Below are 111,556 nucleotides of genomic sequence, written 5' to 3' on the forward strand. Positions count from 1 at the left end.
GCCGCCGGACACCGGCCGTCCCCATGAGGTCAGCTGTACGCACTCACTGGGCGCCGGGGCGCACCAGACCGCTCTCGTACGCGTACACCGCGGCCTGGACGCGGTCGCGCAGGCCCAACTTGGTGAGCACATGGCCGACATGCGTCTTCACGGTCGTCTCGCTGACGAAGAGATCAGCGGCGATCTCCGCGTTCGACAGGCCGCGCGCGACCAGCTTGAGCACCTCGACCTCGCGATCGGTCAGGCTGTTGAGCGTGTCCGGAACGGGCTCGTCCCCGGAGGGGAGGTGATCGGCGTACTTGTCGAGGAGCCTTCGGGTGATGCTCGGGGCCAGCATCGCCTCGCCCGCCGCGACCACCCGGATCGCCTGCACCAGCTCATTGGCCGGGGCGTCCTTCAGCAGGAAGCCGCTGGCACCGGCGCGCAGCGCCTCCACCACGTACTCGTCGAGGTCGAAGGTCGTCAGCACCAGCACCTTCGCCGGGCCGTCCCGCCCCGGGCCGGTGATCTGCCGGGTCGCCTCGACACCGTCCATCCGGGGCATCCGGATGTCCATCAGCACCACATCGGGCTGCAGCGCCCGCACCTGATCGAGGGCCTGGAGGCCGTCCCCGGCCTCACCCACCACCGCGATGTCCTGCTCCGCCTCGAGAATCATCCGGAAACCGGTGCGCAGCAGCGGTTGGTCGTCGACCAGTAGGACGCGGATCGCCACGGGTACTCCTTCTTTAGACCGGGCCCATTCTGCCCTGACCATCCTCGACCGACGCGCCCGGGGAAACGCTCAGCGGATAAACCGGGGGAGTGCCGCCGAACTCGGGACAGAACGCCTGGTGGTCGCACCAGCCGCACAGCTTGGTCGGCCGCGGCCGCCAGTCACCGGACCGCGTCGCCTGCCGGATCGCGTCCCACAGGGCGAGCAGCTTGCGCTCCATCCGCGCCAGGTCGTCCATCACCGGGTCGTACGTCAGCACGTCGCCGCTGCCGAGGTACACCAGCTGGAGGCGGCGGGGGAGCACGTTCTTCAGCCGCCAGATCACCAGCGCGTAGAACTTCATCTGGAACAGCGCGCCTTCGCTGTACTCCGGGCGGGGCGCCTTGCCCGTCTTGTAGTCGACGATGCGCACCTCGCCCGTCGGCGCGATGTCCACCCGGTCGATCACTCCGCGCAGCCGCAGCCCCGACTCCAGCTCCGTCTCCACGAACATCTCACGCTCGGCGGGCTCGAGCCGGGTCGGATCCTCCAGCGAGAACCACCGCTCCACCAGCTGCTCCGCCTCACCGAGCCAGCGCGCCAGCCGCTCACCGCCGACGTCCTCGGCGAACAGCTCGCCCAACTCCGGCCTGGTCTCCAGCAGCCTGGTCCACTGGCCGGGAATCATCGCCTTGGCCCGCGGCGCCGTGCGCCGGATGGCCGGATCGTCGAAGAGCCGCTCCAGCACCGCATGCACCAGCGTGCCGCGGGTCGCCGCCTCGCTCGGCTTCTCGGGCAGTCTGTCGATCACCCGGAACCGGTACAGCAGGGGGCACTGCATGAAGTCACTTGCCCGGGAGGGCGACAGGGACGTCGGCTCCGCGGCCGGCCTCGGCTCCACGGCGGCGGTCGCCACGCCGTCCGCTTCCGGGGCGGACCGCGGCTCCGGGGCAGCGGCGGGCACCCCGACGACGGGCGTGACGGGCTGCTGGCTCGTACTCATGGCTCAGACCCTACGGCCCGCCACTGACAGCGAGCGGCATACCATCGACGACAGGAGCTCGCCCGTGCATGATCGAGCGAGCGAGACCTCTGCGAAGAGCCTTGGCGACGAAGGGACCCCGTGAACGAGGACGACACGAGCGGCGAGCGCGAGCGGCCGCGGTCGGATGCGGGCAAGGGCGCGCCGGACGGCGGCAGGAAGCGCGGCCGGGGAGAACCGGGCGGCGGGATTCTCATGGGCCGCCCCTTCGGTGTGCCCGTCTACGTCGCCCCCAGCTGGTTCGTCGTCGCGGCCCTGATCACCTGGGTCTTCGGCGGCCAACTCGACCGCGTCCTGCCCGAACTGGGCGGTGCCCGCTACCTGGTGTCGCTGTTCTTCGCCGTCGCGTTCTACGCCTCCGTCCTCGTCCATGAGCTCGCCCACACTCTCGCCGCGCTCCGCTTCAAACTGCCGGTGCGGCGCATCCAGCTCCAGTTCTTCGGCGGCGTCTCCGAGATCGAGAAGGAGACCGAGACACCCGGCCGGGAGTTCGTCCTCGCCTTCGTCGGCCCGCTGCTCTCCCTCGTCCTGGCCGGTCTGTTCTACCTGGGCATGACGGCCGTCGAGCCCGGCACCGTGCCCGGAGTGCTGCTCGCCGGACTGATGGTCTCCAACCTGATCGTCGCCGCGTTCAACCTGCTGCCCGGACTGCCCCTCGACGGCGGCCGCATGCTGCGTGCCGTCGTCTGGAAGATCAGCGGCAAGCCCATGACCGGCACCATCGCCGCAGCCTGGGTCGGCCGCGCGCTCGCCGTCGCCGTCCTCATCGGCCTTCCGCTGCTCACCCACACCGGGGCCCTCGGCAACGCGACCGAGGACATCGGCGGCATGGAGACCGTCACCGACGCGCTGCTCGCGGCGATCCTCGCGGCCATCATCTGGACCGGCGCCGGCAACAGCCTGCGCATGGCCCGGCTCCGCGAGCACCTGCCCGAGCTCGCGGCGCGCGCACTCACCCGCCGCGCCGTCCCCGTCGAGACCGACACCCCGCTCTCGGAGGCCCTGCGCCGCGCGAACGAGGCCGGGGCCCGCGCCCTCGTCGTCGTCGACGGCCACGGCGAGCCCACGGCGCTGGTCCGCGAGGCGGCCATCGTCGGCGTCCCGGAGCACCGCCGCCCCTGGGTCGCGGTGAGCACCCTGGCGCAGGAGCTGACCGAGGACATGAAGGTCCCCGCCGAGCTCGCCGGGGAGGCCCTGCTCGACAGGCTCCGTGCCGCGCCCGCGACGGAGTACCTGGTCCTGGAGGAGACCGGCGAGATCTACGGCGTCCTGTCCACGGCCGACGTCGAACGTGCGTTTGTCGCGGCGATGGCGCGGCCGTCATCCTCTTAGGGCATTGTTCTCCCCCTGGCTTTGCTGGGGGGAGACCCACCGGGGCGCTTTCAGCGTGTGCGACGGTCGATCGTGCCCGACCTTCGTTCCTCAGGACCTCCGCGCCCCCCACTACCGCTGGGTGGTGCTCCCACTCCCATTCCGACACCCGCGCCCCTTCGGCTCACTCGCCACGCGGTGGGCCCGGTCGGTGGCGCGGACGACGCTTCCGCAGGCCCTCCTGGGCCGGGGCGTGTTCGTTGCGAAACCGACCCCGCAGGTCACCCTGTCGACGGCGCCCACCGTCGGCACGGGCACGCCCCGGCCCGTGGGCGCCCGTCTCTGATCCGGACATCCGCCGGACTCCGTCGCCCCCGCCCGCAGTCGGCACGACCCACTTCCCGCCTCGGGGCGTGATCGCGACGGGCCGGCGGACCCGACGGTCATCGCCCGCCCCCCGGCCGGGGCGTGGTCCGGGGCGTGGCCCGGGCCCGGTAGGCTGGTCACATGTCCGAACCGACCGGTGCCGCCCGCCGTCGCGGGCCCTTCAAGGTCGGGGACCAGGTCCAGCTCACCGACCCCAAGGGACGCCACTACACGTTCACGCTCGAGGCCGGGAAGAACTTCCACACCCACAAGGGTTCCTTCCCCCACGACGAGCTGATCGGCGCTCCCGAGGGCAGTGTTGTCCGTACCACGGGAAACGTCGCCTACCTCGCGCTGCGCCCCCTGCTCCCCGACTACGTCCTGTCCATGCCCCGCGGCGCCGCCGTGGTCTACCCCAAGGACGCGGGGCAGATCCTGGCCTTCGCCGACATCTTCCCCGGCGCACGCGTCGTGGAGGCCGGCGTCGGCTCGGGCTCGCTGAGCAGCTTCCTCCTGCGCGCCATCGGCGACCACGGCATGCTCCACTCCTACGAGCGCCGCGCGGACTTCGCCGAGATCGCGCAGGCCAACGTGGAGCGCTACTTCGGCGGCCCGCACCCCGCCTGGCAGCTCACCGTCGGCGACCTCCAGGACAACCTGACCGACTCCGACGTCGACCGCGTCATCCTGGACATGCTCGCTCCCTGGGAGTGCCTGGAGGCCGTCTCCAAGGCGCTCGTCCCCGGCGGCATCCTGTGCTGCTACGTCGCGACGACCACCCAGCTCGCGCGCACCGTCGAATCCATCCGGGAGATCGGCTGCTTCGCCGAACCGCAGCCCTGGGAGTCGATGATCCGGAACTGGCACGTCGAGGGACTGGCCGTACGTCCTGACCACCGGATGATCGGTCACACCGGCTTCCTCGTCACCGCCCGCCGTCTCGCCGACGGCGTGGAGCCCCCGATGCGCCGTCGCCGCCCCGCCAAGGGCGCCTACGGCGAGGACTACGAGGGACCCAACAAGGGCTGACGCCCGCGACGCCGCGCGCCCGACTCCGTCCGGCGACTGCGTCCGGGTGCGTCCGGGCTGCCGCCCGTACAACGCACCGCCGCCGCCGCCGAGTTCCCGTGCCCCGCACGGAACTGGGCGGCGGCGTTGTCTTCCTGACCCGGCGTCGGGCCGTCCTTTCTTTACCCGAGGCTTACGGACCCCGCTGTTCCGGTCCCGTGTGACGTATGGCACGATGCTGGCCACCCCCACCAGCACTGGCCTTCGGAGGAGACTCCCCGCGTGCAGAACTCCGCAGCCGTTCCGGACCTCGCGCACACCCACGCCCGCCCGGTGCACTGGCTGGCCACCGCGACGGCGATGGCCGCGGTCGTGGCGGCCGCCGGCTTCGTCCAGCCCGACGCCGCGACGGCGTCCCAGAAGGGTTCGGAGCCACGAACGGCGACGGCCGCGGCGCCCGTGCCCGCACCCGACCCGGCCGGCGTCCCGTTGCCTCTGGAATGCGGCGCCGTCGGCAGTGTCGTCACCAAGCGGGCCACGGGCGACCTCGACGGCGACGGCAGTCCGGAAACGGTCGTCGCCGCCCGGTGCGACGCCGGGTCGGGAACTCCGCCGAGCGGTGTGTACGTCCTCGCGGCGGGCCGCGGCACCGCGGCACGCGTCGTGGCGACCCTCGTTCAGCCCGCAGAGAAACTGAGCGCCGGCGCGCTCGCCGTGCGTGACGGTGCGATCACCGCCACCCTGCTCGGCTACTCGTCGCCGCAGGTGCCCAGCTGCTGCCCCGATGAGCAGGAGAGGGTCGAATGGCGCTGGCGGGGCGGGAAGTTCGTGCGCGCGGCCCTGCCGGAAGCGCGCGGTATGTGACTGTTCATTCCGCAGCGCGCAGTAGGTGACCGCTCACTGCGCGTCGGGGCCGTAGACCTCTACCCTGTCCGAAACCCGACGTACGTGGATGCAATCGCCCGGGCACTCCTTGGCCGAATCCACCACGTCGGTCAGCAGCGGCAGCGGAACGGGCGTTGTGGCGCCCGGGGCCTGGAGCAGTTCGTCGTCCGCGGACTTCACATAGGCCAGCCCGTCGATGTCGAGCTCGAAGACCTCGGGAGCGTACTGCGCACAGATTCCGTCGCCGGTGCAGAGGTCCTGGTCGATCCAGACCTCGAGCGCATCTGCGGCACCTGCGGTGGGAACCTCGTGCTGCACGGTCATATCTCCTGCCGTTTCCTTCGTCGGGCGCTGCAAGTGAAGCAAGTCGCGCCAGCCCTGACGGGTGTTGAACGCTTCGACGATACAACCGACCGCTTTTCGATGTTGCGGGGTGGGTATCTGCTGGGTATTCCCCTGGCACGAGGGAGAGCGCAAGGGTGAAGATCGGACACACCCCTTCCGTCTTTGTGATCTAGGGGTTTCAATCACCACCCACACAGGTAGGGTCAGGAAGCGTCCAGCTCCCCTTGGAGGAGGTGAGGACCGTGGCAGCCCACGACGACGACATCAACCGCGGCATCCGGCCGGGGCGGGGGTCTGAAGACCCAGCCGGCCAGGTTGCCTATCTCGAGCAGGAAATCGCCGTCCTGCGCCGCAAGCTCGCCGACTCTCCGCGCCATACGAGGATTCTCGAAGAGCGGATCGTCGAGCTGCAGACCAACCTGGCCGGCGTGTCCGCACAGAACGAGCGGCTCGCCAACACGCTCCGTGAGGCCCGCGACCAGATCGTGGCCCTCAAGGAGGAGGTCGACCGGCTTGCGCAGCCGCCGGCCGGCTTCGGTGTCTTCCTGCAGGCGAACGAGGACGGCACGTGTGACATCTTCACCGGGGGCCGCAAGCTCCGGGTGAACGTGAGCCCCAGCGTCGAGCTCGACGAGCTCCGGCGCGGCCAGGAGGTCATGCTCAACGAGGCGCTCAATGTGGTCGAGGCCATGGAGTTCGAGCGTGCCGGGGACATCGTCACCCTCAAGGAGATCCTCGAGGACGGCGAGCGTGCCCTGGTGATCGGGCACACCGACGAGGAACGGGTGGTGCGGCTCGCGGACTCACTGCTGGACATCACCATCCGGGCAGGGGACGCGCTGCTGCTCGAGCCGCGCTCCGGCTACGTCTACGAAGTGATCCCGAAGAGCGAGGTCGAGGATCTCGTCCTCGAAGAGGTCCCGGACGTCGATTACACCAAGATCGGCGGACTGGGCAACCAGATCGAGATGATCCGCGACGCGGTCGAGCTGCCGTACCTCTACCCCGACCTCTTCAAGGAGCACGAACTGCGGCCGCCGAAGGGCATCCTGCTCTACGGCCCGCCAGGCTGCGGCAAGACGCTCATCGCCAAGGCCGTCGCCAACTCCCTTGCCAAGAAGGTTGCCGAGGTGACCGGGCAGCCCGCGGGGAAGAGCTACTTCCTCAACATCAAGGGCCCCGAGCTCCTCAACAAGTACGTGGGTGAGACCGAGCGGCACATCCGTCTCGTCTTCCAGCGTGCCCGGGAGAAGGCGGGTGAGGGCACGCCCGTCATCGTCTTCTTCGACGAGATGGAGTCCCTCTTCCGCACCCGTGGCTCGGGTGTCAGCTCGGACGTGGAGAACACCATCGTCCCGCAGCTGCTCGCCGAGATCGACGGTGTGGAGGGGCTGGAGAACGTCATCGTCATCGGCGCCTCCAACCGTGAGGACATGATCGACCCCGCGATCCTGCGGCCCGGCCGGCTCGACGTCAAGATCAAGATCGAGCGTCCGGACGCGGAGGCCGCCAAGGACATCTTCGCCAAGTACCTCACCCCCTCGCTCCCGCTGCACGCCGACGACCTCGGCGAGCACAGCGGATCGAAGGAGGCCGCGGCACACGCCATGATCCAGTCGGTCGTGGAGCAGATGTACGCGGAGTCCGAGGAGAACCGCTTCCTCGAGGTCACGTACGCCAACGGCGACAAGGAAGTCCTCTACTTCAAGGACTTCAACTCCGGCGCGATGATCCAGAACATCGTCGACCGGGCCAAGAAGATGGCCATCAAGGCCTTCCTCGACCACAACCAGAAGGGCATCCGCGTCTCCCACCTCCTCCAGGCTTGCGTGGACGAGTTCAAGGAGAACGAGGACCTGCCCAACACCACCAACCCGGACGACTGGGCCCGGATCTCCGGAAAGAAGGGCGAGCGGATCGTCTTCATCCGCACCCTTGTCACCGGAAAGCAGGGCGCCGACACCGGCCGGTCCATCGACACGGTGGCGAACACCGGTCAGTACCTGTAAGCAGGCGCACCGGCTGCGGATGCCACGGTCCCCACGCGACAGCAGGGGGGCGGCATCCGCAGCCCGATGCTTTCCGGACAGGTGACGCCACACCGGAGCAATGACGAAATTGATCTCCCCACCCACGCAGCGGCGTTCTAGGCTCGTCGGTATCGCCGCATTGCGGAGTGCGGGGACGGGCACCGCACGCGCACCGGAGAGCCAGCGGTATCTGAGCGCCGCTCCCAGCGGGGAGCGCCGCCGGGCAAGGAGGGCCGCATGACCGTACGGCGAGTAATGGGCATCGAGACGGAGTACGGCATCTCCGTCCCGGGCCACCCGAACGCCAATGCCATGCTCACCTCGTCCCAGATCGTCAATGCGTACGCGGCGGCGATGCACCGGGCGCGCCGCGCCCGCTGGGACTTCGAGGAGGAGAATCCGCTGCGGGACGCCCGCGGCTTCGACCTCGCCCGCGAGGCCGCCGACTCCAGCCAGCTCACCGACGAGGACATCGGTCTGGCCAACGTGATCCTCACCAACGGCGCCCGGCTCTACGTCGACCATGCTCACCCCGAGTACAGCTCGCCCGAGGTCACCAACCCGCGCGACGCCGTGCTCTGGGACAAGGCCGGTGAACGGATCATGGCCGAGGCCGCCGAGCGGGCGGCCCAGCTGCCCGGCGCGCAGCCGATCCACCTGTACAAGAACAACACCGACAACAAGGGCGCGTCCTACGGCACGCACGAGAACTACCTGATGAAGCGGGAGACCCCGTTCTCGGACATCGTGCGCCATCTGACGCCCTTCTTCGTCTCCCGGCAGGTCGTCACGGGCGCGGGCCGGGTGGGAATCGGCCAGGACGGCCATGAGCACGGGTTCCAGATCAGCCAGCGCGCGGACTATTTCGAGGTCGAGGTCGGCCTTGAGACCACCCTCAAGCGACCGATCATCAACACACGCGACGAACCGCACTCCGACGCCGAGAAGTACCGCCGGCTCCATGTGATCATCGGCGACGCGAACCTGTCGGAGATCTCCACCTACCTCAAGCTGGGCACCACGGCCCTGGTCCTGTCGATGATCGAGGACGGGTTCATCGCGGTCGACCTCGCGGTCGAGCAGCCCGTACGCACACTGCACCAGGTCTCGCACGACCCAAGCCTCCAGCATCTGGTCACTCTGCGTAGCGGCCGGACGCTCACCGCAGTCCAGTTGCAGATGGAGTACTTCGAGCTCGCCCGCAAGTACGTCGAGGAGCGTTTCGGCGCCGACGCCGACGAGCAGACCAAGGACGTCCTCACCCGCTGGGAGGACACGCTCAACCGCCTGGAGAACGACCCCATGAGCCTGTCCGGCGAGCTGGACTGGATCGCCAAGCGGGAGCTCATGGAGGGCTACCGGCGCCGTGACGGCGTGGACTGGGACGCGCCCCGCCTGCACCTCGTGGACCTGCAGTACGCGGACGTCCGTCCCGACAAGGGCCTGTACAACCGCCTGGCGGCCCGGGGGAAGATGAAGCGCCTCCTGGACGAGCAGGCGGTCGAACGGGCCGAGGCGAGCCCTCCAGAAGACACCAGGGCCTATTTCCGCGGCCGCTGCCTGGAGCAGTACGCGGACGACGTGGCCGCGGCGTCCTGGGACTCGGTCATCTTCGACCTGCCCGGCCGTGACTCTCTGCAACGAGTGCCCACGCTGGAACCTCTGCGCGGGACGCGTAACCATGTCAAGGAGCTCCTGGACCGGTGCCGCACGGCCGAAGAGCTGGTCCGCGTACTGTCCGGGAGCTGATCCGCGGCTGAAAGGCCTCCCGTCCGGGAATCATCGAGGTGGTCCCCGGACGTTGAGCGAAAGTACGGGGCCGATGTCGGACCCGGCTTGTAGGGTCTGATCTTGACCGAACGAACTCACGTCAGGGCAAACCGAGCGGGGTGAGGGACATGGCGACCAAGGACACCGGCGGCGGGCAGCAGAAGGCCACGCGTTCCACGGAGGAGGTCGAGGAGCAGGCGCAGGAAGCGCAGGCGGCCGAAGACCTCAAGGAGCGCCAGGAGAAGCTGTCGGACGACGTCGACTCCGTACTGGACGAGATCGACGACGTCCTCGAGGAGAACGCGGAGGACTTCGTGCGGTCCTTCGTGCAAAAGGGCGGCCAGTAGCTGCCGTTGTCCGTCCCGGTCCCGCCGGTGAAAGCCGGGGGGACCGGGACGGATGACCGGCCACGGCGCGGGTAAGGTCCGTGCACAGTTCGAAAGATCGGCCCGCGCGCGAAGAGGCGGGCCGCCGCCTACCCGGAAGGAAACGCGTGGAAGCCAACCCTCGTAGCACCGGGCGTCTGCCGGCAGCCTTCCTGACGCCGGGCTCCTCGTCCTTCATGGACTTCCTGGGCGAGCACTCACCGGACCTGCTCCCCGGCAACCGCTCACTGCCGCCCGTGCAGGGAGCTTTCGAGGCGCCGCACGGCACGACCATCGTCGCGACGACGTTTTCCGGCGGCGTCGTGCTCGCCGGTGACCGCCGCGCCACGATGGGCAACATGATCGCGCAGCGCGACATGCAGAAGGTCTTCCCGGCCGACGAGTACTCGGCCGTGGGCATCGCCGGCACCGCGGGTCTCGCCGTGGAGATGGTCAAGCTGTTCCAGCTGGAGCTGGAGCACTTCGAGAAGGTGGAGGGCGTCCAGCTCTCCCTCGAGGGCAAGGCGAACCGCCTCTCCACGATGATCCGCAGCAACCTCGGCATGGCCATGCAGGGCCTCGCCGTCGTGCCGCTCTTCGCGGGTTACGACATCGACCGCGACAAGGGCCGCATCTTCTCCTACGACGTCACGGGCGGCCGTTCCGAGGAACAGGGATACGCGGCCACCGGCTCCGGCTCGATCTTCGCGCGCGGTGCCATGAAGAAGCTCTACCGCGAGGACCAGACCGAGCAGCAGGCCACCACGCTGGTCGTCCAGGCGCTGTACGACGCCGCCGACGACGACTCGGCGACCGGCGGCCCGGACGTGGCCCGGCGGATCTACCCGATCGTCACGGTCATCACGGACGAGGGTTTCCGCAGGCTCACCGAGGCGGAGACCTCCGAGATCGCCCGTTCGATCCTCGAAGGCCGCCTCGCCCACCCGGACGGCCCGCGCGCCGCGCTGCTCTGACACATGTACTTGCCTTTGACAGAAAGGGACGGATAGCCGGTGTCGACGCCGTTCTACGTCTCACCCCAGCAGGCCATGGCCGACCGTGCGGAGTACGCCCGCAAGGGCATTGCCCGTGGTCGCAGCCTCGTCGTGATGCAGTACGCCGACGGCATCGTCTTCGTCGGCGAGAACCCGTCCCGTGCGCTGCACAAGTTCAGTGAGATCTACGACCGAATCGGCTTCGCCGCGGCCGGCAAGTACAACGAGTACGAGAACCTCCGCATCGGCGGCGTTCGCTACGCGGACTTGCGCGGATACACCTACGACCGCGACGACGTGACGGCCCGCGGCCTGGCCAACGTCTACGCGCAGACGCTGGGCACCATCTTCTCCAGCGCCGGTGAGAAGCCGTACGAGGTGGAACTGGTCGTCGCAGAGGTCGGTGCGTCCCCGGAGGGTGACCAGATCTACCGCCTTCCGCACGACGGCTCGATCGTGGACGAGCACGGCTCGGTCGCGGTCGGCGGCAACGCGGAGCAGATCAGCAGCTTCCTCGACCAGCGCCACCGCGACGGGATGTCACTGGCCGAGGCGCTGAAGCTCGCGGTGCAGGCCCTGTCCAGCCAGGCCAACGGCACCGACCGTGAGATCCCGGCCGAGCGCCTGGAGGTCGCCGTCCTGGACCGTACGAGGCCGCAGGCGCGGAAGTTCAAGCGGATCGTCGGCCGGCAGCTGTCGCGGCTGCTGGAGGCCGAGGAGGCCGCCACGGCACCCACGGACGCCCCTTCGGACATCGAGGAGACGGAGGAGGGCGAGGAGTAGCCCGCCCCGCCCCCGACGCCAGTGCCCCGAACCGCCCGTGCGGTCCGGGGCACTGCTGTGCGCGGGGGGCGATGCCGCCTGGCACGGTTGTGTGCGGCCCACCCGTGGGCTCAGGCCCTGGGCAGTGCCCAGTGGTGCAGGTCCTCGCCGTGGCGGGTCAGCCAGGTGCCGTCGCCGAGCGCGGTGACCTCCGTCCCGACGGGGCGGGGATAGCGCAGCCGGCCGAGCGGGGTCAGTGACCGGGCGTCGCACAGCCAGTGCCGGGTGGCGGGCGGTCTGCCGCGGAGGAAGACCCGGCCGGTGACCAGGACATGAGCCGGGTCGAGCAGGCAGGCCATGGCGACCTCGTCGTTCCCGGGATCGGGGACCAGAGCCGAGAGGTCGAGCAGCGCGGTCTGCTCGTCGCTCGTGGCGTTGTGCAGGCCGAGCTCGTCCCGGTCGTCCTTGACCGCGATGTGCTCGGCGCGGCGCAGGGTCACGGCCCGGTCGGCGCCGGGCAGGAAGCCGACCACCTCATGCATGCCCACGCCGCCACGGATGTGCAGCCCGTCGTGCCGCGGTTCGACCCACCAGGTCGTCCAGCTCGCACAGGGCGTCCAGCACGACAGCGCCATCACATGGCCGTCGGGGTGCCACGCGCCGCTCATGTCGGAGGCGACGGAGCCGATCGGGCGCTCCGCGTTGACGTCACCGGTCACGGCGTCCAGCAGGAGCAGTGTGTCGCGCAGCCGGCACCGCTCCTCCGCGCCGGGATGGAGCGTCGGCACCACGGCACACACCAGGCGTCCATCGGGGCTCGCCACGGGGGCGCCCGGCGGCTGTGGGTCGCGTCGGCGGTGGTGCCGAACGGGATGGGAGAGCGTCCAGCGGTTCCGGCCGTCGGCGCCGAGCGCACGGAGCCGGGCGCTCTCGGCCACGACGACCGTGCCGTCGTGCAGGGGAGTGGCCCGTGCCTGCCGCGGCAGTGCCACCGAGTGCAGCAGCGACGAGTCGCCCGCGAGGAACGCCGTGCGGTCGTGCAGCTCCAAACGGTCGTCGTGGCGGACCGCGAGGCGCCCGCCGGGCGCGGGACGCACCGAGCCCGGGGCTCGTACTCCGCCGATGAGCGTCGCGTCGATCGGGTGCTGTGCCGCGCTGGTCATGATCGCGATCGTTCCACGGCCCGTCGCGGCGCCTCAAGGACGGCGGGAGCGAATCGGTCAGGCGGGCGGGCGTCGGTTTCCGGCCATGTGCCGGTCCGTCGGCAACCCGTCCGGAACGGGAGCCGTGGAGCCCCGAACGGCCAGTTCCACGGGAAGGACGTCCTGCGCGGGGGACCGGTTGTCCAGCACCGCGAGCAGCGCCGACATGCCCCGTTCGCCGATCCGCTCGGCGGGGAGGCGCACCGTGGTGAGTTCCGGTTCGACGGCGGTGGCCAGGGCGAGGTCGTCGAAGCCGGTGACCGAGACGTCCTCGGGGACGCGCAGCCCGAGCCGCCGCACGGCCTTGCAGGCGCCCGCGGCCAGGATGTCGTCGTCGCAGATCAGCGCGGTCGGCCGCGGGCCGGACGCGGTGAGCGCCCGCTCGGCCGCCGCACGGCCGGACGCCACGTCGAGCGGGGCGGGAACCGTGGTCAGCTCCGCGTCCGGGACCCCCGCCAGCGCCGAGTGCAGCGCCCGGGCGCGTACGTCGAAGGTCCAGGAGGCGACGGCGGAGGCGAGGTGGACGAAGCGGCGGTGCCCGAGCCCTAGCAGATGGTCCGTCACCTGCCGCATGCCGTCGGCGATGTCCAGGTTGACGTGGGCGGCGACACCGGTGTCCGCCGGGTCGCTGTCCAGCATCACGAGCGGCAGGTCGCTGCCGCGGATCGCGGCGAGCGTCCCGGAGGCCATCGAGGAGGCGATGACGCCGTCGAGAGCGGCGCGGGCGGAGGCGAAGGGGTCCTTCGCGGGACCGATGCCCTCGGGCGACGGGTAGAGGACGACGCCGAAGCCGTGGCTGGCGGCGACGCTGGCCGCGCCGGTGTAGACGCGGGCGAAGAACTCGTTCGTGAGAGCCGGCACGACGAGCAGGGCCGTCCTGGTGCGCCCGAGACGCAGATTGCGGGCAGCGAGGTTGGGCCGGTAGCCGATCTCCCGGGCGGCGTCGCGCACCGATGCGGCAGTGCGCTCGGAGACACGACCGCGCCATTTGTCGCCCAGGACGAGGGAGACCGTGGCCTGCGAGACCCCGGCCACACGGGCGACGTCCTTGCTGGTGGGGCGGGTGGAGCCCGCTTCCGCCGGGATGGGACGGCCCGCGGGGGTCTGGTGTGCCATGCCGTGCCGTCCTCGGCCGCGCCTGTCTGCTTGTCGACAACGCCCGGGGCGGCGGCTCGGTGGACCCGCGGACTGTCGACATGGTACGTATGGAGGACCACGTTATACGTAAAACCTCGGCGGGTCCGGGGGAGAGGGGTTGCCGGATGGCCGCCGGATACGCAGACATCCTCAGAGCGCCGCATGCCGCACGGCTGCTGAGCGGCACTCTGGTGGGCCGGCTGCCCAGCGCCACCGCGCACATCGCGATCGTCCTGTTCACCCGTGCGGAAGGCGGCAGCTACACCCTCGCCGGCGCCCTCGCCGCCGTGTACGGACTCGCGACCGCCGTGGGACAGCCCCTGCTCGGCCGCGCCGTCGATCTGTACGGACAGCCGAAGGTCCAGTTCCCCGCCGCCGTCGTCTCGGCGCTCGGCATGCTGCTGCTGGCCGTCGCCGGAACGGGCTCGCTGCCTCTCGCGTACGCCGCGGTGACCGTCGCGGGCCTGTTCACCCCGCCGCTGGAAGGCGGGTTGCGCGCCCTGTGGCCGAGCGTGCTGGGCCAGGAGGACCGCGTCCACCGCGCGTACGCCATGGACGCGGTCGCGCAGGAGATCATGTTCACCGTCGGCCCCCTGCTGGTCACCCTCCTCGTCTCTGTCTGGTCGCCCGCCGCCGCGCTCCTCGTCATCAACGCGATAGGCGTCATCGGCGCCCTGTCCGTCGTCATGTCCCAGCCCTCCCGCGCCTGGCGCTCGGCACCCCGGGAGGCCCACTGGCTCGGCGCCCTGCGCTCTCCGGGGCTCCTCGCCCTGCTGGGCGCGTTCTTCTTCGTGGGGCTCGCACTCGGATCCATCACCGTCGCCGGCGTCGCCTACGCCGACGACCACGGCCGCGAGGCGGTCTACGGCTGGCTGATGGCCGCCCTCGGTCTGGGCGCACTCGTCGGCGGCACCGTGTATGGCGCACGGCAGTGGGCGGGAGCGCCCGAGACCAGGCTGCGCGCCATCGTCGCACTGCTCGCCCTCGGCTACCTGCCGCTGGTGCTCACCCCCGGTGTCGTCGCGATGACCGCGCTGTCCGCGCTCGCCGGCGTCTTCCTCGCACCCGCCATCGCCTGCGCGTTCATCGTCGTCGACCGGCACGCCCCGCGCGGCACGGTCACCGAGGCGTTCTCCTGGCTGGTGACCACCTTCGGAGTCGGCGCGGCCGTCGGCACCGCCGTCGCCGGCCCCGCCGTCGAGATCGGCGGCACCGCGTGGAGCTTCGCCGTGGCCGGCGCCGCGGGATTCGCCGCCCTGCTCGTTCTGACGGCCACTCAGCGCGTGCTCGCGGTCGCCGGCCGTACCGGCGACATTGCGGGCCCGGACCCGGACTCATCGGAAAATGATCGAAACGGGGCCGTCCAACCCGGTTTCAGCTCAGGCCGTGAGGCGTAATGTTCAGACATGGACCGCCGCATTTTCGGGCTGGAGAACGAGTACGGCGTCACGTGCACGTTCAGGGGACAGCGCCGACTGTCACCTGACGAAGTGGCGCGCTACCTCTTCCGCCGTGTCGTGTCATGGGGCCGCAGCAGCAATGTCTTTCTGCGGAACGGCGCCCGCCTGTACCTCGACGTGGGCTCGCATCCGGAATATGCAACGCCGGAATGCGACAACGTGACCGAACTGGTCACGCACGACAAGGCCGGCGAGCGCATTCTGGAAGGCCTGCTCGTCGACGCCGAACGCCGCCTGCACGAGGAGGGAATCGCGGGCGACGTCTATCTCTTCAAGAACAACACCGACTCGGCGGGAAACTCCTACGGCTGCCACGAGAACTATCTCGTCGCCCGGCACGGTGAGTTCTCCCGGCTCGCCGACATCCTCATTCCCTTCCTCGTGACGAGGCAGCTGCTCTGCGGCGCGGGCAAAGTGCTGCAGACGCCGCGCGGCGCGGTCTACTGCGTCAGCCAGCGCGCCGAGCACATCTGGGAGGGCGTCAGCTCCGCCACCACCCGCTCCCGGCCGATCATCAACACCCGCGACGAACCGCACGCGGACGCCGAGCGCTACCGCCGCCTCCATGTCATCGTCGGCGACTCGAACATGTCCGAGACGACCATGCTCCTCAAGGTCGGCGCCACCGACCTCGTGCTCCGCATGATCGAGGCGGGCACCGTCATGCGCGACCTCACCCTGGAGAACCCGATCCGGGCCATCCGCGAGGTCAGCCACGACATCACCGGCCAGCGCAAGGTGCGCCTGGCCTCCGGCCGCGAGGCCTCCGCCCTCGAGGTCCAGCGCGAGTACTACGAGAAGGCCGTCGACTTCGTCGACCGCCGGGGCATCCGCACGGGCACGGTCGCCCAGGTCCTCGAACTGTGGGGCCGCACGCTGGACGCCATCGAGACCGAGGACCTCGACCGCATCGGCACCGAGATCGACTGGGTCATGAAGTACAAGCTCCTGGAGCGCTACCGCGCCAAGCACAACATGACCATGTCGCATCCGCGGGTCGCTCAGATAGACCTCGCGTACCACGACATCCACCGCAGGCGCGGGCTGTACTACCTCCTGGAGCGCAAGGGCCAGGCCGCCCGGATCTGCAACGACCTGAAGATCTTCGAGGGCAAATCGGTGCCCCCGCAGACCACCAGGGCACGACTGCGCGGCGATTTCATCCGCCGTGCGCAGGAGCAGCGGCGGGACTTCACCGTCGACTGGGTGCACCTCAAGCTCAACGACCAGGCGCAGCGGACCGTGCTCTGCAAAGACCCGTTCCGCTCGGTCGACGACCGCGTGGAGAAGCTCATCGCCGGCATGTAGCACGCGGTAGCACGAAGAGTCGGAACGTCACTCGGGCCCCGTACGTTTCTCGTGCGGGGCCCTTGACACGCCCTAGAGTGTCCGCAACTACTGAGCCGTAAGAGATCTGAGGAACACGTGCGCCGACTTGCCGGCCTTCTCGTCGTGCCCCTGCTGCTGTTGTCGACAGCGGCCTGCGGCAGCGAAGACAAGGACTCCGATTCCGCTTCCGCTTCCAACTCTGCCGTCTCGATGACGAACGGGCTGCCCACGATCACCGCGGGCAAGAAGTTCGGTGAGAAGCCGACCCTGGCCAAGGGCGAGGGTAAGCCGCCCAAGGACCTCAAGGTCAACGTCATCAGCGAGGGCGACGGTCCGGCCCTGAAGAAGGGCGACCTGGCCAAGGTCGACTACCTCGGCCAGCTGTGGGACGGCGACAAGCCGTTCGACAACAGCTTCGACCGCGGTGAGCCGTTCGCGGTCACGATCGGTGGCGGCGGTGTCATCGAGGGCTGGCAGAAGGCGCTGGACGGCCAGAAGGTCGGCAGCCGGCTCGAGGTCGCCATCCCGCCGGAGCTCGGCTACGGCGCGCAGGGTCAGGGGGAGATCCCGGCCAACGCCACGCTGGTCTTCGTGATGGACATCGTCAAGGGCACCACCCTGCCGAGCACCGCCAAGGGCAGCGAGGTCGCCCAGGACAACATCGACCTGCCGAAGGTCGGCACCAACACCGACGGCAAGGCGCCGTCCATCACGGTGCCCGAGAAGGACGCGCCGACCAAGCTCGTGTCGAACTACATCATCGAGGGCACCGGCCCGGCGGTGAAGGCGAGCGACACGCTGGCTGTGCAGTACAAGGGCGTTCTGTGGAAGGGCGGCAAGGAGTTCGACAGCAGCTACGCCCAGGGCGGCGCGCCGGTCAACTTCCCGCTGGCACAGGTGATTCCGGGCTGGCAGAAGGGTCTGGAGGGCAAGAAGGCGGGCAGCCGTGTCCTGCTCGTCGTGCCCCCGGACATGGCCTACGGCGACCAGGCGCAGCAGAACATCCCCGCCAAGTCCACGCTGGTCTTCTCCGTCGACATCCTGGCTGTTCTGTAAGACTGTCCCGGTTGACTCGCACGAAAGAACGCAAGGAGCGACATCCGTGAGCATCGAGAAGCCCGAGATCGACTTCCCGGGCGGCGAGCCGCCGGCCGACCTTGAGATCAAGGACATCTGGGAGGGCGACGGCCCGGAGGCCAAGGCGGGCGACACCGTCTCCGTCCACTACGTGGGCGTGGCCTTCTCCACGGGCGAGGAGTTCGACGCCTCGTGGAACCGCGGCACCCCGCTGCAGTTCCAGCTCGGCGCCGGCCAGGTCATCCAGGGCTGGGACAAGGGCGTGCAGGGCATGAAGGTCGGTGGCCGGCGCCAGCTGACCATCCCCGCGCACCTGGCCTACGGCGACCGCGGCGCCGGTGGCGGCCGTATCGCCCCCGGCGAGACGCTGATCTTCGTCTGCGACCTGGTCTCCGCCTGACGGAGTGTCGCGCAGCGCTGCACAGCGTGACGAGGGCCCGTGCCTCCCCCAGACGCAGTCGGGGGCCCAGGCACGGGCCCTCGCTTTTGTCCCGACACCCCGGGGCGGTACGGTCGACGGGCGTAAGGGACTTCGAGAAAAGAGGTGAAGGGCGTCGATGGCCATTGCCAAGGCCGAGCGGCTGATGAATCTCGCGCTGTGTCTGCTCGGGACCCGGCGCCCGCTCAGCAAGCGCGAGCTGCGCGGGTCCATCGAGGCGTACCTGGAGGCCGGCTCCGACGACTCCTTCAACCGGATGTTCGAGCGCGACAAGGACGATCTGCGCGAACTCGGCCTGGTCATCGAGACGGTGGAGTCCCTCGACGGCGACATCGGCTACCTCGCCCGCCGCGACAGCAACCGTCTCCCGCCGATCACCCTCGACGCCGAAGAGGCCGCCGCCCTGGGCCTGGCCGCCAAGGTGTGGCAGCAGGCCCGCCTCGCCGGCGCCGCCAGCGGCGCCCTGCAGAAGCTGCGCGCCGCCGGCATGCCCGAGACCGAGGACGCCTACGAGGCGCACCACAGCGCCCTCGAACCCCGCATCCCCGTCCACGAGTCCGCCTTCGAGCCGCTCATGCTGGCCTGCCGCGACCGCCGCCCCGTCGTCTTCGACTACCGCAAGGCGAACTCCGCGCACCCCGAGCAGCGCCATGTCGAGCCCTGGGCGCTCGAATGCTGGCGCGGCCACTGGTACCTGGCCGGATACGACCGCGGGCGCGGGGCGGAGCGCGTCTTCCGGCTGTCCCGTATCACCGGCAAGGTCCGCTCGCGCGCGGGCTCGTTCACGGTTCCGGTGCCCGACGTCGTCACCGTGCGGGAGACCGTCGAGAGCTGGGCGGGGGAGACCGCGACCCGCTCCGCCCTGATCCGGCTGCGCTCTGGCTGCGGCTACCCGCTGCGTTCACGTGCCACGGCCGTACGGGAACTGGGCGGCGGCTGGGACGAGTTGGAGATTCCGTACGGGCACGGACTGGACGCCTGGCTCGTCGAGTTCGGCCCGGACGTCGTCGTGCTGGAGCCCGCGGACCTGCGGGCCGACGTGGTGGACCGGCTGCGCGCCGTGGCCAAGGGCTGAGGGAGATGCGGACCATGGCCGCCAACGCCATCGACCAGACCCGGCGCATGCTGTCGCTGGTGACGTATCTGCGCGAGCGCCCCGGCGCGCGTATCGCGGACGTCGCCCGCGCCTTCGGCATCACCGAGGACGAGCTCATCTCCGACCTCGACGTGCTGCCCATGTGCGGGACCAGCTTCCGCGGCGGCGACCTGCTGGACATCGACACCGACGGCGAGCGCATCTGGTGGCGCAACCCGGACGCCTCCGGTGAGTCCACCGCCGAGCCGCTGCGTCTCGCCGCCGACGAGGCGACGGCGCTGCTGGTGGCGGCCAGGGCCGTCGCGACCCTTCCTGGCCTCCGCGAAAGCGACCGGGAGGCTCTGCTGCGGGCCACGGCGAAGCTGGAGGCCGCCGCGGGCGAGGCAGCCGGAGCCAGCTCCCGGCTGTCGGTGACCTTCGAGTCCGAGGGCGGTGTCTTCGCCGACGTCGACCGGGCCATCTCCGAGCGCCGCCGTCTTTGGCTGCGCTACTACTCACCCGCGCGCGACGAGCTCACCGAGCGCGAGGTCGACCCCATCCGCCTCTTCGCCGTCGGCCACACCTACATGGAGGCCTGGTGCCGGCTCTCCGAGGCGCGCCGCACCTTCCGCCTCGACCGGGTCGCGGAGATCCGGCTGCTCGACGCCCCGGCCGCCCCGCCCGAGATCGAACTGCGCGACCTCTCCGAAGGCCTGGTGCAGCCCTCCGCCGACGACCCCGAGGTGATCGTCGAGGTCGGCCCCGGCGGACGCTGGGTCGCCGAGTACTACCCGCACGACAGCGCGGAGGAGCTCTCCGACGGCGGACTGCGCATCACGCTGCGCACCCCGGCCCCCGCTTCCCTGCGCAGGCTCGCGCTGCGCCTGGGCCGCGACGGGCGCATCGTCTCGCCGCCGGAGCTCGCCACCAGCGCGCGGACGGCGGCGCAGGACGCGCTCGCCGCCTACGACGGCGAGGACGCCGGACGGGACGAAGGAGTGCGCATTCCATGACGGTGATCCCCCAGATCCCCGCCGCCGTCGGGCCCGTGCTGTTCAAGGCGGCCTGCCCCGACTGCCGGGCGCGCTTCGAGCTGTCCGCGGGAGCGCTGCGTCTGGCGATCGGCGGCAGCCGCCGGACCACCTTCTACTCGTTCACCTGTCCCGAGTGCGGCGCGGCCGTCCGCAAGCCGGCCGGGGAGCGCATCGTCGAGCTGCTGACCGGCGGCGGCGTGCGCACGCTGCGCCTGCACACCACCGCGTAGGCTCCTCGCATGTTCTGGCCCATGCTCGCCGTCGCCCTCGGTTTCCTCGGTATCGCCGTCCTCGGCGTCCTCGGCATCAGGGTCTTCATCGAGGCCCAGCGCCTGGGCCGTGAGGTCGCCCGCACCGCTCAGCGCATCGACCGGGCAGCCGAGGAGCTGGAGAGGGCGGCGACGTCCCTGGCGCGCACCGGGAAGACGCTGCCCTGAGCGCGTCCCCGGTGCGGAACGGGAAGACGCTGCCCTGAGCGTCCTCGGAGCGGACCGGGAAGAGGCTTCTCAGACGCGCCGGGCGGTGATCGCCGGCCGCGTAAGGCGGTCGGCGGAGATCACGGACGCACCCTGCTGCGGCGCTGATCCTGGCGGTACGCTGCTGATGGCGGCACCGGAGATGAGGCGCCGACCGCTGACGGGTGTATGCGCAGGGATTGCCCTGCGTTTACCCGCCCGAGTTACGATCGCTGCCGGTCGTTTCGGACGTCGGTCCGGCGCGATCCGCAGCCTAGAGCCCCAAGCCGCCTCGGTGAGAAGGTAGACACAGTTATGTTCCGACAGATCGGCCCCACCGAGATCATCATCATCGCGCTTCTCATCCTCCTTCTGTTCGGGGCCAAGAAGCTCCCCGACATGGCCCGTTCGCTGGGCAAGTCCGCCCGCATCCTCAAGAGCGAGGCCAAGGCGATGAAGTCCGAGGGCCAGCCGACGGCGGCGCCCGCGGAGCCGAAGGACCCGGCGCAGGGCCAGGCGGCGCCCCGCACCATCCAGGCCGCGCCCGGCGATGTGACCAGCGCTCGCCCTGTGACCGAGCCCACCGACACCCCCCAGCGCTGATCGAAGGCCACACCGACCGTGGCCTGCCGCACGAGATGAGGACGTGGGTTGCTCAAGTCTGCCCGCTCGAAACAGAAGGAGAAGGACCCCGAGGGGCGGATGCCACTCGCGGACCATCTGCGTGAGCTCCGCAACAGGCTCGCGAAGGCCACGCTGGCGATCGTCATCGCCTCGGCCGTCGCGGTGGTCTACAGCCAGGAGTTGATGGACTTTCTCACCTCGCCCGTGCCGGAGTGCGGGAAGGACGGCCCGAAGAAGGGCGGGGTGTGCGCCACCATCGTCTACACCGACCTGCTGTCGCCGTTCACGACGACGGTCAAGGTGGTACTGATGGCCGGCATCGTCGCCTCGTGCCCGTTCTGGCTCTACCAGCTGTGGGCCTTCGTCGCGCCGGGTCTGCACAGGAGCGAGAAGAAGTACAGCTACTACTTCGCCGCCGCCGCGGCGCCGCTGTTCGCCTTGGGCGTGTACTTCGCGTACCTGATCATGCCGGTGAGCATGAAGGTCCTGCTCTCCATCACCCCGGCCCCGGCGGAGAACCTGCTGAGCGTCGACAAGATCCTGGACTTCACCGTCCGGATGGTGCTGATCTTCGGCTTCTCCTTCGAGCTGCCGCTCCTGCTGATCATGCTGAACCTGACCGGCATGGTGACCGGTCGGCGGATGCTCGGCTGGTGGCGGGGCGCCGTCATGGGCATCTTCGTCTTCGGCGCGATCGCCACCCCCTCCACCGACCCGCTCGGCATGGTCGCGCTGTCCGGGCCGATCATCCTGCTCTACTTCCTCGCCGTCGGCTTCTCGCTGCTCAACGACCGCCGCAGGCGCCGTAACGACCCCGATGCCGAGCTCGACGACGACGAGGCCTCCGCGCTCGACCTGACGCCCTCGAACCTCGGCGAGGTCGAGGCGGTCTCCGCCGCCGGGGCGCTGCCCGGGCAGGCCACCGGCGACGCCGACGGCGGCCGGTCGAACCGGCTCAACGGATACGACGACATCACCTGACGCACAGTCTCCGACACGCTTGGTGAGGGGCCGAAGAGCCATCTTCGGCCCCTGTTCGTGTGCAAGCGCCGCCCGTCGCGGGTAAGCGGACGGGTAAGTGCGCCCGTCACATAAAGATCCGCTCACTGTCAGAGGGGGCGGGTAGGCTCATGAGCAAGATGACCGAGGATCTCTCTCCCGCCGAGCGCTATGCCGCCGCACGCGTCCGCGCTGCTGAGGAGGCCACCGCACTGGCCCCCTTCCGCGCGTTGTACGACTTCGACCTCGATCCGTTCCAGATCGAGGCATGCCAGGCTCTTGAGGCGGGCAAGGGCGTGCTCGTCGCCGCGCCCACCGGCTCGGGCAAGACCATCGTGGGCGAGTTCGCTGTCCACCTGGCCCTCGCGCAGGGCCGCAAATGCTTCTACACCACGCCCATCAAGGCGCTGTCCAACCAGAAGTACACGGATTTGGTCAGGCGGTACGGCGCGGCGAAGGTCGGCCTCCTGACCGGGGACAACAGCGTCAACTCCGAGGCGCCCGTGGTCGTGATGACCACCGAGGTGCTGAGGAACATGCTGTACGCGGGCTCCCAGTCGCTCATAGGCCTCGGCTACGTGGTCATGGACGAGGTGCACTACCTCTCCGACCGCTTCCGTGGTGCCGTGTGGGAGGAAGTGATCATTCACCTCCCCGAGTCGGTCACGCTCGTGTCGCTGTCCGCGACCGTGTCGAACGCGGAGGAGTTCGGCGACTGGCTGGACACCGTGCGCGGCGACACCGAGGTGATCGTCTCCGAGGAGCGGCCCGTCCCGCTGTGGCAGCACGTCATGGCAGGCCGCCGGATGTACGACCTCTTCGAGGAGGGCACCGACCACGGCGGCCGTGGCCGGACCCGGCGCGAGGTCAACCCCGACCTGGTGCGGCTCGCCCGCATGGAGAACCAGCGCACGTACAACCCGCGCGACCGGCGCCGGGGGAAGATGGTGCGCGAGGCCGACCGGGAGCGCGAGCGGCGCCAGCGCAGCCGCATCTGGACCCCGGGCAGGCCCGAGGTCATCGACCGGCTGGACGCCGAAGGACTGCTGCCCGCCATCACGTTCATCTTCAGCCGTGCGGCCTGTGAAGCCGCCGTGCAGCAGTGCCTCTACGCCGGCCTCAGGCTCAACGACGACGAGGCACGCGCCAAGGTGCGCGAGCTCGTGGAGGAGCGCACCGCCGCCATCCCCACCGAAGATCTGCACGTCCTCGGCTACTACGAGTGGCTCGAGGGGCTGGAGCGCGGCATCGCCGCCCACCATGCGGGCATGCTGCCGACCTTCAAGGAGGTCGTGGAGGAGCTCTTCGTCCGGGGCCTGGTCAAGGCCGTGTTCGCCACCGAGACGCTGGCGCTCGGCATCAACATGCCCGCCCGCTCGGTGGTGTTGGAGAAGCTCGTCAAGTGGAACGGCGAGCAGCACGCGGACATCACCCCGGGTGAGTACACGCAGTTGACCGGGCGGGCAGGCCGCCGCGGCATCGACGTCGAGGGGCACGCCGTCGTCCTGTGGCAGCGGGCCATGGACCCGGAGGCGCTGGCCGGACTGGCCGGCACCCGCACCTATCCGCTGCGCTCCAGCTTCAAGCCGTCGTACAACATGGCGGTCAACCTTGTGCACCAGTTCGGCCGGCATCGCTCGCGCGAGCTGCTGGAGACGTCGTTCGCGCAGTTCCAGGCGGACCGCTCCGTCGTCGGCGTCTCCCGCCAGGTCCAGCGCAACGAGGAGGGCCTGCAGGGCTACCGGGAGGGCATGACCTGCCACCTCGGCGACTTCGAGGAATACGCGCGGCTGCGCCGCGAGTTGAAGGACCGTGAGACGGAGCTGGCCAAGCAGGGCACCGCGCAGCGCAGGGCCGCCGCGGCCGCCTCGCTGGAGAAGCTCAAGCCGGGAGACGTCATCCACGTCCCGACCGGCAAGTTCGCCGGTCTGGCGCTGGTGCTGGACCCGGGGCTGCCCGCCGGCCGGACCAACGGCCACCGCGGCGGCCTCGAGTACCACGACGGACCGCGCCCGCTGGTGCTCACCGCGGAGCGCCAGGTCAAACGGCTGGCATCCATAGATTTCCCGGTGCCCGTCGAGGCGTTGGAGCGGATGCGCATCCCGAGGTCGTTCAACGCCCGTTCTCCGCAGTCCCGGCGCGATCTGGCCTCCGCTCTGCGCACCAAGGCCGGTCACATCGTGCCCGACCGGCACCGCAAGGAGCGGTCGCCCGCGGCGGACGACCGTCAGATCGCCCGTCTGCGCACCGAGTTGCGCGCGCACCCCTGCCACGGCTGCGACGACCGCGAGGACCACGCCCGCTGGGCCGAGCGGTATCACCGCCTGCAGCGCGACACCCGTCAGCTGGAGCGGCGGATCGAGGGCCGCACCAACACGATCGCGCGGACCTTCGACCGGATCGTCGCCCTCCTGACCGAGATGGACTATCTGCGGGGCAACGAGGTCACGGAGCACGGCCAGCGCCTCGCCCGGCTGTACGGGGAGTTGGACCTGCTGGCAAGCGAATGCTTGCGCGACCGGGTCTGGGAAGGGCTCAACCCGGCCGAACTGGCCGCGTGCGTCTCGGCGTTGGTCTACGAGGCACGCCAGGCCGACGACGCCGTGGCGCCCAAGGTGCCGACGGGGCGTGCGAAGACCGCGCTGGCCGAGATGGTCCGCATCTGGGGTCGGCTGGACGCCCTGGAGGAGGAGTTCAAGATCAACCAGGCGGAAGGGGTCGGGCAGCGCGAGCCGGACCTCGGTTTCGCCTGGGCCGCGTACCAGTGGGCCTCGGACAAGGGGCTCGACGAGGTGCTCCGCGAGGCGGAGATGCCCGCGGGCGATTTCGTGCGCTGGTGCAAGCAGGTCATCGATGTGCTCGGCCAAATCGCGGCGGCGGCGCCCCGAGAGGACAGCACCGTCGCGAAGAACGCCCGCAAGGCCGTCGACGCGCTGCTGAGGGGTGTCGTGGCCTACAGCTCCGTCGGGTGAGACCGGACGCCGCGCCGCCTCCGCCCGGTCGGGCAGAGGCGGCGCAGTGCGTCTGCGTCCGATGTGACGCGGAACGGCCCCGGCCGGGGCCGCCGCGCCGCCGGTCAGCTCCAGAAGGAGTTCATCTCGTCGATGTCCTCGGTGCACTCGTCGATGTCGGTGACCTTGCCGCCGACGATCGTGAAGAACAGACCTTGGCGGATCTCGATACCACGGTCGCCGCGGTCCGCCCTGGTCGTGTGGAAGGACATCACGTGCCCGCGCCCGTCGGCGAGCACGGCCTCCAGCTGCACCTGCATGGTTCCGCCGGTCTCCTCGCCCATGCGGCGGAACAGGTCGAGGATGGCGTCGCGTCCCTTGTGATGACCGGAGAGCGGGTTGTCGCCGGGAACGTGGTAGACGGCGTCGGCCGTCATGAGGGAGCTCAATGTCTCCATGTCGCCTTCGGTGAACGCTACGTAACCCCGGCGGACCAGGGCGCAATCGGGGTGCTCGGACATTCGGATACACGCCTTTCGTCCCGATGGATTCCCTTTCGTTCCATCATCCGTCGGGCCTGAAAAGCTGTCCACGGACCGTGAATCAGCAGCTCAGGGCTGCGGCGACGGGCCCGCTGCGGCCAGCGCGCGCGCCAGCTCGGTGAGGTCGGCCGACCGCAGCACCCGGTCCCCGAAGCCCGGAAGCGGTACGCGCAGCGCCTGCGTCCAGCGCTCGGGCACGGCGCCGATTCCGTAGACCGCCCCGGCCAGGGCGCCGGTCACCGCCGCGACCGTGTCGGTGTCGCCGCCGAGATCGATCGCGGCGGCCAGCGATGCCTCGAACGACGGCGTCGTGCGCAGGGCCCACAGAGCCGACCCGAGACATGGCCACACCGCGCCGTTGAACTCCGTTGCCTGCTGCGGGTGCCAGTCGGGGGCCAAGACCGTGGCCCAGCGGGCACGGTGGCCGGGGTGTACCTGGGCGAGCGCATCGGACACCGCGGCCAGGGGGTCCATGCCGCCCAGGGCCACGCGGATCAACTCGTGCAGCACGGCGGTGCCCTCCCAGACAGCACGGTCCCCGTGAGTGAGCGCGGCGAGCTCGCGTGCGGCGGCCATGGTCGCCGCACGGCCCGCGCGGGCGAAGAAGACCGCGGACGTCGAGGCCCGCATCAGGGAACCGTTGCCCGCGGCCCGCCCCGTCATCTGGAAGTGCAGCGCCGCCGCGGTGCCCCAGGGGTCGCCGCTGGTGAGGACCTGCTCCGTCTGGAGCCCGATGTCCTTGGGGTCGCCCGCGGCCCAGGTCCGGAACCGTGCGAAGACATCCGCCCCGTCGACGCGGCCGTGCTTCAGCAGCGACTCCCCGACCAGCACGGCCATGTGTGTGTCGTCCGTCGCCTCGCCCGGGTCCCATCCTCCGCCCCCGCACATCTCGCCCGGGCCATCCCCGAAGTGCGCGCGGAACACGCCTCGTTCACCGAATTCGAAGGGCGCGCCCAGGGCGTCGCCGACGGCCGAGCCGACGACTGCGCCGACGGCGCGGTCCAGGCGTGTGGGGGCGAGGGTCTGCTCCATCGCGCCAGCACAGAAGGGCAGTTCTCCAGGCGATGCCCTGTGCCGGTCACGCCGCGAGCTCCTTGGCGTGGTGCGTGGTGCGCGGGCCCCCAAGGCTGTGTCGGCGCGGTCGGAGGGGCGCGCCGCGCGCAGGGCGGACGATGCGCCGGCCGCGGCGGCGGCGCCGAGCGTCGCGCCCTCAGGGTGGATCAGGGCCTGACCACGCAGCGCCTGCCGGGACGCGGTGAGGCCCGACCTGTCGGTTCGCCACCCCCGCCCGTACCTACGCCGGCGGCTCCTGCTCCCGTTCCACCTGCTCGTTCCATTCGCGCTTGATCGCGCGCCATGCCTCGTCCGACTTGCCCAGGCGCCAGTAGCCCGAGATCGACAACTGCTCGCGCGGCACGCCGCGTTCCACGCGCAGCAGGCGGCGCAGTTCCTTCACGCAGCCTGCCTCGCCGTGGACGAACGCGCAGACCTCGCCCGCCGGGAAGTCGAGCGCCGCCACCGCGGCCACCAGCGCCTCGCCCGTCGGGCGGTCGCCGCGGTGCAGCCAAGTGATCTCCACACCGTCGGGCGTGACGACCTTCTGCTCCTCCTCCGGGCCGGCCACCTCCACGAAGGCGTGCACCACCGCACCGGCCGGCATCTGCTCCAGCGTCCCGGCGATCGCCGGGAGCGCGCTCTCGTCGCCCGCCAGCAGATGCCAGTCGGCCGTGGGCGCGGGGGCATAGCCACCGCCCGGCCCCAGGAAGCGCACCGTCTCACCGACGTGGGCGCGCGCCGCCCACGGTCCGGCGAGGCCCTCGTCGCCATGGACGACGAAGTCGATCGTCAGTTCGCCGTGCGCGGCGTCCCAGTGCCGCACCGTGTACGTACGGTTCGAGGGCCACTGCTCACGGGGGAACTCCTCGCGAATCCGTTCCATGTCGAACGGCTCCGGGTAACGCACGCCCGGCACCGGGAAGATCAGCTTCACATAGTGGTCGGTGAACTCGCCGATCCCGAACGAGTCCGACGCGTCGAGGCCGAGCACCACGCGCACCATGTGCGGCGTGAGTCGCTCGGTGCGCACGACCTTCGCCTCGTGGACCTTCGGTGCCTTGCGGGCCGGTCGCTCTGCCACGGTGCTCTCCCTGGAGCTTGGAACCTGAAAATTCGGTGCTTAGGCTTGCCTAAGTTAACACCTTCAGGTCCGAGGACGCCGTGGGCAGGGACGCCTCAGCGCTCCAGCGCCGCCAGCAGCCGCACCACCGCCCCGCCCAGCCCCCAGCGCTCCGCCAGCTCCTTCAGCGCGCCCGGGTCGCGCGGCGCGCTCGGCAGGGAGGCGTCGAACACCGGCAGCGGCACGTCGCACGCGACCTTGACGACCTTCGGCGCCACGGCGAGATACGGCCTGGCCTCGTCCAGGCGCTTGCGCTGAGAGGGTGTCAGCTTCGACGTACGGTCGCCGATCGCCGCCATGATCCCGGCCAGGTCGCCGTACGCGTCGAGCAGCTTCGCCGCCGTCTTCTCGCCGATGCCCGGCACGCCCGGCAGCCCGTCACTCGGATCGCCGCGCAGCGTCGCGAGGTCGGCATAGCCGGGACCGTCCACGCCGTACTTCTCGCGCAGCCACGCCTCGTCAGTCACCTGCAGCGTCCCGACGCCCTTCAGCGGATAGAGCACCCGCCGCTCGCGCGCGTCGTCGATCAGCTGGAACAGGTCCCGGTCGCCGGTGACGATGTCGACCGGGCCGTTGGCTCGGGCGGTCAGGGTGCCGATCACGTCGTCCGCCTCGTACCCCTCGGCGCCGACGCGGGCGATACCGACAGCGGCGAGAACCTCCTGGATCACCGGCACCTGCGGATCGAGGGTGTCCGGCGTCTCCTCGACGTCCGGGCCCTGCTCCTGCTCCTCGGCCACGCGGTGCGCCTTGTACGACGGGATGAGGTCCACCCGCCACTGCGGCCGCCAGTCGTCGTCCCAGCAGGCGACCAGCTCGTCGGGGCGGTGGTCCTGCACGAGCCGTGCGATGAAGTCCAGCAGCCCGCGCACCGCGTTCACCGGGGTGCCGTCGGGAGCCCGGACGGAGTCGGGGACCCCGTAATAGGCGCGGAAGTACAGGGAAGCGGTGTCGAGGAGCATCAGGCGTCGCGTCACACCGACGATGATGCCGCACCCCACCGACAGCGACCGCCGCACCCGTGAGGCCCCCATGTCATGATGCGGGTCACCTTGCGTCGGGCTGCGGGGCCTGTGCTGCCGCTCCGCGAAAGGTCCCCGCCGAGCCGGACACCGCCGGCCCCGGCGGGGACCCACGCCTTTCGGCCGTGACCGGTGTGATCCCGCTACTCCAGCGCTCGACGAGTACGAAGGGGCGGATGCTGCGTAAGGTGATACAGGACCCAGGGGAGGGGAGCCCGACCAATGGATGCGAAGGACGCGAAGGACACCAAGGAGAGGGAAGAGCCCCTCCGGGTGGGCGCGGCCGTGCGCAAACGGCGGCGGGCCCTGCGTCTCACCCTGGCCGCCGTCTCCGGCCGCAGCGGCCTGTCCGTGCCTTTCCTCAGCCAGATCGAGAACGAGCGCGCCCGCCCCAGCCTCCGCTCCCTCCAGCGGGTCGCCGACGCCCTCGACACCACGGCGGAGACGCTGTTGGCCGCCTCCGACTCGGCGCGCACCATCGACCTCATGCGCGCCGGTGACAGCGCCCACCCCGGTACCCCGCGGGCCGGAGTCCGCTCCCTGGTCCGCGGCCGCCACCAGCTGCACGCCACGGAGTACAGCGGCGAGCGGGAGACCGAGGGCGAGTTCCAGCACCGCAACGACGAGCTGCTGTACGTGGCGGAGGGCGCCGTCGAGGTGGAGGCCGAGGGCCGCGCCCACCGGCTCGGCAGGGGCGACTCGCTCTTCCTCTCCGGCGGCGTACGGCACCGCTGGCGGGCCACCACCGCCGACACCCGGCTCCTGGTCGTCGCGGTCGCGGACCACATCGCGGCGCACAACGACCCGCGGGGCTGACCTCGTGCGCGTCGTCTCGCTCGTGCCCTCGCTGACCGAGGCCGTCGCCGCGACCGCGCCTGGACTGCTGGTCGGCGCCACCGACTGGTGCAGCCAGCCCGCCGGGCTGGACGTCGTGCGCGTCGGCGGCACCAAGAACCCCGACGTGGCGGCCGTCGCGGCACTACGGCCCGACCTCGTGATCGCCAACGAGGAGGAGAACCGGGAACCCGATCTCGCGGCCCTGCGGGCGGCGGGCATCGACGTCATGGTCACCGAGGTGCGCGGCCTGGACCAGGCGCTGAGCGAGCTGGAGCGGGTCCTCGTCGACGGCTGCGGGCTCGCTCGGCCGCGCTGGCTCGACGACGCCCGCTCGGCCTGGTCGGCGGCCGTGCCCCTCGCCGCGGCGCGCGCCCTTGTACCGATCTGGCGCAGGCCCTGGATGGTCCTCGGCCGCGACACCTTCGCAGGCGACCTGCTCGCCCGGCTCGGCGTCGTCAACGTCTACGGCGACCACGCGGAGCGCTATCCGCGGATCGCGCTCGACGCGCTGCGGGAGAGCGGCGCGGACCTGGTCGTCCTGCCCGACGAGCCGTACGCCTTCGGTCCGGACGACGGCCCCGAATCCTTTTCCGGCCTGCCCGCCGCACTCGTCGACGGGCGGGCGCTGACCTGGTACGGGCCGTCCCTCGTCGACGCCCCGCGGGTGCTCAGCGCCGCGCTGTCAGCAGCTCTCCGCGCAGGACCCCACGGACGGTGAGGGCGCCGGCCGCCAGCCAGGCCGCGGCGAGGAAGGCGTACAGGCCGATCGCCAGCCACTCGTACGCCACCAGGCCCGTGTGCCCCGCCAGCGTCTGCGCCCCGGTCACACACGTCCCGACCGGGAAGGTGAAGGCCCACCAGCTCATCGTGAACGGCAGCCCCGCACGGGCGGCGCGCACCACCATCGCACCGGCGAGCGTCAGCCACAGCAGCGCGAAACCCATCACCGGCACGCCGTAGACGACGGCGAGCGCGCCGAGGCCGTGCGCGTACGGCGCGTCGATCGCGACGGGGGCCACGTCCGCCAGCTTGTTGACGGCGGTCGTCGACTGGCCGAGCGGGCCGAGGACGAGGAACAGGGCCGGCGTCAGTGCGAGGGGCAGGGGGCCGTGGTGCACGAGCCGAGCGAAGACGACGGGCAGGATCAGCAGGGTCGCGAGCAGGCTGATCCCGAACATCGCGTAACTCGCCAGCAGCAGCGCCTCCCGTCCCTGCCCGGCGGGCAGATGCGGCACCAGCAGCGGGCCGAACGACGCGGAGACCATCGGCGCGACGACCGGCAGCAGCCACACGGGCGAGGCGGTGCCCGGGGTCACCTTGTGGTGCACGACCATGAGGTACGGCACCGCCACGGCCACCACCAGTCCCACGGCGGTGCCCGCCGCGAACAGGACGCCTGCGACGATCACGGCCGGGTGCGCGCCGATCAGGCCCCGTCCCGCGCTCAGCGCGCCCACGCCGACCGCCAGCAGCGCCATCGACAGGCAGCCGTAGAACGGTGCGACGGCCGGGTCGAGCAGATGGGCGCGCGCCCGGTCGCGGTGGTGGATCCAGTGCGCGGCACGGGCCGCGAGCAGCACCGACAGGAACACGGCGGACAGGGCCCAGACCGCGGCACAGGCGGTGTGCAGTCCCGGCACACGCGCCGGCAGCGCGTCGCCCGCCGTGCCGACGATCGCGGTTCCCATCACCGCGGCGTACCAGTTCGGGCCGAGCTCCCGTACGGACGGCAGCCTGACCGCGAGAGAACGGCGGGGACCGCCGAAGAGGCGGCTGCGGGCCTGGGCGACGGTGACCATGACGTCACCTTCGCGGCCGCGTGGAGCCCCCGCCAGACACCTTGCCCCTATCACCCCATAAGCTGGTCTTATGAGTGACGAGGAACGTGTGCCGCTCGCCCATCGCGTGCCCGATCTGGGAGCGCTCGAACTCCTGCTTGCCGTCGCCCGGCACGGGAGCCTGGGGCGGGCCGCCCGAGAGCTCGGCATCACCCAGCCCGCGGCCAGCAGCCGTGTCCGTTCCATGGAGCGCCAGCTGGGCGTGGCCCTCGTCGACCGCTCCCCGCGCGGATCCAAGCTCACCGAGGCCGGGGCGCTCGTCACCGACTGGGCGCGGCGGGTCGTGGAGGCGGCCGAGGCGTTCGACGCGGGGGCACAGGCGCTGCGCGGTCGTCGTGACTCCCGGCTGAGAGTTGCCGCCAGCATGACGATCGCCGAATACCTGCTGCCGGGCTGGCTGATCGCCCTGCGCGCCGATCGCCCCGGCACGGCCGTCTCGCTGCTCGCCGGGAACTCGGCGGCGGTCGCGGACCGGCTGCTCGCGGGGGAGGCGGACCTGGGCTTCGTTGAGGGACTGGCCGTCCCGGAGGGGCTGGACGGGGCGGTCATCGGTCACGACCGCCTGTTCGTGGTCGCCGCTCCCGCCCACGCGTGGGCGCGCCGCCGCCGGGCCCCGCTCACTCCCGCCGAACTGGCCGCGTCCCCGCTCGTCCTGCGCGAACGCGGCTCCGGTACACGGCAGGTGCTCGATTCGGCGCTGTCCCGCTACGGCGGCCTGGCCGATCCGCTGCTGGAGCTGGCCTCGACGACGGCGGTGAAGGCGGCGGCGGTCAGCGGGGCGGGTCCGGCGGTCCTGAGCGAACTGGCGGTGACCGAGGAACTGGCGTCGCACCGACTGGTCCGCATCCCGGTGGAGGGCGTCCGCCTGGACCGCGACCTGCGCGCGGTCTGGCCCCACGGGCAACGCCCGGCTGGCCCGGCCCGCGATCTGCTGTCGTTGACGCGAGCGTCGCGGTAGGGCGGGCGGCGCTGAGCTTTTCCCGCCCCGCCCCTTTGCGAACCTGGGGCAAGCACGCCCCAGTCCCCGTACGGCCCGGCGGCCGTGTCCTCGTACGCCGGACCCGGGCTGCGAAGCGGCCCCGACCGCGCTACCCCGCCGCCGCCCCCACCAGCCCCGCCATCACCCGCACGTCCGTGCCCATCTCCGGGTGCCACTGCACACCCAGCACCCACCCCTCACCCGGCCTCTCCACCGCCTCCACCGTGCCGTCCTCCGCGTACGCGCACGGGACGAGGCCCTCGCCAAGACGGTCCACTGCCTGGTGGTGGTACGTCGGGACCGCTGACTCCTCCGGCACGATCTCCGCGTACAGCGTTCCGGGCACCGGCTTCACCGCGTGCTCGCCGAACACGCCCACCGCGCCGCCCGCCCCGGTGTGGCCGTCCAGGTGCTGGACCAGCGTCCCGCCGAGTGCCACGTTCAGCAGCTGCATGCCGCGGCAGATGCCCAGTAGTGGTGTCCCGGCCGCCAGCGCCGCCCGGATCAGGGCCAGTTCCCACGTGTCGCGCTCGGGGGCCGGCGGTCCCGTGCGGGGCGAGCGATCGGCGCCGTACCGCTCCGGGGCGACATCCGGGCCGCCCGCGACGACAAGGCCGTCGAGGCGGGCGACGACCGACCCGGCGGCCGCCGGGTCGTCCGGGGGCAGCATCGCGGCGAGGCCGCCGGCCGCCTGGACCAGCCGTGGATAGGCGGCCGGCAGCAGCGCGGCCGGCAGGTCCCACACCCCCCACCGCGCGGACGTCTCCAGGTAGGTGCTGACGCCGATGAGCGGCTTGGACACGTGCACGTCGTTCACTTCCGTTCGAGTTCCGCCTCGGCCGCCGCCAGCGCGGCGAACTCCTCCTCGGGCGCCCGTGCGACCAGCCGATGCCGACTGTAGAAGGCGAAGTACGCAAGAGCCACGGCGTAGACGGCGAGCGCCGTGAAGGCAGCGTCCTTGTCGACCAGGAATGTCGCGACCAGCGCCGACAGCGCAAGCACGAACGCGACCGACGAGGTGACGACACCGCCGGGGGTCCGGTAGGGGCGCGGGAGTTCGGGCTCGCGTCGGCGCAGCACGATGTGCGACAGCGCCATCAGCGCGTAGCTGATCGTCGCGCCGAAGACCGCGATGTTCAGCATCCGCGCGCCGTTCCCGGTCCCCGCCGCCAGCGCGAAGCCGATCGCGCCCGGGATCAGCAGCCCCAGGTACGGGGACTTGCGGCGGCTGGTCAGTGACAGAAAGCGCGGCAGGTACCCGGCCCGGGACAGGGCGAAGAGCTGCCGGGAACCCGCGTAGATCAGCGAGAAGAAGGAGGCGACGAGACCGGCGAGGCCGGCGTAGTTGACGAAGCGGCTGAGCGGCGTCGGGTCGCCGTCCCCCTGGAGCGCCACCACCAGCGGGTTCCCCGCCTCCTGGATGGCCGCCGAGCCGCGCGCGCCGGTCGAGGCGAAGAACGTCAGCACCGCGAGCAGGACCAGGATGGCCATGGAGATCGCCAGCGCCCGCGGCATCGAGCGCACCGGGTCCTTTGCCTCCTCCGCCGCGAGCGGCACACCCTCGACGCCGAGGAAGAACCACATGCCGAACGGGAACGCGGCCCAGATACCGAGCAGACCGAACGGCAGCCAGGAGTTGGCGCCGAAGGCCTCCTTGTCGACGGGGATGTCGTCCAGGCCGCCCGCGTGGAAGTCCGTGAACGCGCCGACGGCGAAGATCAGCAGCGCGGCGACGGCGATGGCCGTCACCACCAGGCTGAAGCGCAGGGCCTCTCCGACGCCCCACAGATGGATTCCGATGAAGATCGCGAAGCAGGCGAGATAGACCGGCCAGCCGGACTCCAGGCCGAACAGGCCGAGGGATTCGACGTAGTCGCCGATGAAGATCGAGATCGCGGCGGGCGCGAGGATGTACTCGATGAGGATCGCCGTGCCGGTGAGGAATCCGCCCCAGGTGCCGAGGGCGCGCCGGGCGAACCCGTAACCGCCGCCCGCCGTCGGCAGGATCGCGGACAGCTCGGCGAGCGCGAAGACCAGGCAGGCGTACATCGCGCCCATCAGCAGGGTGGCGACGGCCAGTCCGCCGAAGCCGCCCTTCGACAGGCCGATGTTCCAGCCGGAGAAGTCGCCGGAGACGACGTACGCGACGCCGAGACCGGTCAGGAGCAGCCAGCCGGCGCTGCCCCTGCGCAGGGTGCGGCGGTTCAGATAGGCGTCCCCCACGGGCTCGGCCGGGGAGGACGCGGGGGACGGGGTGCGCGAGGTGGTGCCTTCAGCCATGGGTCGCTCCTGGCTCAGGTGCTCAGGTCAAAGGTTTGTGCGGACACCTTTGCGGCACTGGGGCGGCAGCGCAAGCCCTCTGTGCAAAGCCGGGGGTCACGGTTCGGCCCTGCGGTTGCGCAACCGGGGGTCGCTTACCGGCCCCGCCGCCGCGCACCCGGGGGTCGCTTACCGGCCCCGCCGCCGCGCAACCGGGGGTCGCGTACCGGTGCCGCCGCCGCGCTCGACCGGCGTTGCGGACCGGCCGTCCGTCGCCCCCGATCGCCGTCCCCCATCAGGGCAGGAAGCCGCGCAGCAGCGCCGCCGTCCCCTCGCAGTGCTCCCGCATCACCTCGCGCGCCGCATCCGCGTCGCCGTCCAGGACCGCCTCGACGAGCGCGGCGTGCTGGTGCTGCGAGTGCTCCAGATTCCGCACGAGCAGCGGGATGCAGTCGAGCAGATCGTTCAGCCTGGCCCGGACCGCGGCGTACTGGGCGGTCAGCGTCGGCGAGCCCGACAGCTCGGCCAGGGTCAGATGCAGCAACGTGTCCTGCCTGCGGTACTCGGACAGCGGGGCGTCGTGCGTCGCCGCCAGCGCCGTGCGCAGCCGCTCGGCGCCCTCGTCGGTCAGCCCGTGCGCCGCGCAGAGCCCGGCCGCGCCCACTTCGAGCACCTCGCGGAAACGCAGGGTGTCGTCCACGTCCACGCCCGCCAGCCGCCGGCGCAGCTCGTCCTCGCCGTGGGTGTCCGGCCGGTGCAGCACAAACGTTCCGCCGTAGCGGCCGCGCCTGCTCTCCACCAGGCCCTGGTCCGTCAGCACCTTGAGCACCTCGCGCAGCGTGACCCGGCTGATCCCCATCCGCTCGGCCAGCTCCCGCTCGGCGGGCAGCCGCTCGCCGCCGGGGACCAGCCCGAGCCGCAGCAGCTGGAGGATCTGCTCCAGGGCCTCTTCGAAGCCGTTGCCCGCGCGCACGGGGCGCAGCACGGGGGTGAGCCGGTCGCTCGGCCCGCCCGTCTTCGCGTCTGTCTTCGCCACCTCGCCGTTTCCCCTTCCCAAGCAATGGTCTTCAGCAATACCTTATGACTCCCGGCTGATCCAAGGAGGCGTAACCCCGTGGCAGACCGCACACCACCGCTGGCACTCGAGGAGCTGCGCGCCCTCGTCGCGAGCGGCGAGATCGACACAGTCGTCCTGGCCTTCCCCGATATGCAGGGACGGTTGCAGGGCAAGCGGTTCGCCGCACCCTTCTTCCTCGACGAGGTCGTCGAACACGGCACGGAGGGCTGCAACTACCTCCTCGCCGTCGACACCGAGATGAACACCGTCGACGGCTACGAGATGTCCTCCTGGGAGCGGGGGTACGGCGACTTCGCCATGCACCCCGATCTCACCACGCTGCGCCGTGTCCCGTGGAACGAGGGCACCGCACTGCTCGTCGCCGACCTCGCCTGGAACGACGGATCGCCCGTCGTCGCCGCGCCTCGCCAGATCCTCCGCCGGCAGCTGGAGCGCCTGGCCGAGTACGGCTACACCGCGCACGTGGGCACGGAGCTGGAGTTCATCGTCTTCAAGGACACGTACGAACAGGCCTGGGACCGCGGCTACCACGGCCTCACCCCGGCCAACCAGTACAACATCGACTACTCCGTCCTCGGCACCGGTCGCATCGAGCCGCTGCTGCGCCGCATCCGCAACGAGATGGCGGCGGCCGGACTGACCGTGGAGTCGGCCAAGGGGGAGTGCAACCCCGGCCAGCACGAGATCGCCTTCAAGTACGACGAGGCGCTGGTCACCTGCGACCAGCACGCCGTCTACAAGACGGGCGCCAAGGAGATCGCCGCGCAGGAGGGCGTCTCGCTCACCTTCATGGCCAAGTACAACGAGCGCGAGGGCAACTCCTGCCACATCCACCTCTCGCTGCAGGACGCCCACGGCACCAACGTCATGGCGGGCGACGGTCCCGGCGGCATGTCGCCGGTGATGCGCCACTTCCTCGCCGGCCAGCTCGCCGCCCTGCGCGACTTCTCCCTGCTGTACGCGCCGAACATCAACTCCTACAAGCGCTTCCAGCCCGGCTCGTTCGCCCCGACAGCGGTCGCCTGGGGCTACGACAACCGCACCTGCGCGCTCCGCGTCGTCGGCCACGGCCGCTCGATGCGCTTCGAGAACCGGCTGCCCGGCGGCGACGTCAATCCGCATCTCGCCGTCGCCGGTCTCGTCGCCGCCGGTCTCCACGGCATCGAGCAGCAGCTCGAACTGCCCGAAGCCTGCGCGGGCAACGCCTACAGCGCCGACTACGAACACGTCCCGACCACCCTGCGCGAGGCCGCCGAGCTGTGGGAGAACAGCCCCGTCGCCAAGGCCGCCTTCGGCGACGAAGTCGTCGCCCACTACCGGAACATGGCACGCGTCGAGCTCGAAGCCTTCGACGCGGCGGTCACCGACTGGGAGCTCCGCCGCTCCTTCGAACGCATGTGAGGCCTTCCTTGACCGTCGAGCACCACGTACTGAACCCCGCCACCGAAGAGCTCGTGCGCAGCGTCCCGGCGACCACGCCCGCCGAGGTCGACGCCGCCGTCGGCCGCGCCGCCGCGGCCCAGCGGAAGTGGGCGGCGGCCGCCCCCGCCGACCGGGCCCGGCTGCTGCGGCGCTTCGCCGTGGTCGTCGACGACCACGTCGAGGAGCTGGCCCGCCTCGAAGTCCTGGAAGCCGGGCACACCATCGGCAACGCCCGCTGGGAGGCGGGCAACGCCCGCGACCTCCTCGACTACGCGGCCGGGGGAGTGGAGCGCCTGAACGGCCGCCAGATCCCCGTGCCCGGCGGCCTCGACATCACCGTCCTCGAACCGCTGGGAGTCGTCGGCGTCATCGCGCCGTGGAACTTCCCCCTGCCGATCGCCGCCTGGGGCACCGCCCCCGCGCTCGCCGCCGGCAACGCGGTGCTGCTCAAGCCCGCCGAGACCACCCCGCTCACCGCGCTGCGGCTGGCCGAACTCGCGCTCGTCGCGGGCCTTCCCGAGCATCTGTTCCAGGTACTGCCGGGAGCCGGTGACGTCGCTGGCAACGCACTGGTCGAGCACCCGGGCGTCGCCAAGATCGTCTTCACCGGATCCACCCGGGTCGGCAAGCAGATCATGGCCAAGTGCGCGGACCGCGTGAAGCGGGTCACGCTCGAACTCGGCGGCAAGAGCCCGAACATCGTCTTCGCCGACAGCGACCTCGACGCCGCGGTGGCCGCCACCCCGATGTCCTTCCTCGACAACTCCGGCCAGGACTGCTGCGCCCGCACCCGCATCCTGGTGCAGCGCTCGGTGTACGACCGCTTCCTCGACCTGCTCGCCCCCGCGATCGAAGCCGTCGTCGTGGGCGACCCGGCGGACGAGAAGACCCAGATGGGGCCCCTGATCTCCGGTACCCAGCTGGACCGGGTGCGGTCGTACGTCCCCGACGACGTGAAGGCGATCCGCGGCACGGCCCCCGAGGGGCCCGGCTTCTGGTTCCCGCCGACGGTCCTCACCGACATCCCGCCCGACGCGCCCGCCGCCCGGGAAGAAGTCTTCGGACCCGTGGCCGTCGTGCTCCCGTTCGAGGACGAGGAGGACGCCGTACGGCTCGCCAACGCCACCGAGTACGGACTGTCCGGCTCGATCTGGACCCGTGACGTGGGCCGCGCACTGCGCGTCTCGCGAGCGGTCCAGGCAGGCAACCTGTCCGTCAACTCCCACTCCAGCGTCCGCTACTGGACCCCGTTCGGGGGCTACAAGCAGTCCGGCCTCGGCCGCGAACTCGGCCCCGACGCCCTCGCCGCTTTCACCGAGACCAAGAACGTCTTCATCAGCACGGAGGCCTGAGCACCCATGACCGTTGACACCCCCATCTGCCGCCGCCTCGTGGGCCGCACCGCAGTCATCACCGGCGCCGGCAGCGGCATCGGCCTCGCCGCCGCGCGCCGGCTGGCCGCCGAGGGCGCGAACGTGGTCTGCGGCGACATCGACGAGACCGCCGGCAAGGCGGCGGCCGACGAGGTCGCCGGGACGTTCGTACGCGTCGACGTCACCGACGCCGAGCAGGTCGAGGCGCTGTTCAAGACGGCGTACGACACCTACGGCAGCGTCGACATCGCGTTCAACAACGCGGGCATCTCGCCGCCCGACGACGACTCGATCCTCGAGACCGGCCTGGAGGCGTGGAAGCGCGTGCAGGAGGTCAACCTGACGTCGGTCTACCTCTGCTGCAAGGCGGCCATCCCCTACATGCGGCAGCAGGGGAAGGGCTCGATCATCAACACCGCCTCCTTCGTGGCGCGCATGGGCGCCGCGACCTCGCAGATCTCGTACACCGCCTCCAAGGGCGGCGTGCTGGCGATGTCTCGCGAGCTGGGCGTGCAGTTCGCCCGCGAGGGCATCCGTGTGAACGCGCTGTGCCCCGGACCGGTCAACACCCCGCTGCTCCAGGAGCTGTTCGCCAAGGACCCGGAGCGGGCGGCCCGCCGCCTCGTGCACATCCCGGTCGGGCGCTTCGCGGAGGCCGAGGAGATCGCTGCCGCGGTCGCGTTCCTCGCCAGCGACGACTCGTCGTTCGTCAACGCCACCGACTTCCTGGTCGACGGCGGCATCTCCGGGGCGTACGTCACCCCTGTGTAGCCCTGTTGGTGGCCCCGCATAGGGTGTCCGGATGAGCATGACGACCCCTCCCCCTACGCCTGGCGGCGCGGGGGGACCCCCAGGCTGGTATCCGGACCCGCAGGCGCCCGGCACCGAACGGTGGTGGGACGGCTCGGCCTGGTCCGCGCACTCGCGCGCGGCCCAGGCACCCTGGGACACCGCGGCGTCGCAGCCGTACGGGCCGGCGCCGTCGGCGTACGGTCCCGGTCCTGGCCCCGGGCAGGGCGCCGGGGTCGCCTCCGCGCCGTCCGGCGGGTTCGGGCCGCACACCGGGCCCATGCAGCACCCCGCGACCGGCGGCCCGGGCGGGGGCAGGCGCCCCGTCGTCGCGCTGGCCGCCGCCGGTGCCGTGCTCGTCGCAGCTGTGGCCACCGCGGCCGTACTGCTCGGCAACGACGACGACCCGGGCACGCCCGGGGCGGCGGCCACGTCCGCCACCTCCGCTCCGGTGACGTCCGGCCCCGAGCAGAGCGCATCGCCCACCGCCACCGCCGACGAGTCCGGGGAGCTCGTCGACCAGCTCAACGGCATCACCATGCCCATCCCGGAGGGCTGGGAGAAATCCAGCGGCGTTCTCGGCTCCGGCACGACGATGTACACCGACGTCACCTACGACTGTCCCGGCGGCGGTTCCTCGATCTGTCGCCACGGCCGGGTGACCTCCATGACGGCGACCCCGTCCGGCGGTGCGAGCACACCGAAGGCCGTGGCCGAGCAGGACGTCGAGAAGGCGGCCGAGGAGGCGTACGACGAGGACGCGCTCGGCACCCGCATCCACGACGGCATCACGTCGCACACCGTCGTGAAGTCGCAGAACTTCGCCGTCGCCGGACGCTCCGGATACCTGGTCCGCTGGCGCGTCGTCACCGGGGCGGGCCCCGGCGGCTATGTGCAGTCGCTCGTCTTTCCGTCCCACATCGGGACCGAGGCACTGGTGGTCGTGCGCTTCGCCTTCGACGCCGGACCGGAAGGCCCCCCGCTCGCCGACATGGACAGGATCGCGTCCAGCATCCGCCCGATCGGCGACGCCACCAGCGGCGGCGTCGGCAGCAGCATCGGGCCCGGCTGACACCACGTCACCGTGGGCCCGGGGCGACGCAGTCGCTGTGGCCGGGGTCGACGCACGTCGCCGTGGCCGGGGTGATCCGAGCTCGTGGCCCGGAGACCCGAGCTCTTGATCAGGATGACCCGAGCCCGTGGTCCGGGGCTCCTGCCGGACCACGGACCACGGACCGCGGACCGCGGACCGCGGACGGCGGGCCCGCGACGGGCCGCGGCCGGGTCGGCCGCCCGCTCCTGAGCGGGTGCCGGCCAGGGCCGCCCGCCCGTGAGCGGCGGGGGCAGGGCTCCCGCCGCTCACGGGCGGCACTCACTCGGCGAGTGCACGGTAGAGCGAGGCGATCGAGGGGTGCCTGCCCGCGTTCTTCCCCGCCTTGATGGTGAGCCGTCCGGCGATCTCGGGGACCGGCACCCCCCGGTCGCGCAGTGCACGGGCCGTGGCGAGCATCTCGTCGTCGATCACTTTCGGGCGTCCGCCGCCTCGCCGCGTCTGTGCGGTGCCGTGCCCCGCGTACTCGATGTGCAACGGCCCGTCCGAGAAGTCCTGCGACGGATTTTCGCAGAACTCATTCTCATAACCCGAGGGGTCCGTGTATCCGGCTGACTGGGCGGGGAGCGCGTCGCCGAGGGACTCCAGCAGGTCGCGCAGCAGGCCGGCGAGGGTCCGGCGGCCGGCCTCGTCCAGCGCGCCCAGCACCCGGTTCTCGGTGGCGAGGTGGTCGGGGAGGACCCGGTCGACGAGCTCGAGACCCGCCGGGGTGAGCGAGACGTGGACGACGCGCCCGTCCGCCTCGCTCGGCGTGCGCGTGACCAGACCGCGTGCCTGCAACCGGTCGAGTCGCTGGGTGATGGCCCCCGATGTGACCATCGCCGACCGCATCAGCGCCGCGGGGGTGAGGCGATGCTCCGGTCCGCTGCGCCGCAGGGTGGCAAGCACGTCGAAGGCGGCCCGGTCCAGGCCGTGCGCGGCGAATGTCTGCGAGAGCTCCGAGCCGATCAGCCGGGAGAGGCGCGACAGGCGCCCGATCACGGCCATGGGTGACACGTCCAGGTCGGGGCGCTGGGCTCCCCACTGTCGCAGTACGAGATCCACGTGGTCTGCCATGAGGAGAGTCTAGCCAATGTCTTAGCGATGAGTTACTTTGGCTTAGTGCTAAGTAATTTATTGAGAAGCAAGCGACTCGGGGTCGTGGTGCTGACCGCGCTGGCACCCGTCATCTGGGGCACCACCTACCTCGTCACGACGGAGCTGCTGCCTCCCGGGCGGCCGCTGCTCGCCGCGGTGATCCGTGCGCTGCCCGCCGGCCTGCTGCTCGTCGCCGTCACCCGGCGACTCCCGCAGGGCATCTGGTGGTGGCGTGCGCTCGTCCTCGGCGCGCTGAACATAGGCGTGTTCTTCGCGCTCCTCTTCGTCGCCGCCTACCGCCTGCCGGGCGGAGTCGCCGCCACCGTCGGCGCCGTGCAGCCCCTGCTCGCCGCAGGACTGTCGGCCGCGCTCCTCGGTGACCGCCTCACCGTGCGCACCGCGCTCGCGGGCTTCGCGGGGATCGCCGGTGTCAGCCTGCTCGTCCTGCGGGCCGATGCCCGGCTGGACACGCTCGGCGTCGCGGCCGCCCTCGGCGGCGCTCTGGTGATGGCCACCGGCGTGGTCCTCGCCAAGCGGTGGACCTCTCCCGCGCCGCTGCTCGCCACGACCGGGTGGCAGCTCGCCGGGGGCGGACTGCTGCTGCTCCCGGTGGCCCTGATCGTCGAAGGCCCGCCGCCGGCCGCCCTGACCGCACAGAACCTCCTGGGGTACGCCTACCTGTCGCTCGTGGGGGCGGCCGTCGCGCACGCGCTGTGGTTCCGGGGCATCCGGGCGCTGCCGCCGACCGCGGTCTCCTTCCTCGGGCTGCTCAGTCCGCTGGTGGCGACCGTGCTGGGCCTGATCGTCGCCGGCGAGCGGCTCAACGGACTCCAGGCCGTCGGCGCAATCGTCGTCATCGCCGCGCTCATTGCGGCGCAGAGGCAGAGGGGGACACCTCGCGCGGCACCCGCCGAGGGCACCGCCCCCCCGGCCGCCGTCCCGCCCTCCGTGCCCGGCGCCGCCCCGGCGTCCGCCGGTAACCGATCACAACAGCAAGGAGCCCGGCCGTGCGTATGACCGTCTTCGGAGCAGCGGGGAACGTCGGACGAAGGACGGTGGCCGAGGCGCTGTCTAGGGGGCATGCCGTCACCGCCGTCGTCAGGGACCCGGCCCGCTGCGCGGAACTGCCGCACCGGGCTTGGCCGCTCGTGGCCGACGCCGACGACACGGACGCCGTCGCCAGGGCGAGTGCCGGGCAGGACGTGGTGATCAGTGCGACACGACCGGCACCCGGCCGGGAGCGGGATCTGGTGGTGACCACCGAGGCGCTGCTCGCGGGGGTCGCCCGCACCGGCGTCCGGCTTCTCGTCGTCGGCGGCGCCGCGTCGCTCACGCTCCCCGGCAAGGGGCCGCTCACACTGGCCGAAGGCCCGGACTTTCCCGCCGAGTTGGGCCCGATCGCCACCGCCTGTACCGCGCAGCTCGATGCCTGCCGGGCGGCCGGAGCGGGCGCGGACTGGACGTATCTCAGTCCGCCGGCGCTCCTGGAGCCCGGCGAGCGCACCGGTGACTACCGCCTCGGCGGCGACGAACTGCTCGCCGACAGCGACGGCCGGTCCTTCATATCCATGGAGGACTTCGCGGTGGCGCTGCTGGACGAGGCCGAGCACCCCCGGCACCGGCGGACGCGGTTCACCGTGGCGTACTGACCAGCCGGCAGGAGGTGTTGCCCTACAGGAAGGTGCGGCCCTCGCCCCGGTAGGTCGCCGCGGTGCCCGACACCCGGTCGTCTTCCAGCAGGTGCAGGGTGTCGAAGCGCTCGCACAGCTCCCCGGCCTTCGCGTGGCGGAACCACACCTTGTCGCCGATCAGCAGATCGTCGGCCGCGTGTCCGATCAGCGGTGTCTGCACCTCACCCGCCCCCTCCTGGGGGTCGTAGCGCAGGCCCTCCGGGAGAAAGGGCACGGGCAGCCGATCGGCCCCCGCCGCACCGGAGGCGGGATAACCCCCACCGAGCACGGTCACCACCCCCACGCCCGGCCGACGGACGACGGGCTGAGCGAACAGCGCGGCCGGACGGCCGATGAAGGAGGTGTAGTTGTCGAACAACCGCGGCACATACAGACCCGAACCGGCCGCGATCTCCGTGACCGCGTCCTCGGCCGCCGTGTGCTGGACGCTCCCGGTCCCGCCACCGTTGACGAACTCCAGATCGGGCGACACCGCCCGCACCGCGCGCACCACGGCCGCCCGCCGGGCGGCGAGCTCGGTCCGGGCGGCACGCTGCATCAGCCGCACGGCCCGGGAGCGCAGCGGCGAACCGGCGACGGAGTCCCCCACCCCCGCGATGTGCCCCTCGTACGCCATGAGCCCGACCAGCCGGAAACCCGGCCGCCGCGTGATCGACCGGGCGATCTCGGCCAGTTGGGCGGGCTCGCGCAGCGGCGACCGCCGCGCGCCGACCCGTATCCGCCCGCCCAGCAGATGCAGGGCCGTGTCCAGCTCCAGACAGACCCGGATCTCCTCCTTGCCGCCCGCGCGGGACCGGTCGATGAGGTCCAGCTGGGCGAGGTCGTCGACCATCACGGTCACGGCCTCCGCCAGTTTGGGATCTCCCGCGAGCTCCGCGAAGCCGGCCCGGTCCGCGGACGGATACGCAAGCAGCACGTCGTCGAACCCGGCCCGCGCCAGCCACAGCGACTCGTCAAGGGTGAACGACATGATCCCGGCGAAGCCGTCGCGTGCCAGTACACGCTCCAACAGGGTCCGGCACCGCACCGACTTGCTCGCCACCCGGACCGGCTTGCCCCCGGCCCGGCGGACGAGGTCGTCGGCGTTGGCGTCGAAGGCCGCGAGATCGACGATCGCGAGGGGTGCGTCCAGATGCGCGGTGGCCTTGTCGTAGCGGGCCCGGTCTGCGGCACGGGGAGTCATGGACCGAGCTTGCCAGACTCGATTACTCCGAGGTAGGGGATGTTCTGGGCAGATCCCCCGGACCGCCGGGCGCATGGAGGTCGAGCCGACCGCAGCCCGTTAGAGTGACAGGCACAGTGGCCTGCACGAGGTGGCGAACAGGCCTGCCTCGAACGGTTATCCGTTCGGTGGTACGTGGCGAGTAACGGGGGGCGGAATGAGCACGGAGGCGCAACGCCCTTCCGGCGCCCAGCCCCCGCCTCGCTCCCGTATCACCGAAGCGATCTTCCCGCCCGCCCCGCCCGCCCCGCCCGAGTCGCCGGCCACGGACCGGCCGGATGCGTCGCCGGAGCACCCGGCGCAGCCCGCGCCCGCCACGGGCGGACCGGATGCGTCCCGTCCGACGGTGTCTCTGCAGCGCACCGCGCCGCCGGCCCCGGGGGAACAGGGGAGTGCGTCCCGCCCGGCCGTGCCCCCGCAGAAGGCTGCGCCGCCCGTACCGGCAACGCCGGCCCCGGAGCGCACGGCACCGCCCGCCCCGGAGCGCAGCGCGCCCGCGGCTGACGCGCCCGCGCGGCCCATCCGTACCGCGCCCGCGCCGGGCGGATCGAGTGCGTCCACTCCGGCCGTGCCCCCGCAGCAGACCACGCCGCCCTCCTCGGCGACGCCCGCCCCGCAACAGACCACGCCCCCAGTCCCGCAGCGCACCGCGCCGCCCGCGGGCGGCGACCGAGCTGCCGCGGCGAGGGTGCCGCTGCCGCCCGCGAACGCTCCCTCGGCAGCACCCGAGAGCGGCCGTGACGGGAACATCCCCGACGTCGAGACCACCACCCGCCTGCGTCCCACAGCACCCGCACCTGCCCCGGCGGCGGCGCGCCAGGCCGCGCCCGCGCCCGCGCCCCAAGCCGCGCCTGCGCCCACGACATCCGCCCCCGCGCCCCAAGCCGCGCCCCTCGTGCCCCCGGTACCCCGGCGGCGGCCCGTCGGGCACGTCGACATGACGCCGCGGCCCGGTGCGCCCCGGCCGCCCGCCCACCACTGGGCCCCGCCCGAGGCGCCCGCCGAAATGACCACCCGGCTGCGACCCGTGCGTACCCGCCACCCCGCGCGGACCGCCGCCGCCGTGGCCTGTGCCGTCCTCGGGCTCGGACTCATCGGGGGCGCCGTGACCGGGTTGTGGCTCACCGACGACTCCAGCGCCGACACCGCCGAGCAGGACACGTACGCCAAGGTGCGCACGACCTGGCACAGCGTCCCCGTGGACACGCTGTTCCCGCGCACTCTCAAGGGAGACGGCGCCGGACCCGGCGGCGCCGACCGGGTCTGGACGCGGATCGCCGTCGCACCCGACAGCGGCTGCGCACCCGCGCTCGACCCGCTGCTCGTCAAGACCCTGGAGCCGGTCGGCTGCGCTCGCGTGCTGCGCGCCACGTACACCGATGCCACTTCCAGCAGCGTCACCACCGTCGGTCTGGTCTTCACCGAGGCCGAACGGGACGACATGCTCGCGCTGCACAACCGGTTCGCCACCGAAGGGCTCGGCGAGCGCACGGACCTGATGCCCCGGACCCTGCCGGCCAAGGGCACCGTCGCGGCCGGTTTCGGCGAGGAACAGCGCGCCAGCTGGACCGTCGACGTCGTGACCGAGGCGCCCGTCGTCGTCTACGCCGTCTCCGGGTTTGCCGACGGCAGGCCCGTCACCGACCCGCAGCCCGCCGACGAGGCGAAGGCGGAAGGGGCGACGACGGCACCCGCCCAGTCCGGGCTCGGCCACGACACCGCCGGCATCGCCGACCGCATCGAACGGGGCCTGCGCATCGCCGTCGGCCGGGCCACGGAGAAGACGGAATGAGCCTCCCCCTGCGCCGCCACCGCCTCGTCGCTGCACTCGCGGCCGCGGCCTTCACCGTGCTGCCCGCCGCGACGCCGGCGCACGCCGACGCCATTCGCGCCCAGCAGTGGGGCCTCGACGCCCTCCACACCGAGCAGGCCTGGCGGACGACCAAGGGGAAGGGCATCACGGTCGCCGTCCTGGACACGGGCGTGGACGACCAGCATCCCGACCTCGCCGGTTCCGTGTTGCCAGGCAAGGACTTCATCGGCTTCGGCGCTCAGCGCGGTGACCGCGCCTGGGCCCGCCACGGCACCGCGATGGCGGGGATCATCGCCGCCCGCGGGCACGGTCTCGGCCGGGAGTCCGGTGTCCTCGGCATCGCCCCGGAGGCGAGGATCCTCCCGGTCCGCGTCATCCTCGAGGGCAGCGACAAGGCACGCGACCGGGCCCGCAAGTCCCGCGGCACCGCCCTCGCCCAGGGCATCCGCTGGGCAGCCGACCAGGGCGCGGACGTCATCAACCTCTCCCTCGGCGACGACAGCAAGTCCGCCCATCCCGAAGCCGGTGAGGACGCCGCCGTCCAGTACGCCCTCTCCAAAGGCGCCGTCGTCGTCGCCTCCGCGGGCAACGGCGGCGAGAAGGGGGACCACATCTCCTACCCGGCCGCGTATCCGGGCGTGATCGCGGTGACCGCCGTCGACCGCTTCGGGACGCACGCCGCCTTCTCCACGCGCCGTTGGTACGCCACGGTCAGCGCTCCCGGCGTCGACGTCGTGCTCGCAGACCCGGACCGCAAGTACTACCAGGGCTGGGGCACCAGTGCCGCGGCCGCCTTCGTCTCCGGCGCCGTCGCCCTCGTCCGGGCCGCCCACCCCGCCCTCACCCCCGCCCAGATCAAGAAGCTGCTGCGCGATACGGCCCGCAACGCGCCCAAGGGCGGCCGTGACGACTCCCGCGGGTACGGCCTCGTCGACCCGGCAGCGGCGATCAGTGAAGGCAGGCGCCTGCGCCCCGCCGACCTGAAAGCGGCGACGTCGGGCTACGACAAGCCGTACTTCGGCCGCGGCCCCGACCCGGAAGGCGACGGCGGCGAACCGGCGAGCTGGCTCGCCCCCGTGGTCGGCGGACTGGGCGTGCTGACCCTGGCCGCGGCCGTCGTGCTGTGGAGCGGCGGCCGGCGCGGCCAGGGCGGCTACCGCTGACCGGACGTGCCCGCCGGCGGCGACGAGCAGGAGGTTAGGCTCGACGCGTGGCGCTCAAGAACATTCCGGACCCCGGCTTCTCCGACGACGACGGCACCGCCGACCCCGTCCTCGAGGCGGCACTCGCCGCCTGGGCCGAGGACCGCACCGCCGAACAGCCCGTGCTGGAGGCGCTCAGGGGCGCCCGGCTCCTCGTCCCCGTCGTCGCCGTGCTCGGCGAGGTGGAGGAGGACGAGAACGGCCTGCGCCGCGAGAAGACCAGCGACATGGCCGTCCCCACGCTGACCGCGGGTGACCGGCGCGCCCTGCCCGTGTTCACCTCGATCGCCTCGCTCGCCCGCTGGGACCACGAGGCCCGACCCGTCGCCGTCCCGTTGCACCAGGCCCTGCAGGCGGCAGCCCACGAGAAGGCGGACACGCTCGTCGTCGACCTGGCGGGCCCCGTCCCGTACCAGGTGACCGGACACGCCCTGCTCGCGCTCGCCGAGGGACGCACCAGCACCGATCCGCTCGCCGACCCGGCCGTCACCGCCGCCGTACGCGACACGCTGGCGGCCGAGCCGGCCGTGCTGCGCGCCCACCTGGGGCCCGGCCGGGACGCGGACGGCATGCTCGCGCTGGTGCTCGTGCCGGACGCGGTCCCGGCCGAGGCGGGGCGCCGGGTCGCCGAGGCGCTGGCGGCCCACGACGTACTGAGGGCCCGCCTGGTGCGGGGCCTCGACCTGGCGCTGCTGCCGGCCGGGGCCACCCCTGCGGGCGGGCCCTTCTACATCAAGGAGTAGCTCCGCTGCATCGAGCAGCTCCGCTGTGTCAAGGAGCAACTCGGCGAGGAGTGGCTCAGCCGTAGACCGGGCCGGTGTACTTCTCACCCGGACCCTGGCCCGGCTCGTCCGGCACCAGCGACGCCTCGCGGAAGGCGAGCTGGAGCGACTTCAGCCCGTCCCGCAGCGGAGCAGCGTGGAAGGAACTGATCTCGGTCGTGCTCGCGTCGAGCAGACCGGCCAGCGCGTGCACCAGCTTGCGGGCCTCGTCGAGGTCCTTGTGGTCTTCCGCGTCCTCGGTCAGACCGAGCTTGACGGCGGCGGCGCTCATCAGATTGACGGCGACCGTGACGATCACCTCGACCGCGGGCACCTCGGCGATGTCGCGGGTCATGGCGTCGAAGTCGGGGGCCTCGGCGGGAGAGGGCTCTTGGGGGGAGGTCGCGTCACTCATGGCCCACACGATATGCCCCGCCGCCCAGGTCACCGCCGCGGCCACCGGTTAGCCGCATCCCCCGGGAGCTGCTAGCCTGGTGTGACGACCGGCTGGACATCTGCGTGTCCGGCCCACAAGTGGAGGCTCCGATCTCCCACCTGGCCGCCCTCCGGGCGGCGGGTCACCGGTCAGGCGGCGCCCATCGTTCCGTACGGACGATGGAAGTCGCCCGATGTGCGCCCCGCGGTCACCGCGGCGGTGCTCCGGTATTCATTGGAGCAGCCGCCTGTGTCCCGTCCGGGGCATTTTTCATGTTCCGGCGCGGTTGGTCTGACGAAACAGACGTTACGCGGCTGTCTGCCAGGCGGTCGTGTGGTGCTACTTAGGAGGATCCATCAGCGCCGAGCCCCGCATCAACGACCGGATTCGCGTTCCCGAGGTGCGACTTGTCGGTCCCAGCGGCGAGCAGGTCGGGATTGTTCCGCTTGCCAAGGCCCTGGAGCTTGCGCAGGAGTACGACCTCGACCTGGTCGAGGTCGCGGCGAACGCCCGTCCGCCCGTGTGCAAGCTCATGGACTACGGGAAGTTCAAGTACGAGTCGGCCATGAAGGCCCGTGAAGCGCGCAAGAACCAGGCGCACACGGTCATCAAGGAGATGAAGCTCCGGCCGAAGATCGACCCGCACGACTATGACACCAAGAAGGGTCACGTCGTCCGGTTCCTCAAGCAGGGCGACAAGGTCAAGATCACGATCATGTTCCGTGGTCGTGAGCAGTCCCGCCCCGAACTTGGCTTCCGACTTCTGCAGCGTCTCGCGGCGGACGTCGAGGACCTCGGCTTCATCGAGTCGAACCCGAAGCAGGACGGCCGGAACATGATCATGGTTCTCGGCCCGCACAAGAAGAAGACCGAGGCCATGGCCGAGGCGCGTGAGGCCCAGGCCGCACGCAAGGCGGAGCGCCAGGGCCCGCAGGACCAGGGCTCCGACGACGCTTCGGCCGACACATCCTCCGAGGGGTGACCCGCGGGGCTGCCGGACAGGCGGCCCTGGGTCCCGACCGGAATCCACAACGAAGATCTGACGCTCCCGCAGTCCGGTGCCCGCACCGGGGGAGCGCCACTGATGAGGAGATACGGCGCGATGCCGAAGAACAAGACGCACAGCGGTTCCAAGAAGCGCTTCAAGATCACCGGCTCCGGCAAGGTGCTCCGTGAGCGTGCCGGCAAGCGCCACCTGCTCGAGCACAAGTCGTCCCGTCTGACGCGCCGCCTCACCGGCAATGCCGAGATGGCCCCGGGCGACGCCGCGAAGATCAAGAAGCTTCTCGGCAAGTGACGTCCTTCGTCCCCCGCGCAGGGGACGGGACGCCGAGACCGGGACCTATTCGTTTCCGGGCCGTGTGATCACCGACCACGGCCCCGCTACAAGGAGTTAACAAGTGGCACGCGTCAAGCGGGCAGTCAACGCCCACAAGAAGCGCCGGGCGATCCTCGAGCAGGCCAGCGGTTACCGCGGCCAGCGTTCGCGCCTGTACCGCAAGGCCAAGGAGCAGGTCACCCACTCTCTGGTCTACAACTACAACGACCGCAAGAAGCGCAAGGGCGACTTCCGTCAGCTGTGGATCCAGCGCATCAACGCCGCTGCCCGCGCCAACGGCATCACCTACAACCGCTTCATCCAGGGTCTGAAGGCCGCCAACGTCGAGGTGGACCGCAAGATCCTGGCCGAGCTCGCGGTCAACGACGCCAACGCGTTCGCCGCGCTCGTCGAGGTCGCCCAGAAGGCGCTGCCGAGCGACGTCAACGCGCCCAAGGCTGCCTGACAGCTGCGTCTGCGGCCCCGAGGGGCCGTATGAAGTCGATCGGACCCGCAGGCCCCACGGCCTGCGGGTCCGATGTGTTCGGCCGATCTCCAGGACGCCGAGCCCGAGGCCCCGCCCGGGAGCCTTTAGCGGCCGGCCCCGCCGGGGCAGTACCCGCACGGGGCAGTACCCGCACCGGGGCCGAGCGCCGGGCAGCGGGCCCGCCCGGCACGGCAGCCTCCGCCGACCGGCCCCGGCAGCGCCCCACGGGAGGGGACCCGGCCGCCCCGCACCACGGTCGAGCGCCCCCAGAGGCGATCCCGCCCCGCTCCCGCATCGAGCGCCCGCCCGGGCCCGCCCCGCGACCGCCTTCCCACATCCGGACCGAGTCAGAGAGCCACAGGCACCCATGCCCACCCCCGAGCTCATCTCCCCGCGTTCCCCGCGTGTCGCCGCCGCGCGGCGGCTCGCCAAGCGGAACTTCCGGGGCAAGGACCGGCTGTTCATCGCCGAGGGGCCGCAGGCCGTCCGTGAGGCCGTTGCCCACCGAGGGCCCGACGGCGAACCCACCCTCGTCGAGCTGTTCACCACCGTCGAGGCCGCCGAGCGGTACGCCGACATCGTCGACGCCGCCCGCGCTGCGGGTGCCCGCGTGCACCACGCCGCCGACACCGTGCTCGCCGAGGTCTCCCAGACGGTCACCCCGCAGGGGCTCGTCGGCGTCTGCCGGTTCCTGGACTCGCCCTTCGAGGACATCCTCGCCGCGCGCCCCAAGCTCGTCGCCGTCCTCGCCCATGTACGCGACCCCGGCAACGCGGGCACCGTCCTGCGCTGCGCCGATGCCGCGGGCGCCGACGCCGTCGTCCTCACCGACGCCTCGGTGGACCTGTACAACCCCAAGTCCGTGCGGGCGTCGGTCGGTTCGCACTTCCATCTGCCGGTCGCCGTGGGCGTCCCCGTCGAACAGGCAGTCCGGGGCCTGAAGGAGGCGGGCGTGCGCGTACTCGCCGCCGACGGCGCGGGCGACGACGACCTCGACGACGAACTCGACGCCGGGACCATGGGCGGTCCCACCGCGTGGATCTTCGGCAACGAGGCGTGGGGCCTGCCTGCCGAGACCCGCGCGCTCGCCGACGCCGTCGTACGCGTCCCCATCCACGGCAAGGCGGAGAGTCTGAACCTGGCCACCGCCGCCGCCGTATGTCTCTATGCCTCGGCGCGCGCCCAGCGGGCCCGGGCCAGGGACGCCGCCCGCTGAGCGACTACTCGCTCAGGGGGTCCGCCACGTCACGTTCAGCTAGTAGGGTGACGAGCTCGGGCCCACTCGGCAGCAGAGAGGTGGGATACGGGGACATGACCGTCGGGACCAGCAGGCCGAACCGCACGCCGGAGGCCTTCCCGCGCCGAAACGGCGGTCCCGAGGCGTCCGGGGCCGTGTCCGCGATCGACCCCGACGACCTCCCCGACGGGCTGGTCGTCGCCGACGAGACCGGCCGCGTCGTGTGCTTCAACGAGGCCGCCGTGCGCATCACCGCCCTCCCCAAGGCCGAGGCCATCGGCGCGCCGCTGGAGCGCGCCCTGCCGCTGGAGGACCTCAAGGGCCGCCGATGGTGGACCCTGACCGACCCCTACGGCGGGCTCGCCACCCGCGTCGGCCAGCCCGAGCGCAATCTGCTGCTCCCCGGCGGCCGCGAGGTCCTCGTGTCCGCCCGTTTCGTGCGCGACGTGCCCACAGGCCCGCTGCGCAGGCTCGTCGTCAGCCTCCGCGGCACCGAAGCCCGGCGCCGTACCGAACGCAGTCACGCCGAGCTGATCGCGACCGTCGCCCATGAGCTGCGTTCCCCCCTGACCTCCGTCAAGGGCTTCACGGCGACCCTCCTCGCCAAATGGGAGAGGTTCACCGACGACCAGAAGCGGCTGATGCTGGAGACCGTCGACGCCGACGCGGGCCGGGTCACCCGGCTCATCGCCGAACTCCTCGACATCTCCCGCATCGACTCCGGCCGGCTCGAGGTGCGCCGCCAGCCCGTCGACATCGCCACCGCCGTCGGCCGCCACGTCCAGGCGCACATAGCCGCCGGCCAGGAGCCCGACCGGTTCCTCGTCCGCATCCGGCCAGGGCTGCCGGACCTGTGGGCCGACCCCGACAAGATCGACCAGGTCCTCGGCAACCTGCTGGAAAATGCGGTGCGCCACGGCGAGGGAACCGTCACCATCGAGGTGGCGCCGGCATCGGCGAAGGACGACGAGAAGGGCACGGCGGTCACCGTGAGCGACGAAGGCCCCGGCATCCCCGAGGAGTCGATGGGCCGTGTCTTCACCCGTTTCTGGCGGGGGAGCAAGCGCGGTGGCACCGGACTCGGCCTCTACATCGTCAAGGGCATCGTCGAGGCGCACGGCGGCACGATCACCGTAGGCCGGGGCCCCCGCGGCGGAGCCGAGTTCCGATTTATCCTGCCCGTCGGCACTCCGGCCCACCTCCTGTAGAGGCCGCCGGGCAGCCCACGGGCTCATCCGCCTCCCCGCACCCCGTTAGACTCGACCTTTGGCACCTTTGCGTCCTCGGTCGTCCCTGGTCGACGTGCGGGGTCCCCAGCCAGCCCATTCGGAAGTACGGGAAGAGATGTCCGCACCCAATAAGTCGTACGACCCTGTTGAGGTCGAGGCACTGAAACCGGAAGAGATCGAGCGCATGCGGGACGAGGCGCTCGCCGCCTTCGCCGCCGCGGCAGACCTCGACGCGCTCGCCCACGCGAAGACCGCGCACACCGGTGGCACCTCGCCGCTCTCCCTCGCCAACCGCGAGATCGGCGCGCTGCCGCCGCAGGCCAAGGCCGAGGCCGGCAAGCGCGTGGGCCAGGCCCGTGGCGCCGTCAGCAAGGCGCTGGCCGCCCGCCAGGCCGAGCTGGAGGCCGAGCGTGACGCCCGGGTGCTCGTCGAGGAGTCCGTCGACGTCACGCTGCCCTACGACCGCGTCCCCGCCGGTGCCCGCCACCCGCTCACCACGCTCTCCGAGCGCATCGAGGACATCTTCGTGGCCATGGGCTACGAGGTCGCCGAAGGTCCCGAGGTCGAGACCGAGTGGCTCAATTTCGACGCGCTCAACATCGCCGTCGACCATCCCGCCCGCGGAGAGCACGACACCTTCTTCGTCGCCGACGGCGACGGAAAATCGGACTCCGGCGTCGTGCTGCGCACGCACACGTCGCCCGTCCAGGTCCGGTCGATGCTGGACCGCGAGCCGCCGGTGTACGTGATCTGCCCCGGCCGGGTCTACCGCACAGACGAGCTGGACGCCACGCACACGCCCGTGTTCCACCAGGTCGAGCTGCTCGCGGTCGACGAGGGCCTGACCATGGCCGACCTCAAGGGCACCCTCGACCACATGGTCCAGGCGCTGTTCGGCGAGGGCATGAAGACCCGGCTGCGGCCGAACTTCTTCCCCTTCACCGAGCCGTCCGCCGAGATGGACATGGTCTGCTACGTGTGCCGCGGCGAGTCCGTCGGCAACCCGGACCGGCCCTGCCGCACCTGCTCCAGCGAGGGCTGGATCGAGCTCGGCGGCTGCGGCATGGTCAACCCCAAGGTGCTCACCGCCTGTGGCGTCGACGCCACCAGGTACAGCGGGTTCGCCTTCGGGTTCGGCATCGAGCGGATGCTGATGTTCCGCCACAACGTCGAAGACATGCGAGACATGGTCGAGGGTGACGTCCGGTTCACCCGGCCGTTCGGGATGGAGATCTGATGCGGGTCCCGCTTTCTTGGCTGCGGGAGTACGTCGACCTGCCGGCGACGGAGACCGGCCGTGACGTCCAGGCCAAGCTCATCGCCGCCGGCCTCGAGGTCGAGACCGTCGAGCAGCTCGGCGCCGGGCTCAAGGGCCCCCTCGTCGTCGGCCAGGTGCTGACCATCGAGGAGCTGACGGAGTTCAAGAAGCCCATCCGCTTCTGCACCGTCGACGTCGGCTCGGCCAACGGCACCGGCGAACCGCAGGAGATCGTCTGCGGCGCCCGCAACTTCTCCGTCGGCGACAAGGTCGTCGTGGTCCTCCCCGGCGCCGTGCTGCCCGGTGACTTCGCGATCGCCGCGCGCAAGACGTACGGCCGTACGTCCCACGGCATGATCTGCTCGGGCGACGAGCTCGGCATGGGTGACGACGGCAGCGGCGGCATCATCGTGCTCCCGCCCGAGCACGAGGTCGGCACCGACGCGATCGAGCTCCTGGAGCTCGTCGACGAGGTCCTCGACATCGCCGTCACCCCCGACCGCGGCTACGCCCTGTCGATGCGCGGCGTCGCCCGTGAGGCGGCCACCGCCTACCGCCTGCCGCTGCGCGACCCGGCGCTGCTCGACGTGCCCGGACCGAACTCCTACGGCTACGGCGTCACGGTCTCCGACCCCATCGGCTGCGACCGCTTCACCGCGCGCACCGTCGTCGGACTCGAGCCCGAGGCCCGCTCCCCGATCTGGCTGCAGCGCCGCCTGCAGAAGGCCGGGATGCGCCCCATCTCGCTCGCCGTCGACATCACCAACTACGTGATGCTCGAGCTCGGCCAGCCGCTGCACGCCTACGACCGCTCCCGTCTCGACGGGCCGATCGGGGTGCGCCGCGCCGAGCCCGGCGAGAAGCTCACCACCCTCGACGGCGCCAAGCGCGTGCTGGATGCCGAGGACCTGGTCATCACCGACAACCGCGGGCCGATCGGCCTCGCGGGCGTCATGGGCGGTGCCAACACCGAGATCGCCGACGCGCTTCCCGACCCGGAGACCGGCCGGATCACCGGCACCACCGAGGTCGTCATCGAGGCCGCGCACTTCGACCCGGTCTCCGTCGCCCGCACCGCGCGCAGGCACAAGCTGTCCTCCGAGGCGTCCAAGCGCTTCGAGCGCGGCGTCGACCCGGAGGCCGCGGCCGCGGCCGCGCAGCGGACCGTCGACCTGCTGGTGCTGCTCGCGGGCGGCACCGCCGAAGCGGGTGTCACGCAGATCGTCGCGCCCACCGCGCCGCGCACCGTCACGATGCCGGCGGACCACCCCGACCGCGTGGCGGGCGTCGCGTACGGCCGCGAGACGGTCGTACGCCGCCTCCAGGAGGTCGGCTGCGACGTCTACGGGCAGGACGAGCTGGTCGTCACCGTGCCGTCGTGGCGGCCCGACCTCGCCGAGCCGAACGACCTCGCCGAAGAGGTCATCCGGCTGGAGGGCTACGAGAACCTGCCCTCCACGCTGCCCACCCCGCCGTCCGGCCGCGGTCTCACCGCCCGCCAGCGCCTGCACCGCCGCGTCGGGCGCGCGCTCGCCGGCGCCGGGTACGTCGAGGCGCCGAACTACCCGTTCGTCTCCGAGCAGGTCTTCGACCAGCTCGGCCTCGACGCGGACGACGCCCGCCGCCGCGTGGTGAAGCTCGTCAATCCGCTCTCCGACGAGGAGCCGGCGCTGCGCACCACGCTGCTGCCCGGGCTGCTCGCCGCCTTGCGGCGCAATGACGGGCGCGGCAGCCACGACCTCGCGCTCTTCGAGACCGGCCTGGTCTTCCGGCCGACCGGCGAGGAGGTCCGCGCGGTCCGGCTGCCCGTCGACCGCCGTCCCACCGACGAGGAGATCGCCACGCTGAACGCGGCCCTGCCGCGTCAGCCGCGCCGTGCCGCCGTCGTCCTCGCGGGCGCCCGCGAGCAGGCCGGCTGGTGGGGCAAGGGCCGCCCGGCCGACTGGGCGGACGCCGTCGAGGCGGCGCGGCTGCTCGGCCGCGAGGCCGGTGTCGAGCTCACGGTCCGCGCCGATCGGCACGCGCCGTGGCACCCCGGCCGCTGCGCCGCGTTCTACGCGACGGTCGACGGCGAGGAGACCCTCGTCGGCCACGCCGGTGAGCTGCACCCGCGTGTACTCAAGGCGCTGCACCTGCCGGACCGGACCTGCGCCATGGAGATCGAGCTCGACCTCCTGGAGCGGGCGTCCGAGGGCGTCGTCAAGGCCCCGAGCATCTCCACCTTCCCGGTGGCCACGCAGGACGTCGCACTGGTCGTCGCGGACGACGTGCCGGCGGCCGACGTGGAGGCCGCTCTGCGCGAGGGTGCCGGCCAACTGCTGGAGTCCATCCGGCTGTTCGACGTCTTCACCGGCGAGCAGGTCGGCGCGGGCCGCAAGTCCCTGGCGTACGCGCTCCGGTTCCGTGCGGCGGACCGCACCCTGACGGTCGACGAGGCGTCGGCGGCCCGGGACGCGGCGGTGGCGCTGACGTCGGAGCGCACGGGAGCGGTGCTGCGCGGCGCGTGACGCCGTGCTGTGGGGCGCGCCCGGTCAGACCGGACGCGCCCCACACGTGTGTCCGGGCCCAGCCCCGGCACGCCGGCCTTCTTGGCTAGAGGCGTCGTGCCCCAACAACCACTGAACTTGCTGGTGTTGTGAGCATTTCACTGGCGTCCAGGGCTGGATGAGTGAGGTAGAACAGGCGGAGCTCATCCACTTCGCCGCCGAAACGAGGCGGCCAATCGGGCGAGGGGGTGAAGTCGTCCAGGATGAGCAGGCCACCGGGAGCAAGCAGCTCGACGACCCCCTGGGGGTCGTCACGCTTGCCTCCGCCGTCGCAGAAGAAGACGTCGAAGGGGGCATGCTGCTCAAGCAGCCGCCAATCCCCAGTGATAACGCTGACGCGGTTGTCGTCCGCGAAGACACCGGCCGCTCGACGGGCCAGCTCCTCGTCACGCTCTACGGTGACCAGGCGTGCACCGGCGCCAAGGCCACTGTGCAGCCAGGCGGTGCCCACTCCCGAGCCGGTGCCGCTCTCAGCGATGACTCCGTGGGGCTTCGCAGCAGCGGCCAGCCCGAGCAACCTGCCCACTTCCGGGATGCAACTCTTCTTGAATCCCGCCTCGGAGGCGACACGCTCTGCGGCCACCACACGAGGCGGAACCGCACGTTCTACCACGATCACGCCCCCCTTCACCGTGAACTTGACGCTATCCGACAGCAGAGGTGTCCGCACGGAGTTCGTCCTGTCCGGACCCTGCGAAATCCCGGTCACAGCACTGGCCCCGTGTGACCCGATGGCCCTGCTGCCTTGCAGCGTTCGGCAGGAGTGGGACCGCCGTTGCGGCCGGCGCCGCCCGCCCTGCCGCGGAGTGTCGGGCAGATCAGCAGGGCAGACGACGCGAGGGGCCGCCGCACTGTACGAGGGGGAGCCGGCGGCCCGGCCGCCTCTGTGAGAGGCAGTTCAGTCAACCGGCCCCCGGTACACGGCGGGAGAGCACGCACCATGCGGAACAGGGCACTTGTTTCACACCCCGTGCGAATCGTCCTCTACTAGGCTGAGGCGGACCGAGGCACCGGAGGGCCCCATGCAGCCCAACACCCTGCTCGACGCCCTGCTCGACGAAGCGGGCATCTCCCACGCCGGCCTCGCGGCGCGCGTCAACCAGGTCGGCCGGGCCAGAGGACTGTCGCTGCGCTACGAACACACCGCGGTCGCCCGCTGGTTGAAGGGGCAGCGGCCGCGCGGGCAGGTGCCCGACATGATCTGCGAGGTCTTCGCCGCCCGGTTGCGCCGGGTCGTCACGCTCGACGACATCGGCCTCGGCGTACCGGGCGAGCCCGCGCCGCCGCAGGGATCGTCGCTGTCGGGATTCGTGGAGCGCGCCACGGCCCTGTGGCGCTCCGACGAGCAGCAGCGGCGGCACATCATCGAGGCGGCCGCCGTCACCGGCACACCGGCCGTGATGCCGGTCTGGGAGTGGGAGAACCCACCCGAGGACTCGGACGTCTCCCGCGAGGGCCGGACGCGGGTCAGCTTGGCCGACATCGAGATGCTCAAGTCGGCCCGGGAACACTACGAGTTGATGTACCGCAAGGCAGGTGGGATCGCCACCCGCTCCCGCGTCGTCGGCTTCCTCAACGCCGAGACCGCCCCGCTGCTGCGCGGCGCGTACAACGACACCCTCGGCCGCCAACTGCACCGCGCCACCGGCGGACTGGTCGCCGTCGCCGGCATCTGCGCGTACGACTCCGACGCCCACGGCCTCGCCCAGCGCTACTTCCACCAGGCGCTGCGGCTGGCAAAGGCCAGCGGAGACCGGGGACTCGGTGCGTATGTGATCGCGCTTCTGGTCAACCAGTCGCTGTACATGTCCGAGCACCGGCAGGCCGTGGCCTTCGCGGAGGCCGCGCTGAGGGCGGCCGGGGGCCAGCTCACCCCCGCGCTCGCCGCAGACCTGTACGCGATGCAGGCGAAGGCGTACGCCCACCTCGGCGATGCCACGAACGCGCTGTCGTGCATCCGCCGGGCCGAGTCGGAGGCGCAGCGGATCCGCCCGGGGCACGAGCCCGACGAGACCGGTTACGTCCAGCCCGGACTGGTCAACGTGCAGGTGGCGGAGGCGCTGCTCCGCCTGGGCGATGTGGCGGCGGCCCATGAGAACGCGGCAGCGGCGGTGGACACGCCCGCCCACGACCGCGGCCGGGTGCACCGGCTCGCGATGCTCAGCCAGATCGAGCTGCGCAGGGGTGAGGCGGACCGTGCGGCGCGGACGGCGGTACGGATGGTGGAGCGGGCCCGGGGAATGGAGTCGCAGCGGCTGCGGGACCGGCTGCGGGTCGCGCGCGAGCACCTGGTGACGAGCGGCTGTGCCGACGCCGCCGAAGCGGCCCGTCTCATCGACGGGGCGCTGCGCGTTCCCCTCTGAGCCGGGTGCTGCTGCCATATTGCCATCGACTTGTCGGAAGGTGGCAGAAGCGTGCAGTGGACGAACTTAAGCGAACAAACCGTGTATGAGAACCGTTGGTTCAGGGTCAATCTGGCGGATGTCGCTCTTCCCGACGGCCGCCACCTGGACCACTTCCTGATCCGGCTCCGCCCGGTCGCCGTCGCGACCGCGGTCAACGAGGCCAACGAGGTGCTGATGCTCTGGCGGCACCGGTTCATCACCGACAGCTGGGGCTGGGAGCTCGCCGCGGGCGTCGTCGAGGAGGGTGAGAGCATCGCCGGGGCGGCGGCCCGTGAGATGGAGGAGGAGACCGGTTGGCGCCCCGGCCCCCTCCGGCATCTGCTCACGGTCGAACCGTCCAACGGCCTCACCGATGCCCGGCACCATCTGTACTGGGCCGAGGACGCCACCTACATCGGCCATCCCGAGGACGACTTCGAGTCCTCACGCCGCGAGTGGGTCCCGCTCAAGCTGGTGCCGGACATGATCGCCCGCGGTGAGGTCCCGGCCGCCAACATGGCGGCCGGACTCCTGATGCTTCACCATCTGCGCATGGGGTGACGGCCCTCGGGAACTTCCTAGGGTCTCACCGCCTGCCACACCGCGACCGCCAGCGCCCCCAGCGCGGTGAGCGCCGCGACGGCGGGCAGGGGCCAGCGGGCGTGTTCGAGTGCCTTCACACGAGCGGCCAGATCGGTCAGTTCCCGGTCGGTCTGGTCGCTCCGCTGGGCGAGCAGTGCCAGATGGCCGTCGATATGAGCCAGTCCCACATCGATGCTGCGGCGCAGTTCGGCGAATTCCTCGACGACCACTAAATGATCAGGGTCGGTGGACACGGATGCTTCTCCTGTTCGGGTAGGTGCACGTGGTCCCTTGCTGAGCGGGACCGAGTCAACTAGCCCTGGTCACAGGGCGGGAGCGTGCGCGCATGGCATATGCGAGCACGTCCCGCGCACCCCGTGTGAATTCTTGTTCGAATTCCCCTGGCGGCCGCGCGTCAGGAGTAGGTGTAGAAGCCGGAGCCCGTCTTCCGGCCGAGCCGGCCCGCGTCGACCATCCGCTGGAGCAGCGGGGGAGCGGCGTACAGCGGCTCCTTGAACTCCGCGTACATCGAGTCCGCGACGGAGGCGACCGTATCCAGGCCGATCAGGTCCGACAGCTTCAGCGGGCCCATCGGATGGGCGCAGCCCATCTCCATGCCGTTGTCGATGTCCTCGCGGCTGGCGATGCCCGACTCGAACATCCGGATCGCGGACAGCAGGTACGGGATGAGCAGGGCGTTCACCACGAAGCCCGAGCGGTCCTGGGCCCGGATCGGGTGCTTGTCCAGCACCTGCTGCACCACGGCCTCGGAGCGCTTGATCGTCTCCTCCGAGGTGGTCAGCGCCGGAATCAGCTCCACCAACTTCTGCACCGGGGCGGGGTTGAAGAAGTGGATGCCGATGACCTGATCGGGCCGCGACGTCGCGACGGCCAGCTTCACCAGCGGGATCGAGGAGGTGTTGGAGGCGAGGATCGCGTCCTGCCGGGTCACCACCTGGTCCAGCACCTGGAAGATCTCGGTCTTGACCTGCTCGTTCTCCACCACGGCCTCGATGACGAGGTCGCGGTCGGCGAACTCCCCGAGGTCGGTCGTGAAGGAGAGGCGCTCCAGGGTGGCGTCGCGCTCCTCCTCGGTGATCTTGCCGCGCTCGGCCGCCTTGGTCAGGGAGTTGTACAGCCGGGTGCGGCCGATCTCCAGCGCCTCGCCCGTGGTCTCGGCCACCATCACCTCGAGGCCGCTGCGGGCGCACACCTCCGCGATGCCTGCGCCCATCTGGCCGCAACCCACCACTCCGACGCGTGCAATGTCGGCCATTGAGTCCGTCACCTCATGCCTTTCGCTGGTCTTTCGCTCGGCGGGTCCCCCGTACGGTTCCGGCGCCCGCCGACCCCCCGACGTTACTCCGGATGTGTGGATGGGCGGGCGTCAGGGCCGGGCATGCTCTCCCGGGATACGGCAATCGCTATCGACAACGACAAGGGCTGACACATGGGGCGTATGGGGAGAAGGGCTTTCGTGGTCGCGACGGCCGGAGCGGCGGCCGCGCTCGCGACGGCCGGGGACACGGCGGCCTCCGTCCGGTCCAGGGGCGGGACGGAGGCGGCGAGTGCGGGGGAGGGTGTGCCGATGGGCAGGGCCGCGCGGGGAAAGCGCGCGACACGGGAATTCCGCGGGATGTGGCTGGCGACTGTCAGCAACCGCGACTGGCCGTCCCGACCGGGCATGACCGCCGCCCACCAGCGCGCCGAGCTGCTGGCCCACCTCGACACCGCCGTGGAGCGTCGGCTGAACGCGGTCGTGTTCCAGGTGCGGCCGTCGGCCGATGCGCTGTGGCCGTCGCCGTACGAGCCGTGGAGCAAGTACCTCACCGGTGTGCAGGGACGGGACCCCGGCTGGGACCCGCTGGGCACCGCGGTGAAGGAGGCGCACCGACGTGGTCTGGAGCTGCACGCCTGGTTCAACCCCTACCGGGTGGCGACCCATACGGACCCGTCACGGCTGGTGCCCGGGCATCCGGCGAGAGTGCACCCGGAGTGGACCGTCCCGTACGGCGGGAAGCTGTACTACAACCCGGGCATCCCGGAGGTCCGGGCCTTCGTCCAGGACGCGATGATGGACGCCGTCCGCCGCTACGACATCGACGCGGTGCACTTCGACGACTACTTCTACCCGTACCCCGTCGCGGGCGAGGTCTTCGACGACGACGCGGCCTGGTCCCGCTACGGCACGGGATACGCGGACAGGGCCGCCTGGCGCCGGGCCAACATCAATCGGCTGGTGCGGGAGATGTGCGGGCGGATCAAGGGCGAGAAGAAGCACGTGCGCTTCGGGATCAGCCCCTTCGGCGTCTGGCGCAACGACTCCACGGATCCCAGGGGGTCACGTACCAGGGCGGGCGTGCAGACGTACGACGACCTCCACGCCGACACCCGCACCTGGGTCCGCCAGGGCTGGATCGACTACGTCGTCCCGCAGGTCTACTGGCACATGGGCTTCGCCGCCGCCGACTACGCCTCGCTCGTGCCCTGGTGGTCCGGGGTCGCCGGCGGCACGGGAGTGGATCTGTACATCGGCGAGGCGCTCTACAAGGTGGGAATGCTGGGGCAGCCCCCGGAGTGGCACGACCCGGCGGAGCTCTCCCGCCACCTCACGTACGCCTCGCGGTACCCCCAGGTGGGGGGCCACTGCTTCTTCTCGGGGCTGGAGGTCGGGGCCGATCCGCTCGGGGCCATGTCGCGGGTGGTGGCCGACCACTACCCGACCCGGGTGCGGACGGCGGGCTGAGCCCGGTGCCCGCGCACCGGGCATGGGGAGCGTGATCAGGTCTTCTCGTGGTGCTGCACCACACAGTCGGGTCCGGGGGACAGGACCGCTTCGTGCCCGTCGTCGAAACGGACACGGAACGGGGGAGTGCCGTCGGGCCCCAACACCTCGAGGACTTCGGCGTGCTTGTCGTGCTGGCCCACGGTCCTGCCGTGTACCAGCAGCGTGTCGCCCTCGTTTGCTTGCATCGGGAGTGACCTCCTCGATAGCCGGTCCGTTGTGGGGTCGTTTCGAGTCTACGGCCGAGGGTGCGCCGCGCATCCCCGGCCGCGGAAACGGCCACCGAAACGGCCGCGGAAACGTCCGCGGAAAAGGGTGGCGGAGACGGTCGCGGACAGGGTTCGTGCGCGGCCTGCCGTTGCGGCGGCACCGGCCCGGGCGCGGCTCAGGCGCGGGCCCGCTGCGTGACGGCGATGCACACCAGGACGCCGACGGCGGCGACCGGGGCCGCGGGCGAGAGGCGCTCACCGAGCAGAGCGACCGACCAGACCAGGGTGAGCAGCGGCTGCGCGAGCTGGAGCTGGCTGGCGCGGGCGATGCCGATCTCCGCCATGCCCCGGTACCAGACGTACAGCCCGAAGAACGTCGACCCGGCCGCGACCCAGAGGAGCCCGGTCACGCCCCGGGCGGTGAGGTGTACCGGCTCGAAGGACAGCGCCACGAAGGAGCCCGCCGCGCTCAGCGGCAGGCAGAGGATCAGGGCCCAGCCGATGACGTGCCAGCCGGGCATCACCGCGGCGAGCCTGCCGCCCTCGGTGTACCCGGCGGCGCAGACCAGCAGGGCGCCGAAGAGGTACAGATCGCCGGAGTGCAGTGTCCCGCCGCTCTGCTGCACGGTGAAGGCGATCACCACCACGGCTCCCGTGAGCGCCGCGGCCCAGAACGTGCGCGACGGCCTGCGGCCCGTGCGCACCGCCGCGAGGACCGCCGTGGTCAGCGGCAGGAGACCGACCACCACTGCCGCGTGCGAGGAGGTGGAGGTCTGCAGGGCGAGCGTCGTCAGCAGCGGGAAGCCCAGCACTACCCCGCCGCCGACCACCGCGAGACCGGCCCAGTGGCGGCGCTCGGGCACGGGGACGCGCAGCGCGAGAAGGAACCCGCCCGCGACGAGCGCCGCGAGGACACTGCGCACGGCGACCAGGGACCAGGGCCCGAAGCTCTCCAGGCCCCAGACGGTGGAGGGGAAGGTCAGCGAGAAGGCGACGACGCCCAGCGCGGCGAGGAGGGTGCCGCTGCTGACCGCTATCGAGGTGGTGGGAGTAGCGCTATCCTGTGCTGTCATGCAAGAGCGTAGCAGTGTGGCAGAACTGGCGAACTCCCTGAAGAACGAGCTTGACCGCTACTCCCCGGATGGAAAGCTCCCGTCGAGCAGGGCCCTGGTAGAGCGCTACCGAGTCTCCCCGGTGACCGTCTCCCGCGCGCTCGCCCAGCTCGTCGCCGAGGGGCTCGTCGTCACCCGTCCCGGCGCCGGTGCCTTCCGCGCCCACCCGCGCACCGCCACCCCGCCGAGCGGTGACACCTCCTGGCAGGAGGTCACGCTCAGCGCCGACGCCGCCGGTGAGGTCGTACCGCGCGCCGTCGACGCCTCCGGCGTGCTCGTCACCCTGGCCGCGCCGCCGGCCGGGGTGATCGAGTTCAACGGCGGCTATCTGAACCCCTCGCTCCAGCCCGAACGGGCCATGGCCGCGGCTCTCGCCCGAGCGGGCCGCCGGCCCGGCGCCTGGAGCAGGCCGCCCACCGACGGTCTGCCCGAACTGCGCGAATGGTTCGCCCGCTCCATCGGCGAGACCGCCGGCCCGGCGGACGTCCTCATCACCGCGGGCGGGCAGTCCGCACTGACCACCGCCCTGCGCGCGCTCGCCCCGCCCGGCGCGCCCGTCCTCGTCGAATCGCCCACCTACCCCGGAATGCTGGCCATCGCCCGGGCCGCCGGGCTGCGGCCGGTCCCTGTCCCGGTGGACGCCGACGGGGTGCGGCCCGAACTCCTCGCCGCCGCCTTCCGGGCCACCGGGGCCCGCGTCTTCGTCTGCCAACCGCTCTTCCAGAACCCGACCGGCGCGGTTCTCGCCCCCGAACGCCGCTCCGCCGTCCTGCGCATCGCCCGCGAGGCGGGCGCCTTCGTCGTCGAGGACGACTTCGCGCGGCGCCTCGTCCACGAGGACGCCGGCGCGCTGCCCGGACCCCTCGCCGCAGACGATCACGACGGCGTCGTCGTCCACGTCAGCTCGCTCACCAAGGCCACCTCGCCCAGCCTGCGGGTCGGCATGCTCGCCGCGCGCGGACCGGTGCTCGAACGGCTCCGCGCCATCCACGTCGTCGACACCTTCTTCGTCCCCCGCCCCCTCCAGGAAGCCGCACTCGAACTCGTCGGCGCGCCCGCGTGGAACCGTCATCTGCGCACGGTGGCCGTGGAGTTGAAGGCGCGCCGCGACACCATGACGGCGGCCCTGCGGGTCCACCTGCCCGAACTCGCCCTGCCGCACATTCCTTCCGGCGGCTACCACCTCTGGCTCCGCCTGCCCGACACCGCCGAGGAGGGCGCATTCGTCGCCGCGGCACTGCGGGCCGACGTCGCCGTGGCCCCAGGCCGCCCGTACTTCTGTGCCGAGCCGCCCGCCGGCCACATCCGCCTGAGCTTCGCCGGCGTCGCGGGCGCGGCCGAGATCACGGAGGGCGTGCGACGGCTGCGCAGCGCCTGGCAGGAGTTTTCGCGATGACCGGGAGCGCCCGGAACAGCCGATGACAGTCCTCGCACCGCTGTGCGAGTCTCCCGCCATGACCGAGAAGATCCATGGCGCGTACACGATTTCCACCGACCCCGCCCGGCTGGACCCGGACAGGATCCACCAGTGGCTCTCCACCGAGGCGTACTGGGCGCTCGGCCGCAGCCGCGAGAAGCAGGACCGTGCCGTCGCCGGATCGGTCAACTTCGGTGCGTACGAGACCACTTCGGGGCAGATGGCCGGCTACGCGCGCATCGTCACCGACCACGCCACCTTCGCCTGGCTCTGCGACGTCTACGTCGACAGGTCCGCCCGGGGCAACGGGCTGGGCACCGCGCTGGTCGCCGCCGTCCGCGACCACTTCGCCCCCCTCGGGCTGCGCCGGATCCTGCTCACCACCGACGACGCCCACGGCCTGTACGAGAAGCTCGGCTTCAAGGAGCTCGACGTCCCCGGCAACTGGCTCAACCTGATGTTCGAGTGACACCCTTGACCTGCAAGGCTTTCCCCATCACCATCACGCCATGACTGTCCGGGTCACCCTGGTCGCCGCGGCGCGCAGCTCCTCCCTGCTCACCGAGCGGTTCGACGACGACCGGCCGCTCGATCAGGCCGGCTGGCACGAGGTGCAGCTCGCCGCGCACGCGCTCGTGCCGCTGAGCGCGGCCGAGCTGCGCTACTGCTCGCCGACCACCCGCAGCCGCGCGACCGGCGAGGCACTCGGCTTCGCGCCGCTCGCCCAGCCGGCTCTGCGCGACTGCGACATGGGCCGCTGGCGCGGCTGCACGCTCGCGGAGGTGACCGCGCGCGAGCCCGCCGCGGTCGATGCCTGGCTCGCCGACCCGCGCAGCGCGCCCCACGGCGGCGAACCACTGCTCGCCTTCATCTCGCGGATAGGTGGCTGGCTCGACACCCGGCCCGCGAACGACTGCGGTTCGATCGTCGCCGTGGCCGAGCCCGCCGTCGTAAGGGCCGCCTTCGTGTACGCCCTGCGCGCCCACCCGGCGATGTACTGGAACGTCGACGTCCGCCCGCTGTCGACGGTCACCCTCACCGGCCGGCCGGGCCGCTGGCACCTGTGTCTGGAGGCCGCTGCCTGAACCGGTAGGGCCGCTGGCACCTGTGTCCGCAGGCCGCTGCCTGAACCGGTAGGGCCGCTGTGCCCGTGCCGCGGGGCGCGCTGCCCGAACCGGCTACTTCGCCGTTCCCACCACCCGCTCGGGCGTGATCCGGATGACGACGCGTACAGCCTCCGGCGGCAGGTCCAGGTACTCCTGGCCAGCGCCGGGGCCTTCGTACTCCTCCGCCAGCCGCACCGCGAGCTTGCGTCCCTCGTCCTCCACGACCGTGGCGGTCCCACGTACCTCCACGTAGCGCAGCGGGTCCTCGCGGTCGTACACGGTGAGAGAGACGCGCGGCTCGCGAGCGATGTTGCGGTCCTTGCGGCGGCCGGCCTGCGAGGAGATGACGAGCTCGTCACCCTCGCGACCCACCCAGACGACCGAGGTCTGCGGGCTGCCGTCGGGCAGGACGGTGGCGAGCACCGCGGGATTCGGCGCATCGAACATCAGGCGGGCGGAGTCGCTCAGAGACATCGGCATGGTCAGAGAGTAACGGCGGTGCGCACCGAGGCAGTTGCCGGGCACCGCTCGTCTCACATCGACGAAAGCTCGCGGAGCCTGCGTCGCAGGAACGCCGTCTCCGCCGCGTTCCCGGGGCTCTCGATCGCCGCCTCGTACGCCGAGGCCGCCTCGGCCCCGCGACCCAGCCGCCGCAGCAGATCGGCCCGCACGGCATGCAGCACACGGAGCCCGCCCAGTGCCGGGGCGAGCGCGTCCACCAAGGCGAGCGCCGGTCCGGGCCCCTGCACCTCGGCCACGGCGACCGCCCGGTTGAGCGCGACCACCGGAGTCGGCGCGATCGCCGTCAACAGGTCGTACAGACTAAGGATCTGACCCCAGTCGGTCGCGGCCGCCTCCGCCGCGTCACTGTGCACCGCGCTGATCGCGGCCTGGATCTGGTACGGCCCCGGCCTGCCGCGACGCAGACACTGTCGCACCAGCGCCTGCCCCTCGGCGATCAGGCCGCGGTCCCACAAGCTCCGGTCCTGCTCGGTGAGCACCACCATCTCGCCGTCCGGCCCGGTGCGCGCCGGGCGCCGGGACTCCGTCAGCAGCATCAGCGCCAGGAGGCCGAGGACCTCGGGCTCGTCGGGCATCAGGCGGGCCAGCAGCCGGCCGAGGCGCACGGCTTCCGCGCACAGGTTCTCGCGCACCAGGCGGTCGCCCGAGGCGGCGGTGTAGCCCTCGTTGAAGATCAGGTAGACGACCGACAGCACGGCGGGCAGCCGGTCGGGCAGCTCGGCCTCGTCCGGGACGCGGTAGGGGATCCGCGCATCGCGGATCTTGCCCTTGGCGCGGACCAGGCGCTGCGCCATGGTCGGCTCCGCCACCAGGAACGCGCGGGCGATCTGCGCCGTGGTCAGCCCACCGAGCAGCCGCAGGGTCAGAGCGACGCGTGCGGCCGGGGCGAGTGCCGGATGGCAGCAGGTGAAGATCAGGCGGAGCCGGTCGTCGTACACGGGACCCTCCTCGACGGGGCTCGCGCGCGCCTGCAGCAGCGCGGCTTCGGCGTGCCGGCTCGCCCGGGAGGCCTCCCGCCGCAGACGGTCGATCGCCCGGTTGCGGCCGGTGGTGATGATCCACCCCGCCGGGCTGGGCGGCAGCCCGGTTGTGGGCCACCGCTCCAGCGCCGTGGTGAAGGCGTCCTGGACCGCCTCCTCGGCGATGTCGATGTCGCCGAAGAACCGGACGAGGACGGCGACTGCGCGGCCGTACTCCTCGCGGAACACACGCTCCGTCGCCTCCGCCGTCACCGCGGGGGCGCCCCCTGCCGCGTCGGTGGCGGACATCATCCGGGGCTGACGTAATCGAGCGGCCTCACCTCGATCGGAAGGGTGACCGCGCGGGCCAGCTTGCGGCCCCATGCGAGGGCCGCGTCGAGATCAGGCGCCTGGATGACGGCGAAGCCGCCCAGATGCTCCTTCCCCTCGGCGTACGGACCGTCGGTGGTGAGCACCTCGTCGTCCTTGAGCCTGAGGACTGTGGCGGTGGACGGCGGGTGCAGGCCGCCCGAGAACACCCAGGCGCCGGCCTCCCTGAGCTCGGCCTTCACGGCCTCGACGTCGCGCATGATCGGTTCCAGGATCTCGGGCGGCGGCGGATTTCCGTCGGGCTGGTAGATGCTGAGCAGGTACTGCTGCATGGTGGCCTCCTCGGTACGGGCGCGGCGGGCATGCCGCGCTCTCACCCTCTACACGAACGGGCCGGCCCGTCGTCGACACGCCTCGCAGACAATTTTCCGCGCGTCGCGCGAGGCCGTCCCGGTGTCGCCGCCGAGGCGCGTCCGGTGTCTCGCCCCTGCCGAACGCGGGCGGGCCTGCCCCCGACGGCACGCACAAACGGCCTCACGCGGCGGGCGTTCCGGGGCGGCATCGGGGCGTTCTGCCTCCGCCGAGGTCTCCCGGGCCGCGACGAGGGCGGTCGCTCGCAGCGGTCCGGGCAACGGGCCTGTACGCGCAGAAGGAAGCCTCTTTTGTGGTGGAGTGACAACATCCGGCCTGAGGGCCTCCGGTGGGGACTGTGCTGAGGGAACCGCTCTTCCGAGCCTGTGGTGGGGATCGGGTGCGTTGATCAAACGGGTGCGGGAGTACGATTCTGTATGGTTCGGACACTTCCTTGATGGTGCATGCATCTATGTAGTCGAAGGTTATTGCATACATCTGCATTGCTGCGTATAGTCATGCCATCGATGAGGAGGATTTCCGATGACGGTTCGAGCAGCAGTGGCAGGGGCGAGCGGGTACGCGGGCGGTGAGCTGCTCCGACTGCTGCTGGCCCACCCTGAGGTGGAGATCGGTGCTCTGACCGCCAACTCCAACGCGGGCCGGCCCCTCGGCGCACTGCAGCCGCATCTGCTGCCGCTCGCCGGCCGGGTGCTCCGGCCGACGACCGCCGACGCCCTCGCTGGCCACGACGTCGTCTTCCTCGCCCTCCCGCACGGCCAGTCAGCCGCCGTTGCCGAGCAGCTCGGCGACGACGTCCTCGTCGTCGACATGGGCGCCGACTTCCGGCTCCGGGACGCCGCCGACTGGGAGAGGTTCTACGGCTCCGAGCACGCCGGGACCTGGCCGTACGGCCTCCCCGAACTGCCGGGTGCCCGCGCCGCGCTGGAGGGGTCCAAGCGCATCGCGGTACCCGGTTGCTACCCCACCGCCGTCTCGCTCGCGCTCTTCCCGGCGTACGCGGCGGGCCTCGCCGAGCCCGAGGCCGTGATCACCGCCGCGAGCGGCACCTCCGGCGCGGGCAAGGCACTCAAGCCCCACCTCCTCGGCTCCGAGGTGATGGGCTCCATGAGCCCGTACGGGGTCGGCGGCGGCCACCGCCACACCCCCGAGATGATCCAGAACCTCAGCGCGGCGGCAGGCGAGCGGGTCACCGTCTCCTTCACACCCACGCTCGCGCCGATGCCCCGCGGCATCCTCGCCACCTGCTCCGCCAAGGCCGTACCGGGCACCACCGCGCAGGACGTGCGCGCCGCCTACGAAAAGGCCCTCGCCGACGAGCCGTTCGCGCACCTGCTCCCCGAGGGCCAGTGGCCCGCGACGGCGTCGGTGTACGGGTCCAACGCCGCACAGATCCAGGTGGCGTACGACGAGGCGGCCGGCCGCATCATCGCGATCAGCGCCATCGACAACCTCACCAAGGGCACCGCCGGCGGCGCGGTGCAGAGTATGAACATCGCCCTCGGGTTCGCCGAGGGAACCGGTCTTTCCACGATTGGAGTTGCGCCGTGAGCGTGACCGCAGGGAAGGGATTCACGGCAGCGGGCATCGCCGCCGGAATCAAGCAGAACGGCAACCCGGACCTCGCCCTCGTGGTCAACAACGGGCCGCGCCGCGCCGCCGCGGGCGTCTTCACCTCCAACCGCGTCAAGGCCGCGCCGGTCCTGTGGTCCGAGCAGGTCATCAAGGGCGGCGAGGTCACGGCCGTGGTGCTCAACTCCGGCGGCGCCAACGCCTGTACGGGCCCCAAGGGCTTCCAGGACACCCACACCACCGCCGAGAAGGCGGCCGACGTCCTCGGCATCGGCGCGGGCGAGGTCGCCGTCGCCTCCACCGGCCTGATCGGCGTCCTGCTCCCCATGGACAAGCTCCTGCCCGGCATCGAGCAGGCCGCGGCCCAGCTCAGCGAACACGGCGGTGAGAAGGCCGCCATCGCCATCAAGACCACCGACACGGTCCACAAGACCGCCGTCGTCACCAAGGACGCCTGGACGGTCGGCGGCATGGCCAAGGGCGCCGGCATGCTCGCCCCCGGACTCGCCACCATGCTCGTCGTCCTCACCACCGACGCCGACCTCGATGCCGCCACCCTGGACAAGGCGCTGCGCGACGCGACCCGGCAGACCTTCGACCGGGTCGACTCCGACGGCTGCATGTCGACCAACGACACCGTGCTGCTGCTCGCCTCCGGCGCGTCCGGCGCGAAGCCCGCGTACCAGGAGTTCGCCGAGGCCGTACGCACGGTGTGCGACGACCTCGCGAGGCAGCTGATCGGCGACGCGGAGGGCGCGTCCAAGGACATCCGCATCGAGGTGATCAACGCGGCGACCGAGGACGACGCCGTCGAGGTCGGCCGCTCCATCGCCCGCAACAACCTCCTCAAGTGCGCCATCCACGGTGAGGACCCCAACTGGGGCCGGGTGCTCTCCGCCATCGGCACCACCACCGCGGCTTTCGAGCCCGATCAGCTCAACGTCGCCATCAACGGCGTCTGGGTCTGCAGATACGGCTCCGTCGGCGAGGACCGCGACCTGGTCGACATGCGCTACCGCGAGGTGCGCATCACCGCGGACCTGGCCGCGGGCACCGAGTCCGCCGTCATCTGGGCCAACGATCTGACGGCCGACTACGTCCACGAGAACAGCGCGTACAGCTCATGAGCACGACGAGGAAGCACACCGCACTGCCCAAGGCGCAGATCCTCATCGAGGCGCTGCCCTGGCTGACCCGGCACAACGGCAAGATCGTCGTCATCAAGTTCGGCGGCAACGCCATGGTCGACGAGGAGCTCAAGGCCGCCTTCGCGCAGGACGTCGTCTTCCTGCGGCACGCGGGGCTCAGGCCCGTCGTGGTGCACGGCGGCGGTCCGCAGATCTCCGCGGCGCTCGACCGGCACGGCCTGATCAGCGAGTTCAAGGCCGGCCTGCGGGTCACCACTCCCGAGGCCATGGACGTCGTGCGGATGGTGCTCGCCGGACAGGTCCAGCGCGAGCTGGTCGGCCTGCTCAATCAGCACGGCCCGCTCGCCGTCGGCCTCACCGGCGAGGACGCCCACACCATCACTGCCACCAGGCATCAGCCGCGCATCGACGGGGAACTCGTCGACATCGGCCGGGTCGGCGAAATCACCGAGATCGACACCGGAGCCGTCGAGGCGCTGCTCGCCGACGGACGCATCCCGGTGATCTCCTCGATCGCCCGCTCACAGGACGACGCACATGTCTACAACGTCAATGCTGATACGGCGGCTGCGGCACTCGCTGCGTCGCTGGGCGCCGAGACGCTGATGGTCCTTACGGACGTCGAGGGCCTGTACGAGGACTGGCCCCACAGCGACGAGGTGATCAGCCGCCTCACCGCCACCCAGCTGGAGAAGCTCCTGCCCGATCTCTCCAGCGGCATGGTCCCCAAGATGGAGGGCTGCCTGCACGCCGTGCGCAACGGGGTCAACACGGCCCGGGTGATCGACGGCCGGGTCCAGCACTCGATCCTGCTGGAGATCTTTACCGACGAGGGCATTGGCACGATGGTCGTGCCGGACGGACAGGGGGAGTGACATGAGCAACCAGGAGCTCACGCACCGGTGGCAGGGCGTGATGACGGACAACTACGGCACACCGAAGCTGGCGCTGGTCCGCGGCGAGGGCACCAAGGTCTGGGACGCCGACGGCACCGAGTACACCGACTTCGTCGGCGGCATCGCGGTCAACGCACTGGGCCACGCCCACCCGGCGATCGTCGAGGCCGTCTCCCGCCAGGTCGCCTCCCTCGGCCACGTCTCCAACCTCTTCGTCGCCGAGCCGCCCGTCGCGCTCGCCGAGCGGCTGATCCAGCTCTTCGGCCGCCAGGGGCGGGTCTACTTCGCGAACTCCGGCGCCGAGGCCAACGAGGCCGCCTTCAAGATCGGCCGGCTCACCGGACGCCGGCACATGGTCGCGACGACCGGCGGGTTCCACGGCCGGACGATGGGCGCCCTCGCGCTGACCGGACAGCCCGCCAAGCAGCAGCCGTTCCTGCCGCTGCCCCCGGACGTCACCCATGTCCCCTACGGCGACGCCGAGGCTCTGCGCGCGGCCGTCACCGAGGAAACCGCCCTGGTGATCATCGAGCCCATCCAGGGCGAGAACGGCGTGGTCGTACCGCCCAAGGGGTATCTGGAGGCCGCCCGGGAGATCACCCGGGCCACCGGCACGCTGCTGGTCCTCGACGAGGTCCAGACCGGCATCGGCCGGACCGGGCACTGGTTCGAGTACCAGGCGCACCAGGGCGTCGAGCCCGACATCGTCACGCTGGCCAAGGGCCTCGGCGGCGGACTGCCGATCGGTGCGACCGTCGTCTTCGGCGCGGCGGCCGACCTGCTGAAGCCGGGTCAGCACGGGACGACGTTCGGCGGCAACCCCGTCGCCTGCGCCGCCGGACTCGCCGTTGTCGACACCCTCGCGGCCGACGGCGTCCTCGACTCGGTCAAGCGGCTCGGCGAGAAACTGCGCGACGGAATCGAGGGGCTGGGGCACCCGGCCGTCTCCCATGTCCGTGGCAGCGGCCTGCTGCTGGGTATCGTGCTCACCGGACCGCTCGCACCGAAGGTGCAGCAGGCGGCCCAGGATGCGGGTTTCCTGGTGAACGCCCCCGCGCCCGATGTCGTACGGCTCATGCCGGCCCTGATCATCGGTGACGCCGAGGTGGACGCGTTCCTCCGGGCTCTGCCCGGCATCCTCGACGCGAGCAACGGGGAAGGACAAGCCGGAGAATGAGACGACGATGACAGAGGCCCGGTACCCCGAAAGCGCTGAGCACGGCGGACCCGCCGTACCGCAGACCCGCACGGCCCGCCACCGCCGGATCGTGGACATCCTCAACCGTCAGCCGGTGCGCTCCCAGAGCCAACTGGCAAAGCTCCTCGCGGACAACGGGCTGAGCGTCACGCAGGCGACGCTCTCCCGCGACCTCGACGAGCTGGGCGCGGTGAAGATCCGCAACACCGGTGGCGAGCTGATCTACGCGGTGCCCAGCGAGGGTGGCTTCCGCACCCCGCAGGCTCCGCTGGGCGAATCCGCGAAGGAGGAGCGCATGCGGCGCCTCTCCGCCGAGCTGCTCATCTCCGCGGAGGCGTCGGCGAATCTCGTGGTGTTGCGGACGCCGCCGGGCGCGGCCCAGTTCCTGGCTTCCGCCATCGACCAGGCCGAACTGCACGACATCCTCGGCACGATCGCGGGTGACGACACCCTGATGCTGATCAGCCGGGACCCGGCCGGCGGCCAGGCGCTCGCGGACCATCTCCTGCGGCTGGCCCAGAAGGAGCGCTGACCCGATACGCCATGGCCCCGCCCCTCGGGGGGCGGGGCCGTCGCGTGCTATTCGGCGAGGGCGGCCGAGGGCAGGGGCGGCAGCGGGAGCGGGAGCCCCGGCAGGCCGTCGATGCTCGTCGCGATGTGCTCCTTCTTGGCGAAGTACGCGTCCAGCGAGGCGTCGTCCTCGCGCGCGAAACGCTTCCCGTGCAGGTCGCGGTCCTCGTCGTACGTCATGAAGGGCACCCCGTACCCGCAGGTGTCCCGGATCAGCTCGGCCCTCACCACGATGACGGCGCGCAGCCCGTGCGGCACCGGGTCGATGCCGGGGAAGTGTGCGAGCAGCTCCGCCCAGCGCTCGTCGTCCCGGAAGACCGGCTCCCCGCGCCCGTGCACACGCACGATGTCGGGCGGGCCCTGGAAGGCGCACCACATGAGCGTGATGCGCCCGTTCTCGCGCAGATGGGCGATCGTCTCGGCGTTGCTGCCGGCGAAGTCGAGGTAGGCGACGGTCTGTTCGTCGATGACGGCGAAGGAGCCCTTCAGGCCCTTGGGGGAGAGGTTGACCGTCCCCTCCCCGTCGAGCGGCGCGGTGGCCGTGAAGAAGAGCGGTTGGGCCTCGATGAAGGCGCGGAGTCTTCCGTCTATGTGTTCATACGTCTTTCCCATGGGGTAATTCTCCCGTGGCCGGTGTCGCCCGGACCGGTGTTTCAGCTCCTGAGACCGAGGCGGCCCCGCAACACCGTCATGACGAAGTCGCTGAACAGGTGCGTGCACTGGTGCAACAGCGCCTCCAGTTCCCCCCGTACGCCGGGGTCGACGGGCTGAAGTGCGTCCACCCAGCGCCGCTCCTGCACGCAGGCCGCCCCGTTCTGCCGCAGCGCCGGGTCCGGATCGGTCAACACGGCGACCGCCGCGCGCAGTTCGGTGAGCCCGCCGTGTTCCTTCAGCAGCCGGAACGCCGCACGGCGCGTGTGGACCGGCCGTGTTGGCGCGAGCCGCTCGAACAGCAGGTCGGCCGGAAACCGGCGGGCCAGCGGCAGGAGCGCCCGCGTCGCTTCCCGGGCCACGGCCGCCGAAGGGTCGTCGACCAGCGGCAGTACGCGATCCGCCGGCACCGCGTCGAGCAGTCGCAGACCGGCGGTGGCCTGGGCGCGCACGGCGGCGACGGGGTGCGTCAGAAAGGTGCGGAGCAGGCCGGCGTCCTCGCGCCTGCCGCACTCGGCGAGTCCGGTCATCGCATACGGCGCGATCCCGGCCGGGTCGGCGCACAGTTCGAGGTAGCGGGCGTGCGGGTCACCGCCGTCCTGGCTCACCAGCCAGCGGGCGCAGGCGCGCACCAGGGGCGAGCGGTCGACCAGGTGGGCGGCCGCCTCCGCCGCCCGGCCCGCCCGCCGCAGCGCGGTGACTCCGGCGGAGCGTACGAGCGGAGCCCGGGCGCCCAGCAGGACGTCGACGCTCTCCCCGCACTCCGCGCCGTCCGCCAGTGCGGCGAGCGCGGCGTCCGACCACCAGCGGGCCGACGCGGGGTCCAGGTCGTCGGCGGCCCGCCGCGCCAGTTCCCGGACGCCGAGCAAGCCCTCGTCAAGGGTGATGCGGGCGGCGAGCCGTCGTGCGGCCGTGTCCCGGCTGTCGCGGAGCCCCGCGAGTGCGGGATACGGGGGAGTGCGCAGGGCGGCTTCGAACCGGTCGCGTGCCCACGTGCCCTGCTCGCGGCGCCCGACGCGCAGCACCAGCGGGGTGAGCGTCCGCAGGGTCTCCTCCGTGGCGGCCGCCAGCCGCTCCGCCAGGAGCCGGCGAGCGCACTCGCGCACGGCCTCGGCCCAGTCCGCGCAGCGCACCACGACCAGGTACCAGAAGGCCGGTGCGTCGAGCCCTGCGCGGAGGGCGGCTTCCCGGACCCGGCCGTCGGGGTGGCACAGGGCGGTCTCCGGGCAGGCACTGAGCCGGGCGGCGGCCCTGGGGTCGTACCAGGCGGAATGCCGGACCCCGTGGTCGAGCGCGGTCCAGCAGGCGGGGTCCTCGAAGCTGAGGACCCGGCTCGCCGGCAGGCCGTCGGCCAGGTGTCGTGCCGATTCGTGTCCGGCCCTGGCGTCCCAGCGTCTTCCTGCGCGCACCGTGTCCCCCTCGGCTGTCGGTCCGCCGACTCTAGAAGTGGGGCACCGGTGTGACCAGCCATTTTCCCATCGATTGACAAAACATACGGAGCACTGCATAGTTATACCCGTCAGCGTTTGCACCGTAAGGAGAAACTCGTGACCGAGCGCGTCGTACTCGCCTACTCGGGCGGCCTTGACACCTCCGTCGCCATCGGCTGGATCGCCGAGGAGACGGGCGCCGAGGTCATCGCCGTTGCCGTGGACGTCGGCCAGGGCGGCGAGGACCTGGACGTCATCCGCAAGCGCGCGCTCGCCTGCGGTGCCGTGGAGGCTGAGGTCGCCGACGCCAAGGACGAATTCGCCGAGGAGTACTGCCTCCCCGCCATCAAGGCCAACGCCCTCTACATGGACCGCTACCCGCTGGTCTCCGCGCTCTCCCGGCCGACGATCGTCAAGCACCTCGTCGCCGCCGCGAAGAAGCACGGCGCCACCACCGTCGCCCACGGCTGCACCGGCAAGGGCAACGACCAGGTGCGGTTCGAGGCCGGCATCGTCGCCCTCGCCCCCGAGCTCAAGTGCATCGCCCCGGTCCGTGACTACGCGATGACCCGGGACAAGGCGATCGCCTTCTGCGAGGAGAAGCAGCTCCCGATCGCCACCACCAAGAAGTCGCCGTACTCCATCGACCAGAACGTCTTCGGACGGGCCGTCGAGACCGGCTTCCTGGAGGACATCTGGAACGCGCCGATCGAGGACATCTACGAGTACACCTCGAACCCGGCGGAGCCGCAGGAGGCCGACGAGGTGGTCATCACCTTCAAGGAAGGCGTCCCGGTCGCCGTCGACGGCAAGCCCGTCACCGTCCTGCAGGCCATCCAGCAGCTCAACGAGCGGGCCGGCGCCCAGGGCATCGGCCGCATCGACATGGTCGAGGACCGGCTTGTCGGCATCAAGTCCCGCGAGGTCTACGAGGCCCCGGGCGCGATCGCGCTGATCACCGCCCACCAGGAGCTGGAGAACGTCACGGTCGAGCGCGAGCTCGCCCGGTACAAGCGGCAGGTCGAGCAGCGCTGGGGCGAGCTCGTCTACGACGGCCTGTGGTTCTCCCCGCTCAAGCGGGCCCTGGACGGCTTCATCAACGAGGCCAACCAGCACGTCAGCGGCGACATCCGGATGACGCTGCACGGCGGCCGGGCCGTCGTCACCGGCCGGAAGTCCGACGAGTCGCTGTACGACTTCAACCTCGCCACCTACGACTCGGGCGACACGTTCGACCAGTCCAAGGCGCAGGGCTTCATCGAGATCTTCGGCCTGTCGCAGAAGATCGCGGCCAAGAGGGACCTCGCGTAACCCACACGCGTTGAACACAGCGCCTCCCCATTCTTTCGCGGCGGGGAGGCGTCTTCACACTTCTCCCAAGGAGCAACAGCTGTGAGCAGCAACAACGGTGACGTCCGGCTCTGGGGCGGCCGCTTCGCCGACGGCCCGGCCGAGGCGCTGGCGAAGCTGTCCGCCTCGGTGCATTTCGACTGGCGTCTCGCGCCGTACGACATCGCCGGTTCCCGAGCCCACGCGCGTGTGCTGCACAAGGCGGGCCTGCTCACCGAGGACGAGCTGACACGCATGCTCGCCGGCCTCGACCAGTTGGAGGCGGACGTGGCGTCCGGGGCCTTCACCGGCACCATCGCCGACGAGGACGTGCACACCGCCCTCGAACGGGGCCTGCTGGAGTGGCTCGGACCCGACCTCGGCGGCAAGCTGCGTGCCGGACGGTCCCGGAACGACCAGGTCGCCACTCTCTTCCGGATGTATCTGCGCGACCACGCCCGCATCATCGGCGGTCTGATCGCCGACCTCCAGGACGCCCTCGTCGGCCTCGCCGAGGCCCACCCCGACGTCGCCATGCCGGGCCGCACTCACCTCCAGCACGCCCAGCCGGTCCTGTTCGCCCACCACGTGCTCGCGCATGTGCAGTCCCTGTCCCGGGACGCGGAGCGACTGCGTCAGTGGGACACCCGTACGGCCGTCTCGCCCTACGGCTCCGGCGCGCTGGCCGGCTCCTCGCTCGGTCTCGACCCGGAGGCCGTGGCCAAGGACCTGGGCTTCGAGCGCGGCTCCGCGGGCAACTCGATTGACGGCACCGCCTCGCGGGACTTCGTCGCCGAGTTCGCCTTCATCACCGCGATGATCGGGGTGAACCTCTCCCGTATCGCCGAGGAAGTCATCATCTGGAACACGAAGGAGTTCTCCTTCGTGACCCTGCACGACGCCTTCTCGACCGGGTCGTCGATCATGCCGCAGAAGAAGAACCCCGACATCGCGGAGCTCGCCCGCGGCAAGTCCGGCCGCCTCATCGGCAACCTCACGGGCCTGCTCGCCACGCTCAAGGCGCTCCCGCTGGCGTACAACCGCGACCTCCAGGAGGACAAGGAGCCGGTCTTCGACTCCTGCGACCAGCTCGAGGTCCTGCTCCCGGCGTTCACGGGCATGATGGCCACGCTCACGGTCAACCGGGAGCGCATGGAGGAGCTCGCCCCGGCCGGCTTCTCGCTCGCCACCGACATCGCCGAGTGGCTGGTCAAGCAGGGCGTGCCGTTCCGGGTGGCGCACGAGGTCGCCGGCGAGTGCGTCAAGGTGTGCGAGCAGCAGGGCATCGAGCTGGACCAGCTCACCGACGAGCAGTTCGCGAAGATCTCCGAGCACCTCACGCCCGAGGTCCGCACGGTCCTGAACGTCCCCGGCGCGCTCGCGTCCCGCAACGGCCGGGGCGGCACGGCCCCTTCGGCGGTCGCCGTCCAGCTCAACGAGATCAAGGCCGACCTGGTGATACAGCACGCCTGGGCCACGGCCAAGCAGTGACGCCCTGACCCACAGCGCCGCCGCCCGGACCGCGAGCGCGTCGATGTCCGGCCGGGTCGGCCCGACCCGTTCATCGATGCGCGGCAATGGGGCGGCGGCGACGTCCTGCTCCACGCAGTCGTGGTGGTGAAGAGCGGCTCAGTCGATCTGCTCGCGGAGGTCGGTCGTCGAGCCATGGGCCATGGTCACCGTCTTGTAGCCGGACGAGCTGATGTCCATGGTGGGACGCCGTGGGCGACATACAGGCCCCGGTCGAGATGGACCTCGTCCGCCGTACCGGAGCCGCCGCCGACGCCTCGCAGCGCGAGCGCCTGTACGACCGCGCGCCTCGGGCTCTGGCGCGGACCACTGCCCGCCGACGTAGCGGACGACGGCCTGCGCCGCCGGCTCGGCGGACCACTCGGCGAACTCGGGCTGTCCGCGCTGGAACAGCGGGGCCGAAGCGCAGCTGGAGCTCGGCATGCCCGACAGGGGGGCGCGGACCTGATGCCGCTCGCGCGCGAACACCCCGACCGGGAACGGCCCGTCGCCGCGCAGATGACCGCCCTGTGCCGGAGCGGCAGGCAGGCCGACGCACTTGGAGCTCTACCGCGCCACACGCAAGGCGCTGGTGACCGGCCTGGGCATCGAGCCCGGCGCCGCGCGGCACACCCTGCACGAGCGGATGCTGCACGGCGATCCGCGGCCGCACCGGCCGGCCGCACCCGTGTACGCGGTACGGGTCGACGAGGAGCGGTTGCCGTGGAACACCAGCGGCCATCCCGCTCGAGTTCTGCAACACCTGTGCCGGCCGGCGCGGTCCCCGCCGGCCCGGCTCCGAGCGGCTGCGTACCTACCGCACGCTCGCCGTCTGGGCCGGACATCTGGACCTCGCGGAGGAATGGCTGGTGACGGGGCTCCTCAAGCGGGCGCGGCAGTGCCCCGAAGAGGCGGGGCCGCCCTTGAGGAGGCGCGGGAGTTCCGCAGGCAGTTGTACGCCTGCCTGACCGACCCCGGCGACCCGAGGGCCTTCAAGGGGTGGCCGATGTCGCGGAGACGCCGCGAAGGTGTCGGCGTTCGTCCGTGGCGACGACGGCCTGGGCCGCTGGCGGCCCGCCCGTCCGCGGGTCTGCGGCTGCCCGTTCTCGCCGTGGCGCGCAGCGCCACCGAGCTGCTGGCCGGACCGCAGCGTTTCACCGTGCGCTCCTGCCCCGGTGCCGACCGCGGCTGGCTGTTCCCCGATGAGAGGCGGGCGGCGCAGATGGTGCAGCTTCGGGACCTGCGGCAAGGAGACGTCTACGTACTGAATGAGACAAGAACGTCTCACATGGGCTATGCTTGTCTCATGGCCATGGATCGTGAACAGGTGCTCCGTGCCGCTGCGGCTCTGCTGTCCCGGAAATCGACCGCCACCATGGACGAGGTCTCCCGGGCCGCGGGTATCGGGCGCGCCACGCTGCACCGCCACTTCGCGGGCCGCGACGCGCTCGTCAGGGCGCTCGAGGCGTTCGGCATCCAGGAGTTCGAGGCCGCCCTCGACCGGGCACGGCTCGACGAGGGCGACGCGAGCGACGGGCTGCGGCGGCTGATCGCCGAGATGGAACCGGCCGCCGATCTGCTGGCCTTCCTGGTCACCGAGAACCAGCTGTTCGAAGGCGACCAGGTCGACGAGGGCTGGTCCCGGCTCGACGCCCGGGTCTCGGCGCTCTTCCGGCGCGGTCAGGAGCGGGGCGAGTTCCGTATCGACCTCACGCCCGCATGGCTGACCGAGGCGCTGTACGCGCTGATCGGTTCCTGCGCATGGGCCGTCATGGACGGTCGCGTCGCCAAGAAGGACTTCCAGTACATGACCGCCGAGCTCCTGCTCGGCGGAGCTCGACGGAGTGTGAGGACATGAGCAGCACCATCCGGCCCACGACCAGGGCGGACGAGACCGTGTACCGCCCCGGGCGGTGGCTGGCGCTCGCCGTCCTGGTGCTGGCCGTTCTGCTGGTGGCGGTCGACGCGACCGTCCTCGGCCTCGCGACCCCGTTCCTCAGCGAGGACCTCGAACCGACCGGCAACCAGCTGCTGTGGATCGGCGACGTCTACTCGTTCGTCATCGCGGGACTGCTCGTCTCCATGGGCAGCCTCGGCGACCGCATCGGCCGCAAGAAGCTTCTGCTCGGCGGCGCCGTCGCGTTCGGCGCGGTGTCCGTGCTCAACGCGTACGCCACCAGCCCCGAGACGATGATCCTCGCCCGGGCCCTGCTCGGTGTCGCGGGCGCCACGCTGATGCCGTCCACGCTCGCCCTGATCCGCAACATCTTCCACGACCCCAGGGAGCGCAGCCTCGCCATCGGCATCTGGGGCGCCATGGCCTCCGCCGGCGCCGCCGTCGGACCCGTGGTCGGCGGCTTCCTGCTGGAGCACTTCTGGTGGGGCTCGGTCTTCCTGATCAACCTGCCCGTCATGGCCGTCCTGGTCCTCGTCGGCGTCAAGCTGCTGCCGGAGTCCAAGAACGCGGTGGCCGGCCCGTGGGACCTGGCCAGTGTCGCCCTGTCGCTCATCGGCATGGTCGGCGTCGTCTACGCGATCAAGGAGGCGGCGAGCCACGGGCCCGGCTTGGGCGCCGGTGCCGCCGCGCTGATCGGCATCGCCGCGCTGTACGGATTCGTGCGCAGGCAGCTCACGCTGCCCGCACCGCTGCTCGACATGAGGCTGTTCCGGCACCGGGGTTTCTCCGCGGCCGTCCTCGCCGACCTGCTGACCATTCTGGGCCTGTCCGGTCTGGTGTTCTTCCTGTCCCAGTTCCTGCAACTGGTCCAGGGCAGGCAGCCCTTCGAGGCCGGCCTCGCGGAACTGCCCGCCGCGATCGGCGCGGTGGCCACCGGACTTGTCGCGGGCACGGTGGCGCGGCGCTACTCCGTACGGGCCGTCGTCGCGGGCGGTCTGGCCGCCGTCGGTCTGGCGCTGGCCACACTGACGCTGCTCGGCCGGTCCACGGGCTATCCGCTCCTCGGTGCGGCGCTGCTGGTCGTCGGTATCGGTGCGGGCTTCTCGTTCACCGTCACCGCCGACGTGATCCTCTCCAGCGTGCCCAAGGAACAGGCGGGTGCGGCCTCCGCGGTCTCCGAGACCGCGTACGAACTGGGCGCTGCCCTCGGCATCGCGCTGCTCGGCTCCATCGTGACCGGCGTCTACCGCGGCTTCGCCACGCCGGCCGGAGTGCCGGCGGACACGGCATCGGCCGCGCACGAGTCGCTCGGCGGCGCGGTGGAAGCGGCGGCGGGGCTGCCCCACGGGCAGGCGACGGCGCTGCTCGGCGCGGCGCAGGAGGCGTTCGTCGACGGCCTGCGCCTCGCGGCGGGTGTGGGCGCGGCGGTGCTGCTGGCGACGGCCGTCGCGGCGTGGTTCCTGCTGCGGGGCCAGAGACTGGCGGAGGACGTCGAGCACTGACGGGCCGACAAAGTCGGCCCGCCGGCATTCGAAGCGCGAGGGTCCGGAGGGGGCCGGGGACGGAGAGCCCCCGGAAAACGCCCCGGGCGCGGCGCCCTACGCCGCCTTCGCCTTCGTGGCGTACATGTCCACGTACTCCTGGCCCGACAGCCGCATGACCTCCGTCATCACCGAGTCGGTGACCGCCCGCAGCACATAGCGGTCGCGGTCCATGCCCTCGTATCGGGAGAACTCCATGGGATCGCCGAAACGGACCGTCACCCGGCCAGGGCGCGGCAGGCCCGCGCCGCCCGGCTGGAGCTTGTCCGTGCCGATCATCGCGAAGGGGACGACCGGCGCGCCGGTCATCAGCGTCAGACGCGCGATGCCCGTACGCCCCCGGTACAGACGCCCGTCGGGGGAGCGGGTGCCTTCGGGGTAGATGCCGAAGACCTTGCCCTCCTCCAGCACCCGGCGGCCCGTCATCAGCGCGGCCACACCGCCGTTGGCGCCGTCGCGGTCGACCGGGATCATGCCGACGCCGGTGAAGAACCACGCCATCGCACGGCCCTTGAGGCCCTTGCCCGTGACGTACTCGTCCTTTCCGATGAAGAACACCGGGCGGTCGGTCACCAGCGGGAGGACCATCGAGTCGATGAACGTGAGGTGGTTCCCGGCGAGGATCACCGGCCCCGTCCCGGGGATGTTCTCGGCGCCTTCCACACGGGGGCGGAACATCAGGCGCAGGAACGGCCCGAGCACTGCCTTGATGAGCGTCAAGCGGGACAACGGGTCCTCCGGTGTCATGGGACGGGACGGTGATGGCCGGCGCAGTCTGTGCGTGGGTCTGTCTGTACGTGTCTGCGTGTGTCTGTGGGGCGCGAGTCTGTGCAGGTGAGGACCATACTCGCGCGTCCTGCCCGATCGCACATCGGGTTCACGGTGGAGATATGCAGTGTTGACACGTGTTTTCACTGTGTTCGCCCAGGGTCTGCCGCCGTTAAGACGTTGCTGCCTACCATCGGGCGACGCTCGACAGGTGCGGGACATCACATGGAGGAACGTTTCATGACACAGGGTACGAGCAGCAGTCCGGCGCGCCGGACCGTGCTGGGGGCCGCTGTTCTGGGTACGGCCGCTCTCGGCGCCGGCGCGGGTGCGGGGGCAGCGCAGGCGGGCGAGCATCGCGGCGGGCCGTCGTACGAGGGGCTGCCCGTGCCCGCCGTGATCGCACACCGGGGCGCCAGCGGCTACCGGCCCGAGCACACCCTCGGGGCGTACCAGTTGGCACTCGACATGGGTGCGCATGTCATCGAGCAGGACCTGGTGCCCACCAAGGACGGCCATCTCGTATGCCGTCACGAGAACGACATCACCGGCACCACGGATGTCGCCGAGCACCCCGAGTTCTCCTCCCGCAAGGCCACCAAGTCGGTCGACGGCGTCAGCATCACCGGCTGGTTCACCGAGGACTTCACGCTCGCCGAGCTGAAGACGCTGCGCGCCAAGGAGCGCATTCCCGGCACACGCCAGGAGAACACCCTCTACGACGGCCGCTGGAGCGTGCCCACGTTCGAGGAGGTGCTGCGCTGGGCCGAGGACGAGGGCCGCCGCCGCGGCCGCCCGGTGTGGTTGCATGTCGAGACCAAGCACCCCACCTACTTCCGGAGCATCGGACTCGGCCTGGAGGAGCGTCTGGCCAAGCTGCTGCGGCGCTATGGGCGCCACCGCGCGAACTCGCCGACGTTCCTGCAGTCCTTCGAGCCGACCAGCATGGAGCGCATGTCGCGACTCGTCGGCACGCCGCGCGTCGTCCTGCTGTGGACGCCCGACGACCGCCCCTGGGACTTCCGCGAGGCCGGCGACCCGCGCACCGTCGCCGACCTGGTCACGCCCGGAGGACTGGCGTGGATAGCCCGATTCGCGCAGGGCATCGGCCCGTTGCTCGACCTGGTCATCCCCAGGGACGCCGACGGCCGCCTCACGAAGGCCACGACGCTGGTGCGCGACGCCCACGCCAAGGGCCTGGTCGTCCACCCCTACACGATGCGCAACGAGAACACCTTCCTGCCCGCCGACTTCCGCCGCGGCACCGACCCCAACGCCTACGGGGACGTCTTCGGCGCGTACAAGGCGTATCTGGCGACCGGGATCGACGGCATATTCACCGACAACCCGGACACGGGCCTGCTCGCGGTGGCGGACTTCCGCGCCTGACGCCGCGGACGCGCCCCCGGCGGCGGGGCCCGGCCACGTCACGCCCGGCCCCGCCGACCCGGCCCGCCCCGGACGAGCGCCCGGCCCCGCTGAACTACTGCCTCGCCGGTTGACGCCCCGTCCCCCGTCATGGGCGGTTTCGGCCGCGGAGGGCCGCCTCGTACGGGTGATGCCGCCCGCCCGACGAAACCGCAGGCCCGCGGCCGTACGTCAGGCGAGGCATGACCGTTCTCGACGAAACTCCCGCCCATGTCGTCAGCCTCCTCGGCCCGCTGGTCAGCGCCGAGGCCACCGCGGAGGCGCCCGGCACCGCTCTGGAGGCCGGCGATCTCGAACAGGCCGTCTGGGTACGACTGCTGGAGCGGCTCGACGACGACGGCCCGCCGCCGGACGCCGCACGCTGGGTCAAGGCGGCGGTACGCGCCGAGGCGCGCCGTGCCCGCCGTACGGCCGCCCGCGAACTGCCGTACCGTCACGAGCCCGCCGACGGCCCCGCCGCCGACACCTCCGGCGGTCCCGAGCGCGCCGCCCTGCGGTCCGAACGCCGCCGCGTGCTGCGCGCCGCCGTCGCCCGCACCCCCGGCAATTGTCCCCGGCTGCTGACTGCGATGTTGTCCCCGAAGGACCCCACCTACCGGGAAATCGCAGGGACGTTGGGTATCTCACAGGGGAGTCTGGGGCCGATGCGTTCCCGTTGCCTGGGATGTCTGCGCAGAATGCTCGCGGCAGAGGTTGCAGCTCCTGAACATCGGGGAAAGGAGCGGTAGACAACCGGCGGACAGGTGAGCGGGAGGCATGCGCACATGGGCATGAGTGTGACCATCTCAGCGGCGGCCGAGGACGATGCGGAACACATCCTCAAACTGCAGTACCTGTGCTACCAGACCGAGGCCGAGCTCTACGGCGACTACGGGATCGAGCCCCTGACGCAGACCCTGGCCGACCTCTCGGACGAGATCTCCCAGGGCCACGCGCTGGTGGCGAGGCTCGGCGACGAGGTGGTCGCCTCCGTGCGGGGCCGGGTCGACGCGAGCGGCACCGCCAGGATCGCGAAGCTCATCGTGCACCCGCGGATGCAGCGCCACGGCCTCGGCGGCCGGCTGCTCGACGCGATCGAGGCCCGTTTCGCCGGGGACCCGCACATCAAGCGGTTCCAGCTCTTCACCGGTCACCGCAGCGAGAGCAATCTCCGCCTCTACCGCAGCCGGGGGTACGTGCCGGTCTCCAGCGAGCAGGTCGGCCCGCGCCTGACGCTGGTCATCCTGGAGAAGGAACCGGTGCCGCGGGCTTACGCGGCGAGCGCCTAGCCCCGGGCCTGCGACGCGAGCGCCTAGGCGCTCGCGTCCCGGCCGCGCGCCCGGCGCAGCCAGAGCATTCCGGTCACCGGCAGCAGCACCGGGATGAAGAGGTAGCCCATCCCGTATTCCGACCACACCGTCGAGTCGGGGAAGGCGGACGGTTCCACCAGCGTCCAGGTGCCCACGATCAGTACGCCCGCGAGCTCGGCGGCGCAGCACACCAGCGCCGCCCTGCGGGCCGTCTCGCCCCCGCGCACCAGGGTGTACGTGATGAACGCGTACACCACGGCGGCCACGGCGGAGAGCACATGCGCGAGCGGGGCACTGCCGAAGTCGGTGAGGATCTGGTAGACGGAGCGCGACACGGCGCCGACCGACATCACTCCGTACAGCCAGACCAGCAGCAGCCCCGGGCCCTGCACCAGCCGGGTCCGCCCCGTCCCCGGTCCTGTTCCCGTCGTGGGCCCGGCCATCGTCAGCCTCCCCAGATGTCGTGGAGCCGTACTTCGAGGACCGCGAGCACAACGGCCCCTGCCGCCACGGTCGCCGAGCCCCAGCGGGTGCGCTCCCCCAGTGACAGGAACCCGGCGGCGGGCACCGCGAGGGCGGAGCCGATCAGATACGCCAGGAAGATCGCCGTGCCCTCGTCGGCCTTTTCGCCCCGGGCCAGCTGCACGATCCCGACGACCAGCTGGGCCAGCGCAAGGACCGACACCACGGCCATGCCGATGAAGTGCCAGTCCTTGGTCGGCTGATCGCGGTACGCGGCGAAGCCGCACCATGAGGCAAGGGCGAGCGCGGTCACGGCGACCGCGACCGTCAGGGCGTCGAGCATGGGCTCGAGCGTATTACGGCCCGAGGGGCGCGATGCGCTCGACCCCGCTCCGAGGGGCGTTGCGATCGGTGCTTAGGGTCGTCGCCATGGAGATCCACGCCGAAGCCCTGCTGTTCGACAACGACGGAACCCTCGTCTCCTCCCTGGAGTCGGTCGACCGCTGCTGGGCGAAGTGGGCGCGCGAGTACGGAATCACGAGGGAGGACTTCGCCCGCGTCGAGCTGCACGGCCGGCCCGCAGCCGAGATAGCCGCCGATCTGCTGCCCGCCGATGTGGTGCCCGAGGCGGTCGCCCGCATCGAGACCCTGGAGGTCGAGGACGTGGCCGGGTCCGTGGTGGCGCTGCCCGGCACGCAGGCACTCCTCGCCCAGCTGCCGCCCGAGCGGTGGGCCGTGGTCACCTCGGCCACCCGGCGGCTCGCCGAGGCTCGGCTGGAAGAGGTGGGGATCCGGCCCAAGACGACCGTCGCCGCCGACGACATCACCCGGGGCAAGCCGGACCCCGAGCCGTACCTGCTCGCGGCCCGCCTCCTCGGCGTGGACCCGGCGCGCTGCGTCGTCTTCGAGGACGCCCCGGCCGGGCTGGCCTCCGCACGCGCCGCCGGCATGCGCACCGTGGCCTTGACCACAACGCACCGTCCCGGCGAGCTGGACGCCGATGTGGTCGTCAGCGACCTGGCGGACGTGTCCGTGCAGGTGACTGCGTACGGGCTGACGGTCACCGCAGGCGGCTGAGTGTCCGTATGGTGTGCCAGGAGTGTCCGTATAGCGGACGCCCTGGATGTGCGCACCGGGCTGTCTGTTTTACTTCCCACCATGACCACGACGAGCAGCCGCACCCTTGCGACCGAGGCGATCACGACGCCCGGTGCTCGTTGTATGCGTCGAATGTGCGCCTTCTGAGGGTCCCTGCCTGAGCCGCCTCGCGCCCCGAAGCGAGGCCGACAGCCGCGCCGCGTCCGATCGTCCCCGCAGCCACGGAGGACTCCCGGACCGAGCCTGCCCCGCGCACGCCCCCCGGCCACAAGCCGCGGATGCCGTGCCGCAGAGGACTGTCTGAACCGAATGCCCCGTGCCCGGCGGACACCGCGCCGTGCACTCGACAGTGACGGAAACCCTGTGATCACCACTACGGGCCTGACCAAGGTCTACTCATCGCGAGGCCGCGAAGTCACCGCTCTGGACGGCGTCGACCTGCACGTCCGCGAGGGCGAGGTCTACGGAGTCATCGGCCGCAGCGGCGCCGGAAAGTCCTCGCTCATCCGCTGCGTCAACCTCCTCGAGCGCCCCACCTCCGGCACCGTGACCGTCGCCGGCCAGGACCTCACCGCACTCGCCGGCCGCGGCCGGCGCGCGTCGAAGGAACTGCGCGAGGCCCGCAGCCGCATCGGCATGGTCTTCCAGCACTTCAACCTGCTGTCCTCGCGCACCGTCAAGGACAACGTCGAACTGCCCCTGGAGATCCTCGGTGTCACCGGCGCCGAGCGCTCCCGCAAGGCGCTCGAACTCCTCGACCTCGTCGGCCTCGCCGACAAGGCCAAGGCGTACCCCGCCCAGCTCTCCGGCGGACAGAAGCAGCGCGTCGGCATCGCCCGCGCCCTCGCCGGCGACCCCAAGGTGCTGCTGTCCGACGAGGCGACCAGCGCCCTCGACCCCGAGACCACCCGGTCGATCCTCCAGCTGCTGCGTGACCTCAACCGGCAACTCGGACTGACGGTGCTGCTCATCACCCACGAGATGGACGTCGTCAAGACCATCTGCGACTCCGCCGCCCTGATGAAGAAGGGGAAGATCATCGAATCCGGCACGGTGAGCGAACTGCTCGCGACCCCCGGCTCCGAGCTCGCCCAGGAACTGTTCCCGGTGAGCGGCGAGGCGTCCGCCCCCGACCGCACCGTCGTCGACGTCACCTTCCATGGCGAGGCAGCCACCCAGCCGGTGATCTCCCAGCTCTCCCGGACGTACAACGTCGACATCTCCATCCTGGGCGCCGCGATGGACACCGTCGGCGGCAAGCAGATCGGCCGCATGCGCATCGAACTCCCCGGACGCTACGAGGAGAACGTCGTCCCCGTCGGCTTCCTGCGCGAGCAGGGCCTCCAGGTCGACGTCGTCGAGCTCGCCGCCCTCGCCGCCGTTCCCGCGCAGGGCGCCGCGCTCGTCGAGGAGGTCGCGAAGTGACCTGGTCCGAGATGCAGCCCCTGCTCACCCAGGGCACGCTCGACACCCTCTACATGGTGCTGTGGGCCACCCTCGTCACCGTCGCCGGCGGACTCCCGCTCGGTGTGCTCCTCGTCCTCACCGACAAGGGCGGCCTGCTGCAGAACACCCCGGTGAACAAGGCCGTCGGGGTGATCGTGAACATCGGCCGCTCCCTGCCGTTCATCATCCTGCTTATCGCGCTGATCCCCTTCACCACCCTCGTCGTCGGCACCTTCATCGGCCCCACCGCGATGATCGTGCCGCTCGCCGTCGGCGCCATCCCCTTCTTCGCCCGGCTCGTCGAGACGGCGATCCGCGAGGTCGACCACGGGCTCGTCGAGGCCGTCCAGTCCATGGGCGGCTCGATCCCCACCATCGTCCGCAAGGTGCTGCTCCCGCAGGCCCTTCCCTCGCTCGTCTCGGCCGTCACCACCACCGTGATCGTCCTCGTCGGCTACTCGGCGATGGCCGGAGCGGTGGGTGGCGAAGGCCTCGGCTCCAAGGCCGTCACCTACGGATTCCAGCGCTTCGAGACGCAGTTCATGCTCATCACCGTCGTGATCCTGATCGCGATCGTGACCGTCGTGCAGCTCGTCGGCGACGGAGCCGTACGGCTGCTGGCCCGCCGCGGACGCGCCGCGAGCTGACCCGCGGACCGTCCGCCCCCAACAGCCCGCCCCCCAACAGCCCGCACTCCTTGTCCGGGCGTTGTTCCACCCATGAGAAAGAGGCACTTTTCGTGCGCAAGAACATCAAGCTCACCGCGGCTGCCGCCGCCATCGCCGCTCTCGCCCTCGGCCTGACCGCCTGCGGCACGGCCTCCGACCCCGGCGTCCAGAGCGACTCCGGCGCCAAGGGCGACGCGTCCAAGGCGCTCGTCGTCGCCGCATCCCCGACGCCGCACGCCGACATCCTGAACTACGTCAAGGACAAGCTGGCGGCCGAGGCGGGCCTGAAGCTGGAGGTCAAGGAGTTCACGGACTACGTCCTGCCGAACACCGCCACCCAGCAGGGCCAGGTCGACGCCAACTACTTCCAGCACAAGCCGTACCTGGACGACTTCAACAAGAAGAACAAGACGACCATCGTCCCGGTCGTCGACGTCCACCTCGAGCCCCTCGGCCTCTACTCCAAGAAGGCCAAGGACATCAAGGACATCAAGGCCGGCCAGACCATCGCCGTCCCCAACGACACGACCAACGAGGGCCGCGCGCTGGCGCTGCTCGCCGGCAACGGTCTGATCACCCTCAAGGACGGCGCCGGCTCCGATGCCAAGCTCTCCGACATCGAGGACGCCAAGGGCCTGAAGTTCAAGGAGCTGGAGGCCGCCACGCTGCCCCGCGCCCTGAACGACGTCGACGCCGCCGTCATCAACGGCAACTACGCCATCGAGGCGGACCTCAAGCCCGCCTCGGACTCCCTGGTGCTGGAGAAGGCCGAGGACAACCCGTACGCCAACTTCCTCGCCGTCAAGGACGGCAACCAGGACGACCCGCGCGTACAGAAGCTCGCGAAGCTCCTGAACTCGCCCGAGGTGAAGAAGTTCATCGAGGACACGTACCAGGGCTCCGTCGTCTCCGCCTTCGGCGCGGCCAAGTAGTCGCGAAGCGAGGCCACTTGACGCCGGCCCCGGGCACCCACCAAGGTGCGCGGGGCCGCGTCGTACCTGCCACCCTCCCATGCACAGCCGACAGCCGATGTTGCATGCTGTGCCTTTACGGCTACGACGCCCACACGGCAACGACCCTTTCGACGGTCCCGGCATGGAGCAGTGCATGACTCACACCTTCCCGGACGTGTCCATCAGCACGGAGCGGTTGGTGCTGCGTCCCTTGGAGGACGCCGACATCGCGGCGTTCACCGAGATGATGAACGACGAGCTGACCACGGCCTGGACGTCGGTACCGCACCCCTACACAACACGGGACGCCGAGGAATGGGTCCGCAGGATCGCTCCTGCGGAGCGCACGACGGGCCGCGGCATCGTCCTCGCCGTCACCGAGTTCCTCACCCAGCGGCTCGTCGGCACCGTCCACCTGCAGAACACCAACTGGCGGACGCTCGCCACCGAGGTCGCCTATGTCACCGCGCCCTGGGCACGCGGCGAGGGCTACGCCACCGAATCGGTCCTCGCGGTCGCCCTGTGGCTGTTCCGCAACCAGAAGTTCGAGCGCCTGGAGCTGCGCACCGCCGCCGACAACACCGCTTCCCAGCAGGTCGCCCAGAAGATCGGCTGCATCAGCGAAGGCGTCCTGCGCAACGCCTGGATAGCGCGCAGCCAGACCGAGGACGGCGGCTGGACCGACATCCGCACCGACCTGATCGTGTGGAGCCTGCTTCCCGAGGACCTGGAGGCCGACCGTCTGGCGGAGGCCGGCTACGCCTCCTACACCGACTGGAACTGACCTCCCGCCTCCGGCGCGGACCCGGTACACCCGCCCACCGCCATGGGGGCACACCCTCACCCCCTGAACCCTTCCAGGTACGCTCACGAGGCGACGCGCATCGCGCGAAACGGCCCCGACCTGCAACAAATCCAGGAGACTGACGAGATGGCCGACCGGGTCACGGTGATCGGCTGGGACGGTTCGCCGCTCACCCAGGCGGCCAGGTCAGCGCTGTCGGCCGCGACCCTGGTCGCCGGCGCCGCCCACCACCTGGTCCTGCCCGAAGTCCCGCCCCGCGCCGAACGCATCCGCCTCGGCAGCGTCGATCTGGCCGCCCGGCGCATCGCGAGCCACCGCGGCAGCGCCGTCGTCCTCGCCGACGGCGACCCCGGCTTCTTCGGCGTCGTACGCACCCTGCGCGCGCCGGAACACGGCCTGGAGGTCGAGGTCGTCCCCGCCGTCTCGTCCGTCGCCACCGCCTTCGCCCGGGCCGGCATGCCCTGGGACGACGCCCAGATCGTCGTCGCCCACCGTCGGACGCTGCGCCGCGCCGTCAACGTGTGCCGGGCGCATACCAAGGTCGCCGTCCTCACCTCCCCTGGCGCCGGCCCGGCAGAGCTCGCGCTCCTCCTCGACGGGGTGCACCGCACCTTCGTCATCTGCGAGGAGCAGGGCACCGCCCGCGAACAGGTCACCGTCCTCACCTCCGACAAGGTCGCCGACCACGTTTGGCGCGACCCCAACGTCGTCATCGTCATCGGCGGGGCGGGCAGTCTCACCGCCGTGTCCGGCAACCGCTCCGGCTGGATCGCCGGACGGGAGCCGGGCTATCCGCCCGAGCTACGCGGCTGGGCCCTGCCGCCCGCGGACCCGCAGGCGCCGCCGGCCCGCGAGGGCGAGTACGCCGGACTGCGCGCCGCCCAACTGGCCCGCCTCGGCCCCCGCATCGGCGACCTCGTCTGGGACATCGGCTCCGGCGGCGGCGCGCTCGCCGCGGAGGCCGCCCGCTTCGGAGCCGCGGTCATCGCGGTCGACGCCGACCCGGACGCCTGCCGCCGCAGCGCGAGCGAGGCACGACGCCTCGGCGTCCAGCTCCAGGTCGTCCAGGGCCGCGCCCCCCACGTCCTGGAACGGCTGCCCGAACCGGACGTCGTACGCATCGGTGGTGGGGGAGTGCCCGTCGTCACGGCGGTCGCCGACCGCCGGCCCCAGCGCATCGTCACCCACGCCTCCACTCGCGACGAGGCGGAGTCCATCGGGGCGGCCCTGGCGGCGGGTGGTTACGACGTCGAATGCGCGCTGCTCCAGGCCGTAGAACTGGACACCACCGACTGGACGGAACGCGAACGCACCGTCGTCTTCCTCCTCTGCGGCCGCCACACGGAGTCCCGGGGCTAGGGCTGCTCGTTCGGCCTTGCCGGGCTCGCGTGCCCCGGCACGCTCCCCCACGGCCTCCGGCCTGGGAGGGGCCCCACCCTCGTAGCCCTGCGGGCACGGGGGGTGCACCCGCGCGCTGCGTCGGCCACAGCCCCGAGTAGCTCAGCGACGAGGGCCTCTTGGTGATCTCCCCCTAGCCTTCCGGCACGGGAGGTGCCTCCGGCGCCGGACGCCGCGACCCCGCCCTGCGGGCGGACGACGGTACGGTGCGGACACTCCACGGGGCCCGCTCGCGCACAGGGAAGCAAGGCCCACACCCTCCGCGGCGGACGGTGCGAGGTAGGCTGGCCGATCGTTGTACCGCAGCCGGGCGTTCGTCGATTCCTTCGTCAATGTCCGGAAAAAGGAGTCAGTTTGGCTCCTGTTTGTGGTACGTCGGAACCGGGGGGTCGCGCGACGTGGCGCAGCCCACAGCGGACCGCGGCGGATCTTGCTGCCACGGTGGCGAACGACGGCGACAATGCTTGGGGTCCGGGGTCGATCGTGCCGCGCGGCGCACACGCTCGTTGTTGTTCACGGGCGTCAGGTGTGCCGGTCGGACGTCCCGGGCGATGGGCGAAGGAGCAAATCGATGGGCGAGGGGAACGCATGACCGACACCGGCCAGATCCCGGGCGAGGGGCTGCCGGAGAACGCAGGCATGGTGGAGCAGCCGGGCGTCCCCGCCCCCGGCGCGTACACCTACCTCGAACCCTCCGAGCACGCTTCCGAAGAGGACGACCTCCTGCTGATGCCGGGGGCGCAGGGCGCCTGGAGCGACTCTCCGCAGGCGCCGACTGCGCAGGCACCGCACATGGAGGGAGCGCCCGCCGCCGATCAGTACGCGGCGGCACCTGTCTCCGTTCAGCCGATGGCCCCTCAGGATGCCTCGCCGCATCACGGAAGCGGCGAGTACCAGGTGGACTACCAGGCGGCGGCGTACGGCACGCACGAGTACCCGGCCGCTGCGCCCGTGCAGCACGGTGCCGACGCGGCGCAGTCCTTCCCTCAGGAACCGGCGCCCGAGCCCGTAGCCGCACCGCAGTTCGTCGAGGTGACGCAGGCGGCGGCCGATGCCGGGATGTACGCGCAGGAGGCGCAGCAACACGACGCGCGGATGCCGCTGCCGCAGGAGCCCGGGTTCCAGGAGGTGCAGGCACAACAGCCCGCGCCCGTCCAGCCGCAGGTCGCCCACGCACCGGACGCCGCCCACGCACAGGATGTCCAGGCGGTCGACGCCCAGTCCGTGCCGCAGCCCGGCGCCCCCTCCCCGCAGGAGTCCCAGGAGGCCATGGCACAAGAGCCGTTGGCGCAGGTCCACGGCACCATGTCCGTCGTGCCCGGTGTGGCGCCGACCGACGCGGCGCCGATGCCCGCCGACGCCGCCGAAGCGCACGCCGCCGTCATGGTCGACGCCCCGGCCGAGGAGGCCGTCGCGGCCGCGACGGCGGAGGCAGCGGCGGCGCAGCAGGCCGCCCACGAGGCCGGCGCCCACGAGACCGGCGCCCACGAGGCCGGGGGCCGGGACTCGGGTTCCATCGACCTCGGAGCCGTAAGGATGCCCGCCGCCGCCACCTCCGCCATGCCGACGCCGCCGCCCGCGCGCCGTCCGCTCCACATGGGGCCGCCGGTGCCCGAGCCCCACAGCGGTGTGGTGCGTTCGCTCGCCGACCGCGGGCCCGCCGGGACGCCGCCGCACCCGATGGTCGTACGGCCCGCCCAGGCGCAGCCCACCGCAACGGGCGTGGAGTACCTCGACGTTCCAGGCGAGGAGCCCGCTGCCGATCTTCCGGGGCCGCAGCTCGGCGACATCCCGCCCCAGGCGGGCGCCCCCTGGGACCCGCAGCCGCCGCAGGATCAGGCGCAGCCTGCTCCGACGGCACCCGCAGAAACGGTCGTCCCTGAGGCGGCGGTCCCCGTGCAGCCGGACGCAGGCGCCGAGGCCCCGGGAAGCACCGAGGAGGCCGTGAACGCGACCGCGCAGGAGGCCACCGTGCCCGGCCCGCGGACCGGCGGCTCCGAGCCGCGGCAGACAGCGGAGACCACTGAAGAGCCGGCGGCGCCCGAGGTCGCCGACGCGGCGCCGGACATCATGGCGTCGGGAGAGGCTGCCGCGTCGGGTGAGGCCGTCGCGGAGGAGCACGTGTCGGAGGAGCCCGTGGCGGAGTCCGCCGAAACCCCTGCGCCCGAGACCGCCGTCGTGGAGGCCGCACCGGAGGCCGAGCCGGTCGCCGCGGAGGCGCCCGCGCCCCAGGCCGAGGCGCCTGCCGCCGCCGAGCCCGTGCCCGTCGCCCAACCGGAGCCGGTCGTCGAACCGGAGCCGGTCGTCCAGGCGGCCCCGGAGGCCGAGGCCCCCGAGGCGGAGCCGGAGCCGGCGGGCGAGCCGGTCGCCGCGCAGGAGGACGTCGAGGCGGCCGAGCCCGCGGCCGTCGCCGGAACCGACGGCGGCGTCCCCGAGCCCACCGGCCCGGCGACCGCTCCCGCCCCCGGCTACGACGACGCCGAGCGCGAGGCCGTCCTGCGCGTCATGCGCGAACGCCGCGACATCCGCAACGGCTTCCGCAGCGACCCCATCCCGCACGAGGTCCTCCTCCGCGTCCTCGAAGCCGCGCACACCGCGCCGAGCGTCGGCCACTCCCAGCCCTGGGACTTCGTCGTCATCCGCTCGGCCGAGACCCGGCGCACGATGCACGAACTGGCCCAGCGCCAGCGTGAGGCGTACGCCAAGTCGCTGCCCAAGGGCCGGGCCAAGCAGTTCAAGGAACTGAAGATCGAGGCCATCCTCGACACCCCGGTGAACATCGTCGTCACCGCCGACCCCACGCGCGGCGGCCGCCACACGCTGGGCCGTCACACCCAGCCGCAGATGGCGCCCTACTCCTCGGCCCTCGCCGTCGAGAACCTGTGGCTCGCCGCCCGCGCCGAGGGCCTCGGCGTCGGCTGGGTGTCCTTCTTCGACGAGCGCGAGATGGTCCGCACGCTCGGTCTGCCCGAGCACCTCGAAGTGGTCGCCTACCTCTGCGTCGGCTACGTCGACGAATTCCCCGAGGAGCCTGAGCTGATGCAGGCGGGCTGGTCCAAGCGCCGCCCGCTGGCCTGGGTCGTCCACGAGGAGACCTACGGCCGTCGTGCGCTGCCCGGGGAGGAGCCGCACGACCTGCTGCAGGAGACGGTCACCAACATCCGGCCGCTGGACGCCAAGGCGCTCGGCGAGGCATGGGAGCGCCAGAAGCGCATGACCAAGCCGGCCGGCGCCCTCGGCATGCTGGAGATCATCTCCGCACAGCTGAGCGGGCTGTCCCGGATGTGCCCGCCCCCGATCCCGGAGCCCGCGGCGGTCGCGATCTTCGCGGGCGATCACGGCGTGCACGCCCAGGGCGTCACCGCCTGGCCCCAGGAGGTCACCGGCCAGATGGTCGCCAACTTCCTCGGCGGCGGAGCTGTCTGCAACGCCTTCGCCTCCCAGGTCGGCGCCGAGGTCTGCGTGATCGACGTCGGTGTGGCATCCGACCTGCCCGCGACACCCGGTCTGCTGCCGCGCAAGGTCAGGCCCGGCACGGCCGACTTCACCACCGGCCCGGCGCTCAGCCGCGAGGACGTGCTCGCCGCGATCGAGGTCGGCATCGAGACCGCCCGCGACCTGGTGGCCGCCGGGAACAAGGCCCTGCTGACGGGTGAGATGGGCATCGCCAACACCACCGCGTCGGCGGCCCTCATCGCCGTCTACACGGGTGCCGACCCGGCGGAGATCACCGGCCGCGGCACCGGCATCAACGACGAGATGCACGCCCGCAAGGTCGACGTCGTGCGCCGCGCGCTGGACCTCCACCAGCCCGACCCCGACGACCCCATCGGGGTGCTCTCCGCCGTCGGCGGCCTGGAGCACTGCGCACTCGTCGGCCTGATCCTCGGTGGTGCCTCGTTGCGCACGCCGGTCGTCCTCGACGGCGTCAGCACCGGCGCGGCGGCCCTCGTCGCCCGGGCCATCGCTCCCGAGGCGCTGGCCGCGTGCATCGCGGGCCACCGCAGCGCCGAGCCCGGCCATGTGGCCGCGCTCAACAAGCTGGGCCTGCGCCCGATGGTCGACCTCGACCTCCGCCTGGGCGAGGGCACGGGCGCGCTGCTCGCGCTCCCCATCGTCCAGAGCGCGGCGCGCGCCATGCACGAGGTGGCGACGTTCGACTCGGCCGGCGTCACGGAGAAGTAGTACCCGGGTGCTGTCCGGCCCGCAGCGGCCGGACGGCACCCGGCAGCGGCGCGCGCCCAGGGTCCTGGCACAGGCCCGCGGCCCCGGAACCGTACCCTGGTCCCAGCAGCGCCCCCACCAGCCGCTTCACCGCCGCAGCGGCCCCCGCACACGCACCATCCGCACGAGGAGCCGCACCGCCATGCCCGAGCCCGCCGAGCACCCCGCCTACCCTGTCGGACTCCGCCTGACCGGGCGGCGCGTCGTCGTCATCGGCGGCGGCCAGGTCGCCCAGCGCCGCCTCCCGGCGCTCGTGGCGGCAGGCGCCGACGTCACCCTGATCTCCCCCTCCGCGACCCCGTCCGTCGAGGCGATGGCCGAGTCCGGGGAGATCACCTGGACGCGGCGGCGGTACGAGGAGGGCGACATCGCCGACGCCTGGTACGCGCTCGTCGCCACCAGCGACCCCGACGCCAACGCCCGCGCCTCCGCCGAGGCCGAGCGCACCAAGACCTGGTGTGTACGCAGCGACGACGCCGAGGCCGCCACGGCCTGGACCCCCGCGACCGGCCGCAGCGAGGGCGTCACGGTCGCCGTGCTCACCGGCCGGGACCCGCGCCGCTCGGCGGCCGTACGGGACGCGATCGTGGAGGGCCTGCGCGACGGCACCATCGCCGCGCCCCACCACCGCACCCGGGCCCCGTTCGTCGCGCTCGTCGGCGGCGGCCCCGGCGACCCGGATCTGATCACCGTGCGTGGCCGGCGCCTCCTCGCCGAGGCCGACGTCGTCATCGCCGACCGCCTCGGACCGCGCGACCTGCTCGACGAACTGCCGCCCCACGTCGAGGTGATCGACGCGGCCAAGATCCCCTACGGCCGCTTCATGGCCCAGGAGGCCATCAACAACGCGCTGATCGAGCACGCCAAGGCGGGCAAGGCCGTCGTCCGGCTCAAGGGCGGCGACCCGTTCGTCTTCGGCCGCGGCATGGAGGAGGCGCAGGCCCTCGCCGAGGCCGGCATCCCCTGCACGGTCGTCCCCGGCATCTCCAGCTCGATCTCGGTGCCGTCGGCGGCGGGCATCCCGGTCACGCACCGGGGCGTCGCCCATGAGTTCACCGTCGTGAGCGGCCATGTCGCGCCCGACGACCCGCGCTCGCTGGTCGACTGGCAGTCCCTGGCCCGGCTGACCGGCACCCTGGTGATCCTCATGGGCGTCGACAAGATCGGCGCCATCGCCGCGGCGCTCGTCGCGCACGGCAAGGCCCCCGAGACTCCGGTCGCCCTGGTGCAGGAGGGCACGACCGCCGCCCAGCGCCGCGTCGACGCGACCCTCGCCACCGTCGGCGAGGCCGTGCGGGCGAACGACGTGCGGCCGCCCGCCGTCATCGTCGTCGGCGATGTCGTCGGCGTAGGCGTGCCGCCCGTCAAGTGACCGGCGGTAACCGAAAGCCGCGCAAGCCGTTGGCACCGCACCACCGAGAAGGCAGTATCACCCCGTGGCTGATCTCATCACCGTCGACGACCCCGACGACCCGCGCCTGGCCGACTACACGGGCCTGACCGACGTCGAGCTGCGGCGCAGGCGCGAGCCCGCCGAAGGGCTGTTCATCGCCGAGGGCGAGAAGGTGATCCGCAGAGCCCGCCAGGCCGGCTACGAGATGCGGTCGATGCTGTTGTCGGCCAAGTGGGTCGACGTCATGCGCGACGTCATCGACGAGGTCCCCGCGCCCGTCTACGCCGTCGACCCCGGCCTCGCCGAACGCGTCACCGGCTACCACGTGCACCGCGGCGCCCTCGCCTCCATGCAGCGCAAGCCCCTGCCGCCGGCCGGGGAACTGCTCCGTACGGCCCGCAGGGTGGCCGTCATGGAGTCGGTCAACGACCACACCAACATCGGCGCGATCTTCCGCAGCGCCGCCGCCCTCGGCATGGACGCCGTGCTCCTCTCCCCGGACTGCGCGGATCCGCTCTACCGCCGGTCCGTGAAGGTCTCCATGGGCGCGGTCTTCTCGGTCCCGTACGCTCGCCTCGACACCTGGCCGAGGGACCTCGAAGCGGTCCGGGAGGCGGGCTTCGAGATCCTCGCCCTCACCCCCGACGAGAAGGCGTCGCCCATCGACGAGGCCGCCCCGCACCGGCGGGAGCGGGTCGCCCTCATGCTCGGCGCGGAGGGCGACGGCCTGTCCACCAAGGCCCTGATGGCCGCCGACGAGTGGGTACGCATCCCCATGGCGCACGGAGTCGACTCGCTCAACGTGGGCGCGGCGGCTGCGGTCGCGTTCTACGCGGTCGCCACGGGCCGCCCCGGAGCCTGAGCCCTACAGCTGCTGCGCGGCGGCGATGCCCAGCGCCACGATGAGCGTCACCACGACGAAGACGACGATCCGCTGGCGCAGCAGCCGCGGATTGGCGGGCCGCCGACCGGTCGCCGTCGTGCGGCCGCCCGGCCGCGTGCCGTTCTGACGACCGTTCGTCCTGCTGCTGGTCCTGCTGTTCGTACGACCCGTGCCGCGGCCCGTGGTGCGGCCCTGCGGCGGCCGTGACCCACCGCCGGTACGCGATTGTGATTGCGGCCGCGGCGCCGTCGAGCCGCCCGTCCGCCGCTCCAGGCGCTCGGTCCTCTCCAGGCGCTCCGTCCGGTCGTGGCGCTCCGTGTAGTGCGAGGTCGGCCGGTCGATCTCGACCCGCTCCCGCTGCACCGGCGGCCGCGCGTCGTGCAGGCCCTGCGCCTCCCGGGCCGCGATCTCCTTGAGGCGCATGGACAGCTGGAGCGTGCTCGGCCGCTCGTCGGGGTCCTTCTCCAGACAGGCGGCCACCAGCGGTGCCAGCGCGTCGGGCACCCCGTGCAGATGCGGCTCCTCGTGCACCACGCGGTAGAGCATCACCTCGGAACTGCCGTGCCCGAAGGGCGAGTCGCCCATCGCCGCGTACGCCAGCGTCGCCCCCAGCGCGAACACGTCGGTCGCTGGGGTGACCACCGCACCGCGCACCTGCTCGGGAGCGAGGAAGCCGGGGGAGCCCACCGCCGTACCCACATGCGTGAGCGTGCTCGCGCCGGTGGCCCAGGCGATGCCGAAGTCGATGATCCGCGGGCCCTTGGGCGAGAGCAGGATGTTCGACGGCTTCAGGTCACGGTGCACCACGCCGGCCTCGTGGACCGCGACGAGCCCCTCCGAGAGCGCCGCACCGACCGCGGCGACGTCGGCGGCCCGCAGCGGGCCCTCCTCGGCCACCTTGTCGTGCAGCGAAGGGCCGGGTACGTACTGCGTGGCGAACCAGGGGCGGTCCGCCTCCAGGTCCGCGGCCACCAGCCGGGCGGTGCAGCCGCCGCGGATGCGCCGCGCCGCCGAGACCTCCCGGGCGAACCGCGATCGGAACTCCTGGTCCTCCGCGAGATCCGGCCGGATCACCTTCAGCGCGACCCGCTGGCCGCGCCGGTCGGACCCGAGATAGACGACACCCATGCCGCCGGCGCCGAGCCGCCGGTGAAGCCTGAAGGAGCCGACGACACGCGGGTCCTCGCGCCGGAGCCGCATCATCGCCATTGTCCGTCCCCTACCTACGGTGGGAGGCCCCACCCCGCTGCCCGGTCAGTCCGTTTGACGTGCCACAGCTTACGGACCGCCGCGCCGGTGTGCTCATAGGCCGCGCCCTCTCGCTCGTTCGATGTCAGTGCCCAGTGGGAGAATTGAGCAGTGGTCAGGGGAGAGAGGATCCGTCCCCCCGGGCCCGTGCGTGATCTCAACGGTCAGTCGCAGAAGGGGGATTGGATCGGTGAAGGGCGACCGGGTGGAAATCGTCGTGGACGCGGGAGACACCACACGTACGTATGAAGTGGTGGCAAGCCGGGCGGGCCGGCGGGTGGAGACTGCGGTGCGCAGAGGGGTGGTGGAAGTGAGCGAAGTCACGAGGTCGGGCTCGGTCGTGCGGACAGCCCGTTTCATGGCGGGCCGCGTCCTGGCGCTGGTCGAGCAGCCGGTGCCGCGCGAGGCCGACGACGAGCGGGAGCGTCCCCTCCGGGAAGACCCCAAGCCCAGCGCCCGCGTCTCCACCCAGGGGAGTACATGACCGGGTGGCGGCTCATCCTCCGGGAGGCCCGGCAATCGGTACGCGGGCATGACGTCCGGGCGCTGCCGTTTCCCTAATGTTGATGTCAAGCGGCGGGTGCAGCACTCGTCCCCCGAGGTTTCAGACACCCGCCGCTGCCAACCACGACAGGAGAGGGACCATGGCGGACACGGCATCGCGCAAGGCTTACGCCGGGCTCGGCGTCCGCCCTTCCGGCACGCGCCACCCGCTGGTGGCGACGGCCATGGTCCTTCCCCTCGCGGCACTGCTGGTGGTCGTCTTCGGCGGCTGGGACGCAGTGGTCACACAGGCGTCGTCCGTGGGCGTGATGCTGGGGCGCTGAACGGCGCCCCGGGCCCGGAAGAGCGGTCCGGGTCGGGGACATCCGGCCGAACAACCCCGTGGGGACGGGGGTGCGGCGGACGGCAGCGTTTGGCCGGTCAGCTGGGGAGCTGACCGGCCGACGCGCATTTGTGGCCTTTGGCCGCCTGCGAGGCATGAGGCTTGCCACCTGACTGACCGGGCCGACACGTGCCGGCTCGCCGTGGCCGGGCCACATGCGTGCCACGCCGACCGCCCGGCTGCGCCAACCCCATGCGCCCGGCGACCGGTCGGTCTGCGCGCTGCGACGGCCAGTCGGCCGACCACCGCCTGGGCGGGGGTGGTGAGTGTTCCGGTTGACGGTTCGGCCGCGCCGTCCGCTGCCGGTGTGCCGGGCGGGAGCACGCTCTCACGGTGATCGTGGCGGGCCGTGATGGGGTGCGGTGCGTGTGCCGGGCGGGAACGGCCGACGTGCGCCGTTCCGCCCGACCGCGCGGCGGCGGTGGGGGCCCTCCGCGACGGGCTCTGCGTGCGGTCCACCCGGCGACGCGGCAGCGGTGCCCGCCCCATGCGCCAGGCTTTCGGCAACCAGCCGCCGTTGCCGCGCGGGTCCTAAGGGCGCGCGGGAGCCCGGTTCGGGATGGGGTGCAGCAAACAGCCGCCAAGCCGCAAGGGGAGGGTGGGGCGGGGGAGAACCCCGGCTACTCTCCCTCCCGTGTCCACCCCCCTCCTCCGCACGCTCGCCCGCGTCGCCCGCACCGCCGCCCACCTCGCCGCGCCCGGCGACGCCTGTCCCGCCTGCGGCCACAGCACCGGCCGAGTCACCGGCCAAGATCCTTACGACGGTCGCGAGACCCTCGCCGACCGCCCCGACGGCGCCGTCGTACGCCATGGGCCCGCCGTCGCCAAGGCGCACGCCCCGGACACGGAGCCGCAGGCGCATCGCACCCGCCTCGCCGTGGCCGCGCATCCTGCCCTGGCCGGGATCCTCCTGCCGCCCCTGCCGAGTACGGGCCCGGCCGGGTTGGGCCGTCCCGTGAGCGCCTGGCCCTACGGCGTCCCCGTCGACCCCGCCGACCCCGACGCGGCCCCTTGGGAGGAAGTCGCCGTCCTGCTCGCCCGGTTGCACCGGATCGGGACGGCCGGCCTCCCCGGCCCGCTACCGCCCATGCGCGGCCCCGCCAAGGCCGCCGCCGCCATGGCGCGGATGGAGGACTCCGCGGCCGGCCACCCCGCCGCGAGCACGGTCCGGCGCGCCTGGGAGCGCCTGCCCGCCTGGGCCAGGGGGACGGAGGCGAGTGCCCCGCACCACCGCCCCCGCGCGCTCTGCCACGGCGACCTGCATCTCGGCCAGCTCGTACGCCATCCCGTTCCCGACGGCCCGTGGTTGCTGATCGACGTGGACGACCTCGGTCTCGGCGACCCTGCCTGGGATCTCGCCCGCCCGGCGGCCTGGTACGCGTCCGGCATCCTGCCCCCGGAGATCTGGCAGCGGTTCCTCGGCGCCTACACGGCGGCGCACGGCCCCGCGGTCCTGTCGGGCGCCGACCCGTGGCCCCAACTCGACGTCCCGGCCCGCGCCCTCACGGTGCAGACCGCCGCACTCGCCCTCGCGAAGTCCGCCGCCGAGAACCGGCAACCGGACGACGTCGAAAGCGCGGTGATCGACGCTTGTACCCGAATCGCCACACTCCCGCCCGAGTTGGAGTGCGAACCTTCGTCATAGGGTGAAGTCCTCGTCGCCGGGCATGCATCCGGGGACGTCGACCGAACGGCGAAAGGCTGACCAGACGATGCAGTGTCCCAAGTGCCATGCGGCGATGCACACGTACAACCGCAACGGGGTCCAGATCGAGCAGTGCAGCGGCTGCCGGGGCATATTCCTCGACTATGGCGAGCTCGAATCGCTGACCCGTCTGGAGTCGCAGTGGATGCAGCAGGCCCCGCCGCCGGCGGCCCCGCCCGCCCCCTACCCCGCCGCTCCGGCTCCCGCGGCTCCGGCCTGGGGAGCCCCGCACCACGGCGGCCACCACGGCGGGCACCACCGCCAGCGCAGCTTCGGCCGGATGCTCTTCTCCTCCTGAACGACCCGCACGACCCGCCGCGTGGGCCCGGGTGCGGGCCGGGGCGCCGACCGAGACGCCCGGGCCCGCGCGGGCACACCGCGGCAGGCGCATGCACGACAAAGCCCCCGGCCGTCGAGACGGCCGGGGGCTTCGGCTGGTGCGCGATACTGGGATTGAACCAGTGACCTCTTCCGTGTCAGGGAAGCGCTCTCCCGCTGAGCTAATCGCGCGGGTCACCCGCATCGCTGCGAGACACTGCGAACCGCGACGAGCCGCCGCGGCCTAGTGCGTGCGCGATACTGGGATTGAACCAGTGACCTCTTCCGTGTCAGGGAAGCGCTCTCCCGCTGAGCTAATCGCGCGGGGATCCTTGCGGACCAGTGGACGATACTGGGATTGAACCAGTGACCTCTTCCGTGTCAGGGAAGCGCTCTCCCGCTGAGCTAATCGTCCATGGAGGTGGAGACGGGATTTGAACCCGTGTAGACGGCTTTGCAGGCCGTTGCCTCGCCTCTCGGCCACTCCACCCGGAGTGCGGGGGGTCGGGAAGACCCCCCATTCTCGAGCGGACGACGAGATTCGAACTCGCGACCCTCACCTTGGCAAGGTGATGCTCTACCAACTGAGCCACGTCCGCCTGTCGTTTCCGTTCCGCTTGCGCGTCCCGGCGACGTGTTGAACTCTAGCGGATTCCTGGGCCAGCACAAAAACGCGTTTGTGCAGCGTGCTGAGGTATGTGCACGTCGCGGCAGCTCACCGGCAGCGCACCGGCGGCTGATGGACCGCTCTGCCCCGCCCTATCTCCACCGGTCATACACTCACAGACGTGCACGACCTCGCTCCTCTGGCCCGCTTCGGCCCCCTCGTCGCCACCGACCTCCGGGACGTCACCAGCGACCCCGCGGCTCTGGACTCCGCCGGCTTCTGGGCCGTCGCCGCGGACTTCGAGGGGCGGCTGACCTGTGCCCGCTTCGGCGACGTCCGCAGGGAGCCGGTGCCCGAGCCCGTGCCAGGACGGTGGCGGGGGCCGGCCGCCGAGGACTGGACGTCGTCGCTGGACCGCGCCTCCTACATCGCGGGCGTACGGCGGATCCGCGAGCACATCGCGGCCGGCGACGTCTACCAGGCGAACCTGTGCCGGGTCCTGTCCGCGCCGCTGCCCGACCCGGACGGTGCCGACGTCGACGAGCTCACCGCCCTGCTGGCCGTCGGCAACCCGGCCCCGTATGCAGGAACGATCCGGCTCCGCGCACACGGGGTGGAGATCGCCACCGCGTCGCCCGAGCTGTATCTGCGCCGCACCGGCCGCACCGTCGAGTCGGGACCGATCAAGGGCACCGGCAGGACAGCTGCGGACCTGCTCGAGAAGGACCACGCCGAGAACGTGATGATCGTGGACCTCGTCCGCAACGACCTCGGTCGCGTCTGCGCCACCGGCAGCGTGAGTGTGCCCGCACTGTGCGCCGTCGAGCCGCACCCCGGCCTGGTCCATCTCGTCTCCACCGTGCGCGGCGAGCTCGCCCCGGCTGCGGGATGGAGCGAGCTGCTGGCGGCCACGTTCCCGCCCGGGTCCGTCACCGGCGCCCCCAAGTCCAGCGCACTGAGGATCATCGAGGCGCTGGAGACCTCCCCCCGAGGCCCGTACTGCGGAGGCATCGGCTGGGTCGACGCCGACCGCGGCACCGGTGAGCTCGCCGTCGGCATACGCACGTTCTGGATCGACCGCCGGGCGCCGGGCGGCCCCGCGCTGCGCTTCGGCACCGGCGCCGGCATCACCTGGGGCTCGGACCCCGACCGCGAGTGGGCCGAGACCGAACTGAAGGCGTCCCGGCTGCTCGCGGTAGCGTCGGGTGCGTACGAGGCAAGCGGAAGGACAGCTGGATGAAGCTCTGGGTCAACGGCGAGCTCAAGGACGCCGAGGACGCCCGGGTGTCGGTCCTCGACCACGGCATGACCGTGGGCGACGGCATCTTCGAGACCGTGAAGGCGGTCCACGGGCAGCCCTTCGCCCTCACCCGCCATCTGGAACGGCTCACGCGCTCGGCGCGGGGCCTCGGCCTCCCCGAGCCCGACCACGACGAGGTGCGCCGCGCCTGCGCCGCCGTGCTCGACGCCAACCCGATGCCGCTCGGCCGCCTGCGCATCACCTACACCGGAGGGCTCTCGCCGCTCGGCTCCGACCGCGGCGACGCCGGCCCGACCCTGGTCGTCGCCCTGGGGGAGAGCCGTCGGCGGCCCGACACCACCGCCGTGATCACCGTCCCGTGGACGCGCAACGAGCGCGGCGCGCTGACCGGCCTGAAGACCACGTCGTACGCCGAGAACGTCGTCGCCCTGGCCAGGGCGCACGAGCAGGGGGCCTCCGAGGCGCTGTTCGCCAACACCGTCGGGCAGCTCTGCGAGGGCACCGGCTCCAACGTGTTCGTCGTCCTCGACGGCGAACTCCACACGCCGCCGGTCTCCTCCGGCTGCCTCGCCGGCATCACCCGCGCCCTGACCGTGGAATGGACGGGCGCGAAGGAGACCGACCTGCCGCTGGACGTGCTCGACCGGGCCGAGGAGGTCTTTCTCACGTCCACCCTGCGGGATGTGCAGGCCGTGGTCCGTATCGACGGCCGTGACACAGCGGACGCCCCCGGGCCCGTGACGACGAAGGCGATGCGCGTCTTCGAGGAGCGGGCGAAGGCCGACCAGGACCCCAAGTCCCTCTAGCGGCAGGCCCGTCGGCACACCTGTTGCCGGACGGCCGGGGCGGGTAGAAAGTCCCCGATGACCACAACCCTGCGGCCCACCGGGCCGATCCAGCGCGAGGACTCCGGCGCCGCGGCTCGGGCGTACGACGTCTGTGTGAACGGCCGGCCGGTCGGCTCCGTACGCCTCGCGACGGCCCCGGGCGCCGACCTGCCGGTCGGCTACGTACGGTCCCTGAGCATCGACGAGGCGGAGCGCCGACGCGGGCGCGGCACGGTCGCCGCGCTCGCCGCCGAGGAGGTGCTGCGCGGCTGGGGCTGCACCGAGGTCCGCACGTCCGTCCCGACCGAGGCGGCCGCGGCCCTGCGCCTGACCTCCGCTCTCGGCTACACCGAGCGCGGCCGCAACATGCTCAAGGAGCTGCCGGCCGAACCGCCCACGCTGCCCGACGGAGTCCAGGGGCGTCCCATGAGCGAGGCCGAATTCGACGTGTGGCGCGCCGGGGCGGTCATGCACTACGCGCAGGACTGGATCACCAGGGGCGTGCCACGCGACGACGCCCTGGCCCGCTCCGAGGCGCTCCACCGCGAACTCCTCCCGGACGGTCTCGCGACGCCCGGCACCGACCTGCGATGCCTGCTCGCCGGGGGGACAGCGGTCGGGCACGTCTGGGTCGCGCAGCGCGAGGTGCGCTCGGGGGAGCAGGGCGCGTACGTCTTCGACGTCGAGGTGGCCGAGGAGCACCGCGGCCGGGGCTACGGTCGCGCACTGATGCTGCTCGCCGAGTGCATCGCCCACGACGCGGGCGACACACTGATCGGACTGCACGTCTTCGCGGGCAACACGCGGGCGCTGAGCCTGTACGACTCCCTCGGCTACCTGACCACCCACCGCAACTTCGTCAAGCAGCTCCTCTAGGGATCCGCTGCGGGGGCCGGTCTACGGTGTGTCCGTCTGCGCCGCGAGCAACCGGTCGGCGATCTCCTCGACCCGGGCGCGCAGCCCCTCCTGGCTCTTGCCGCCGTCGAGGCGCTCGCCGCCGATGACGTACGTCGGGGTCCCCGTCACACCGATCGCCTTGCCCTCGGCCTGGTCCGCGTCGACGATCAGGATGTGCCGGCCGTCGATCAGGGCCGTGTCGAACTCCTCGGCGTCCAGGCCCAGTTCGCGCGCCACCTCCAGCAGCACGGGCTCGCCCCTCGCCGCGAGGTCCTCGGTGCGCTCCAGCACGGCCTCCACATACGGCCAGCCCTTGCCCTGCTCGGCCGCCTCCTCCGCGGCCTGCGCGGCGGCGAAGGCGTGCTTGTGCTTGTCGAGGGGGAAGTGCCGCAGCCGCAGGTCCAGCCGGTCGCCGAAGCGCGCGCGCAGGGCCCGCAGATCCTCCAGGGCGGCGTGGCAGTCGGGGCACTGGAGCTCGCACCAGACGTCGACGACGACCGGGCGGGCGGTGGTGGAGTCGCTCATGGGGCCAGTCTCCCAGCCCGGTCCTCGGGCACCCAACCGGGACCTCGGGAGGAGACCGTCCCCCAGATCACCCTGAGGTCGACCCCGGGCATGGCCCGCGGTCAGGGGGACGGTGCAGGATGGAAGGGACGTAACACCTCGTGCCCGCCGATGCCTGGAGGACCGGATGCTTGCCGAGACCATTTGTTCCGCGGTGTCCGCGGCGGGCCTGGGCATCGCCGCGATCACGGCGTACCGCAGGCGTTTCCTCGCCGCGACCCGTATCGCCGCGTACTCCCTGGTTCCCGCCGGCCTGGTGCTGGCCGGGGCCGTGCAGTGGGTCGTGGACACGGCCTTCAGCCCCTCGGCCTGGCTCGGCTTCGGCCTGCTCGGCGCCGCCTGGCTGCTGTTCATGACCACTCGTGTCGTCGAGCGGCGCTCCACAGGCACCCGACGGGAACGCAAGGCGGCCGCCGCGGCGCGGCGAGCCGGCGCGGAGTCCGGTGCGGCCACGCCCGCCCTCGGCAGCAGTGCGCCCGAAGCCGGCGCGCCCCGGTCCCGGCCGAAGGCGACGGCGGCCGACGACTTCAGCGACATCGAGGCGATCCTGAAGAAGCACGGCATCTAGCTTCCCGACAGCCCCTCCGAGGGGCCCCGGGCCGTACTGTACGGCTGCGCGGGATGTGATGAACTACCCGGCCGTCGTGGTGTGTTGGTCGATCACCCCGCGGTGCGCTGCGCCATGATCGGCCCCGAGATGCTCGATACCTCCCGGGGCCAGGCCCCCGCACCGACCCACGAGCCGCGCGGCTGCCTCTTCGCGCTCTCCCAACCGCCCCTGATGATCTTCCTCGGGGTGATCGGCGTCCTGTTGCTGATGGGCGCGGTGCACGACCTGTTCCTGCTGTGACACCCCCGCAGCTTGCTCAGCCGGCGGCGGCTTCCCGGCGGCGGGCCCGATAGGCCGCGACATGCAGCCGGTTCCCGCAGGTCCGGCTGTCGCAGTAGCGCCGTGAGCGGTTGCGCGACAGGTCGACGAAGGCGCGCCCGCAGTCCGGCGCCTCGCAGCGCCGCAGCCGCTCCTGCTCACCTGCGACGACGATGAACGCCAGCGCCATGCCGCAGTCGGCCGCGAGGTGGTCCGCCACCGAGGCGCCCGGTGCGAAGTAGTGCACGTGCCAGTCGTAGCCGTCGTGATCGGTCAGCTGTGGCGTCGTGCCGGCCGCCGCGACCAGCCGGTTGATCAGGTCCGCCGCGGTACGGCCGTCCCGCTCGGCGAAGATCTCCGCGAACCGGGCCCGTACGTCCTGGAGTGCTTCGAGGTCCTTCTGCCCCAGCTCGGCCACGTCGCTGATGTCGTGGCTTCGTACGAACTCGTCGAGCGCCGCGACGTCCGCGAGTCCGTCCTCCTGGTCGCCCTCCGGTGCGGTGTTCACCAGATCGACGACGGTGTCGAGGGCGATACGGGTGTCGTGGGGGATCAGCACGATGCGCTCCCTGGCCTGCCGCGGGCCGGTGCCCGACGAATTTTGTGCCGACTCTAGCGGTTGGTGCCGGGAGCGCAGCGGCGCCGTCGTCACGGTGGATTTCCGTGACGGCGGCGCCGGTGTCGGACGCAGGGGATTTTCCGCCCGGCGCCGTCTCCCCGAGACGGACGACGCCGGGCGGCTTCTCGCCTGGCTCAGCTTTCGGCCAGGATGTGCGAGAGCTCGGTGTCGAGGTCGAAATGCCGGTGCTCGGTGCCCGGTGGCACCGCGGCGTCCGTCCGCTTGAGGAACGACTCCAGGGCCCGCGCCGGGGCCTCGAGCAGGGCTTCGCCCTCCGGGGAGCTCAGGGCGATGCAGACGACGCCCTGACCGTGGCTGCGCGACGGCCAGACCCGTACGTCGCCCGTGCCGGTGGGGCGGTGCAGCCCCTCGGCGAGGAGGTCGCGGGCGAAGACCCACTCGACCGTCTCCTCGGCTCCGGTGTGGAAGGTGGCGTGCACGGCATAAGGATCGGCCGTGTCATACCGCAGGCCCGCGGGTACAGGCAGTGATGACTCGCTCGATACAACGAGGCGCAGGTGCAGCTCGCAGCTGACCGTGGTGTTCATAAGCGCCAGGGCCTTTCGCTCAGTGTGCGCTCGGGGATTCGCACGTCGGCGAAATCGACATGCCACCTACGGTGCCGTTGTAAACCCCTCTGACCGTTTTGTGATGCCTCGCGTCGCTCGTACGGCGGTGCATTACGTTGTGTTATACGGCCATTCCGGTGACGAAGTTCAATCCGGTACGTTGGGCGTCATGAATGCGCAGAGTGACGAGCGGGACGAGGCCGTCGCGGCGACGGCTTCCGGCCCCGCGACGGGGGACGTGACGGCGGGTGCGGCACTGCCGCCCCAGGAGGGGGAGAAGGAGGAGGACCGGGAGCTCGGCTCGCGGGCACCGCACTTCATCAAGAGGTCCAGAACGCTGCACATCAGCTGGCAGGTCGGCGTCTTCGTCGTCGGCCTGGCGGTCGTCGGCGCGGGCGTGGCGATGCTCGTGCTGCCGGGGCCCGGCTGGGTGGTCATCTTCGGCGGCATGGCGATCTGGGCGACCGAATTCGTCTGGGCGCAACTGGTGCTGCGCTGGACCAAGCGCAAGGTCACCGAAGCGGCCCAGCGCGCGCTCGACCCCAAGGTCCGGCGGCGGAACATCATCCTCACCACCGTCGGCCTAGTGATCATCGCCGTGCTCGTCGGCATCTACCTCTGGAAGTTCGGGCTCGCGATGCCCTGGAACATCGACGAGTGACCGCCAAGTGGTCATGGGGGCCTGCTGACATGCGGTAATGTGTGCGGTGCGCCCGGGCGATTAGCTCAGTGGGAGAGCGCTTCGTTCACACCGAAGAGGTCACTGGTTCGAACCCAGTATCGCCCACCCGGACCGAAGGCCCTGGAGACATCAGTCTCCAGGGCCTTCGGCGTTCAGCGCATCCGGCCGAAGGTCTCCTTGAGCCTGCGTGCGTCCCGCAGCCGCTGTTCGTAGGTGGCGCCCACCGCGAGCAGCAAAAGACCCGCCGCCGCAGGGGGCAGCCAGCGGGGGAGCGCACCGACGGCCTGGACCACGTACGGGGCCAGCTCGTGCAGCGCGTCCAGGGTCAGCACCGCGCCGCCCAGCACCAGCAGCGCCTGCAGCCTCAGCCGGGCTCCGGCCAGGGGCACGGCGAGCGCAGCGAGGCCCAGCAGCAGCGGGCGCGGCCAGTGCTCGTCGCCCCAGGCCGCGAACAGGCTCGGCACCAGGGTCGCCGCGAGACCGGGGCCGTACGCCGTCCACGACGACGCCTGCGGGTCCCGTCGGCGGCGCAGCGCGCCGATCAGGAGCGCGGGGACCGTGACGGGCAGCGTGTACGCCTCCGGCGAGGTGACCTCAAAGGCGAACAGGCGCACCCAGGTGGCGAGCACGAAGAGCACCGCGGCCAGGTACGCGGCGGCCGGGCGGCGCTCCGGGCGCACGGCCGCGCCCGCGGCGATCACGCCGCACAGCGCGAGGACCAGGGCCAGGGTCGGCGCGTGCCCGGCGGAGAGCGCCACGGCGATCAGGCCCGAGGCCGCTGAGACGGCCTCGACCGGCAGGGCCACGGGGTGACGGCGGAGGCGCGCACCGGCCAGCGCGGCCGCCGTGGGGACGAGCAGCAGCACGAGGGCCGCACGGTGCGGCTGCAGCCCCGCGGCGGCCGCCGCGGCCCCCGCGAGGCCGGTGGCGAACACCGTCGCCGCGCAGGCGAGCACCTGCTGCACCGGGCCCCGCGCCCGGAACGCCGCGGCAATCAGCAGTACCGGCAGCGCTCCCAGCACCGCGAACGTCGCCGGACGCGTCGCCAGCGACAGCAGCGCGACGCTCGCCGAGGCGACCAGGCCGCACACCACGGCGGTGTACGCGAGCGGG

Annotated in this window: 110 protein-coding genes, 6 tRNA genes and 1 pseudogene (1 of these 117 cut by a window edge); 78 read left to right on the top strand and 39 right to left on the bottom strand. The window is 71.7% G+C overall.

All coding sequences use genetic code 11. The annotated features are described in order from the left end of the window. Positions 1–43 precede the first annotated feature (43 nt). Positions 44–715 carry a response regulator transcription factor gene (locus J7E88_RS19675; protein ID WP_215182861.1) on the bottom strand — a complete coding sequence of 224 codons (672 nt, stop codon included), beginning with the start codon at positions 713–715 and terminating at the stop codon, positions 44–46. 13 nt (positions 716–728) lie between these two features. Further along, complete coding sequence (locus tag J7E88_RS19680; RefSeq protein ID WP_251022909.1) at positions 729–1,697, bottom strand: RecB family exonuclease; 969 nt, start codon at positions 1,695–1,697, stop codon at positions 729–731. A 120-nt stretch (positions 1,698–1,817) separates the two neighbouring features. Here J7E88_RS19680 and J7E88_RS19685 point away from each other — a divergent pair, with 120 nt between their 5' ends. From J7E88_RS19685 to J7E88_RS19695, 3 genes are all read left to right on the top strand, one after another. Further along, the gene (locus J7E88_RS19685) at positions 1,818–3,068 is read left to right on the top strand and encodes a site-2 protease family protein (protein ID WP_215182864.1); all 1,251 of its coding nucleotides are present in this window, start codon (positions 1,818–1,820) and stop codon (positions 3,066–3,068) included. Positions 3,069–3,554: 486 nt separating this feature from the next. Beyond that, the gene (locus J7E88_RS19690) at positions 3,555–4,442 is read left to right on the top strand and encodes a tRNA (adenine-N1)-methyltransferase (RefSeq protein WP_215182866.1); all 888 of its coding nucleotides are present in this window, start codon (positions 3,555–3,557) and stop codon (positions 4,440–4,442) included. A 261-nt stretch (positions 4,443–4,703) separates the two neighbouring features. Beyond that, a complete protein-coding gene (locus tag J7E88_RS19695; RefSeq protein ID WP_215182868.1) occupies positions 4,704–5,285 on the top strand; it encodes a hypothetical protein in 582 nt (193 codons plus the stop codon). Positions 5,286–5,318: 33 nt separating this feature from the next. Here the strand turns inward: J7E88_RS19695 and J7E88_RS19700 are convergent, their stop codons facing one another. Further along, positions 5,319–5,630: a ferredoxin gene (locus J7E88_RS19700; protein ID WP_215182870.1), complete on the bottom strand. Its 312-nt coding sequence runs from the start codon at positions 5,628–5,630 to the stop codon at positions 5,319–5,321. 263 nt (positions 5,631–5,893) lie between these two features. Here J7E88_RS19700 and arc point away from each other — a divergent pair, with 263 nt between their 5' ends. The 5 genes from arc (at position 5,894) to prcA (ending at position 11,594) form a co-directional block, all read left to right on the top strand. Further along, positions 5,894–7,660 carry a proteasome ATPase gene (arc, locus tag J7E88_RS19705; protein WP_215182872.1) on the top strand — a complete coding sequence of 589 codons (1,767 nt, stop codon included), beginning with the start codon at positions 5,894–5,896 and terminating at the stop codon, positions 7,658–7,660. Positions 7,661–7,918: 258 nt separating this feature from the next. After that, positions 7,919–9,430, top strand: a complete 1,512-nt coding sequence (gene dop / locus J7E88_RS19710; protein ID WP_374196300.1) for a depupylase/deamidase Dop — start codon at positions 7,919–7,921, stop codon at positions 9,428–9,430. A gap of 149 nt (positions 9,431–9,579) precedes the next feature. Beyond that, positions 9,580–9,798: a ubiquitin-like protein Pup gene (locus J7E88_RS19715; protein WP_100106333.1), complete on the top strand. Its 219-nt coding sequence runs from the start codon at positions 9,580–9,582 to the stop codon at positions 9,796–9,798. Positions 9,799–9,944: 146 nt separating this feature from the next. Beyond that, positions 9,945–10,790, top strand: coding sequence for a proteasome subunit beta (gene prcB / locus J7E88_RS19720; protein ID WP_215182874.1), 846 nt, complete (start codon positions 9,945–9,947; stop codon positions 10,788–10,790). Between the two features lie 39 nt (positions 10,791–10,829). Further along, entirely contained in the window at positions 10,830–11,594 is a 765-nt protein-coding gene (prcA, locus tag J7E88_RS19725; protein ID WP_215182876.1) for a proteasome subunit alpha, read from the top strand. Between the two features lie 110 nt (positions 11,595–11,704). Here the strand turns inward: prcA and J7E88_RS19730 are convergent, their stop codons facing one another. After that, entirely contained in the window at positions 11,705–12,736 is a 1,032-nt protein-coding gene (locus J7E88_RS19730; protein ID WP_215182878.1) for a hypothetical protein, read from the bottom strand. Between the two features lie 57 nt (positions 12,737–12,793). After that, positions 12,794–13,891, bottom strand: coding sequence for a LacI family DNA-binding transcriptional regulator (locus J7E88_RS19735; protein ID WP_215182880.1), 1,098 nt, complete (start codon positions 13,889–13,891; stop codon positions 12,794–12,796). A gap of 146 nt (positions 13,892–14,037) precedes the next feature. Here J7E88_RS19735 and J7E88_RS19740 point away from each other — a divergent pair, with 146 nt between their 5' ends. The 11 genes from J7E88_RS19740 to J7E88_RS19790 all read left to right on the top strand — a co-directional run bounded on the left by J7E88_RS19740 (position 14,038) and on the right by J7E88_RS19790 (position 25,376). Then, positions 14,038–15,309 (top strand): MFS transporter, encoded by a 1,272-nt coding sequence (locus J7E88_RS19740; protein ID WP_215182882.1) that lies wholly within the window; start codon positions 14,038–14,040, stop codon positions 15,307–15,309. Between the two features lie 9 nt (positions 15,310–15,318). Further along, on the top strand, positions 15,319–16,680 hold the full coding sequence (gene pafA, locus J7E88_RS19745; RefSeq protein ID WP_215182884.1) for a Pup--protein ligase: 1,362 nt from the start codon (positions 15,319–15,321) through the stop codon (positions 16,678–16,680). A gap of 117 nt (positions 16,681–16,797) precedes the next feature. After that, a complete protein-coding gene (locus tag J7E88_RS19750) occupies positions 16,798–17,757 on the top strand; it encodes an FKBP-type peptidyl-prolyl cis-trans isomerase (RefSeq protein ID WP_215182886.1) in 960 nt (319 codons plus the stop codon). A 46-nt stretch (positions 17,758–17,803) separates the two neighbouring features. Then, a complete protein-coding gene (locus J7E88_RS19755) occupies positions 17,804–18,178 on the top strand; it encodes an FKBP-type peptidyl-prolyl cis-trans isomerase (protein ID WP_215182888.1) in 375 nt (124 codons plus the stop codon). Positions 18,179–18,335: 157 nt separating this feature from the next. Continuing rightward, positions 18,336–19,292 carry a YafY family protein gene (locus tag J7E88_RS19760; protein WP_215182889.1) on the top strand — a complete coding sequence of 319 codons (957 nt, stop codon included), beginning with the start codon at positions 18,336–18,338 and terminating at the stop codon, positions 19,290–19,292. A 14-nt stretch (positions 19,293–19,306) separates the two neighbouring features. Continuing rightward, the gene (locus J7E88_RS19765) at positions 19,307–20,305 is read left to right on the top strand and encodes a YafY family protein (RefSeq protein ID WP_215182891.1); all 999 of its coding nucleotides are present in this window, start codon (positions 19,307–19,309) and stop codon (positions 20,303–20,305) included. Further along, entirely contained in the window at positions 20,302–20,556 is a 255-nt protein-coding gene (locus J7E88_RS19770) for a CpXC domain-containing protein (protein WP_215182893.1), read from the top strand. The genes J7E88_RS19765 and J7E88_RS19770 overlap by 4 nt, the downstream gene beginning before the upstream one ends. A 9-nt stretch (positions 20,557–20,565) precedes the next feature. Beyond that, positions 20,566–20,763: a hypothetical protein gene (locus J7E88_RS19775; RefSeq protein ID WP_215182895.1), complete on the top strand. Its 198-nt coding sequence runs from the start codon at positions 20,566–20,568 to the stop codon at positions 20,761–20,763. A gap of 333 nt (positions 20,764–21,096) precedes the next feature. Then, a complete protein-coding gene (gene tatA / locus J7E88_RS19780; RefSeq protein ID WP_215182897.1) occupies positions 21,097–21,384 on the top strand; it encodes a Sec-independent protein translocase subunit TatA in 288 nt (95 codons plus the stop codon). 48 nt (positions 21,385–21,432) lie between these two features. Further along, complete coding sequence (gene tatC, locus J7E88_RS19785; RefSeq protein WP_251022911.1) at positions 21,433–22,386, top strand: twin-arginine translocase subunit TatC; 954 nt, start codon at positions 21,433–21,435, stop codon at positions 22,384–22,386. A 158-nt stretch (positions 22,387–22,544) separates the two neighbouring features. Continuing rightward, the gene (locus J7E88_RS19790) at positions 22,545–25,376 is read left to right on the top strand and encodes an RNA helicase (RefSeq protein WP_215183293.1); all 2,832 of its coding nucleotides are present in this window, start codon (positions 22,545–22,547) and stop codon (positions 25,374–25,376) included. Positions 25,377–25,480: 104 nt separating this feature from the next. On the opposite strand, the gene J7E88_RS19795 is transcribed toward J7E88_RS19790, so the two are convergent. The 4 genes from J7E88_RS19795 to J7E88_RS19810 form a co-directional block, all read right to left on the bottom strand. Continuing rightward, entirely contained in the window at positions 25,481–25,876 is a 396-nt protein-coding gene (locus J7E88_RS19795; RefSeq protein WP_215182899.1) for a nuclear transport factor 2 family protein, read from the bottom strand. 90 nt (positions 25,877–25,966) lie between these two features. Continuing rightward, entirely contained in the window at positions 25,967–26,929 is a 963-nt protein-coding gene (locus J7E88_RS19800; RefSeq protein WP_215182901.1) for an ADP-ribosylglycohydrolase family protein, read from the bottom strand. A 262-nt stretch (positions 26,930–27,191) separates the two neighbouring features. Further along, positions 27,192–28,034, bottom strand: a complete 843-nt coding sequence (locus tag J7E88_RS19805) for a siderophore-interacting protein (protein WP_215182903.1) — start codon at positions 28,032–28,034, stop codon at positions 27,192–27,194. Positions 28,035–28,129: 95 nt separating this feature from the next. Continuing rightward, positions 28,130–29,035 (bottom strand): 5'-3' exonuclease, encoded by a 906-nt coding sequence (locus J7E88_RS19810; protein WP_215183295.1) that lies wholly within the window; start codon positions 29,033–29,035, stop codon positions 28,130–28,132. Between the two features lie 282 nt (positions 29,036–29,317). Here J7E88_RS19810 and J7E88_RS19815 point away from each other — a divergent pair, with 282 nt between their 5' ends. Both J7E88_RS19815 and J7E88_RS19820 read left to right on the top strand, forming a co-directional pair. Then, a complete protein-coding gene (locus J7E88_RS19815; RefSeq protein ID WP_215182905.1) occupies positions 29,318–29,911 on the top strand; it encodes a helix-turn-helix domain-containing protein in 594 nt (197 codons plus the stop codon). A gap of 4 nt (positions 29,912–29,915) precedes the next feature. After that, positions 29,916–30,650: a helical backbone metal receptor gene (locus tag J7E88_RS19820; RefSeq protein ID WP_215182908.1), complete on the top strand. Its 735-nt coding sequence runs from the start codon at positions 29,916–29,918 to the stop codon at positions 30,648–30,650. Here J7E88_RS19820 and J7E88_RS19825 read toward each other — a convergent pair. Next, positions 30,601–31,731, bottom strand: a complete 1,131-nt coding sequence (locus J7E88_RS19825) for a TDT family transporter (RefSeq protein WP_215182910.1) — start codon at positions 31,729–31,731, stop codon at positions 30,601–30,603. The genes J7E88_RS19820 and J7E88_RS19825 overlap by 50 nt on opposite strands. A gap of 70 nt (positions 31,732–31,801) precedes the next feature. Between J7E88_RS19825 and J7E88_RS19830 the strand changes: the two genes are divergently transcribed. Further along, positions 31,802–32,728, top strand: coding sequence for a LysR family transcriptional regulator (locus tag J7E88_RS19830; protein ID WP_215182912.1), 927 nt, complete (start codon positions 31,802–31,804; stop codon positions 32,726–32,728). 130 nt (positions 32,729–32,858) lie between these two features. Here the strand turns inward: J7E88_RS19830 and J7E88_RS19835 are convergent, their stop codons facing one another. The 3 genes from J7E88_RS19835 to J7E88_RS19845 form a co-directional block, all read right to left on the bottom strand. After that, the gene (locus J7E88_RS19835; protein ID WP_308307558.1) at positions 32,859–33,557 is read right to left on the bottom strand and encodes a gamma-glutamyl-gamma-aminobutyrate hydrolase family protein; all 699 of its coding nucleotides are present in this window, start codon (positions 33,555–33,557) and stop codon (positions 32,859–32,861) included. 5 nt (positions 33,558–33,562) lie between these two features. Beyond that, positions 33,563–35,029: an ethanolamine permease gene (gene eat / locus J7E88_RS19840; RefSeq protein ID WP_215182914.1), complete on the bottom strand. Its 1,467-nt coding sequence runs from the start codon at positions 35,027–35,029 to the stop codon at positions 33,563–33,565. A gap of 274 nt (positions 35,030–35,303) precedes the next feature. Next, the gene (locus J7E88_RS19845; protein WP_308307552.1) at positions 35,304–36,044 is read right to left on the bottom strand and encodes an FCD domain-containing protein; all 741 of its coding nucleotides are present in this window, start codon (positions 36,042–36,044) and stop codon (positions 35,304–35,306) included. Positions 36,045–36,122: 78 nt separating this feature from the next. On the opposite strand from J7E88_RS19845, the gene J7E88_RS19850 reads away from it, so the two are divergent. From J7E88_RS19850 to J7E88_RS19865, 5 genes and pseudogenes are all read left to right on the top strand, one after another. Then, positions 36,123–37,487, top strand: coding sequence for a glutamine synthetase family protein (locus J7E88_RS19850; protein ID WP_215182918.1), 1,365 nt, complete (start codon positions 36,123–36,125; stop codon positions 37,485–37,487). Between the two features lie 8 nt (positions 37,488–37,495). Beyond that, on the top strand, positions 37,496–38,860 hold the full coding sequence (locus J7E88_RS19855; protein WP_215182920.1) for an aldehyde dehydrogenase: 1,365 nt from the start codon (positions 37,496–37,498) through the stop codon (positions 38,858–38,860). 6 nt (positions 38,861–38,866) lie between these two features. Next, positions 38,867–39,652 (top strand): 3-oxoacyl-ACP reductase, encoded by a 786-nt coding sequence (locus tag J7E88_RS19860; RefSeq protein WP_215182922.1) that lies wholly within the window; start codon positions 38,867–38,869, stop codon positions 39,650–39,652. Between the two features lie 37 nt (positions 39,653–39,689). Next, a pseudogene (locus J7E88_RS37100) lies at positions 39,690–39,812 on the top strand (DUF2510 domain-containing protein); the annotation flags it as partial. Between the two features lie 138 nt (positions 39,813–39,950). Beyond that, the gene (locus J7E88_RS19865) at positions 39,951–40,742 is read left to right on the top strand and encodes a hypothetical protein (protein ID WP_308307561.1); all 792 of its coding nucleotides are present in this window, start codon (positions 39,951–39,953) and stop codon (positions 40,740–40,742) included. A gap of 300 nt (positions 40,743–41,042) precedes the next feature. Here J7E88_RS19865 and J7E88_RS37105 read toward each other — a convergent pair whose 3' ends face one another. Further along, positions 41,043–41,837: a MarR family transcriptional regulator gene (locus tag J7E88_RS37105; protein WP_215182924.1), complete on the bottom strand. Its 795-nt coding sequence runs from the start codon at positions 41,835–41,837 to the stop codon at positions 41,043–41,045. Positions 41,838–41,897: 60 nt separating this feature from the next. On the opposite strand from J7E88_RS37105, the gene J7E88_RS19875 reads away from it, so the two are divergent. Both J7E88_RS19875 and J7E88_RS19880 read left to right on the top strand, forming a co-directional pair. After that, on the top strand, positions 41,898–42,875 hold the full coding sequence (locus tag J7E88_RS19875; protein ID WP_251022912.1) for an EamA family transporter: 978 nt from the start codon (positions 41,898–41,900) through the stop codon (positions 42,873–42,875). Continuing rightward, on the top strand, positions 42,872–43,507 hold the full coding sequence (locus J7E88_RS19880) for an NAD(P)H-binding protein (protein ID WP_251022933.1): 636 nt from the start codon (positions 42,872–42,874) through the stop codon (positions 43,505–43,507). The genes J7E88_RS19875 and J7E88_RS19880 overlap by 4 nt, the downstream gene beginning before the upstream one ends. Before the next feature lie 22 nt (positions 43,508–43,529). Here the strand turns inward: J7E88_RS19880 and J7E88_RS19885 are convergent, their stop codons facing one another. Then, the gene (locus J7E88_RS19885; RefSeq protein ID WP_215182930.1) at positions 43,530–44,732 is read right to left on the bottom strand and encodes an amino acid deaminase/aldolase; all 1,203 of its coding nucleotides are present in this window, start codon (positions 44,730–44,732) and stop codon (positions 43,530–43,532) included. Between the two features lie 976 nt (positions 44,733–45,708). On the opposite strand from J7E88_RS19885, the gene J7E88_RS19890 reads away from it, so the two are divergent. Genes J7E88_RS19890 through J7E88_RS19900 form a run of 3 tightly spaced genes read left to right on the top strand, consistent with a single transcriptional unit; the run spans position 45,709 to position 48,529 of the window. Continuing rightward, positions 45,709–46,563, top strand: coding sequence for a hypothetical protein (locus J7E88_RS19890; RefSeq protein WP_215183301.1), 855 nt, complete (start codon positions 45,709–45,711; stop codon positions 46,561–46,563). After that, complete coding sequence (mycP, locus tag J7E88_RS19895; protein WP_215182932.1) at positions 46,560–47,747, top strand: type VII secretion-associated serine protease mycosin; 1,188 nt, start codon at positions 46,560–46,562, stop codon at positions 47,745–47,747. The genes J7E88_RS19890 and mycP overlap by 4 nt, the downstream gene beginning before the upstream one ends. A 47-nt stretch (positions 47,748–47,794) precedes the next feature. Beyond that, complete coding sequence (locus tag J7E88_RS19900) at positions 47,795–48,529, top strand: SseB family protein (RefSeq protein WP_215182934.1); 735 nt, start codon at positions 47,795–47,797, stop codon at positions 48,527–48,529. Between the two features lie 55 nt (positions 48,530–48,584). Here J7E88_RS19900 and J7E88_RS19905 read toward each other — a convergent pair whose 3' ends face one another. Further along, positions 48,585–48,962 (bottom strand): DUF1844 domain-containing protein, encoded by a 378-nt coding sequence (locus tag J7E88_RS19905; RefSeq protein ID WP_215182936.1) that lies wholly within the window; start codon positions 48,960–48,962, stop codon positions 48,585–48,587. 352 nt (positions 48,963–49,314) lie between these two features. Between J7E88_RS19905 and infC the strand changes: the two genes are divergently transcribed. The 7 genes from infC (at position 49,315) to pheT (ending at position 57,019) form a co-directional block, all read left to right on the top strand. Further along, a complete protein-coding gene (gene infC / locus J7E88_RS19910; RefSeq protein ID WP_215182938.1) occupies positions 49,315–49,965 on the top strand; it encodes a translation initiation factor IF-3 in 651 nt (216 codons plus the stop codon). Between the two features lie 120 nt (positions 49,966–50,085). Next, positions 50,086–50,280: a 50S ribosomal protein L35 gene (gene rpmI / locus J7E88_RS19915; RefSeq protein ID WP_215182940.1), complete on the top strand. Its 195-nt coding sequence runs from the start codon at positions 50,086–50,088 to the stop codon at positions 50,278–50,280. A gap of 103 nt (positions 50,281–50,383) precedes the next feature. After that, positions 50,384–50,767 carry a 50S ribosomal protein L20 gene (gene rplT / locus J7E88_RS19920; protein WP_006141703.1) on the top strand — a complete coding sequence of 128 codons (384 nt, stop codon included), beginning with the start codon at positions 50,384–50,386 and terminating at the stop codon, positions 50,765–50,767. 388 nt (positions 50,768–51,155) lie between these two features. Beyond that, positions 51,156–52,004, top strand: coding sequence for an RNA methyltransferase (locus J7E88_RS19925; RefSeq protein WP_215182942.1), 849 nt, complete (start codon positions 51,156–51,158; stop codon positions 52,002–52,004). Between the two features lie 95 nt (positions 52,005–52,099). Continuing rightward, the gene (locus J7E88_RS19930; protein ID WP_215182944.1) at positions 52,100–53,233 is read left to right on the top strand and encodes an ATP-binding protein; all 1,134 of its coding nucleotides are present in this window, start codon (positions 52,100–52,102) and stop codon (positions 53,231–53,233) included. Between the two features lie 136 nt (positions 53,234–53,369). Next, a complete protein-coding gene (pheS, locus tag J7E88_RS19935; RefSeq protein WP_215182946.1) occupies positions 53,370–54,491 on the top strand; it encodes a phenylalanine--tRNA ligase subunit alpha in 1,122 nt (373 codons plus the stop codon). Then, the gene (gene pheT / locus J7E88_RS19940) at positions 54,491–57,019 is read left to right on the top strand and encodes a phenylalanine--tRNA ligase subunit beta (RefSeq protein ID WP_215182948.1); all 2,529 of its coding nucleotides are present in this window, start codon (positions 54,491–54,493) and stop codon (positions 57,017–57,019) included. The genes pheS and pheT overlap by 1 nt, the downstream gene beginning before the upstream one ends. Before the next feature lie 85 nt (positions 57,020–57,104). On the opposite strand, the gene J7E88_RS19945 is transcribed toward pheT, so the two are convergent. Further along, positions 57,105–57,677 carry a class I SAM-dependent methyltransferase gene (locus tag J7E88_RS19945; RefSeq protein WP_215183303.1) on the bottom strand — a complete coding sequence of 191 codons (573 nt, stop codon included), beginning with the start codon at positions 57,675–57,677 and terminating at the stop codon, positions 57,105–57,107. 403 nt (positions 57,678–58,080) lie between these two features. On the opposite strand from J7E88_RS19945, the gene J7E88_RS19950 reads away from it, so the two are divergent. After that, positions 58,081–59,421: a transcriptional regulator gene (locus tag J7E88_RS19950; RefSeq protein ID WP_215182950.1), complete on the top strand. Its 1,341-nt coding sequence runs from the start codon at positions 58,081–58,083 to the stop codon at positions 59,419–59,421. A gap of 51 nt (positions 59,422–59,472) precedes the next feature. Further along, positions 59,473–60,003, top strand: a complete 531-nt coding sequence (locus tag J7E88_RS19955) for an NUDIX hydrolase (protein WP_215182952.1) — start codon at positions 59,473–59,475, stop codon at positions 60,001–60,003. 17 nt (positions 60,004–60,020) lie between these two features. Here the strand turns inward: J7E88_RS19955 and J7E88_RS19960 are convergent, their stop codons facing one another. Beyond that, entirely contained in the window at positions 60,021–60,278 is a 258-nt protein-coding gene (locus J7E88_RS19960) for a hypothetical protein (RefSeq protein WP_215182954.1), read from the bottom strand. Between the two features lie 161 nt (positions 60,279–60,439). Further along, entirely contained in the window at positions 60,440–61,300 is an 861-nt protein-coding gene (locus tag J7E88_RS19965) for a 3-hydroxybutyryl-CoA dehydrogenase (RefSeq protein WP_215182956.1), read from the bottom strand. A 174-nt stretch (positions 61,301–61,474) separates the two neighbouring features. Between J7E88_RS19965 and J7E88_RS19970 the strand changes: the two genes are divergently transcribed. Then, positions 61,475–62,770: a glycoside hydrolase family 10 protein gene (locus J7E88_RS19970; protein WP_215182958.1), complete on the top strand. Its 1,296-nt coding sequence runs from the start codon at positions 61,475–61,477 to the stop codon at positions 62,768–62,770. Between the two features lie 35 nt (positions 62,771–62,805). On the opposite strand, the gene J7E88_RS19975 is transcribed toward J7E88_RS19970, so the two are convergent. Further along, positions 62,806–62,997, bottom strand: a complete 192-nt coding sequence (locus tag J7E88_RS19975) for a DUF1918 domain-containing protein (protein ID WP_215182960.1) — start codon at positions 62,995–62,997, stop codon at positions 62,806–62,808. Positions 62,998–63,194: 197 nt separating this feature from the next. Continuing rightward, positions 63,195–64,091, bottom strand: coding sequence for a DMT family transporter (locus tag J7E88_RS19980; protein WP_215182962.1), 897 nt, complete (start codon positions 64,089–64,091; stop codon positions 63,195–63,197). Here J7E88_RS19980 and J7E88_RS19985 point away from each other — a divergent pair. The 3 genes from J7E88_RS19985 to J7E88_RS19995 are packed head-to-tail and all read left to right on the top strand — an operon-like array spanning position 64,090 to position 66,632. Next, the gene (locus J7E88_RS19985) at positions 64,090–65,526 is read left to right on the top strand and encodes a PLP-dependent aminotransferase family protein (RefSeq protein WP_215182964.1); all 1,437 of its coding nucleotides are present in this window, start codon (positions 64,090–64,092) and stop codon (positions 65,524–65,526) included. The genes J7E88_RS19980 and J7E88_RS19985 overlap by 2 nt on opposite strands. A 58-nt stretch (positions 65,527–65,584) precedes the next feature. After that, complete coding sequence (locus J7E88_RS19990; protein ID WP_215182966.1) at positions 65,585–66,016, top strand: GNAT family N-acetyltransferase; 432 nt, start codon at positions 65,585–65,587, stop codon at positions 66,014–66,016. Positions 66,017–66,056: 40 nt separating this feature from the next. Next, positions 66,057–66,632: a histidine phosphatase family protein gene (locus J7E88_RS19995; RefSeq protein WP_215182969.1), complete on the top strand. Its 576-nt coding sequence runs from the start codon at positions 66,057–66,059 to the stop codon at positions 66,630–66,632. Between the two features lie 93 nt (positions 66,633–66,725). Here J7E88_RS19995 and J7E88_RS20000 read toward each other — a convergent pair whose 3' ends face one another. From J7E88_RS20000 to J7E88_RS20010, 3 genes are read right to left on the bottom strand one after another with little or no spacing between them, the layout of a single operon-like run. Continuing rightward, positions 66,726–67,133 (bottom strand): PPOX class F420-dependent oxidoreductase, encoded by a 408-nt coding sequence (locus tag J7E88_RS20000; RefSeq protein ID WP_215182971.1) that lies wholly within the window; start codon positions 67,131–67,133, stop codon positions 66,726–66,728. 53 nt (positions 67,134–67,186) lie between these two features. Beyond that, complete coding sequence (locus J7E88_RS20005; protein ID WP_374196301.1) at positions 67,187–68,446, bottom strand: RNA polymerase sigma factor; 1,260 nt, start codon at positions 68,444–68,446, stop codon at positions 67,187–67,189. Next, positions 68,443–68,796 carry a YciI family protein gene (locus J7E88_RS20010; RefSeq protein ID WP_215182973.1) on the bottom strand — a complete coding sequence of 118 codons (354 nt, stop codon included), beginning with the start codon at positions 68,794–68,796 and terminating at the stop codon, positions 68,443–68,445. Before J7E88_RS20010 ends, J7E88_RS20005 begins: the two co-directional genes overlap by 4 nt. Before the next feature lie 562 nt (positions 68,797–69,358). On the opposite strand from J7E88_RS20010, the gene argC reads away from it, so the two are divergent. Genes argC through J7E88_RS20035 form a run of 5 tightly spaced genes read left to right on the top strand, consistent with a single transcriptional unit; the run spans position 69,359 to position 74,182 of the window. Beyond that, positions 69,359–70,387: an N-acetyl-gamma-glutamyl-phosphate reductase gene (gene argC / locus J7E88_RS20015; RefSeq protein ID WP_215182975.1), complete on the top strand. Its 1,029-nt coding sequence runs from the start codon at positions 69,359–69,361 to the stop codon at positions 70,385–70,387. Continuing rightward, a complete protein-coding gene (gene argJ, locus J7E88_RS20020) occupies positions 70,384–71,535 on the top strand; it encodes a bifunctional glutamate N-acetyltransferase/amino-acid acetyltransferase ArgJ (RefSeq protein ID WP_215182977.1) in 1,152 nt (383 codons plus the stop codon). The genes argC and argJ overlap by 4 nt, the downstream gene beginning before the upstream one ends. Continuing rightward, complete coding sequence (gene argB, locus J7E88_RS20025) at positions 71,532–72,431, top strand: acetylglutamate kinase (protein ID WP_215182979.1); 900 nt, start codon at positions 71,532–71,534, stop codon at positions 72,429–72,431. Before argJ ends, argB begins: the two co-directional genes overlap by 4 nt. A gap of 1 nt (position 72,432) precedes the next feature. After that, positions 72,433–73,629, top strand: coding sequence for an acetylornithine transaminase (locus J7E88_RS20030; protein ID WP_215182981.1), 1,197 nt, complete (start codon positions 72,433–72,435; stop codon positions 73,627–73,629). 7 nt (positions 73,630–73,636) lie between these two features. Beyond that, the gene (locus tag J7E88_RS20035; protein WP_215182983.1) at positions 73,637–74,182 is read left to right on the top strand and encodes an arginine repressor; all 546 of its coding nucleotides are present in this window, start codon (positions 73,637–73,639) and stop codon (positions 74,180–74,182) included. Positions 74,183–74,229: 47 nt separating this feature from the next. Here the strand turns inward: J7E88_RS20035 and J7E88_RS20040 are convergent, their stop codons facing one another. Together J7E88_RS20040 and J7E88_RS20045 are read right to left on the bottom strand one after the other, a co-directional pair. Further along, on the bottom strand, positions 74,230–74,832 hold the full coding sequence (locus tag J7E88_RS20040; protein WP_215182985.1) for a pyridoxamine 5'-phosphate oxidase family protein: 603 nt from the start codon (positions 74,830–74,832) through the stop codon (positions 74,230–74,232). 41 nt (positions 74,833–74,873) lie between these two features. Further along, the gene (locus tag J7E88_RS20045) at positions 74,874–76,280 is read right to left on the bottom strand and encodes a hypothetical protein (RefSeq protein ID WP_308307553.1); all 1,407 of its coding nucleotides are present in this window, start codon (positions 76,278–76,280) and stop codon (positions 74,874–74,876) included. 138 nt (positions 76,281–76,418) lie between these two features. Here J7E88_RS20045 and J7E88_RS20050 point away from each other — a divergent pair, with 138 nt between their 5' ends. The 5 genes from J7E88_RS20050 to J7E88_RS20070 all read left to right on the top strand — a co-directional run bounded on the left by J7E88_RS20050 (position 76,419) and on the right by J7E88_RS20070 (position 82,538). Beyond that, positions 76,419–77,612, top strand: coding sequence for an argininosuccinate synthase (locus J7E88_RS20050; RefSeq protein ID WP_215182987.1), 1,194 nt, complete (start codon positions 76,419–76,421; stop codon positions 77,610–77,612). A gap of 81 nt (positions 77,613–77,693) precedes the next feature. Continuing rightward, on the top strand, positions 77,694–79,121 hold the full coding sequence (argH, locus tag J7E88_RS20055; RefSeq protein ID WP_215182989.1) for an argininosuccinate lyase: 1,428 nt from the start codon (positions 77,694–77,696) through the stop codon (positions 79,119–79,121). A 174-nt stretch (positions 79,122–79,295) separates the two neighbouring features. Then, positions 79,296–80,012, top strand: a complete 717-nt coding sequence (locus tag J7E88_RS36030) for a BTAD domain-containing putative transcriptional regulator (RefSeq protein WP_251022937.1) — start codon at positions 79,296–79,298, stop codon at positions 80,010–80,012. 433 nt (positions 80,013–80,445) lie between these two features. Further along, positions 80,446–80,997, top strand: a complete 552-nt coding sequence (locus tag J7E88_RS20065) for a TetR/AcrR family transcriptional regulator (protein ID WP_215182991.1) — start codon at positions 80,446–80,448, stop codon at positions 80,995–80,997. Continuing rightward, entirely contained in the window at positions 80,994–82,538 is a 1,545-nt protein-coding gene (locus J7E88_RS20070) for an MFS transporter (RefSeq protein ID WP_215182993.1), read from the top strand. Before J7E88_RS20065 ends, J7E88_RS20070 begins: the two co-directional genes overlap by 4 nt. A 96-nt stretch (positions 82,539–82,634) precedes the next feature. On the opposite strand, the gene J7E88_RS20075 is transcribed toward J7E88_RS20070, so the two are convergent. Further along, positions 82,635–83,324, bottom strand: a complete 690-nt coding sequence (locus J7E88_RS20075) for a 1-acyl-sn-glycerol-3-phosphate acyltransferase (RefSeq protein ID WP_215182995.1) — start codon at positions 83,322–83,324, stop codon at positions 82,635–82,637. A gap of 261 nt (positions 83,325–83,585) precedes the next feature. Between J7E88_RS20075 and J7E88_RS20080 the strand changes: the two genes are divergently transcribed. The 3 genes from J7E88_RS20080 to J7E88_RS20090 all read left to right on the top strand — a co-directional run bounded on the left by J7E88_RS20080 (position 83,586) and on the right by J7E88_RS20090 (position 86,041). Then, the gene (locus J7E88_RS20080) at positions 83,586–84,734 is read left to right on the top strand and encodes a glycerophosphodiester phosphodiesterase (protein ID WP_215182997.1); all 1,149 of its coding nucleotides are present in this window, start codon (positions 83,586–83,588) and stop codon (positions 84,732–84,734) included. Positions 84,735–84,955: 221 nt separating this feature from the next. Continuing rightward, positions 84,956–85,501 carry a sigma-70 family RNA polymerase sigma factor gene (locus tag J7E88_RS20085; protein WP_215182999.1) on the top strand — a complete coding sequence of 182 codons (546 nt, stop codon included), beginning with the start codon at positions 84,956–84,958 and terminating at the stop codon, positions 85,499–85,501. 36 nt (positions 85,502–85,537) lie between these two features. Further along, positions 85,538–86,041, top strand: a complete 504-nt coding sequence (locus J7E88_RS20090) for a GNAT family N-acetyltransferase (protein ID WP_215183001.1) — start codon at positions 85,538–85,540, stop codon at positions 86,039–86,041. A 23-nt stretch (positions 86,042–86,064) separates the two neighbouring features. On the opposite strand, the gene J7E88_RS20095 is transcribed toward J7E88_RS20090, so the two are convergent. Together J7E88_RS20095 and J7E88_RS20100 are read right to left on the bottom strand one after the other, a co-directional pair. Further along, the gene (locus J7E88_RS20095; RefSeq protein WP_215183003.1) at positions 86,065–86,505 is read right to left on the bottom strand and encodes a hypothetical protein; all 441 of its coding nucleotides are present in this window, start codon (positions 86,503–86,505) and stop codon (positions 86,065–86,067) included. Between the two features lie 2 nt (positions 86,506–86,507). Next, entirely contained in the window at positions 86,508–86,867 is a 360-nt protein-coding gene (locus J7E88_RS20100) for a hypothetical protein (RefSeq protein WP_215183005.1), read from the bottom strand. Positions 86,868–86,953: 86 nt separating this feature from the next. Here J7E88_RS20100 and J7E88_RS20105 point away from each other — a divergent pair, with 86 nt between their 5' ends. The 9 genes from J7E88_RS20105 to J7E88_RS20145 all read left to right on the top strand — a co-directional run bounded on the left by J7E88_RS20105 (position 86,954) and on the right by J7E88_RS20145 (position 99,371). Then, complete coding sequence (locus tag J7E88_RS20105; RefSeq protein WP_215183006.1) at positions 86,954–87,601, top strand: HAD family hydrolase; 648 nt, start codon at positions 86,954–86,956, stop codon at positions 87,599–87,601. Positions 87,602–87,985: 384 nt separating this feature from the next. Further along, positions 87,986–89,047, top strand: a complete 1,062-nt coding sequence (locus J7E88_RS20110) for a methionine ABC transporter ATP-binding protein (RefSeq protein WP_215183008.1) — start codon at positions 87,986–87,988, stop codon at positions 89,045–89,047. Beyond that, entirely contained in the window at positions 89,044–89,715 is a 672-nt protein-coding gene (locus J7E88_RS20115) for a methionine ABC transporter permease (RefSeq protein ID WP_215183010.1), read from the top strand. The genes J7E88_RS20110 and J7E88_RS20115 overlap by 4 nt, the downstream gene beginning before the upstream one ends. Positions 89,716–89,807: 92 nt before the next feature. Next, entirely contained in the window at positions 89,808–90,668 is an 861-nt protein-coding gene (locus J7E88_RS20120; RefSeq protein ID WP_215183012.1) for a MetQ/NlpA family ABC transporter substrate-binding protein, read from the top strand. 175 nt (positions 90,669–90,843) lie between these two features. Then, complete coding sequence (locus tag J7E88_RS20125; protein WP_215183014.1) at positions 90,844–91,473, top strand: GNAT family N-acetyltransferase; 630 nt, start codon at positions 90,844–90,846, stop codon at positions 91,471–91,473. Between the two features lie 147 nt (positions 91,474–91,620). Further along, complete coding sequence (cbiE, locus tag J7E88_RS20130; RefSeq protein WP_215183016.1) at positions 91,621–92,853, top strand: precorrin-6y C5,15-methyltransferase (decarboxylating) subunit CbiE; 1,233 nt, start codon at positions 91,621–91,623, stop codon at positions 92,851–92,853. Positions 92,854–93,480: 627 nt separating this feature from the next. Further along, positions 93,481–97,077 (top strand): nicotinate-nucleotide--dimethylbenzimidazole phosphoribosyltransferase, encoded by a 3,597-nt coding sequence (cobT, locus tag J7E88_RS20135; RefSeq protein ID WP_215183018.1) that lies wholly within the window; start codon positions 93,481–93,483, stop codon positions 97,075–97,077. A 181-nt stretch (positions 97,078–97,258) separates the two neighbouring features. After that, positions 97,259–98,488, top strand: coding sequence for a uroporphyrinogen-III C-methyltransferase (cobA, locus tag J7E88_RS20140; RefSeq protein WP_215183020.1), 1,230 nt, complete (start codon positions 97,259–97,261; stop codon positions 98,486–98,488). A gap of 64 nt (positions 98,489–98,552) precedes the next feature. Next, complete coding sequence (locus J7E88_RS20145; RefSeq protein WP_215183022.1) at positions 98,553–99,371, top strand: RNA methyltransferase; 819 nt, start codon at positions 98,553–98,555, stop codon at positions 99,369–99,371. A gap of 3 nt (positions 99,372–99,374) precedes the next feature. Here the strand turns inward: J7E88_RS20145 and J7E88_RS20150 are convergent, their stop codons facing one another. After that, positions 99,375–100,601, bottom strand: a complete 1,227-nt coding sequence (locus J7E88_RS20150; RefSeq protein ID WP_215183024.1) for a serine/threonine-protein kinase — start codon at positions 100,599–100,601, stop codon at positions 99,375–99,377. A 229-nt stretch (positions 100,602–100,830) separates the two neighbouring features. Between J7E88_RS20150 and J7E88_RS20155 the strand changes: the two genes are divergently transcribed. From J7E88_RS20155 to J7E88_RS20170, 4 genes are all read left to right on the top strand, one after another. Next, a complete protein-coding gene (locus tag J7E88_RS20155; protein WP_215183027.1) occupies positions 100,831–101,124 on the top strand; it encodes a hypothetical protein in 294 nt (97 codons plus the stop codon). 160 nt (positions 101,125–101,284) lie between these two features. Further along, positions 101,285–101,467: a hypothetical protein gene (locus J7E88_RS20160; protein ID WP_215183029.1), complete on the top strand. Its 183-nt coding sequence runs from the start codon at positions 101,285–101,287 to the stop codon at positions 101,465–101,467. A gap of 693 nt (positions 101,468–102,160) precedes the next feature. Next, positions 102,161–103,171, top strand: coding sequence for an aminoglycoside phosphotransferase family protein (locus J7E88_RS20165; protein ID WP_308307554.1), 1,011 nt, complete (start codon positions 102,161–102,163; stop codon positions 103,169–103,171). A 67-nt stretch (positions 103,172–103,238) separates the two neighbouring features. Further along, positions 103,239–103,529, top strand: coding sequence for a zf-TFIIB domain-containing protein (locus J7E88_RS20170; protein WP_215183033.1), 291 nt, complete (start codon positions 103,239–103,241; stop codon positions 103,527–103,529). A gap of 137 nt (positions 103,530–103,666) precedes the next feature. On the opposite strand, the gene J7E88_RS20175 is transcribed toward J7E88_RS20170, so the two are convergent. The 5 genes from J7E88_RS20175 to J7E88_RS20195 all read right to left on the bottom strand — a co-directional run bounded on the left by J7E88_RS20175 (position 103,667) and on the right by J7E88_RS20195 (position 104,148). Next, positions 103,667–103,741: transfer RNA gene (locus J7E88_RS20175), tRNA-Val, on the bottom strand. Between the two features lie 60 nt (positions 103,742–103,801). Next, a tRNA-Val gene (locus J7E88_RS20180) sits at positions 103,802–103,873 on the bottom strand. 19 nt (positions 103,874–103,892) lie between these two features. After that, positions 103,893–103,964: transfer RNA gene (locus J7E88_RS20185), tRNA-Val, on the bottom strand. 1 nt (position 103,965) lies between these two features. Next, positions 103,966–104,039: transfer RNA gene (locus tag J7E88_RS20190), tRNA-Cys, on the bottom strand. A gap of 36 nt (positions 104,040–104,075) precedes the next feature. Continuing rightward, positions 104,076–104,148 (bottom strand) — tRNA-Gly (locus J7E88_RS20195). 189 nt (positions 104,149–104,337) lie between these two features. Here J7E88_RS20195 and J7E88_RS20200 point away from each other — a divergent pair. From J7E88_RS20200 to J7E88_RS20210, 3 genes are read left to right on the top strand one after another with little or no spacing between them, the layout of a single operon-like run. Continuing rightward, a complete protein-coding gene (locus tag J7E88_RS20200; protein WP_215183035.1) occupies positions 104,338–105,396 on the top strand; it encodes a chorismate-binding protein in 1,059 nt (352 codons plus the stop codon). Next, positions 105,393–106,223: an aminotransferase class IV gene (locus J7E88_RS20205; RefSeq protein ID WP_215183037.1), complete on the top strand. Its 831-nt coding sequence runs from the start codon at positions 105,393–105,395 to the stop codon at positions 106,221–106,223. The genes J7E88_RS20200 and J7E88_RS20205 overlap by 4 nt, the downstream gene beginning before the upstream one ends. 57 nt (positions 106,224–106,280) lie before the next feature. Continuing rightward, positions 106,281–107,120 (top strand): GNAT family N-acetyltransferase, encoded by an 840-nt coding sequence (locus J7E88_RS20210; RefSeq protein ID WP_215183039.1) that lies wholly within the window; start codon positions 106,281–106,283, stop codon positions 107,118–107,120. Positions 107,121–107,141: 21 nt separating this feature from the next. Here the strand turns inward: J7E88_RS20210 and J7E88_RS20215 are convergent, their stop codons facing one another. Beyond that, positions 107,142–107,666, bottom strand: a complete 525-nt coding sequence (locus tag J7E88_RS20215; RefSeq protein WP_215183041.1) for a DsbA family protein — start codon at positions 107,664–107,666, stop codon at positions 107,142–107,144. Positions 107,667–107,832: 166 nt separating this feature from the next. Here J7E88_RS20215 and J7E88_RS20220 point away from each other — a divergent pair, with 166 nt between their 5' ends. After that, entirely contained in the window at positions 107,833–108,273 is a 441-nt protein-coding gene (locus J7E88_RS20220; RefSeq protein WP_215183043.1) for a hypothetical protein, read from the top strand. A gap of 129 nt (positions 108,274–108,402) precedes the next feature. Continuing rightward, positions 108,403–108,555: a hypothetical protein gene (locus J7E88_RS20225; protein WP_215183046.1), complete on the top strand. Its 153-nt coding sequence runs from the start codon at positions 108,403–108,405 to the stop codon at positions 108,553–108,555. 16 nt (positions 108,556–108,571) lie between these two features. Here J7E88_RS20225 and J7E88_RS20230 read toward each other — a convergent pair whose 3' ends face one another. Beyond that, on the bottom strand, positions 108,572–109,132 hold the full coding sequence (locus J7E88_RS20230) for a CGNR zinc finger domain-containing protein (RefSeq protein ID WP_215183048.1): 561 nt from the start codon (positions 109,130–109,132) through the stop codon (positions 108,572–108,574). Positions 109,133–109,326: 194 nt separating this feature from the next. Then, positions 109,327–109,740: an SsgA family sporulation/cell division regulator gene (locus tag J7E88_RS20235; RefSeq protein WP_003959770.1), complete on the bottom strand. Its 414-nt coding sequence runs from the start codon at positions 109,738–109,740 to the stop codon at positions 109,327–109,329. A gap of 190 nt (positions 109,741–109,930) precedes the next feature. On the opposite strand from J7E88_RS20235, the gene J7E88_RS20240 reads away from it, so the two are divergent. Continuing rightward, on the top strand, positions 109,931–110,422 hold the full coding sequence (locus J7E88_RS20240; protein ID WP_215183050.1) for a TIGR02611 family protein: 492 nt from the start codon (positions 109,931–109,933) through the stop codon (positions 110,420–110,422). A gap of 54 nt (positions 110,423–110,476) precedes the next feature. Beyond that, positions 110,477–110,548: transfer RNA gene (locus J7E88_RS20245), tRNA-Val, on the top strand. Positions 110,549–110,595: 47 nt separating this feature from the next. Here the strand turns inward: J7E88_RS20245 and J7E88_RS20250 are convergent. Continuing rightward, on the bottom strand, positions 110,596–111,556 hold the end of the coding sequence (locus J7E88_RS20250) for an SCO7613 C-terminal domain-containing membrane protein (protein WP_215183052.1). Its footprint extends 1,565 nt past the window's final position; only the last 961 of its 2,526 coding nucleotides appear in the window; its start codon lies beyond the right edge, outside the window; it ends in the stop codon at positions 110,596–110,598.

Source organism: Streptomyces sp. ISL-10, from assembly GCF_018614575.1.
Classification (GTDB): Bacteria; Actinomycetota; Actinomycetes; order Streptomycetales; family Streptomycetaceae; genus Streptomyces.

Excerpts from the sequence above, each read along its gene's own strand:
- J7E88_RS19680 (WP_251022909.1), bottom strand. The coding sequence starts at position 1,697 with ATGAGTACGAGCCAGCAGCCCGTCACGCCCGTCGTCGGGGTGCCCGCC.
- J7E88_RS19690 (WP_215182866.1), top strand. The coding sequence starts at position 3,555 with ATGTCCGAACCGACCGGTGCCGCCCGCCGTCGCGGGCCCTTCAAGGTC.
- J7E88_RS19700 (WP_215182870.1), bottom strand. The coding sequence starts at position 5,630 with ATGACCGTGCAGCACGAGGTTCCCACCGCAGGTGCCGCAGATGCGCTC.
- dop (WP_374196300.1), top strand. The coding sequence starts at position 7,919 with ATGACCGTACGGCGAGTAATGGGCATCGAGACGGAGTACGGCATCTCC.
- J7E88_RS19715 (WP_100106333.1), top strand. The coding sequence starts at position 9,580 with ATGGCGACCAAGGACACCGGCGGCGGGCAGCAGAAGGCCACGCGTTCC.
- J7E88_RS19730 (WP_215182878.1), bottom strand. The coding sequence starts at position 12,736 with ATGACCAGCGCGGCACAGCACCCGATCGACGCGACGCTCATCGGCGGA.
- J7E88_RS19735 (WP_215182880.1), bottom strand. The coding sequence starts at position 13,891 with ATGGCACACCAGACCCCCGCGGGCCGTCCCATCCCGGCGGAAGCGGGC.
- J7E88_RS19740 (WP_215182882.1), top strand. The coding sequence starts at position 14,038 with ATGGCCGCCGGATACGCAGACATCCTCAGAGCGCCGCATGCCGCACGG.
- pafA (WP_215182884.1), top strand. The coding sequence starts at position 15,319 with ATGGACCGCCGCATTTTCGGGCTGGAGAACGAGTACGGCGTCACGTGC.
- J7E88_RS19760 (WP_215182889.1), top strand. The coding sequence starts at position 18,336 with ATGGCCATTGCCAAGGCCGAGCGGCTGATGAATCTCGCGCTGTGTCTG.
- J7E88_RS19765 (WP_215182891.1), top strand. The coding sequence starts at position 19,307 with ATGGCCGCCAACGCCATCGACCAGACCCGGCGCATGCTGTCGCTGGTG.
- J7E88_RS19770 (WP_215182893.1), top strand. The coding sequence starts at position 20,302 with ATGACGGTGATCCCCCAGATCCCCGCCGCCGTCGGGCCCGTGCTGTTC.
- J7E88_RS19775 (WP_215182895.1), top strand. The coding sequence starts at position 20,566 with ATGTTCTGGCCCATGCTCGCCGTCGCCCTCGGTTTCCTCGGTATCGCC.
- tatA (WP_215182897.1), top strand. The coding sequence starts at position 21,097 with ATGTTCCGACAGATCGGCCCCACCGAGATCATCATCATCGCGCTTCTC.
- J7E88_RS19790 (WP_215183293.1), top strand. The coding sequence starts at position 22,545 with ATGACCGAGGATCTCTCTCCCGCCGAGCGCTATGCCGCCGCACGCGTC.
- J7E88_RS19795 (WP_215182899.1), bottom strand. The coding sequence starts at position 25,876 with ATGTCCGAGCACCCCGATTGCGCCCTGGTCCGCCGGGGTTACGTAGCG.
- J7E88_RS19800 (WP_215182901.1), bottom strand. The coding sequence starts at position 26,929 with ATGGAGCAGACCCTCGCCCCCACACGCCTGGACCGCGCCGTCGGCGCA.
- J7E88_RS19810 (WP_215183295.1), bottom strand. The coding sequence starts at position 29,035 with ATGCTCCTCGACACCGCTTCCCTGTACTTCCGCGCCTATTACGGGGTC.
- J7E88_RS19815 (WP_215182905.1), top strand. The coding sequence starts at position 29,318 with ATGGATGCGAAGGACGCGAAGGACACCAAGGAGAGGGAAGAGCCCCTC.
- J7E88_RS19825 (WP_215182910.1), bottom strand. The coding sequence starts at position 31,731 with ATGGTCACCGTCGCCCAGGCCCGCAGCCGCCTCTTCGGCGGTCCCCGC.
- J7E88_RS19830 (WP_215182912.1), top strand. The coding sequence starts at position 31,802 with ATGAGTGACGAGGAACGTGTGCCGCTCGCCCATCGCGTGCCCGATCTG.
- eat (WP_215182914.1), bottom strand. The coding sequence starts at position 35,029 with ATGGCTGAAGGCACCACCTCGCGCACCCCGTCCCCCGCGTCCTCCCCG.
- J7E88_RS19860 (WP_215182922.1), top strand. The coding sequence starts at position 38,867 with ATGACCGTTGACACCCCCATCTGCCGCCGCCTCGTGGGCCGCACCGCA.
- J7E88_RS19865 (WP_308307561.1), top strand. The coding sequence starts at position 39,951 with ATGCAGCACCCCGCGACCGGCGGCCCGGGCGGGGGCAGGCGCCCCGTC.
- J7E88_RS37105 (WP_215182924.1), bottom strand. The coding sequence starts at position 41,837 with ATGGCAGACCACGTGGATCTCGTACTGCGACAGTGGGGAGCCCAGCGC.
- J7E88_RS19880 (WP_251022933.1), top strand. The coding sequence starts at position 42,872 with ATGACCGTCTTCGGAGCAGCGGGGAACGTCGGACGAAGGACGGTGGCC.
- J7E88_RS19885 (WP_215182930.1), bottom strand. The coding sequence starts at position 44,732 with ATGACTCCCCGTGCCGCAGACCGGGCCCGCTACGACAAGGCCACCGCG.
- J7E88_RS19890 (WP_215183301.1), top strand. The coding sequence starts at position 45,709 with ATGACGCCGCGGCCCGGTGCGCCCCGGCCGCCCGCCCACCACTGGGCC.
- mycP (WP_215182932.1), top strand. The coding sequence starts at position 46,560 with ATGAGCCTCCCCCTGCGCCGCCACCGCCTCGTCGCTGCACTCGCGGCC.
- J7E88_RS19905 (WP_215182936.1), bottom strand. The coding sequence starts at position 48,962 with ATGAGTGACGCGACCTCCCCCCAAGAGCCCTCTCCCGCCGAGGCCCCC.
- rpmI (WP_215182940.1), top strand. The coding sequence starts at position 50,086 with ATGCCGAAGAACAAGACGCACAGCGGTTCCAAGAAGCGCTTCAAGATC.
- J7E88_RS19925 (WP_215182942.1), top strand. The coding sequence starts at position 51,156 with ATGCCCACCCCCGAGCTCATCTCCCCGCGTTCCCCGCGTGTCGCCGCC.
- J7E88_RS19930 (WP_215182944.1), top strand. The coding sequence starts at position 52,100 with ATGACCGTCGGGACCAGCAGGCCGAACCGCACGCCGGAGGCCTTCCCG.
- pheS (WP_215182946.1), top strand. The coding sequence starts at position 53,370 with ATGTCCGCACCCAATAAGTCGTACGACCCTGTTGAGGTCGAGGCACTG.
- pheT (WP_215182948.1), top strand. The coding sequence starts at position 54,491 with ATGCGGGTCCCGCTTTCTTGGCTGCGGGAGTACGTCGACCTGCCGGCG.
- J7E88_RS19950 (WP_215182950.1), top strand. The coding sequence starts at position 58,081 with ATGCAGCCCAACACCCTGCTCGACGCCCTGCTCGACGAAGCGGGCATC.
- J7E88_RS19965 (WP_215182956.1), bottom strand. The coding sequence starts at position 61,300 with ATGGCCGACATTGCACGCGTCGGAGTGGTGGGTTGCGGCCAGATGGGC.
- J7E88_RS19970 (WP_215182958.1), top strand. The coding sequence starts at position 61,475 with ATGGGGCGTATGGGGAGAAGGGCTTTCGTGGTCGCGACGGCCGGAGCG.
- J7E88_RS19975 (WP_215182960.1), bottom strand. The coding sequence starts at position 62,997 with ATGCAAGCAAACGAGGGCGACACGCTGCTGGTACACGGCAGGACCGTG.
- J7E88_RS19985 (WP_215182964.1), top strand. The coding sequence starts at position 64,090 with ATGCAAGAGCGTAGCAGTGTGGCAGAACTGGCGAACTCCCTGAAGAAC.
- J7E88_RS19980 (WP_215182962.1), bottom strand. The coding sequence starts at position 64,091 with ATGACAGCACAGGATAGCGCTACTCCCACCACCTCGATAGCGGTCAGC.
- J7E88_RS19990 (WP_215182966.1), top strand. The coding sequence starts at position 65,585 with ATGACCGAGAAGATCCATGGCGCGTACACGATTTCCACCGACCCCGCC.
- J7E88_RS19995 (WP_215182969.1), top strand. The coding sequence starts at position 66,057 with ATGACTGTCCGGGTCACCCTGGTCGCCGCGGCGCGCAGCTCCTCCCTG.
- J7E88_RS20000 (WP_215182971.1), bottom strand. The coding sequence starts at position 67,133 with ATGCCGATGTCTCTGAGCGACTCCGCCCGCCTGATGTTCGATGCGCCG.
- J7E88_RS20005 (WP_374196301.1), bottom strand. The coding sequence starts at position 68,446 with ATGATGTCCGCCACCGACGCGGCAGGGGGCGCCCCCGCGGTGACGGCG.
- J7E88_RS20010 (WP_215182973.1), bottom strand. The coding sequence starts at position 68,796 with ATGCAGCAGTACCTGCTCAGCATCTACCAGCCCGACGGAAATCCGCCG.
- argC (WP_215182975.1), top strand. The coding sequence starts at position 69,359 with ATGACGGTTCGAGCAGCAGTGGCAGGGGCGAGCGGGTACGCGGGCGGT.
- argB (WP_215182979.1), top strand. The coding sequence starts at position 71,532 with ATGAGCACGACGAGGAAGCACACCGCACTGCCCAAGGCGCAGATCCTC.
- J7E88_RS20030 (WP_215182981.1), top strand. The coding sequence starts at position 72,433 with ATGAGCAACCAGGAGCTCACGCACCGGTGGCAGGGCGTGATGACGGAC.
- J7E88_RS20035 (WP_215182983.1), top strand. The coding sequence starts at position 73,637 with ATGACAGAGGCCCGGTACCCCGAAAGCGCTGAGCACGGCGGACCCGCC.
- J7E88_RS20040 (WP_215182985.1), bottom strand. The coding sequence starts at position 74,832 with ATGGGAAAGACGTATGAACACATAGACGGAAGACTCCGCGCCTTCATC.
- J7E88_RS36030 (WP_251022937.1), top strand. The coding sequence starts at position 79,296 with ATGGGCCATGGTCACCGTCTTGTAGCCGGACGAGCTGATGTCCATGGT.
- J7E88_RS20065 (WP_215182991.1), top strand. The coding sequence starts at position 80,446 with ATGGCCATGGATCGTGAACAGGTGCTCCGTGCCGCTGCGGCTCTGCTG.
- J7E88_RS20070 (WP_215182993.1), top strand. The coding sequence starts at position 80,994 with ATGAGCAGCACCATCCGGCCCACGACCAGGGCGGACGAGACCGTGTAC.
- J7E88_RS20075 (WP_215182995.1), bottom strand. The coding sequence starts at position 83,324 with ATGACACCGGAGGACCCGTTGTCCCGCTTGACGCTCATCAAGGCAGTG.
- J7E88_RS20080 (WP_215182997.1), top strand. The coding sequence starts at position 83,586 with ATGACACAGGGTACGAGCAGCAGTCCGGCGCGCCGGACCGTGCTGGGG.
- J7E88_RS20085 (WP_215182999.1), top strand. The coding sequence starts at position 84,956 with ATGACCGTTCTCGACGAAACTCCCGCCCATGTCGTCAGCCTCCTCGGC.
- J7E88_RS20090 (WP_215183001.1), top strand. The coding sequence starts at position 85,538 with ATGGGCATGAGTGTGACCATCTCAGCGGCGGCCGAGGACGATGCGGAA.
- J7E88_RS20095 (WP_215183003.1), bottom strand. The coding sequence starts at position 86,505 with ATGGCCGGGCCCACGACGGGAACAGGACCGGGGACGGGGCGGACCCGG.
- J7E88_RS20100 (WP_215183005.1), bottom strand. The coding sequence starts at position 86,867 with ATGCTCGACGCCCTGACGGTCGCGGTCGCCGTGACCGCGCTCGCCCTT.
- J7E88_RS20105 (WP_215183006.1), top strand. The coding sequence starts at position 86,954 with ATGGAGATCCACGCCGAAGCCCTGCTGTTCGACAACGACGGAACCCTC.
- J7E88_RS20125 (WP_215183014.1), top strand. The coding sequence starts at position 90,844 with ATGACTCACACCTTCCCGGACGTGTCCATCAGCACGGAGCGGTTGGTG.
- cbiE (WP_215183016.1), top strand. The coding sequence starts at position 91,621 with ATGGCCGACCGGGTCACGGTGATCGGCTGGGACGGTTCGCCGCTCACC.
- cobT (WP_215183018.1), top strand. The coding sequence starts at position 93,481 with ATGACCGACACCGGCCAGATCCCGGGCGAGGGGCTGCCGGAGAACGCA.
- cobA (WP_215183020.1), top strand. The coding sequence starts at position 97,259 with ATGCCCGAGCCCGCCGAGCACCCCGCCTACCCTGTCGGACTCCGCCTG.
- J7E88_RS20150 (WP_215183024.1), bottom strand. The coding sequence starts at position 100,601 with ATGGCGATGATGCGGCTCCGGCGCGAGGACCCGCGTGTCGTCGGCTCC.
- J7E88_RS20160 (WP_215183029.1), top strand. The coding sequence starts at position 101,285 with ATGGCGGACACGGCATCGCGCAAGGCTTACGCCGGGCTCGGCGTCCGC.
- J7E88_RS20170 (WP_215183033.1), top strand. The coding sequence starts at position 103,239 with ATGCAGTGTCCCAAGTGCCATGCGGCGATGCACACGTACAACCGCAAC.
- J7E88_RS20205 (WP_215183037.1), top strand. The coding sequence starts at position 105,393 with ATGAAGCTCTGGGTCAACGGCGAGCTCAAGGACGCCGAGGACGCCCGG.
- J7E88_RS20210 (WP_215183039.1), top strand. The coding sequence starts at position 106,281 with ATGACCACAACCCTGCGGCCCACCGGGCCGATCCAGCGCGAGGACTCC.
- J7E88_RS20215 (WP_215183041.1), bottom strand. The coding sequence starts at position 107,666 with ATGAGCGACTCCACCACCGCCCGCCCGGTCGTCGTCGACGTCTGGTGC.
- J7E88_RS20220 (WP_215183043.1), top strand. The coding sequence starts at position 107,833 with ATGCTTGCCGAGACCATTTGTTCCGCGGTGTCCGCGGCGGGCCTGGGC.
- J7E88_RS20225 (WP_215183046.1), top strand. The coding sequence starts at position 108,403 with ATGCTCGATACCTCCCGGGGCCAGGCCCCCGCACCGACCCACGAGCCG.
- J7E88_RS20235 (WP_003959770.1), bottom strand. The coding sequence starts at position 109,740 with ATGAACACCACGGTCAGCTGCGAGCTGCACCTGCGCCTCGTTGTATCG.
- J7E88_RS20240 (WP_215183050.1), top strand. The coding sequence starts at position 109,931 with ATGAATGCGCAGAGTGACGAGCGGGACGAGGCCGTCGCGGCGACGGCT.